Source organism: Halobacillus karajensis (assembly GCF_900108515.1).
Classification (GTDB): domain Bacteria; phylum Bacillota; class Bacilli; order Bacillales; family Halobacillaceae; genus Halobacillus; species Halobacillus karajensis.
Genome location: NZ_FNWW01000001.1, coordinates 230,687 through 346,029, shown reverse-complemented (window position 1 = coordinate 346,029; position 115,343 = coordinate 230,687). Strand labels below are relative to the sequence as shown.

The window sequence follows — 115,343 nt, the reverse complement described above, 5'->3', positions numbered from 1 at the left end:
AGGCACAATCTAATTTGGAAGCTTTATGGAATTCTGTGTATATATCTTTACTATCCGTATTATTTAGCGCGTTAATTGGTGTTCCATTAGCTTATATTTTTACAAGATACCACTTTCCAGGACGCTCCTTTTTTTCCGGGATTGCTATCATGCCAATCGTTCTTCCATCCCTTGTAGGGGTCATGGCTTTCATGTGGCTCTACGGTGAAGTGGGACTCATACCAAATATGATCAAGGATATTTTTAACCTTGAAGAGGTCCCTTTTAGCATCGGCGGGATAACAGGAATATTGATTGTGCATGCCTATACGATGTATCCCTACTTTTATATGACCGTTTCATCAGCATTGAATAATGTGGATCCGTCCTTAGAAGAGTCAGCGGCCAGTTTAGGCTCTGGACGGTTTGGCGTTTTCTGGAAGGTGACGTTTCCATTGCTGACTCCTGCATTAGTAGCGGCTTCTCTTCTTGTATTCATGGTATCAATGGCATCTTTTAGTGCTCCTTTTTTGCTTGCTGGGGGATTCCGCGTATTAAGTTTGCAAATCTATTTTTCTAAAATAAATGGAAACTTGGAAATGGCGGCCACTCAATCTGTGATTCTATCTATTATTTCTATCTCTTTTCTCTTATTTATGCGATGGTTCCAGAATCGGAAGGATTACAGGATGGGGACCAAAGGGATTGGAGCCCATCGGAGTGAAGTAAGCAACCCATTCCTCAAATGGTTGATGGTGACTTTGGGAGTCATGGCTATGATCATTCTTCTTTTGCCTCACGCTGTTCTAGCTATTCTATCTTTTGTACCTGAAGGGTCATGGACATGGGAAACCTACCCGACTGCTTTTAACTTTGAGAATTATCGCCTTCTATTTGAGGATCCAACTATATGGGATCCTGTAAGGAACAGTTTATTTATGGCTTTTGTCGCCTGTTTAGGGTGTTTCCTATTTGGAATGATAACCTCCTATGCACTAGTGAAGAGAAAGTTTATAGGAAAAAACTTACTAGATATTCTTGTCATGATTCCATGGGCATTGCCTGCGACGGTCGTAGGGATGAATCTTATTCTAGCTTTTAATAAGGGAACGCCATTTTCATTCGGCCAAGTCTTAGTAGGTACTTATTGGATTTTGCCTCTTGCCTATTTTGTTCGTTTTATTCCATTAGTTGTACGTTCCACTTCTGCTGTTTTAGAGCAGTTGGATGATTCCATAGAGGAAGCAGCACAAAGCCTTGGTGCAAAATGGCTCTATACATTTAGAAGGGTAGTCTTACCTATGATTATGCCGGGGGTATTAAGCGGTACCTTGCTTGCATTTGTTCAGGCTGTTGGTGAATTTCCAACATCCGTTTTGTTGTATACATTGGATAATCGCCCTATCTCTATAGAGATTATGAACCAGCTGCGCCTATTCAATTTAGGTCAAGCTGCAGCATTTGGAATGATCCAAGTTGGGTTAATTGCCATTGTGATGATTATTTCCTACAAGTTTTTTGGAGTGAAATCGGAAAACACTCTATAACAATGAGGTGAAACTATGAGTGAATTTAAGGAGAACTTTGAAGCGGAAGATGGAACAGGATTTCCAGGTAAAACGTATGTCAATGAGTTGTTAAAACCAGTTTTCAAAGATCAAAGCGAATACCTTTTCGATGCGATGATTATGATTCACCGTGCTCATACAACAATGCTTAAAGAACAAAAAATGATTAAAGATGACGAAGCAAAGAAAATCCTTAATGGTGTGAATAAAGTATCCCAAATGAAGAAAGAGGAACTACAATATGATCCTGTTTACGAAGATTTATTTTTCTTAGTTGAATCTAAAATTGCTGAGCTGATAGGACCTGATTTGGCAGGGAAGATGCACATGGCTAAAAGTAGAAATGATATGGGAGAGGCGATGTACAGGCTGGTTCTACGGGAACATTTGCTGGAACTAATTGACCAAACAGGAGCGCTTGGTCAAACATTAATAGAGCAAGCGAAAGATCATGTGAACAACGTTATGCCTGCTCACACTCATACACAACCCGCCCAACCAACTACATTTGCTCACTATATCTTAGCTATAGCAGATAATCTCTACCGTGATGTTCAAAGGTTGTGGAATGCCTATGATGTGGTCAACCGATCGCCTATGGGAGCTGCGGCCATTACGACGACGGCTTTCCCCATTAATCGTCATCGTGTAGCAGAACTATTAGGGTTTAAAGGAGTAATGGAGAATTCCTATGATGCTATAGCTACCGGGGATTACTTGTTAGAATCAGGTCTTTCTATTGTTAGCCTGATGACAAATATGGGTCGATGGATCCAGGAATTCCTTAGAATGGCTTCACGAGAGGTAGGATTATTAAAAGTCTCAGATGCCTATGTACAAGCGAGCAGCATCATGCCTCAAAAAAGAAATCCGGTTTCTTTAGAGCATTCAAGGGCCCTGGCCAGTAGTGCTGTTGGGGAGGGGTTAACCATTGTCCAGATGATTCATAACACCCCATATGGGGATATTGTGGATACAGAAGATGATCTTCAACCACATCTTTATGAAGGGGTTGGAAAATCTTTACGAGTTGTAAAGCTGATGAGAGCGGTCATTATCACGATGTCCTTCAATAAAGACAAAGCCAGAAGCCAGGCCGCCATGAATATGATTACTATTACCGAATTAGCTGATGTTCTTGCTCGTGATTATGGGGTCCCCTTTAGAGAAGCCCATCGTTTGTCAAGCTTAGTGGCCAAAAAAAGCTTAAGTTTAAATAAAGAACTTTACGAGTTAACCCCTTATGAGGTGAATGAGTGGCTTGAGGTCGTTAAAATTTCGGAAGAGGATTGGAAAGCTATTGTTGATCCTCAACAGTTTGTTGAAAGAAGAAGTATTCAGGGGGGGCCTAATTCTAAAGTGGTGAAAGATATGATTGAAGAGCGAACAGAAGTGTGGAGAACTATGGAGAAAAATGTGAAATCCGCATGGAATCATATAGAAAAAATAAAACTGGATTTAAAATAACCGTTGGTATCAAGCTGATGTCCACTTCTCAGTTACCTTTATGGTCATGACGATTTTATGTCATGACCATAACTGTTTCCGCATGCTGTGTTTTCTCGACCTGTTCACTCCTCCTAATAGATTTAGGTCAAAAATTCACTCGTTACTGCCAGTCTGTTCCTGATTTATTCAGGCTATATGTCCGGTGAAGAGTTTAGGTGTAGTTTTCATAGACATCTTCAAACATCTATAATACTTAGTTGTCATTATGTCAAAATGTAAAAGAAATAGGTTTACATTCAGTCTATTGATGTTTGAAAATTCTGTATATAAACTTAATGATAGGTTAATAGATCAACTAAACGTTGGAATATCGGAGGTGATCCCATGTTTGAGCTTCCTTCAGTCACTTTTTGGACATTTATACCTTGGCCATTCTTGTGGCTGGGTCTGGCAACGGTCATGTATCTGAAGTTCAAAAGAGAAGACGAAAATGAAGAGGATATGGATGAAATTTAATAAAAACGGAGGTAAGGAGGAAAAGGATGAAATTAGATGGCGTTATCTTCCTTGTATATTTGCTGGTTTTATTAGGAATCGGACTATGGTTTTCACGTAATGCTTCAAAGTCCTCCGAACACTATTTACTTGGCAACAGAAGTATCGGCCCGGCAGTTACAGCCATGACGATGCAAAGCAGCTCGATGAGCGGATATATGTTTATGGGAGGCCCCGCCCTTGCCTTCCAACAAGGGTGGTATGCTCTTTGGTATGCGCTTGGGGATGCAGGTGGAGCGATTATCAATCTATCTGTATTAGGAAAGAGGATGAGGCGTATGTCCGAAGCTTTAAGTGCGCTCTCGCCCATAGAATATTTAGAGAAGCGATATGAAAGTCCAGCGGTAAGAGTGATTGGATCTGTGATTTCTATCATTTTTATCCTTGCTTATGTCTTTGCTCAATTTATAGCTTCGGGAAAAGCTTTGACAGCATTAACAGGGTGGCCCTATGAAGCAGCTCTCTTGGTCGGAGTAGGAGTGATTATTACATACACGGTTGCAGGAGGCTATTTAGCGGTCGTTTACACGGATTTTATTCAAGGGATTATTATGGTGTTGGGAGTTACAGGGATTGCCATTATGGCTTTTTCACATATTAGTCTAGGTGAAGTGAACGCCCAATTAGCTTCGATTGACCCGACTTACTTAAGCATTTGGGGCAAAGACCTTGCTTATTATGGTCAATGGGGAGTGGTGATTGGTGCGATCTTGATCTATTCCGTTGGTTATATGGGGCTTCCGCATATTGTGGTAAGACACATGTCTATGAAAAGTACAAAAACAGTCAAAGGTGCCATTATGTGGGCCGCTACATGGAATCAGTTATTTATTTTTATTCCCTACCTCCTTGGTCTCGCAGGCATTGTATTGTTACCAAACCTTGCAGATCCGGAAATGATTATTCCAGAGCTCGCCTATCAATTTTTCCCGGGAATATTCGCAGCGATTCTTTTATCTGCCATTATGGCTGCTATTATGTCCACCTCGGATTCTTTATTAATGCAAGCGGGGACCATCTTATCGAGGGATATTTATCAGCGTTTTATTGATAAAAGAGCTACTGAAAGGCGGATGGTATGGATTTCCCGTATTTGTGTCTTTGCTGGCGGAGTCATTGGATGTATCGTCGCCATCTATCAACCTCCTTCTGTTTTTACACTGGTCATTTTTTCGTTCGGTGTATTAGGGAATAGCTTCCTTGTTCCGTATGTGGCCTCTGTTTATTCAACAAAAGCCAATAACATGGGAGCGATTTTTGCCATGATCGGCGGTGCGACAACCAATATTTTGTGGACCACATTGGAGTTGGAAAATCCTACTGGTTTACACCCGTTTCTTGCAGGTCTAATCATCTCGTTCATCGGAATGTGGATCGGAAATTACTTTGGAAGAACTCCTTCTCCACAAATACAAGAAGCTGTACAGAATGCTAAAACGAGAAAGAAACTCTCCAATCCCTTGGAAAAGAAAATATCCCAGGATATGGCGTCTGAATCTAAAGTTATTTCTGACTTCGTCAGAAAGAAAATGTATATAAATGAAGGGGATGTTTAGGGATATGCGTCTGGCCAAAGTGCAAAAGGAGAGCTATGATGAAAAGGAAGTCTTACTACACCTGAAGGAAATAGAAGAAAATATAGACTTTAAAGTCATCCATAAAATCTATTATCCTTACTTCCACTTTGAATTTAACGTTCTTACCAAAGGGCTTATGAAAAAGAAGATAACCTCTGGTTGTGTGATTGATGGGGTAAATGGACGAGGCGCTCTTATTGACTGTGAACCTGGATTTAATCAGACCCCTATTGAAGCAGACCAAACAATTATGGAAGAGTTGACCTATGGAAATGCAGGAGAGGAAGCAAAACAGTTTATGTATCGTTCCGCCTCTATAAAACTGAAATCTATGTCTGTCCCTGTCCTGGCATTAAAGAAAAAGACCTTTTTTTATCGTCCCTTTTATGTAGTTGATGATGGGGACAAACGTTCGAATCACCTTTTAACGATCGACTCTATTACTGGCAACTTTCATCCTATTTGAAAGAGCGGGGATGATGTTTGCTGGAGTATGGGTTAAAATTGCTCCGATTCTATGACATCATCAAATAAACGGATGATGAAGGAACCTGCTTTAGCCAGGAAAAGCTGTCCCTGGGGATGGTTAGGGGGACTATAGGGAAACAAAATAAAGAGGTCAAGGAGCGGAGCAGCTGTATTCGCATCCTTGGCCTCTTTGTATGAGGGATTTAGACGATTTCTCTTCCTTTTTGTGTAGGCCATTGCTATAGTTAGTCCTTGTTGACGCTTATTTCTGTAATAAGGAACACAATTTTAAAATTTTGTTTAAACTAAGGCATAGGTGGGGTATAAAGACTTTGACTGCGAAAAAATATAAAAAACGCCATTTTTCTACACGCAAAATGGAAGGGTTGGGTCAATCGCATGGATGATCAAAAGAAGACCATATTCCATAAAATGTATGAAAGTCATGGATCTATAAACAGAAAGTAGGGACGTAATGAGAGAAGATATGTTAAGAGTGCTGGATCAGAGGGATTATCTCGTAAAGGAAAATAAGAGACTGCAAGAACAGTTGGAGGACGAACGCCGGAAGGTTTTTGAATTGAAACAAGAAGTGGAGAAATCTTAGGAGTTCTCCACCTCTCCACTATAGGAGAATCCATGTAGAGTTCTAACAAACAACGGGAGTTTATTGCTTCCGTTGTTTGTTTTTTGTTTGAAAGATACAACGGCTCGTAAAATCACCATTAAAAAGGATGGTGCAGGAAGGACGTTTGTTAGCTGGTGTCCTGGCTTTATGCAATTGGGGGACCCATTTCGCCCTATTGAATTTAATGTGGATGGGGGCACGTTAATAGGGGGGATCCTTTTCGGAGTGGGTCCGATCACTGTGTCCTTATATACAGTCACAGAAAAGCGGCCATAGGTGAAACAGAACCCCGGCTGGTAAAAAACTTCTTTAGGAATTTCCGGAAAGAATTTTTCAGAGCGAACGGTCTTGCTCTTGCCCTGACCTTCTTAGGTGTTGTATGTTTTTATGACCTACACTTTTTTCGTCCGTTCGATGGTATACTATTTGATATACTCTCCACGGTTGCGCCCATTTGCTGTTAACGTTCATCATTGTTCTTCTGTACATTTTGCTGGTGTATGTCCACTATGATTTGACAGTCCTGAAAACGATCAAGCAAGCCTTAGTGATTGGTTTCTTGAAACTAGTCATCTGGTGCTTATGATGATCACAGGTTTGTCTACCTATCATTTCTTCATTTCCTTTCCAGGGTTTAAAATTTTTGCTCACTTGAATATGTGGCTGGGATTGAAATGCTTTGAAAACATCGAAGAAATTAAAGTAGCAAGTGAAGCGGCGTGAAATGAGTAAAACATGGTCCTCCTCATGAGGGCCATGTTTGTTTACATTGAATCGACCCGGGGTGAGGAAGTACATGGTTACAGAGGGGAGGAGGCATCCTATGGAAATTCTATTTATTTTTCTCAATATTATCGTTCCAGTGTTCATTTTAATAGGGATTGGAGCAGCCATGCACAAAGCGTTCAAACTGGACCTCTTTACTTTAGCCAAGCTCAACATTTATTTTTTGAGCCCGGGGTTTGTGCTGGTGAATCTCTATAAATCTTCTTTTTCTCTCGACTTACTGGGGAAGGTTCTTCTTTTCTTCTCGTTATTTATATTCGTGCTCTATATTGTCGTACAGATGGTTGCATGGATTGGAAAGTATAACAAAGCCATCCGGGGAGTATTTACAAATAGTGTACTGCTTTATAACTCCGGAAACTATGGAATTCCAGTCAACGACTTGGCATTTAAACAGGATCCCTTCGCGGCCACTATCCAAGTCATCGTGATGACCTTGCAGAATGTATTTTCTTATACATATGGTGTGTTTTCCTTACGAGCGGTGGATGAAGGGAAAGGGAGGGCCCTGATTGGCTTATTGAAGATGCCGGCTATCTATGCGATGACGATCGGGGTGCTTTTGAACGTAGGAAATGTCGATGTCCCTGAGTTCATCTTGAAACCTGGGGAGTATGTAGCAAACGCCATGGTCGGCATTGCTCTGATTACTCTAGGGGCCCAAGTGGCCCAGCTTACCATTCAATTCAAACTGATCGTTGTTTATATTAGTCTATTTATCCGATTGTTGCTTGGACCGATGTTGGCGTTATTGCTTATTTGGGCCCTAGGATTTGAGGGGGTGCTAGCTCAGGCGCTGTTGATTTCCTCAGGGATGCCAAGTTCTGTGAATAGTGCAATCATCGCTCAAGAATATCGCAGCGAACCGGAGCTTGCCGCTCAAATTGTGTTAGCTTCGACAGTTTTTAGTATGGGAACGGTTACGTTGACGATCTATTTAGCTCAAATTTTGTTCTAATTTGAAAGTTGGACATATCTAGATAGCGTTCCATGCTGCCGCCTAATCGATTCGGCGACTATCCTGGCTATTTGCCTCGCCCTTTTTTGATTCAGGTGGGTATCATCCTGAGCCCCCTCTGGAAAATTGGGGCTTTCTTTTTTTATCAAGCACATGAAAAGGTGTTTGGAACGCTGGGGGACGCCGGATGATTTGCAAGGAGCAGCCATTTTCTTAGCTTCTGATGCAGCTGATTATGTGAATGGACATATCTTGAATGTTGAAGGAGGATGAATGAGCTCTTAATAGATTTATCAAAATTTTGAAAGTGAAGTGTTCCATGGAGGGCATGAAGGAAGTGGTGATTCTAGTACCGCCGGCTAAAGTATTTTGGAGACCATCCTGATCATCCTCTCGTGCGTCGGCTCAATGTATATCCTAATGGGTGCTATAATGGGAAGGAATCCATAGAGAAAGGATGATCAAAATCAGTTTAAATGCACATGTGTTGATTGATGTCATCGGAGAGCTGTTTTCTGATGAAACTTCTCTTGCATTATCGGATGCGAACAACTATGTCTATTACCGGCCCAGCAAACGTATCGATTTGAAGATCCAACCAGGCGATCCTGTAGTGGAAGGGACGATTACCCATAAAGCATTGAAATCAAAGCAGAAAGTTTCGGAGTACATGGATCGGGACATCTTTGGTGTTCCTTACTACGGGATGGCCGTTCCTTATCAGGCAGGAGGAGAGATAGCGGGATGTGTGACTGCTATATTTCCAACGTTAACGAATGCTCTGTCAGTGATTACGGTTAAAGGAAATGATGAGTGGATCCCGATTAAATACGAACATGTCTTATACATAGAAGCGAAAGCAAGAAAGACGTTTGTCGTAGGAGAGAGCCATACGGGAACGCATAAGTATTCGTTGAATGAATTTGATTTCCTGCTTCCTGCGAGCTCTTTCATCCGCTGCCATCGATCGTTTATCGTGAATATCAATCATATCCAAGCCATCTATCCAGATACACACTCTACTTTTCTATTAAAAATGAATGACGATTCGATGATTCCAGTCAGTCAATCGCACTCGAGTTATTTTAGAAAATTACTAGGGTTCTGATTCTTCTTTTCTATCGTTCATTCTGCTCGTCTATAACGAATAATGACCATTTCGTCGGAAATCTCCAATTAAAACCATCCGATAAGATAGACTATTTATAAAAGTCAGAAAAAAGAGGTGGAGTTCTATGGTCAACGATTATAGCCGTATTTTGAATGAAGGTTTGAGAGAACGTGTAGTTCCGGCGGATGTAGCAGCCTCATGGATTGAAAATGGGATGACATTAGGGTTGAGTGGATTTACTCGGGCAGGGGATGTGAAGGCGTTCCCCGATGCACTGGTGAAAAGAGCGGAGACTGAATCCTTTAAGGTGAATGTGTTTACAGGAGCATCGTTAGGTTCAGATGTTGATAAAATGTTTGCCGAAGCCGGTATCATAAGTAAGCGCTTACCCTTTCAGGCGGATGCAACGATGCGACGGGAGATCAATGACGGTGCCTTTCACTTTGTCGATCAGCATCTTTCCCATACAGCAGAAATGCTGCGGCAAAAAGTCTTACCTAAAGTTGATTATGCGATTTTGGAAGCGGTTTCTATTAAAGAGGACGGAACGATTATTCCGACAACCTCTGTAGGAAATTCGCTAGCGTTTGCGCAACATGCAGATGGAATCATTGTCGAAATCAATGAATCCCAACCAAGATCTCTTGAGGGGGTCCATGACCTTTATACTTTAGATCAACAAGGGAGCCGTGATCCAATCCCGCTCGTAAGTCCAGAAGACAAAATCGGAACTTCTGGCATTCAGGTAGACCCAGATAAAATCATCGGCATTATCTTCACCAGCCAATTGGATTCCCCTTCAACGATCGTCCCTCCCGATCAGGATACCCGGCTGATCGCCGGACACTTGATTGATTTCCTGAAAGAGGAGGTGGAGATCGGACGTCTTCCTCAAAACCTGGTCCCTTTGCAATCCGGAATCGGTTCGGTAGCCAATGCCGTATTCCACGGACTCTTGGAGTCAGATTTTGAAAATCTAAGCGTCTATTCTGAAGTTCTTCAGGATGCCGTGTTCGATTTAATTGATGCAGGAAAAGTAAACTTCGCATCCGGGTGCTCGATCACGCTATCGGAGGAGAAAATGAAACAGGTCTTTTCGAACTTTGAAAACTACCGGGATCATCTTGTTTTACGTCCACAGGAAATATCCAATCATCCTGAAATCATTCGCCGTCTCGGTCTTATTTCTATCAATACAGCGATCGAGATGGATATCTACGGAAATGTGAATTCTACCCATGTACGTGGGACAAAAATGATGAACGGCATTGGGGGATCAGGAGATTTTGCAAGAAATGCGAGAGTAGGAATTTTCGTTACCAAATCAATAGCCAAGGACGGAAAGGTATCGAGTATTGTTCCATTCGTTTCTCATGTCGATCATACAGAGCACGATGTGGATATCATCGTCACAGAACAAGGGTATGCGGACTTGCGAGGATTGGCCCCTCGTGAGCGGGTGGAGTTAATCATCAGTCGTTGTGCACACCCGAGTTATCGAGAACAGCTTTACGATTATTATCAAGCAGCTTTAGAACGTGGTGGCCATACACCCCACGTCTTAGAAGAAGCCTTATCCTGGCATATTGGGTATGAAAAAGAAGGCACCATGCAGAAATTGGTACGAGCTTAGCAAAGAAGCCGGAAACGAAAACATGTCGAACTTCGAGGCGCATTTTCGTACCTTTATCCTGTGGAACTTCACCACTAAAACGAGAGAGAAACGGTTATTATATGGAGATAGAGGCAGACACTTTTTATTAGTGTCTGCTCTTTTTTAGTACATAAGTGCTTCTCAAAATCCAGGGTGAAGAACAGCAGTTCAATGATTTGGAAGGCCATCATAGAAATGGTAATCTTAAACTAATAGAGGAAGGAGTGGATAGTTATGAGTTTAGCAATCCCAGAAGTCAAACTTCATGATGGTTTGACATTGCCAGTGATCGGTTTGGGTACATATAAGCTAAAGGGGAATGAAGGGGTCAATGCCATAAATAATGCTATTGATACCGGTTATCGCCTCATCGATACAGCTTATAATTATGAAAACGAAGGAACGGTTGGCAAAGCTATTCAACGGACGGCGGTTCCAAGAGAAGAATTAAGAATCACATCCAAGCTGCCAGGTCGTTACCATTCGTATGATCAAGCAATCCGTACAATCCAAGAATCCTTATACCGGGGAAATCTCGATTACTATGACTTATATCTTATTCATTGGCCTAACCCTAAACAGGATATCTATGTAGAAGCGTGGCAAGCATTAATCGATGCGAAAAAATGGGGGCTTATACGTTCGATTGGTGTCTGTAATTTCTTACCTGAACATATGGAACACTTAGAGAAGGAAACCGGCATAAAGCCAAGCATCAACCAAATAGAGTTACACCCATTTTTCAATCAAGAACAACAAAGAATATGGCACGAAGAAAAAAATATCCAAACCGAATCGTGGAGTCCTTTAGCCAGAGCAAGTGAAGTTTTACAAAACGAAACCATTCGATCCATTGCTGATGATCATAATAAGACGATTTCCCAGGTTATTTTACGATGGCATTACCAATTAGGGGCGATCTCCATTCCAAAATCTTCGTCTCCTGAACGTCAGCTAGAAAATATCTCGATATTTGATTTTTCTCTAAGTGATACAGAAATGGGCAGGATAGCAGAGTTAACTCGTCCAAATGGTAGAATAAACGATCAAGATCCAGCGACTTATGAAGAATTTTAATCATGATCTTTAATTAAAGGACGGAGATAATAATACAAGGCAGGTACCTCAGCGAGTTTCAAATGGGGTACCTGTTTTTTTACTTCCATTTAACAAAATAATTCTGATTTCTTCCTCTTCTCTAGTGATTTCATTTAATGCTAGATATATAGATTCAGTCTAAAAGTTCGACATTAATATTGACAATTTTCCGAAAATGTAATAGATTTTATATTAATGCAAACGTTTTCTTTGTGCTTGGAAGCTCTTTTATAAAAAAATGTAATCGTTTCCATAAATTCGCAAGTGAAAATATAAAAGAGTGAAAAAGACGTGTTTAGCTAAGCCATTCTTTTTATCAAATACATAATCAGGGAGAGAGTTATATGAAGACGATAACGTTTCGTTCGTGTGTGGGTACCGTTTTGTTAACATCAGTTATAGCTTTAACGGGGTGTTCATTTTCATCCAGTTCCAGTGAAGAGAGTTCTTCAGAGGATCAGGTGACGGTTGATGTGTTTCAACAAAAAGTTGAGTTTAAAGATCAATTTGAAGAGTTGGTTCGTATCTATGAAGAAGAAAATCCGGATGTCAATATAAATGTTCAAACTGTAGGCGGTGGAAACGATTATGAAGCCGCATTGAAATCTACCTTCTCTGCTGGTGAAGAACCAGATATTTTCAATGCTGACGGGCCGACAGCCATTGAGGAGTATGAAGAGTATTTAGCGGATGTTTCAGATACGAAGGCTGTTGACGCAGCACTCGAAGGTACACTTTCTGCTGTCAAAAGAGATGAGAAAGTTCTTGGATTGCCATTTAATCAAGAAGGATATGGCCTTCTTTATAATAAGCAAGTGTTTGAAGAGGCAGGTATTAATCCTAATGATATTCAAACCTTCGAAGACTTGGAAGGAGCTGTCGAAACGTTAGAAAGTCAAAAGGAAGAGTTAGGAATCGAAGCTCCATTTGCCCTCGCAGCTAAAGAAAAATGGGTGATCGGAAGCCATTTGGCGAACACCTTTTTAGCGGATGAATTCAATCATGATGTAATGGAAGCCTATGAAGCAGATTCTGTGGAATTTACCATGGGGGAGCAAATGAAACGATTTTTAGATTTGCAAAATGAGTATTCAATCCAACCTACTCTGAACTTAGACTATTCGCAGCAAGTGGAAGAGCATTTTTCGCTGGGAAATGTAGCGATGATTCAACAAGGGAACTGGGTATATAACACAATAGAGCAAATGGACCCTGAATTCGCCGAAAATAACGTAGGACTATTACCGATCCCTGTAGAAGGGTATGAGGGAAGTGTTCCTGTTGGAGTGCCGAACTACTGGGTCGTTAATAAAGAGTCGGAAGATGAGGTAGTTCAAGCAAGTAAGGATTTCTTAGATTGGATGTATACGTCTGAGGCGGGTAAAGAATTTGTTACAGATGAATTTAAGTTTATTCCTGCGTATGAAGGATATGAAGATATGGAAATTGCTGATCCTATTTCTCAAGAAATTTACAATTATGCCAGCGAGGGAAATACCATCGGTTGGATTTTCCTTGGAGCACCAACTTCTTGGACAGAAGAGGTTATGGCTTCTGCTATGCAGGAATATATAGCCGGTGATATTACGTGGGAAGAAGTGGAAGAGCAAGCGTCATCTGCTTGGGAGAAAGCCCGTCAATAATTTGTAAGATAGGAAAGAGAAAGACTTATAGAGTGATGTCGTTTATCTCTAATCATGATCTTAACTAAAGGTTAGATAATAAATAAGGCAGGTCCCCCGTGTGTTTCAAGGGGGGACCTGTTTTATTTTTAAGTTTATAAATACAAGCCGTGAATTCTCGTTACCAAAGGCATGGGCAACGAGGATAGGGAATTCGTTTAACATGAGACCTTCGAAAAGAAACAGCGCTCAGGGGAGATTGCTTTATAGGTCTTACCATCAAACGTGTCTTTAATAAGGATTGAGATTTTGTGCTCTCAGTACGTTTACAACGATATCACCGATTTGTCTACCTAATCTTAATCCTTCATCATTATCCACTTTAAAATGTACCCCCGCGTACAAGCGTGATAAAGCGCATTCTTCCATAGTCTTTTTTATGCTTTCTGCTTCTGGTGGAAAGAAATACTTTAATATGGATTCCGCACATCCTGCTACAGTGGCATGAGCAGAAGGATAGGATGGAAAGCGCGGGGTAATTAAAATAGGAGTTAGGTTTTGGTCGTATTGGTTTGGACGTGCCACATCCCAAAGGTATTTAAAATGCCACGAAATTACAAAGGCATCGTTGACAGCAGAGTGGAAGTATCCGAGTATTCTGGCAATCTCCGGCGACCCAATCCTGTATTTTTTGGCCAAATTGAAAATCATAGGAAGCATATTCTGAGTGGCTTCAGCATTCCCCCAGTATTGCGCCAGTTGTATGTTTTGAGGTGTCAAGGAAGATAAGGTCTGTTCCACAAACGATAGCTCTGTTCCCCAGTCAATGTGATCAGGATTTTTAATTTGCCAATGAATCCGCTGTCTAAAAGGATCCGAAAATTCATTGTTTCCTTGCCTGAAAATAAAAAACATTGGAAAGTAAGCTGGTGCGGGATAGGGTTCAGGTGGGGTTTGTTCTCCTGGATAAGGGTATTCTGACCACTTTCTGTAACTTATTCTCATTCATCCATCCCCTTATAGTCTTCTATTTATTATTTATGTGTAAGGGTAATCAACGATACCACTATATGAAAAATAGGAATGGATAAGAAGCAGATCATTGGATTCCTTTTGATAAGGCCCCCGATCTACTTGTAGTTAGAATCTGATTTGTCTCCAGAAGGTATAGTTTTATAGGAAAGGTACCACACAGGCGATTTGATTGAAGGGGCATGTTCACGGCACGGTGATGGTTTCGTATTTCGCTCAAAGAATAGAGGATATCGAAACAATAAAGGTAATGGGGAAACTGGAAAAATTTATTTCGACAAAATTCTTGCCTGCAGGTATTGTTATCTTTCAATCTCGTGCTATACTTGTCTTAACATTTATATATCGTATTTTCATATAATCGCAGGGATATGGCCTGCAAGTTTCTACCGGTTTACCGTAAATGAACCGACTATGGAAAAAGCAATAGTATGGTGGGATGCCCCTATTTTAGGGAAGTCTCTCTTTTGTTTTGATTTTTCAAAGCCCGAAATGCTTTGCTTTCCTCATAGTTGGTGTGGAAAGTAAAAGCATTTCGGGCTTTTTATTTGTATACAGAGAAAGGTGATGGGGATGGAATTACTAGAACAAAAGATATTGAGCGAGGGAAAAGTATTGTCTGACACGGTGGTTAAGGTTGATTCGTTTCTGAATCATCAGGTTGACCCGGTGTTGATGCAGAAAATCGGTGAGGAGTTTGCTGCTCGTTTTTCTGATAAAAAAATTACGAAGGTTTTAACACTCGAGTCTTCCGGTATTGCACCGGCAACGATGACAGGGTTAACGCTAGGGGTTCCCGCTGTTTTTGCAAGGAAGCGGAAGTCTCTCACCCTTGTCGATCATCTTTATACCGCAGAGGTTCACTCGTTTACGAAGAATACAACCAATGAAATATCGGTTTCGAAAGATTATATTTCCAAGGATGATACGGTCCTTATTCTTGATGACTTCCTTGCAAATGGCCAGGCTGTCCGGGGACTGATGGACATTGTGAAGCAGGCGGATGCTTCGCTTGCTGGTGTAGGCATCATTATTGAAAAAGGTTTTCAGGAAGGTGGAAAACAATTAAGGGAACAAGATATCCGGATAGAGTCGCTGGCAACGATCGCTTCATTAGAAGGTGGAAAAATTGACTTCAAAAACGAGGGGGCAACGGTATGAAAACAGCAGCATTAGGTATTCAACATCTACTTGCCATGTATGCAGGAGCGATTCTAGTTCCGTTGATCGTCGGGGAAGCCTTGGGTCTCTCACCTGAACAATTGACGTATCTGGTAGCCATCGACATTTTGATGTGTGGAGTGGCGACAATCTTACAGGTGATCAACACCCGTTTTTTTGGAATCGGACTTCCTGTCGTTTTAGGTTGTACGTTTACGGCAGTTGGGCCGATGATCGCTATCGGGGGGCAGTATGGGGTCTCGGCTATTTACGGTTCGATCCTCGTTTCTGGTGTTTTCGTTATTGTGATCGGTCGTTTTTTTGGTAAATTGGTTCGTTTTTTCCCGCCTGTTGTTACAGGTACCGTTGTGACCGTGATTGGGATTACCCTAATTCCTGTAGCTATCAATAACATGGGCGGAGGAGAAGGTGCGAGTGATTTCGGCTCTCTAACCAATATTTCCTTAGCTTTTGGAACGTTAGCCTTCATTATTTGTATGTATCGATTTACAGATGGCTTTATTCGTTCGGTATCCATCTTAATCGGTTTAATTGTTGGAACTGTAGCGGCAGCATTTATGGGGAAAGTGAGCTACACTTCCGTAACAGAAGCATCCGTATTCCACATGGTGGAGCCTTTTTATTTTGGGATGCCAACCTTTCACTGGTCGGCTATTCTGACGATGATTTTAGTTGCCATGGTATCTTTGGTTGAATCGACAGGTGTGTATTTTGCCGTAGGAGACCTGAAAAATAAAAACGTTCAAGAAGAGGACCTGGCTAAAGGGTATCGGGCAGAAGGGCTTGCCATTTTCCTTGGTGGTATCTTCAATGCCTTTCCTTATACGGCTTTTTCTCAAAACGTTGGTTTAATGCACATGACTGGAGTCAAATCTCGTAAAGTCATCTTTGTGACAGGTGTCATGCTCGTTACGCTGGGATTTATCCCTAAAATTGCCGCTTTGACGACAATTATTCCATCTGCTGTACTAGGCGGGGCCATGGTGGCGATGTTCGGAATGGTGATTGCTCAAGGAATTAAAATGTTGAGTGAAGTGATAGGTGATTCTACGGAAAATTCGATGATTGTCGCTTGTTCGGTCGGTATGGGCCTTGGTGTTACAGTTGTCCCTGAATTATTTGCTAAACTTCCATCAAGTATCCAGATTTTGACGAGTAACGGGATCGTCGCTGGCAGTGTGACGGCAATCGTCTTGAATATCGTTTTTAATATGATTCCAAAAAGAGGGAGCAAAACTGTCAGGGTACTGGAAGAAAAGAGTGCCTGACAAAAACGGGTTCATTCCACAGCAAAACAAGACATAATTTAGTAACATAGGAATAAGGAAGACCTATAGAGTGATGAGAACGATATACCCGAATAATAGCCATTTAAGGCCATTATTCGGGTTATTTTTGTTTTTTTAATGAATCACCTGGAAGGAAAGTCTCTTTTGAGACATGAAGTTGCTTGCAACACTCTTTAAGAAAGAGACTTTCAAGCGCAAGACTCTCGTTTTATTTGTTCAGGAAGCGTTGAATGATGTTCCCACATCGATTCATTAAATATGGATAATTTCCTAATAGCTGTTGTATTTTTAGAAAATTTACAATAATATAAAATTAAACATACCTACCGGTTGGTATGTGGAATCGGGGAGACCCTGCACGAAAAATAAGAATGGGGATGATGGTATGCATTTGCGTTTGACCGATGAACAAGAAATGGTAAGAAAGACGATACGGAAATTTGTGGAGAAAGAATTAATTCCGCTTGAAAATGATGTATTAAGGAACGAAAGAGAAGGAAAACCAAGTCTCCCTGAAGGTAAGATGGAAGAATTGCAGCAAAAAGCCAAAGAAGCCGGTTTTTGGGGGATTAATACTCCTGAAGAATATGGTGGGGCTGATTTGGGGCAAATGATGCTGGCCATTGTGCAGATGGAAGTGGCTCGCACATTCGTTCCGTTCCAATTCGGAGGTTCTGCGGATAACATTTTGTACTATGGCAATGAGGAACAAAAAGAAAAATACTTGATTCCAACCATCAATGGGGAGAAAAAATCTTGCTTTGCGATGACAGAGCCTGGAGCGGGCTCAGATACGCAAAACCTTCGTATGACCGCGGTGAAAGACGGCGATGAGTGGGTGTTGAACGGTGAGAAAACATTCATAACAGGTGGAAACGAAGCTGATTTTGTCATGGCAATTGCGATTACGGACAAAGAACTTCATAAGTCCTCCCATGGCAGAAAAGGGGTGACCTGCTTTATCGTGGACCGAGCGATGGGCTGGGAGTCCGAATATATCCATACGATGGGAGAATGGGGGCCTGCGTCCCTTATTTTCGAAAATGTCCGTGTTCCAGAAGAAAATATCTTAGGGGAAATTAACCATGGTTATGATCTTGGACTCGAATGGATCGGGTTTGCCCGTTGGATTGTTGGGGCCCGTGCGGTGGGAGCTGCTGAACGTCTCCTCAATATGGCTATCGATTATGCCAATGAACGGGAAACATTTGGGAAGCCCATAGCGACACGACAGGCGATCCAATGGCAAATCGCAGATTCAGCTGTTGAAATTGAAGCGGCCAAGTGGTTGGTATTGAATGCAGCTTTTACGCTGGATCAGGGTGAGGATAACCGTCATTACGCTTCCATGGCGAAGTTGTATGGAGCGAATATGGGGAATAACGTCATCGACCGTGTCCTTCAAATTCATGGAGGAATGGGGTATACCAGAGAGTTGCCGATCGAACGATGGTACCGGGAAGCCAGACTTTGGAGAATTTACGATGGGACGGATGAAATCCAGCGTCTGATTATCTCTCGTAATCTATTAAAAGGACATGTGAAAATCGGGTAGTCATTTAAAGGAGGAAGAAGAACATGGCAGGTAGATTTGAAAATCAAGTGGCCTTCGTTACGGGTGGCAGCCGTGGGATCGGCAAAGGAATTACCAGACGTTTCGCGGAAGAGGGGGCTAAGGTCGCCATCATCGATATCAATGAAGAGGCTTTACAGGAAGTGGAAGCCGAGTTCAGAGACGAAGGTTTTGATGTTTTTTGTAAAGTAGCGAATGTGGGCGAATTCGACCAAGTGGAAGCCGCCGTGAAGGAGGCTTACGAACGGTTCGGCTCTCTCGACATTTTAGTCAACAATGCCGGAGTCATCCGGGACAATATGCTATTTAAAATGACAGATGCGGACTGGAGTACCGTAATGGATGTTCACCTCAAGGGATCCTTCAATGCGGCTCGTGCGGCACAGCAGTATATGGTCGAAAATAAATATGGCCGGATCATCAACATCTCCTCCACCTCTGCACTAGGAAATCGTGGTCAGGCGAACTACGCGACAGCAAAAGCAGGCTTGCAAGGGTTCACTAAAACATTGGCGATCGAGCTTGGAAAGTTTGGGATTACGGCAAACGCGGTTGCTCCTGGCTTTATTGAAACGGAAATGACGAAAGAGACCGCCTCACGGATCGGCATTTCTTTCGAAGAACTTGTTAAAGCAAGTATTAATAAAATCCCGGCTGGACGAAGTGGGAAACCTGAAGATATCGCTAATGCCGTGGCATTTTTCGCGGATCAACATTCTTCATTTGTAAATGGTCAGGTGTTGTATGTCGCTGGCGGTCCAAAAAATTAAAAGGAGGGCCTTCTGATGTTTAAACAGGCCATTGGGAAAAGATCCGATAAAGTGAAAAACAAGGTTGAGAGAGGAGCGGTCAAAAAGTTTGCCGAAGCCATTGGTGATTCTCACCCTGTTTTCGTTGATGATGTGAAGTTCTCCAGGAATATTGCGCCCCCTACTTTCCCACGAATATTTGATTATGGAAAAATTGAAGGTCTGGATTTACCGAAAAAAGGGTTGATCCATGGGGAGCAGACCTATCATTATGAGCGGCCGTTGCTCGTCGGGGAAGACGTCCTCTGTTATGCAGAGGTGGAAGATTATTATGAAAGAAGCGGGAAAAGCGGAGACATGGGGTTTCTCAAAGTGAAACGTTACGGAGAAGATTTGGGGGGGAAGATGATTTTCTCTGAAGAGCAGGTGGTGATCATTACCGAAGCTGTAAGAAAGGAGATGCATGTATGACATTGCTAGGAGAATTACAAGCAGGAGAGTCGCTGGAGTCTGTCACCCTTCCTCCTGTCTCAAGGCTTGATCTGATTAAATATGCAGGAGCCTCTGGGGATTATAATCCGATTCATACGATCGACGAAGAAGCAAAAAAAGCAGGGCTTCCAGGGGTAATTGCCCATGGGATGTGGACGATGGGCAATCTTGCAAAACTATTCACCCCCTACTATGAAGAGGGATTCATCCAGGACTATTCCATCCGTTTCAAAGGAATGGTGTTTTTGAATGATCGCATCACGTTACATGCAGTCGTGGATGATAATAAGGAAGAAGAGATGACATTTGATGTCTGTGCAAAGAATCAAAAGGGGAAAAATGTTATTGAAGGTCATGTCACATTTTGTAAGCGCTTAATAGAAGCGGTTACATATTAAGGGGGAGCTTATGGAATTTGAATATTCACAGAAAGTGAAAGATCTCCAGGTCAAATTGACTCGATTTATGGAAGAACATATTTATCCAAATGAAGCGTTGTATGAGGAGCAGCTCGACAAGCATGATCGCTTTGCTGTAATCCCGCAGGTCTTGGATGAACTGAAGCATAAAGCAAAAGAAGCCGGTTTATGGAATTTGTTTTTACCAGAAAGTGAATATGGGGCTGGATTGACCAATACCGAATATGCCCCTCTTTGTGAAATCATGGGCCGTTCAGCCATCGCTCCAGAGGTGTTCAATTGTGCTGCTCCTGATACAGGGAATATGGAAGTGCTCGTCAGATATGGCACAGATGAGCAAAAAGAGCAATGGTTGCAGCCACTCTTGAATGGTGATATCCGTTCCTGCTTTTCTATGACGGAGCCTGATGTGGCCTCCTCTGATGCTACAAACATCCAGACAAGTATTACAAAAGTTGGAGACGAATATGTCATTAATGGCACGAAATGGTGGTCGTCCGGAGCAGGAGATCCCCGTTGTAAAATCAGTATCGTGATGGGAAAAACTGACCCGGACGCTTCCAGGCACGAGCAGCAATCTATGATTCTCGTACCTTTGGATACGCCAGGAGTTACGATCAAACGGATGCTCCCGGTGTTTGGATATGATCATGCCCCGCATGGCCATGCCGAAATTGAGTTTAAAGATGTCCGTGTGCCTGTATCCAATCTTATATGGGGGGAAGGGAAAGGCTTTGCCATCGCTCAAGGTCGTCTCGGACCAGGACGGATCCATCATTGTATGAGAACAATCGGAGCAGCTGAGCGAGCATTGGAAGAATTGTGTGAGCGTGTAAGCGAGCGAGAAGCGTTCGGTAAGAAGCTTGCTGATCAAGGGGTCGTTCGCGAATGGATTGCAGATTCCCGCATTGAAATAGAGCAAGCGCGCCTGCTTACTTTAAAGGCTGCTTATATGATGGATACGGTTGGAAATAAAGAGGCAAAATCAGAGATTGCGATGATCAAAGTAGTGGCTCCGAATATGGCATTGAAAGTCATCGATCGGGCAATTCAAGCGTTCGGAGCTGCGGGAGTCAGTGCGGATCAAGGGCTTGCGGCGAAATGGGCGAATATCCGTACACTTAGACTAGCAGATGGACCTGATGAGGTACATCGGCGAGCGATTGCTAAATATGAACTTGCTAAATCTCAAGAACGGAGGGAAATGCATGCACGCGAAAGAACTTTTTGATTTGACAGGTAAAGTGGCTCTTGTCACCGGCGGGGGGAGAGGATTAGGGAAACAAATCGCCGAAGGCTTAGCTGAATCAGGGGCCCATGTCGTCGTTTGTTCGAGAAAAGTGGAGGCATGCCAAGAAGTAAGCAAGCAACTGAAACAGCTTGGAGTCGATTCCCTCGCATTCGAGTGTGACGTGACAAACCGGGATCAGATGCAAAAAGTCGTTGATCAAACCGTTGATCATTTTGGGCGTATTGACATTCTGATCAATAACAGTGGGGCAACGTGGGGAGCTCCTGTTGAGGAAATGCCTCTAGAAGCATGGCAAAAGGTGTTCAATGTCAATGTAACTGGGACTTTTCTTATGTCGCAAATGGTAGGGAAAGTCATGTTGGAACAAGGTTCAGGAAAGATTATCAATATTTCCTCCGTTGCTGGCATGAAGGGATCGGATCCGAAGTATATGGATACGATCGGCTACAATTCTAGTAAAGGGGCCATCCTCACTTTTACTAAGGATCTTGCTGTCAAATGGGGACCGCGAGGCATTCATGTCAATGCGATCGCCCCTGGCTTTTTCCCTACAAAAATGTCCAAGGTTTTAATGGATCAAGGGGAGGAGGCTTTTTTACAAGGGACCCCGTTACGCAAATTTGGAAGTGAAGATGACTTAAAGGGCGCAGCTATTTTCTTAAGCTCTGCTGCATCGAACCATATCACAGGGGATGTCATGATTGTCGATGGCGGTACACACGCGATGTAAAGATTAGAAAGGAGTGGAAGAATGACTCAAAGAGATGCTGTTATTGTATCAGCAGTCCGGACGGCGATCGGAAAGCAAGGAGGCGCATTGGCGACCATACCTGCGCACGTCTTAGGAGCAGAAGTGATTAAAGAAGCGGTATCACGCTCAGGAATAGAACCAAGCATGATTGAAGATGTCATTTTCGGAAACGTATTAAGTGGTGGTGGAAATATTGCGCGGTTATCGGCCTTGCAGGCGGGCCTCTCGGTCAGCCTCCCGGGATTGACGGTGGATCGGCAGTGCGGGTCAGGTTTGAATGCGATTTATTTAGCGGCACAAGCTATCCAGGCCGGAAGCGGTGAGGCATATATCGCAGGTGGAACGGAAAGCATGAGCCGTGCTCCTTATTTGATGGACCGTCCCGAACGCCCTTATAGCCCGTCTCCTCCAAAGTTCAGAAAATCCCAATTGTCACCGAAGGAAATCGGGGATCCACCAATGGGAATCACGGCAGAAAATTTGGCTGAGCGATATGAAATCCCAAGAGCAAAACAAGACCAGTTTGCCCAACGCAGCCAGGAAAAAATGGCGGTTGCAATGGAAGAGGGGCGGTTTGACGAACAAATTGTACCTATAACGATTCCGGTTAGAAAAGGAGATCCGATCGTCTTCCAAACAGATGAACACCCTAGACCACAATCTACGATCGAAGGGATGGCCAAACTCCCTCCTGCATTCAAGGAGAATGGGTCTGTGACGGCTGCCAACAGCTCTGGATTAAATGATGCGGCCTCGGCACTTGGGTTAATGTCGAGAGAGAAAGCCCAACAAGTTGGAGCAACACCGCTAGCAACTGTAAGGGCCTGCACGGTAGCGGGGGTCGACCCGAATATCATGGGAATCGGTCCAGTACCAGCGACACAAAAAGTCTTGGAACGTACTGGCCTTACCCTTGAAGATATCGACATTATTGAAATTAATGAAGCCTTTGCTGCTCAAGTCCTTTCATGTCAGGAAGAGTTGAACATGAACATGGAAAAGGTCAATGTCAATGGTGGAGCCATTGCTCACGGTCACCCTCTGGGGGCGACTGGCGCTATCCTCGCAACCAAAGCGATCTATGAATTACAGCGACGTCAATCAAGGTACGCATTGATTACTGCGTGTATAGGTGGAGGGCAAGGGATTGCCATGATCCTAGAGCGTGACTGATCTGATTTCGTCGCTTTTGGGGACTTTAGGAATGTTATAATGTTATATCATCCCTAAAACGAGAGGAACGTCAATCTATGAAACAAAAAATACTAGATACTAGCATTCATCTATTTGATAAAAAGGGTTTCACAGAAACATCCGTTCAAGAAATTGTAGAAGCGCTTGATGTAACGAAAGGTTCTTTTTATTACTATTTTAAAAATAAGCAGGAGCTTTTGACAGATATTCACTTAAATTTCATTGAATTTTTATTGAGAAATCAGGAAGAAATCCTTCATGATGAATCCCGGAACTGCCAGGAGAAGCTGCGAGCGATGATCTTCATGATTATTCACAGCATCAAGGATCGAAAAAAAAGTGCCCGCATCTTTTTCAGAGAGATGCGGAACCTCGGGGAGATTTATTTGGAACAGATCGTTAAGAAAAGAGACCAGTTTCGAAAAAACTTCCAAACACTCATCGAAGAAGGGATCGAAAAAGGTGAATTCCAGGCTGATATGGACCCTGATATGATCACACGCGGCATTCTCGGTATGACAAACTGGAGCTACTATTGGTTCGATCCTGAAGGGGACATTTCTGCAGACGAGCTGACAACGATTTACCTCGAAATGATTTTGAATGGCATCCATAAAAAGGCGGATTGATCGGTTGGCCCCTTTCAAATGGGCCATCTGGTTAAGATACTGACCGGTCGGAAGGGGGGAGGATCATTGACCCATCAAGTAGATGTAAGGGTGAGATTTTGTGAAACCGATATGGCTGGTCACGTGAATAATACCAGTTACTTTATTTACTTAGAGGAAGCAAGAGGGAATTTCTTCCGTGATCACTTTCCTGAACACTTGGATTCTGTTGGTCGTTTCATTTTGGCTTCAACGAAATGTGATTATGTCAGTCAAGGCTACTTTGGACAACAATTGGCCATTCAATCCTGGATTACGAACATTGGAAACAAAAGTTTTCGCTTTAATCACCATATTCATGATAGGGAAACAGGTAAGATCATTGCTGAAGCAGAGGCAACGATTGTTCATTTCAATTATGAAAAACAAAAGAGCGAGCCCATCCCTGATGAACTTAGGGCGTTATTGGAACAACACCTAGCATTTAACTAGAGGAGAAAGGAGGTCGATCATATGCCTAGATTTGAAGATACGGTAGCTGTGATAACAGGTGCCGGGAGTGGAATCGGAGAACAGACCGCTCTGCAACTGGCGCGAGAGGGTGGAAAAGTCGTCTTAGTGGGTAGAACGGTTTCCAAATTGGAAAAAGTGGCAGAACGGATCAACGAAGGCTTAACTGAGCCAGCAGCGGATATCTTTCGAACCGATGTAACGATAGAAAAAGAGGTTCATAAACTTGCCGATTTTGTTCAAAGCACATATGGAGACTTGCATGTTGTTGTGAACAACGCGGGTACATCAGGGAAATCTACCATAATGGAAATGGAAGAAACAGAGTGGGACCGTATCCAGAATACGAATTTGAAAAGTGTTTATCTCGTATCGCAATCCCTCGGTCGTGTGATGATGAAAGCGAGTGAAAAGGAAGGGCAAGAGGGGGATCGAGCGATCGTCAATGTTGCATCCCTTTCTGGCCATAAAGCAGGCGCAAAGATTCCACACTACAGTTCTTCCAAAGCGGCGGTCATCAATTTTTCGAAGTCTTTAGCGTTGGAATTTGCTCCTTATGGCATCCGTGTCAATACCGTTTCTCCAGGATTTGCAGAAACGCCGCTGACCGAGGAAGGGTTGAGAAATAAGCGTTTTGAAGAAGCAATACAAAAAAATACAGCCTTAGGGCGAATCGGGAAGCCTGAGGAAATTGCCGCAGTCATCACCTTTGCTGCTTCAAAAGAAGCTTCCTATATGACAGGTTCCGACCTGCTTGTCGATGGAGGTTGGTTAATCAAATAGTCTACCGTTTTTTTAATCATCTGTGATAACGCTTACAAAAGATTGGTTAATTCAATGAAAAGGAGTGGTCTCTTGCTCACGAAACATTATGAGTTTTGGCCGAAGTTGACGAAGTCCATCACGGTTCCTGAAACGTCTATCTACGAGAACCTGAGGGTTTCGGCGACTCGATACCCGGATCACGATGCCGTTTATTATTATGGTCAAACCTTGACCTATCGCGAGTTATTGGAGGAAGTCGATCAGTTAGCCGGCTATCTTCAGCAGTATTTGGATGTCGCTAAAGGGGAGAAGGTGCTGCTATTTATGCAAAATTCCCCCCAATTCATCATTGGTTATTATGCGATTTTACAGTCTGGAGGTGTCGTTGTCCCCATTAATCCAATGTTGAAGACAACGGAGCTCGAATTTTATATAAAAGATTGTTCCATTAAAACAGCGATCATTGGACAAGAACTTGCTGATGTGGTCATTCCTCTCCTTGAAAAGACAACGTTAAACGATCTAGTGGTTGCTGCTTACTCCGATTATAAGGGGGAAGACCATGATGAATTTTTGCCTCCGGAAGTCGCAGCGCATAGGTTTACTTTTGAGGATGACCGTATCCATTCATGGACGGATGTTAGAAATGTCAGGGCAGAGACTGAGGATCGAAACGTTTCTCCAGACGATTTAGCAGTCTTACCCTACACGTCCGGAACGACCGGCCTTCCAAAAGGGTGTATGCATACCAATCGTACAGTCCAGGCCAATATTATGGGAGCTTTCTACTGGGCACGAGCGACGACGGACTCTAGGTCACTGGCTACCTTGCCTTTCTTTCATGTGACAGGCATGGTTCATAGTATGCACATGCCGATTTTCAGTGGGAATACCATCGTCGTCATGACAAGGTGGAATCGTGAAACCGCTCGGCAATTGATCCGTGATCAGAAATGCAGCCACTGGGTGACAATCAGTACAATGCTTGTTGATTTTCTTGCCAATCCCGAAGTGAAATCTGAAGATCTGAGTTCCTTATACGCCATTTCAGGAGGAGGAGCTGCTTTTCCTAAAGCCTTAGGCGAAAAGCTTTATCAAATGACAGGCCTGGAATTTGTAGAAGGGTATGGACTCTCGGAAACGATTGCTCAGACTCATTTCAATCCGCCTGATCGACCTAAGCTGCAATGTCTCGGCATTCCATCTTTTGATGTTGATGCGAGGATTATAGATCCAGCGACAAATGAAGAAGTAGAAATAGGTGGAATTGGGGAAATTGTCGTCCATGGACCTCAAGTGATGGTCGGCTATTATAACCGTGAAGAGGAAAATGAACATGCCTTCATCGATATCGATGGCAAATCCTTTTTCCGAACGGGGGATATCGGTCGCTGTGATGAGGAAGGTTACTTCTTTATGGTTGATCGCTTAAAGCGGATGATTAATGCCTCCGGGTACAACGTCTGGCCGACAGAGGTTGAATCGGCTTTGTATGATCATCCAGCCGTCCAGCAAGCGTGTGTGGTCGGCGTTCCTGACCCACGTAAGGGGGAGAACATCAAAGCGTTCGTCATTCTGAATGATGGGTATGAAGGGAAAGTGACCGAAGAAGATATCGTGGAGTGGTCCAAAGAGCGGATGGCTGCTTATAAGTATCCCAGGATTGTCGAATTCAAAAAGGAATTCCCGACGACGAACAGCGGCAAGATTTTATGGAGAAAACTGCAAGAGCAAGAGAATGAGAAGATTCACTCCGACCGGAAGACCTGACCGTAGTTCAAGCGTCTTGGCACATCCAAGGCGCTAAAAGCTTCAAAAATGAAGGTTAAAGGAGTAGGTTCATGGATATTTTAACTCAGCAACTTTTCAATGGGTTGACGATTGGCAGTGTGTATAGCTTAGTCGCTCTCGGGCTGACCCTTGTCTATGGAATTTTGCATATTCCCAATTTCGCCCATGGTGCCTTATATATGCTTGGCGCTTATATTACGTTGACTCTAATGCTTTTGTGGGGGGTCCATTATTGGATAGCGATGGCTGTTTCCGTCCTTGTGGTTGGCTTGCTTGGGGTGATCATGGACAGGCTTGTCTTCCATCCACTCCGAAATGCGCCCCCGATTCATGACAAAATTGCAGCGATTGGGATTCTGTTGTTTTTGGAAGCTTTTGCTCAGTTGATATGGGGCGCAGACTACCGGACGATGGAAACGCCTTACGGTCAAGTCATCGACCTGTTCGGTATGACAGCTACGATGCAACGAGTATTGATCAATATCGGAGCGATTGTTGTTATGATTTTGCTTTTTCTGTTTTTGAAAAAGACATACATCGGTTCAACGATCATTGCGATGGCTCAAAACCGAGAAGGAGCCCACCTCGTCGGGATCAATACGAATAAAGTGGCCATGCTGACATTCATGATTTCTGGTGGGTTAGCAGCCATTGCAGCTTCCTTATCTGCACCTATCAACCTCGTTTTTCCCGGGATGGGACATCTCGTCATATTGAAAGCTTTTGTCATTATTATTCTTGGTGGGATGGGCAGTGTGCCAGGTGCCATTCTAGGAGGGTATATCCTCGGTTTTACGGAAAGCTTGGGAGCTACTTATTTATCGAACGACTACAAAGATATTATTGCTTTCTTAATGCTTGTGGTCATTTTATCAATCAAGCCAAAAGGGCTGTTTTCCAGGGAGGGATTCTAATTGGGATCACTTCTCAAAAAAAGGGGATGGATCATCGGTTTCATACTCGCTGCTATTCTCTTCCCATTTGTTTCACAAAATGAGTACTTTCTCCACATCTTGACGCTTGCCTTCATTTGGATGATAGCCGTGTATGGGCTGAATTTACTGGCAGGTTATACAGGGTATTTATCTCTTGCCCATGCCGGTTTTTTCGCCATTGGTGCTTATACTTTGGGGTTGCTGACAGTCAAGGCTGGTCTTAACTATTGGATCGCGCTTGTTCTCGCCTGTTTCTTGACAAGTGCCATTGGTGCAGTCGTAGGTTTGGTCGCTTTACGGACGAGGGAGCATTTTTTCGCGATCTATACGTTATGTGTCGGATATATCATCTATCTAGTCATTGATAAGTGGGATAGTTTAACAGGTGGTGTCCGTGGCTTAATCGGAATCCCTGCTCCCACTAGTGTCGGTCCAATATCCTTTCAGACTCCTCTTTCTCAATACTATCTCATTTTATTTTTCTTATTGTTCACAGTACTTGTCATGTATCGAATCATCCATTCTCTGACTGGACGTACCTTTATTGCTATACGAAATAGTGAGGATTTGGCTCAAACCATCGGTATATCAACGATGAAAAATAAATTGTTAGTATTCGTTATCTCCACATTTTTTGCTGGCCTTGCCGGTGCCCTTTATGCCTCTTTCATTCGGTTCATAGGACCGGATATCGGTTACATTACGATCATCTTTGACTTGCTTACGTATTTGTTGGTCGGCGGGATTGGTACATTGGCAGGTCCAATAGTAGGAACGTTTCTCATTGTCACCGTCTCTCAGTCTCTTCAATTTTTACAAGACTATCGTATGTTGATTTTCGGACCGTTATTGACGTTATTAATTATTTTTTATCCGCGAGGAATCGTCGGGGCCTACCATGACTGGCGGATGAAAAGTTTGGCAAAGAAAAAGCAACAACTTAATCGGAAGCAAACGTATGTCCATACCCAATCCACAGAAACGGAGAAAAAGATTAAGGAGGGATGAAAGTGCTGATCGAAACAAAGAAACTTACAAAGACGTTCGGTGGGCTGGTTGCTGTCAACGAAGTAGATTTCACCATTGAAAAAGGAAAAATCAATGCAATCATAGGACCGAACGGGGCTGGCAAATCCACCTTTTTCAATCTTCTCAGTGGTTCTTATTCGCCTACATCCGGTCGAATTTTTTACAAAGGGAAAGACATCACGAAACTCCCGCCTAATAAGATCGCCAGACTTGGGGTCGCCCGGACTTTTCAAACGACGAATCTTTTTGAACAATCGACGGTGCTTGATAATGTGATCGTCGGTCATAGGTTAAGAACCGAGTCAAATTTATTGGATGCGGTCTTAAGAACGAAACGGTTCAAAAGGGAAGAGGAGAAGTGTCGAGATAAAGCGATGGAAGTACTGGATTTTGTCGGATTGACCCATGTACGTGACCAGCTTGCAGTCAGTATCACTCAGGAAGAGAAAAAGCGCGTGGCTTTCGCCTTGGCTCTGGCTACAGATCCGGAGATCGTTTTTTTGGATGAACCTACAGCCGGCATCAACCCTGGTGAAACGGAAGGGTTGGCTGATCTGATGGAAAAAATGGTTGAACAGCAAATTACGGTTTGTTTGATTGAACACAAGATGAAGATGATTATGGCACTCGCAGATAAGATTATGGTGTTAAATTATGGAGAGAAAATTGCAGAGGGGACAGCTGAGGAAATTATGAATAATCAGGCTGTTATAGAAGCGTATTTAGGGGGGGATGCGAGTGCTTGAGTTATCACGCGTTTCGGTTGATTATGGGGGTTTTACTGCTGTCGAACAGGTGGATATCACAGTAGAGGAAGGGGAACTGGTCGTTCTTCTAGGTTCTAATGGTGCAGGAAAGAGTACGATCTTCAATGCGATCAGCGGGCTGCAAAAAACGAGTTCGGGAACCATTTTGTTTGAAGAGACCCCCATTCAGGGTGCAGCCCCGGATAAAATTGTTCAATCAGGCATTGTGCAGTGTGCGGAAGATCGGAAGCTTTTTCCGCAAATGACAGTCAGAGAAAACTTAATCATGGGCGCTTATATCCATCGGAGGAAGCGGAAGCAAGTCAACCGCTCATTGGAAGAAGTGTTGGAGCTTTTCCCAATTTTACATGAAAAAAGAGAGAATGCAGCAGGCTCGCTGAGTGGTGGACAACAGCAAATGCTGGCGATCGGTCGGGCGCTGATGTCAAAACCGAAGTTGATGTTGCTGGATGAGCCATCGATTGGTTTAGCTCCGTTGATCGTGGAGCAGATGTTCGAGGTAATCCAAAAGATCAATCAAGATGGAACGACAGTTCTGTTAGCGGAACAAAATGCTTTTGCAGCTTTGAAGATAGCGAATCGTGGGTATGTTTTCGAAAGTGGTTCGATTGTCGTCCAAGGATCCTCTGAAGAGCTGTTAGCCAATGATACGGTTCGAAGGGCTTATATTGGGGCTTGAAGATAAATGTTGTCTGAAGGGGAAGGCTCATTTAATCAAGGTTGGGAAAAACACCAAACCATGGGAGGAACTCAAATGAATGTGATCAAGTTATCAGTTTTTTTGTTGGTATCGACGTTATTGTTGATGATGGCAGGATGTATTGATAATCCTTCGAACGAGGCGGCTAGCGAGAGCGGGAATGAGAGCGAAACGGGCACGGAAGCACCAGAAGTAGAGGAAGGAGAAGAAGTTGTCAACATTGGTTACAGCGGGCCATTAAGTGGACCAGCAGCTTACTATGGTGAACGGACATTGAACGGTTTGACAATGGCTGTGGAAGAAATCAACGATAATGGCGGATTCGAAGTGGATGGACAAACCTATAAATTCAATGTGGTTGCCCTGGATGATAAATATTTACCGAATGAAACAGCAGCTAACGCCAAACGTTTGCTTCAGGAAAACCAGACACCGATCATCTTTTCTCCTCACAGTGGAGGAATCAAAGCGATGCAAGTATTCAATGAGAAGGAGAACTTTTTGATTGGTGCCTATACCAGTGAGCCGGATGCCACGGAAGCAGGAAATGAACTGACCGTCAGAATTCCACCGAGCTATGATGGTTACTTAGAGCCATTCACGAAGTATGCGATGGAAAACCATGGGGAGAAACTTGCTGCCCTTCCGACTGCTTCTCAATATGGGAAGGATTGGACAGAAGCGCTTGTACCATATTGGAAAGAACAAGGGGGGGAAGTCGTTTATAATTCTTCCATCGACTTCTCAAAAGATACAGATTTCTTCACGTTGGTTACGAATGCGTTGAAAGAAGAGCCCGATGTTTTATTCATTGGTGGTCCTTCTGAACCGACAGCGAAAGTAGCTAAACAAGCGAGAGAGCTGGGTTTTGAAGGTGGATTCATTGTTATGGACCAAGCCAAGCTTGATGAAATGAAGAGTGTGACAGGCTCGTATGAAGACTTGGAAGGCTCTGTCGGTGTAACCCCTTTAATCAACTCTGATTACCCTGGAACGGCCGAATTTGTAGAAAAATACAAAGAAGAACATGGGCAGAATCCTGGTTCTGAAGCAGGTTATCATTATGTAGCCATGTATACATTCATGGAAGCGATGAAGGCAGCAGGCTCTGTTGATGATCCCGAAGCCATTCGTGCTCATATGCAAGAGGGGCTTGATGCTTTACCGGAAGACAAACAAGTTTACACGATTGAAGAGATTGGAGAGAATGGCGGATTCACAACCAATCTACGAATTGCAGCTGTTGAAGACGGGGGAGTGGTCACTATTAATGTCGAGTAAGGAGGAGAACATCTAATCACACAGAATTTTCAAAAGGGGAGGGTCTACCGATGAATTTTGAATTGACAGAGGAACAGGAAATGGTGAAGAAAGTTGTCAGGAAATTTGTAGATCAGGAGATCAATCCCTATATCCAAGAATGGGATGAGCAAGGTCATTTTGAACCTTCAATCATGAAACGTTTAGCTGATTTGGATTTAATGGGGGTCTGTATTCCGGAACAATATGGAGGAAGTGGGATGGATTACAATACCCTTGCCATTGTATGTGAAGAACTAGAAAGAGGAGATACGGCTTTTCGGACAGCTGTTTCTGTGCATACAGGGTTAAATAGTATGTCCCTGCTTCAATGGGGGAATGAAGCTCAAAAGCAAAAGTACCTCATTCCCCAGGCCAAGGGAGAGAAAATCGGTGCTTTTGGGTTGACGGAGCCCGATGCTGGGTCTGATGTCGCTTCATTACAAACAACGGCCAAAAAAGAAGGGGATTTCTATATTTTGAATGGCCAAAAAACATGGATTTCCCTCTGCGACCATGCCGATCACTTTTTGGTCTTTGCCTATACAGATAAAGATGCCAAACATAAAGGGATTTCAGCTTTTATTGTCGAGAGGACGATGCCGGGCTTCTCTTCAAAAGCCATCAAAGGGAAACTGGGCATCCGAGCTGGAAATACGGGGGAACTCTTTTTTGATCAGGTAAAGGTACCAAAAGAAAATCTGCTTGGAGAAGAGGGAGAAGGGTTCAAGATCGCTATGGCTGCCCTTGATAACGGACGCTTCACTGTTGCCGCAGGTGCGTGTGGTCAAATCCTTGCTTGTCTGGAGGAAAGTATCAAGTATTGTCATCAGCGAAAAACATTTGGAAAGGAGATTGGGAAACACCAACTAGTGCAGCAAATGCTTGCAAAAATGGAAGCCGGTTATCAAATGTCTCGGCTGCTCGTTTTCCGGGCAGGAGAATTGAAGAATCAAGGGAAGCGGAATACAAGAGAGACGTCGTTGGCTAAGTGGCAAGCATGTGACTTTGCCAATGAAGCGGCAAATGATGCTGTACAAATCCACGGTGCTTATGGCTATTCCAATGAATATCCTGTCGAACGTTTTTTAAGGAACTCCAAAGCTCCTGTTATTTATGAAGGGACAAGAGAAATTCATACGGTCATGCAAGCAGGATATCTTCTCGGATATCGCTCAGATAAACCGTTATCTAAGATGTTGCCAGCTTGGCCTTATTCAGACGCAAAGGAAGAAGTGAAGTAACGGGTCCTATGGTGTCGTTACGTACTTGGAAGTCAGGGTTCATATTGGCGATGTGTGTGTGCTATCTTCTGTATTTTTTCTTTCCCAACTCACTCCTTTTTTATTTGTTATCAGGGTTTTGTTTCGTTGTCTATTTTTTGGGTGTCCTAACCGTTCGAGGGGTAGCAAGGTTTATTACACTTACCCTCTTCTTGCTGGCCATTTTGATCAATGTGCATACCAAAGAAGCTCCATTAGAGGCAGGTCTTGAAGGCATTCAACAAAACCTGCCTCTTCTAGCATTGATTATTTTGGTCCCTTTGCTTTCCATTCCTTTAAAAGCGGGCGGTTACTTTCATTCAATCAAGCATTTTATAAGAAAGTGGGAGGGTCAGCCCAGGCTTGCTTTCTTTGGTCTTTCTAGTTTTCTTGCTTTGATCAGTCCAATTTTGAATATGGGGTCTGTGAAAATTGTGCACGAAATGGTCGAAAAATTGAGGATCAATCCGATGATTCTGGGGAAATCTTATTTGATCGGTTTTACATCGTCTATGCTATGGTCCCCTTACTTTGCCTCTGTAGCGATAGTTTTACATGAAGTCGGAGGTCAGTTCAACCAATATATTGGGCTCGGTTTAGCGGTCGCCATCCTTCAATTACTGATTGGGAATTTGTTGTTTAAACAGTCATCTAAAAAAATTTATGGACGCCCAAGGCGAGCGAGGGAAAATCGATCTGCTAAGGCTGAAAACGACCAAGTCCACCGAATAAATTTGCTGAAAATCCTTTGTACGCTAGTCGCAATGATTATCTCTTTATTGATTCTTGAATCGATCACACGAATATCCATGTTAACGCTCGTCAGTCTGATTGCGGTCTTTGTCCCTTTCTTATGGGCAGGGGTATTTCACCAATGGAAGGGATTAGCGGCTGAATTTAATGGCTACTTAAAAAAAATTTCACAAATGGATCATGAAATCACTCTGTTTTTAAGTGCGGGGTTATTCGGCCTCGCCCTCAGGAATACAGATTTTGCTGATCAACTGCAGGCCTTCTTGATGGAGTTTGCCGAACAATCCTTGTTGTTATTCGTTCTGATAATCTTTTTGATTGTTTTGTTCTTTGCTTTCATCGGTGTCCATCAGATTGTGGTTATTCCTATTTTGGCGAGTCAGGTGTCTGCCGCTAGTGTAGGGATGTCACCAGAATTTTTGGCGTTGATTTTTATCATGGCATGGTCGATGACAGCCGTCTTATGCCCTCTGAATGCCATCAATATCATTGTCAGCCATTGCTTACAACGGAATGGACTGACGATAGGGTTTCGCTGGAATGGAACCTATGTAATGAGCTTAGTGAGTATTTTGATTGTTGCCATTACGGTATATGGCTTGTTTTGATGGTGGATGTATTTTACCTGAACATCAAAACCAGGACTTAAAATAACCCCATAAAAAAGAGGTGATGAAATCGTGGTTCTGATCGATTTGGTAGAACAAATTCCCCTTCCAGCTATCATCCTTGATCAAGAAGGGAAGATTCTCTCCTTTAATGAACAAATGGAGACCAACATAGAACAGCCATTGGTCAAAGGAACAAGTATTAAAGAAACCTTTCCTACTTGGGATGTCAAGCCGACATCTAAGTTGATTTTGGCTGAAGATAGGAAAAAAAGATATGTATTCATCAAAAGTTCCACCAAAGAGGATGAAACCCACCTGTTTGTTGGGACAGAAACCTCTGAATTATCAGCTTTGAAGAATGAAAATGAAGAGTTAAAAAGACTGACCCGTGAGCTGGATGCTATTATAGAGAATTCGTATGACGGCATCTATATCACCGACCATAAAGGGGTTACATGGAAAACGAATTCAGCGATAGAGAGAATTACAGGGATTCCAAAAGAGTATTATATTGGAAAAAGCGTGGATGCTTTGATCAAAAGGGGGATCCTGAAGAATTCTGTTACCCACCGAGTCGTCAAGCAACGCCGGATCGTTTCCCTCGTGCAAGAGAACTATGAGGGAAAAGAAACATTGATTACAGGAGCTCCCGTTTTTAATGAAGAGGGGGCCGTTGAAAAAGTCGTCACCAATATCAGAGATCTATCAGATCTGAACGAACTCCAAACGAAGTTGAGCAGAATGAATCAGTTGAATGACAAGTACAAAAAGGAACTCGACCTCTTGAAAAATAGAACGTCTCGATTAGGAGGCCTTGTCATCCAAAGTGAACCAATGAAGAGAATCTATGATACAGCGGAAAGAATTGCTCATGTCAATGCAACCGTGTTGATCTTAGGGGAGACAGGGGTAGGGAAAGATATTCTTGCCAAGCATATTTTCAAGGAAAGTGCACGTTCCAGCGAAGGAGAATTTATAAAAATCAATTGTGGGGCAATCCCTGATGATCTACTGGAATCTGAACTTTTCGGTTATGAACAAGGTGCTTTTACAGGAGCAAGCCAAAAGGGAAAGCCTGGGATGTTCGAAATGGCTGATAAAGGAGTGCTCTTTTTAGATGAAATTGGAGAATTGCCTCTCCTATTGCAAGTTAAGCTTTTAAGGGTATTGCAAGAAAATGAAATCCAGCGTATCGGGGGGACAAAACCCAGAAAAGTCGATGTCCGTATTATTGCGGCAACAAATCGTGATTTGAAAGAAATGGTAGAGCAGGGAAAGTTCAGGGAAGATTTATACTATCGACTGAATGTTCTTCCGATATCGATTCCTCCTTTGAAAGATCGTCGGGATGATATCCTTCCCTTAATGGAGATGTTTTTGAAACAGGCGAACGAAAAATATGACATGAGTAAGCGGATTGATTCAAAAGTGAATGACTTCTTTTTTTCTTACAAGTGGCCAGGGAATATAAGAGAAATGTCCAATTTAATTGAGAGACTGGTTGTGACGACTCCGGAGGATATCATCAGGATGGAGAACCTTCCTCCTGAATACCAAGACACGACGGACGTCGACCTTATGCCATCTTCTATCCTTCCTTTAAAAGAAGCCGCAGAACTAGCGGAAGAAAAAGTATTGAAACTGGCTGTAGAAAAGTACAAAAATACGTATGACATTGCCAAAGCATTAGAGACGAGTCAACCGACTGTTGTAAGAAAGCTTAGGAAGTACCATTTACGGATTCCAAGAGGGGGCGTGATCGAATGAATATTGGAGTAGCTGGAGCAGGGGCAGTTGGGTGTTATTTTGGAGGTAGACTCTCTGAAGCTGGACATGAGGTGACGTTCTTAGCCAGAGGAGAACACTTGCATGCTATGAGCCGGCAGGGGTTAGTGATTCAAGAAGAAGAACGGCAGTTTTTAGTTGACGGCATATTCACGGATAATGTAGCGGCCATAGGAGATGTTGATCTTGTGCTCTTTTGTGTAAAATCGAACGATACAAAAGAGATGGCGCAGCAATTGAAGGCTGTTATCAAAGAAAGAACGCTTGTGATGACGATGCAAAATGGTGTGGATAATGAAGAAATCTTGAATGATGTGTTCGGGGCTGATCGCGTATTATCGGCTGTTACTTATATTCAAGCCGCTGTCGATGAGCCTGGGAAGGTCAGTCAACAAGGAAGAGTAAAGCTGGTGCTTGGAGCACTCGACCCTTCGACAGACTTTGCACCTGCTGTGGTTTCACTTATGCAAGAAGCGGGGGTGGACACCGTTCAATCCAAAAATATACGAGTGAGAAAATGGAATAAATTGTTGTGGAATGCTACCTTTAACCCCCTTTCGGCTATTTCTGGAGCAAGGGTAGGTGAAATCCTGGATGATGATCAGCTGAGGAAAACGGCAGAAACCATTTGTAGAGAGGTCATTGATGTAGCGATACATAAAGGAATTCTGGTTGAACCCGAGGCCACCGTTTCCCATATTTTCTCTCGTGCCGAAATGGCCAGACAACACCGGACGTCCATGCTGCAAGATCGCCTTCGAGGAAAACGGATGGAAGTCGAGGCCATGTGCGGGTATATCACAAAGCAGGGAGCGTTACTTGGGGTTCAAATACCAGCTCTTCAGTCGATCTACAGTGTCTTAAATTTCGTGAACGACCAACAAAATAAGACCTCTGTACTGAAGACGTGATTCATTTTTGAATCGCGCTATTCAAAAATGAATCAATTTTAATGATTTTATCTATTTTATGATTCACTTTTGAATCAAAAGTAGAAAAATGTCCAGGTGTATCCTCTTTATCTATAAAAATATTAAAATCTCCTTTTCATGATGGTCTGCATTTGCAGGCTTTTTTTTATGGTTTATTTAAAAATAGATGAAGTTGGCATGAAACTTGCTTGGTATAGAGGTGAAGACCAAAATACGAAAGGATGTTACAAATGACGGCAACGATTACAGATGAAATAGAACAAATGAAGATGATGATTCGTAGTTTCGTAGAAAAAGAAGTGGAACCATATGCCCAGCAAATTGAAGAGGAGGATGCCATTCCCCCTCATTTAGTAGAAAAAGCGAAAGAACTTGGCTTGTTTGGGATGAGTATCCCGGAGGAATATGGAGGGATCGGCCTCAATGCTGTTGGTAAAGCGATTGTCTTAGAGCAGTTGGGAAGAACCCATAACGGTTTTGTTTCCCTTATCAGTGCTCACACAGGTATCGGCAGTACCGGATTGGTCAAGCTGGCATCTGAACCATTGAAGCAGAAATACTTACCTGATATGGCAACGGGAGAGAAGATTGCCGCTTTCGCTTTATCTGAACCAGGAGCAGGGTCTGATGCAACGAATCTAGCCACACAAGCGGAGAAGAAAGGGGATCACTGGGTGGTGAATGGAACCAAGCACTTCATCACGAATGCTCCTGTAGCCGATGTGTTCACAGTTTTCGCCTTGACCGATAGAGAAAAGGGTGCCAAAGGAGGAATTACAGCCTTTTTAATAGAGAAGGACTTCCCCGGACTAATCGTTGGAAAGAAAGATAAAAAAATGGGATTAAGAGGTTCCTATACAGCTCAAGTCATTTTTGAAGACTGTAGGGTCCCTGATGAAAATGTGATAGGTGAAGTCGGAATGGGATACATCAATGCTTTGAGAATTTTAGGTGAAGGACGCATCGGACTTGCGGCTAGAGCCGTGGGGTCCTGTGACAAGCTGATTGAACTTTCGGCCAGCTATGCAAAGGAACGAGTGCAGTTTGGTAAGCCTATTGCTGACAATCAGGCGATCCAATGGATGTTAGCGGATATGGCAACGGAAACGGAAGCGGCACGAACCTTAACGATGATGGCGGCAGAAAAGGTGGATGAAGGTAAAAAAGTGATCAAGGAAGCTTCGATGGCGAAGCTGTTCGCGTCTGAAGTCTTCAATAAGGTTGCTGATCAGGCCGTGCAAATTCATGGGGGCATCGGATATATAGGTGAATATCCAGTTGAACGTTTTTACAGAGACGCAAGAATCACGAAAATTTATGAGGGAACAAACGAGATTCAGCGTCTGCTGGTTGCTAGAAAAGTGTTGGCAGAAAATTAAACGTCTTGTTGTAAGCGTTAACAGTGATGAGAGGTTGGAGGTGAACAGAAATGAGTATGGAAGCGACAGACGTAAAAAAATTGGACACGACCATTAAGGAAAAGCCTGCCCATATTGAAACCCTATGGCATGAGAGGAAGAAAAAATGGAATGGGGCCCGCTTGTTCATTCTGATCATCAGCCTGCTTGCCATTGGATTATCTATTTTCCATGTGTATACCGCTGGGTTCGGTACATTGCCATCATGGCAACAACGGAGTGTCCACGTTCTGTGGGCCTTGCTGCTGATTTTCTTGTTGTTCCCTTTTAGAAAGGGAAAGAAATTCGGACTGATGGATGTGCTGATTGTAGGGCTCACGATAGTGACCTCTTATTACATGATTACAGGCGCCGAGATGATCCAGAGCCGACAAGGAAATATAAGCCATGGGGATGTTGTGTTTGGAACGATTTTCATCGCTCTTGTTCTAGAAGCGACACGAAGGACGAATGGTATTCTAATGTCCTTGATCGGGGTGTTTTTCATAGCCTACATCTTCTTAGGAAGGTATTTCCCTGGGGCTCTTGCGCATCCTGGTGTCAGGTATGAGAAGATGATCGATCATATGTTCAATGGTACTTTGGGAGTTTTCAGTGCCCCGATCTATGTCAGTTCAACGGTGCTGATTTTGTTTGTGATTTTTGGATCGTTTTTGATGAAGTCTGGGGGCGGCCAATTTTTCACTGATTTTGCTTTTGGCCTATTCGGTAATAAAACAGGCGGGCCTGCTTTATCTGCTGTAGGATCAAGTGCTCTTGTAGCGACTATTACAGGGAATGGGGCTGCTAATGCCGCTATTACCGGTTCTTTTACCATTCCTCTTATGAAGAAGTTAGGTTATAGTAAACGATTTTCAGCTGCTGTAGAAGCTGTCGCCTCCCAAGGCGGGCAAATCATGCCTCCGATTATGGGAGCATCGGTTTTTATCATGGCTGAGACAATCGGGATTCCCTACATCCAAATTGCTCTTTTTGCGTTAATTCCAGCGGTTATCTATTTTTTCATTGCTGGGATGGTCGTTTATTACCACGCCAAGCGATTGGAAATGGCCGGAATTCCGAAAGAGAAGCTACCAAATTTAAGAACAGTCCTGTTGAAGCAAAGTTATTTATTCTTGCCGATATTACTGATTATCGGTTTGATGATTTATGGTTACAGCCCTATGAAAGCCGGTTTCTACGCGATTGTCGCGACCATCGTTTTAAGCTGGATTCGAACAGCGACAAGAATGAGTCTTTTGGATATTTTAGCCGCTTTAGAAAATGGAGCAAAGAATGCATTGGTCGTGATTGCAGCATGTGCTACGGCCGGTATTATCGTTGGCGCCGTTTCCTTAACGGGCCTTGGTATCACCTTTTCGAGGTTTGTCATTGATGTTGCCGGCGGATCATTAATTCTGCTTTTAATTCTCGTTGCTGGTGCCTCCATTATCATGGGGATGGGGATGCCGACCGTCTCCGCATATGTTATTTTGGCTGTTTTGGGGGCGCCTGCTTTGATTGATTTAGGTGTTAACGTGGTAGCCGCCCACATGTTCGTTTTCTACTTTGGTGTCCTGTCTGGATTGACACCTCCTGTTGCTATCACCGCTTATACGACAGCAGGAATCGCGGGTTCCAATCCAACAAAAACCGCCTTGTATGCAATGAAAATAGGACTCGGCGGATTCTTTATCCCGTTCCTGTTTGTCTATAATCCGGAATTGCTTCTGCAAGGTGGAGATACGACCCGGATGGTTATAGCGGTAGCCAGTGCCTTTTTGAGCTGTTTGTTCTTTGCTGGTGCCTTAGAAGATTATTTTATTGGCCCTCTAGGTGTCGTAAAGAGGGTGGTGCTTTTTGTCAGTGCCATTTTATTGGTCATGCCGGGTCTAGTCGGTGACTTGATCGGACTCGCACTTGTCATTTTCTTAATCTTGTGGCAGAAAAGATCTTCGACTTATGTTTCGCAAAACTCTAATCAAATGAGTGGATAATCACGAGGAAGGTGGATTTCATTGAAAAGAACCATGGTCGTTTTGTTGGTTGTATTGTCTAGTCTTTCCCTTTTAGCTGCATGCAGTGGTAGTGATGCGACCTCAGGGTCAGGTGATAAACCGTCAGCACCCGAGAAATTTTTGAAAATTGGCAGTGGTCCGATGGGGTCAGGTTGGTATCCGATTACTACAGTCATGTTGGATGTTTATATGGATGGTTTTTCTAGTTTGAATGTTTCTCAAGTAGAAGGTGGGTCGACAGCCAACTTGAAATCTCTGGAATCTGGAGATATTCAGCTTGGGTTGAATTATACTTCTGATTTCACCTCTGCACTCGATGGAGGGGAAGGTTTTGATGAGCCGTTGAGTGAGGTTTCAGCAATTGGTGCTTTATATCCCGTTTATCAAACGATCGCTACGACAAAGGATCATGAAGATATTAATTCCGTAGAAGATATCGTGGACAAGCATATTTTCCTTGGCCCTAAAGGAGGAGGCGGCCCGGTAGCATTTTGGAACATGATGGCGGAATATGGCATCGATGAATCAACGATTGAAGAAGCGGGTGGAGAAATTTCTTATGGTAATTATTCAGACGGTGCTTCCATGTTAAAGGACAACAATGTCGACGTATTTGTGGGAGGCGGAGCCCCTTTCATACCCGCCCTACAAGAGATTGAAATCACGAAACCCATCAAAGTCATCCCGATCGAGGAGGACAAACTGGAGAGTATCGAGGAGAAAGGCATCGGGATTGCTTCAGGAGAGATTCCAGCTGACACTTATAAAGACCTGGACAAGGCGATTCCTACCTACACGATGGTGACGATGGTGACCGCACGAAGCGATTTAGAGGAAGAGTATGCCTATAACATGACTAAATTATTTTGGGAAAACATCCCTGAATTTGAAAGTCAAATACCTGAGAGGGCAAAGAACTTCACTGTAGAAACAGCTTTGGATGGAATCGACCCTGAAACCCTGCACCCAGGAGCGAAAAAATACTACGAAGAGGTTGGAGCTTTAGAATAGGATCACACAAGATATCTTGAGGGAGGAGTCGGGATTGAATCAATTAGTGAATCGAACATGGTATGAATATTACCCGCCTGAAATGAAAAAAGGAATCTCGTATCCTGAAGTTCCGTTGTATCAATTGTTGGAGCACACGGCTGCACGTTATGGAAGTCGGGCTGCGATCATCTACGAGGAAACAATCATTACTTATGAGGAGTTAAAAAGGAAAGTGGATCAGCTTGCAGGTGCCTGGGATCACCTGGGGCTGCTAAAAGGAGAGCGGATAGGGTTGATGGTTTCGAACCACCCCGATTATATGATCGCCTATTATGCAGCGCAGCGGCTAGGATTAATCGTCGTCCAAATCAACCCTCGCTATACAGCAAGAGAACTGTTACAAATCATTAATGATGCGGATATGAATTTTTTAGTAGTCGATAAGGAGCAGCTTTCTACCGTAGATCAAGTGAAAGATATGTGTGAATTGAGGCAGATCTTTGTGGCCAATGATGGTGAAAGAGAGACACGCTCCATCACTCATCTTATTCACCAAGCCTCTCCATTGGAAAGAGAAATCCCTATTTCCGTAAAAGAGGATGTAGCTGTCATCCAATACACGGGCGGGACCACTGGAAAAATGAAAGGTGCTATGCTGACCCACTTCAATCTTGTTGCCAATGTTGTACAAAGTCATGCCATGTATGGGGAGAAGATGGAGAAGGGAAAAGAAGTGGTTTTGACCGCTACCCCTCTTTACCATGTCTATGCTATGACAAGTGCGATGAATCTAGGAATTTATATAGGGGCCACCATTCTCTTAATCCGAAAATTCAAAGTCGAAGATGTGCTGGATAGAGTAAAAAGGTTTCGACCCACCTTTTTCCCAGGAGTCCCGGGGATGTATAATGCTTTCGTCAATCACCCGGATGTAGAATCCTATAACCTTGATTGTTTGAAGTTTTGTTCCAGCGGATCAGCCCCTTTGCCTGTAGAAATCATCAAACAGTTCGAAGCTATGACAGGGGCTGTCATAGGTGAGGGATTCGGATTAACAGAAGCTTCTCCATCTACCCATCGAAACCCTACGTTCGGTGTAAGGAAGGTGGGAAGCATCGGAATCCCTCTTCCTGGTACAGACAGTAAAGTTGTGAATGAAGAGAATCAGGAGCTCCCTGAAAATAGCGTAGGGGAGCTGATCATTAAAGGTCCGCAGGTGATGAAGGGGTATTGGAAGAAGGAAGAGGAAACACGTCATGCGTTAAGAAATGGCTGGTTGTATACAGGGGACCTGGCCATGACAGATGAAGACGGCTATTTTTATATCGTTGGACGAAAGAAAGAGATGATTATTAACGGAGGATTCAATATTTATCCACAAGAAATTGAAAGCGTTTTATATGAACATCCGGATGTAAAAGAATCAGCGGTGGTCGGAATTCCCAATCATGAAAAAGGAGAAATCGTCAAAGCATATATCGTCGCGAAAGATGGACACACCATCGACGTAGAAGAATTGAAAGGTCATTGTTACCGTAATTTAACGCGTTATAAAGTGCCAAAGCAATTTGAAATCACCAAAGATCTCCCAAGAAATACAGTCGGAAAACTGTTGAAGAGGAAACTCATAGAAACGGAAAAACAAAAAGGAGGATAAACAGATGGAATCCAATCCTATTAGAAAAGTAGCGGTCATTGGTGCGGGAGCTATGGGGGCGCAAATTGCCATGATTTGTGCATTGGAAGGCTACCCCGTATTTTTGAACGACCTAGAAGAAGCGCGTTTAGAACAAGCACGAGAAGAGCTGGAAAAACGGATGAAACGATGGATTGAAAAGAAACGATTGACCGGACGGCAAGTAGAGGAAGCCTTTGAACGATTGGAAATGGGGACGTCTCTGGCATCTGTCAGTGATGCCGATCTTGTGATTGAAGCTGTTGTTGAAAAGCTTGACGTAAAGAGGGAGCTGTTTAAGCAACTTGACGAACTCACTCCTCCCCATACCATTCTCGCCACAAACAGCTCGACCATTGTCAGTTCTAAAATAGCCGACGCAACAAATCGCCAGGAAAAAGTTTGCAATCTTCATTTTTTCAATCCACCGCTGGTCATGGAGCTGGTGGAAGTGGTTCAGGGGTCCCATACCTCAGAGTGGACAGCCCAACAAGCTTTCAGATTTGTCGAAGGAATCAACAAAACACCGGTGCTGCTAAAAAAAGAGATTTCAGGTTTCATTGCCAATCGTATTCTTGGGAAGTTGATGGATGAAGCTGTCTTTTTACTGGAAAATGGTTATGCCACGCACGAAGAAATCGATACAGTATGCACGAAAGCATTGAATCATCCCATTGGTCCTTTTTCTTTAATGGACTTGACTGGTCTTGATGTGAACTATTTTGTCCGGATGCAGCGGTATAAGGAATCTGGGAATGAAGCGGATCGACCTGCGAAAATCGTGGAAGAAAAAGTGAACAAGGGCGAGCTGGGACGAAAAACAGGAAAAGGTTTTTATCAATATAGCTGAACAGGGGGGAGCCCTATGAAAATCTATGTCCTCATCAAACGTATATTGAATCCAGAAGAAAACTTCCTCATCTCGGACGGGAAGGTCGATGAGAACCATGCCTCTTATATGCTTAATCCCTATGATGAATACGCCATTGAAGAAGGGATTCGATTGAAAGAAACCTATGGAGGAGAGGTCACTGCAATCAGTGTGGATAGCGAGGAAGCGGCCCAGCCTTTACGAACGGCGTTAGCCATGGGGGCCGACCGAGCGATATGGATCGATTCAGGTGAAGGAAGCGGGGATGCACTAACCACTGCTCATGCATTGGCAGATTTTTTTGACGACAAAGAAGCGGATGTCATCCTTGCTGGTCCTGTAACTAGCGACGAAGGGTCTGGACAAGTGGGTCCAAGACTTGCTGAATTATTGGAGGTCCCTGCTGTTACGCATGTCACTAACTTGAAAATGTCTGGACAAAAAGCCATCCTGGAGCGCGATGTTGAAGGAGATAAGGAGGTGGTGGTATCGTCTCTTCCTTTCCTTATAACCACACAAGAACGTTTAAACTCTCCACGTTCTATTCCTTTGGCTATGGTCAAGGATGCTGAAAACAAACCGATTGAAAAACAGCGGTGGTTGAATGTAGAAAATGTGAAGGCAAAAACGGAAACTGTTGACATCCTCCCCATCTCGAAGAAAAGGGGAAAACAGTTGGAAGGGGATGTCCGTCAGCAAGTAGGAGAGTTGATGGCCATTCTTCGACATGAGGCGGAAATATTCCAGTAAGGGAGTGGCTGAATAGTGAAGAGAGACGTGTTAGTCTTTGGAGAACTAAAATCGGGGAACCTGAGGAGCGTATCATTTGAGGCGGTCGCTGCAGCGAAAAAAATGGCTGGGGATGGTCAAGTTGTCGTGGTACTCATAGGAGAAGAAGTCCAGAGGTATCCAAAAGAGATGATTGTTTACGGAGCCGACCGGGTCCTGACAGTAGAGCATAAAAATCTCAAAAAGGCTACGACAGATGGGTATGCTCAGGCTCTTTTTAAAGTGATAGAGGAAGAACAGCCAGATGGTCTGATATTTGCCCATACCACTCTAGGCAAGGAACTTGCGTCAAGGGTCGCAAGCAGAATGGAAGCTGGATTGGTCTCTGATGTAACAGGGATTTCCAGGGAAGAGGAAGTCATCGTTTTTACTCGCCCGTTCTTTTCTGGAAGAGCATTTGAGAAGAAGGTCATTACGGAGGGCTTGATGATGGTGACGATTCGCCCGAATAATATTCCTCCTCTTGAAAGGGATCCATATCGGATAGGGACGGTCGAATCGGTGGATATAGAAATTGAAAATTTACGGACATTGATCACGGAAACCATTGACAACAAAAGGAATGGCTTGGATTTATCCGAAGCGAAAATCATTGTTGCCGGCGGCCGGGGAGTGAAAAATGCGGAAGGATTTGAAACACTTGAAGAATTAGCTGAAGTTCTTGGTGGAACGGTTGGCGCTTCTAGGGGCGCTTGTGATGCTGGGTTCTGTGATTATTCATTACAAATTGGCCAGACAGGGAAAGTGGTCACCCCTGACCTCTATATCGCGTGTGGAATCTCTGGGGATATCCAGCACTTAGCTGGGATGTCCAATTCGAAAATGATCGTAGCCATAAACAAAGATCCGGAGGCACATATTTTCAATGTGGCCGACTACGGAATAGTAGGAGATTTATTTGAAATTGTTCCAGCGTTGGTGGAAGAAGTGAAGCAAATGAAGGTTGGTGTGTAATCGATGATTCAAAAGGTGAGTGTCATTGGTGCAGGAACAATGGGAAGAGGGATTGCTTTTGTATGTGCCTTATCCGGCCTATCTGTTTCTATCCAAGACAAATATGAAAAAGGAATCAAAGACTGTCAAACCTATATAGAAAAGCAATTTAAAAGAAAGGTAGAAAAAGGGAAACTATCGAGTCAAGAAGCTGACGAAAAGATGGAAAACATCCACTATCATCAGGTGATAGAACAAGCGGTTTCCCATTCAGATCTGGTCATTGAAGCAGTCCCTGAAATCATGGATTTGAAAGTAGAGATTTTTAAGGAGATGGATCGATATGCTCCTCAACATTCGATTCTCGCAACAAATACTTCGACGATGAGCCCAACCGAAATTTCAGCACAGACGAGTCGGCCAGAGAAATGTATCGCGCTTCATTTTTTTAATCCGGTTCCTAAGATGAGATTGATTGAAGTCATCTGCGGGTTAGAAACCTCTGAGGAGACCGTTGATCTATCCTTTCAATTTGGTGAGCTCATCGGAAAAGAGTGTGTCAAAATCAATGAATTCCCTGGCTTTGCCGTCAGTCGGATGAATTGTCTGATTGGAAATGAAGCCATGAACATGGTGATGGAGGGTGTCGGCTCTGTGGAAGACATTGATAAAGCTATGAATCTCGGATTGAATCACCCGATGGGCCCTTTAGAACTAGCCGATTTAGTCGGTTTAGATACACGGTTGAAGAACATGGAATATCTCCACCAAACCTTGGGAGAAAAATATCGCCCTTGCCCGATTTTAACGAAGTATGTGAAGGCAGGACATTTAGGTAAGAAAACCGGCAGAGGATTTTATCACTATTCATAGATTGAAGGAGCGATAAGCATGGATTTTACATTAGGTGAAGAAATTCAATTTTTGAAAGAGAATGTCCGCAACTTTGTCCAGACAGAAGTAGAAGCAGTAGCGATGGAAATTGAAAAGGAGGACCAAATTCCCGAACGGATTATAGAATTATCTAAGGAAATGGGGCTGTTTGGCTTGAGTATCCCTGAAGAATATGGTGGTTTGGGGATCGGAATGGTCGGCAAATGTGCGCTATATGAAGAGATAGGTGCCACCCACAATGGTTTTACTACATTAATCGGTGCTCACACAGGGATTGGAACAGTAGGCATTGTAGAACTTGGGAATAAGGAGCAAAAACAAAAGTATTTGCCAGCCTTAGCTAGTGGCGATTCGATCGGAGCGTTCGCTCTTACGGAGCCTAGTGCTGGATCGAACGCCACCAATTTGAAGACAATGGCTGCGAAAAAAGGGGATAAGTACATCCTCAATGGAACGAAGCATTACATCACAAATGCAACGGAAGCGGATGTTTTTACCGTTATGGCTGTTACGGATCCAAGTAAAGGTGCAAAAGGGATTACTTCTTTTATTGTAGAGAAGGATTTTCCTGGATTCCAAGTTGGTGCGCTTGAGCCGAAGATGGGATTACATGGCTCCCATTCAGCTGAAATCATCCTGGAGGATTGTGAAGTCCCAGAAGAAAATGTACTCGGAGAAGAAGGACAAGGATATGTAAATGCGTTGAAAATACTAGCCAATGGAAGAGCTGGGTTGGCTGCAAGAAACTTGGGGTCCTGTCAGAAGCTGCTTGATCTATCTATGCAATACACCCAAGAGCGTGAGCAATTTGGTGTTCCCATCATTGATCATCAGGCTGTCGCACATATGGTAGCAGAAATGGCGGTGGAAACAGAAGCCCTTCGCTCTTTCACATACAGGATTGCCTGGATGGTCGATCAAGGACAAAAAGTCATTAAGGAAGCTGCCATGCTGAAGCTCTATGGATCAGAAGTCTATAATCGTGTGGCAGATAAAGCGGTCCAAGTCCATGGGGGAATCGGATACATTTCTGATTATCCTATTGAACGGTTCTTCCGAGATGCTCGGATTACGAGAATTTATGAAGGGACTTCCGAAATACAGAAAAATATTATATCGAGTCAGTTGAAAAAAGAATATGCCCTATAAGGAGGATGTCTATGAGTGAAGAAATCGTGATTGTCAGTGCCGTCAGAACTCCTATCGGTCGTTATGGGGGCTCATTGAAAAACGAATCGTCCGGACATTTAGCTGCTGTTGCTATTCAAGAGGCGATAAATCGAGCGGGTTTATCACCAGAGAAAGTGGATGAGGTTATTATGGGGGAAGTCCGTCAAACCACGGAATCTTCCAATGTGGCTAGGGTAGCTTCCTTACGAGCAGGTATCCCGGAATCCTCTCCTGCTTATACTATTAATCGCTTGTGCGCTTCTGGCATGCAAACCATTGCTTCAGCTGTCCAGCAAATTAGCTTTGAGCAAGCAGAAATCATCGTTGCAGGTGGAACAGAAAGTATGAGCCGTTCCCCTATTTATCTACGAAACTCTCGCTTTGGCGGGGACAAAACAGAACTCGTGGATTCCAATACGGAAGCTGGTCAGCAGCCGAAAGAGATTTACGGAAATCATTTAGGGATGGGCATCACTGCGGAGAATGTAGCGGAACGATACGGTATTTCGAGAGAGGACCAAGACGCCTTTGCCATAGAAAGCCAAACAAGAGCAGCTCAAGCGATTGAGGCCGGGCGTTTTAAAGATGAAATCGTACCCATCCAAGTAAAAGATAGAAAATCGACCATTATCTTTGGTACAGATGAGCATCCTCGTCCGAATACGTCGTTAGAAAAACTCTCGAGTTTGCGGCCTGCTTTCAAAGAGAATGGCACGGTGACAGCAGGGAATGCTTGTGGACGTAATGATGGGGCCACAGCTCTCGTTCTAATGCGTGCATCGAAAGCGGAAGCATTAGGTTTGACACCGATGGCAAGAATTGTAGATTGGGCTACAGCGGGAGTATCCCCGGAATTGATGGGAATTGGTCCTGTCCCTGCTGTTGAAAAGCTGTTGCGGAAAACAGGCAAAACGGTGAGTGACCTTGGTTTGGTGGAGTTAAATGAAGCATTCGCCTCTCAATCATTAGCCGTTATACGAGAACTCGAACTAGATGAAGAGAAAGTGAATGTCAATGGAGGAGCCATCGCTCTGGGACATCCGGTCGGGGCAAGTGGCGCTAGAATAGTAACCACGCTTTTGCATGAGATGAAGCGAAGAGATGAGGAACTTGGAATGGCTACTCTATGTGCAGGCGGTGGCCAGGGCATGGCCCTCATGGTGGAAAAAGTTTAGGTGCTGCCCGAGGAGGAGGCGGAATTTTGAGAGACTATTCATCTTTTTTTGAACATGTGGGTTTTCATAAATATTTAGACAAGAATGGATGTGTCATTCTTAATCTCAAGGTGAAACCAGAGGTCGTATCCGAAGAAGGAACGGTCCCCTCCGGCTTGTTCTCAAGTATGTTAGACATTGTGATCGGGTCTACGATCGGAGAAACATTACAATTACCTACGAGTACGGTGAACTTGAACATGAATTATTTTGATTTCACTAATAGTGGCTCCTACTCGGCTCATGCCTCGATTATCAATAGAAGCGGAAAGGTGATCGTAGGAGAAGGAATGGTTTTAAATGGTGAGGAGAAAGTAGTAGCCAAAGGAATCGGTACATTCAAAGTGTTATCTAGACATTCCGATGAGAAAGGAAGAACGGTATGATCTTACAAAATGTAGAATATGTGAAGAAAGACAAGCTTGCTATCGTTACCATCAACCGTCCAGAAGTCCGTAACGCGCTTAATAAAGAAACATTGGATGAGATTGTCTATGCAATGGGTCGCGCGGCAGGGGATCCAGAAGTTGGTTTGGTCGTGTTTACAGGCAAAGGGGAGAAATCCTTTGCCGCAGGGGCAGATATCAACCAACTGAAGGAGAAGTCAGCAGTCGATGCCTTACAACCAGATGGCATGCAACAAGTCTACGATAAAATTGAAAGCTTTGAAAAACCTACGGTAGCCATGATCAATGGCTATGCGCTCGGAGGCGGCTGTGAGTTAGCGATGGCTTGTGATATCCGCATGGCTTCAACGAACGCGAAATTAGGACTCCCTGAACTGAATCTATCCATCATCCCTGGAGCGGGTGGGACGCAAAGGTTAGCCAGGTTAATTGGAAAAGGAAAAGCGCTTGAGATGATTTTGACTGGCAAAATCATGGATGCAGACGAAGCTTTGCAATACGGGCTTGTCACTGAAGTCGTCCCTCCGGAAGAGCTTCAGGATAAAGTAGAAGAGGTAAGTAAGAGGATTCTCGCTAAAGGCCCGTTAGCTGTGCAATTAGCAAAGCTCTCCGTACATATGGGGACGGAAACCGATATGAAAACAGGGCTGATGTTAGAGAAACTTTCGCAAGCGATTTTGTTTAACTCAGAGGATAAGAACGAGGGAACAAAGGCATTTCTCGAGAAAAGATCTGCCGTTTTCCAGGGGAAATGAGGGAAGGGGTGTTGAAGTGACGAAAACGATGGATGAAGTACGAGAAAGCTTTGAAGCGAGCCCTTTTTTCTCTCATATTGGATTTGAAATTGTTCAATTTGAAGAAGGAGATGTACGCCTTAAGCTCCCCATCCATGAGAAGCTTTACAACGTAAACGGTACCCTCCATGGTGGCGTTCACGCCACCATGATTGATTTGATTTTAGGTATGGCGATTCGTTCAACTACGAAAACTCGTTGTACAACGATGAATTTGAATATTAACTATCTTGCTCCTGCTAGTGGAGGAGAGATTCAAGCGGAAGGAAGAATTTTGAAACAAGGGTACCGTATCGTGACCGCCGAGGGAGAATTGTATGATCAAGCGGGGGACATGATAGCCAAGGGGATTGGCACATTTAAATTGATTCGGGATGAATGAGTAAGGGTGTGGGCTCTATACGGAGTCCACACACTTTTTTGAAGGTTATGTTACAGTTAGCCGATTAGTTTTAGGTTATGAAAAAGAGTAACCACTCCTAGTCCTTTTTATTCTATCCAATGGTTGGAGAAACAAGGAAAGGGCAAGTTCCCCATAAACGGGAAACTTGCCCTTTCATAGTTTCAAACCGCTCCTGCTCTTAAACCTGCGTAATAAGGTATGACTTTCTACGCGAGTAATTCCTTCTAATGCATACAACTCTTTATTGATAAATGATTCAAGTTCTTTGAAGTCTTCGACAAGGACATGCATATGTAATGTGCTCGGTCCTGTCATTTGGTAACAGCTTGCTACGTATGGGTTGTTGGCGAGGTTCTCTGCCACTTCAACAAGTGAACGGGGCTCACAGTCGACTTCGAAAAAGGCGGAGACTTGTTTGCCGACTTTTTCACTATTTACTACGGCTGTGAATTTTTCAATGATGCCACAATCGATCAGTTGGTTGACGCGGGATCGAACAGCTACTCGGGATAAGCCCAATGTTTTTCCTATGTCTGTATAGGAAAGGCGGCCATCCTCAATCAGTAATTCTAAGATTTTTTTATCCACGCTATCAATCTTCAAAGAAGAATTTTCTTGCATCTTATAACCACCTCACTTTTTCAATAAAGCTAATCAGCTTTAAAAATCTTATCACTAAAATAGTCCCCTTTCAAACATAGGAAAATCATTTTGTAGAAAATTTAGATTTTTTAGTCATTTAGGGTTTTAATTTTCTGAATATTGAATTATACTCAACTACAACAGAAAACGTTTGTTAACCCAATATTATTTTTTAATTAACTTTCGAAATTTAAGATTTTATTGTATGACTTTTATGGAAGTTAATTTAGGTTAATTGCTTTCAAATGATATAGTGATTTAGGAGGTATGGCATGCTTGGTTTAATTGGAAAACGATTATTACAGTTGGTCTTCTTACTATTTGGAATTTCATTCCTTGTGTTTATGAGTATGCACTTGGCCCCTGGAGATCCAGCAACAATTATTGGAGGTCCGACAGCGACAGAGTCAGATCTTGATGCCATCAGAGCAGAATTGGGGTTGAATAACCCTATATTGGTCCAATATTTGGATTACATAAGAGGGGTCGTGCAAGGAGATCTCGGTTACTCCTTCCAAAATAATCAATCCGTTTCTGAATCGATTGCCACACGCTTTCCACAAACATTGAATTTGGCAATTGCAAGCATGGTTGTGGCTGTTCTGATCGGAGTACCGGCTGGTATCATTTCCGCCATTAAACAAAACTCTTGGTTTGATGTTTCCAGTACGACCATTGCTTTAGCAGGAATTTCTATTCCGAACTTTTGGTTAGGGGCTATGTTGATCCTTATCTTCTCTGTTGAACTCCAGTGGTTACCAGTAGGAGGACTAAACGCACCTTTTTGGACAATTGAAGGGATGAAGCAATTGATTCTTCCAGCAATAACACTTGGGACCGCTTCGGCCGCCATGATTGCAAGAATGAGTCGATCCGCCATGTTAGAAGTCATACGTGCTGATTATATAAGGACAGCGAGGGCAAAAGGAGTGAGGAAAAATGTAGTGGTTTGGGTTCATGCCTTAAGAAATGCCATGATTCCCGTCATTACAGTTATTGGATTGAATTTTGGTTTTTTATTAGGAGGCACAATCATTACAGAGCAAGTCTTTGCAATCAATGGTGTTGGCAGGCTGATGATTGACGCAATAGCTGCCAGAGACTTTCCGGTTGTACAAGGGACGGTTCTCTTAGTCGCAACCCTATTTGTGATCGTCAATCTGTTAGTTGATATTATCTATGCTTTCATTGATCCGAGAATCAGTTATGACTAATGAGAGGAGGGAGAAGATTGGCGGACTCAAATACTTTAACAAGTGAACAAGTTTATGCAAATAAGAAAGAGAGCAAGAAAGAGAAAATGATTGTAAAAACTGCCAAACGATTATTGAAAAATAAACTTGCTGTATTTGGTTTAATCATTATTATCATACAGGTAATCCTGGCTGTATTTGCCCCTTTGTTTGCTACATATGATCCTATAAAACAGGATTTGACAAATGCTGAATTGGGGATTGGATCCGATGGCCATTGGTTAGGGACAGATAATTATGGAAGGGATGTTTGGTCGAGAATTGTATTCGGAGCACGGATTTCCTTATTAGTCGGAATTGGATCTGTCGGACTAGGTCTTTTAGGGGGAATCGCTCTTGGATTGGTATCCGGTTATTTTAAGAAACTTGATGGAATCATTATGAGATTCGTAGATTTACTATTCGCTTTTCCTGGAATCTTGTTAGCGATGTTGATTATTGCCATGCTTGGCACTAGCTTGGTCAATGTAGTGATTGCAATTAGTATATGGTCGATCCCGACCTGTGCCAGAATTGTCAGAGGGAGTGTACTTTCGATCAAAAAGCAAGAGTACATCCTGGCGATGAAATCTTTAGGAGCCAGTAACTTCCGTATTCTGGTCAAACATGTCTTGCCGAATTGTACAGCGCCTATCATAGTCTTTGCTACCATGCGTATGGCGACCGCGATCCTATCAACTGCTGCTTTGAGTTTCTTAGGTTTAGGTGCTCAGCCGCCCACAGCGGAATGGGGAGCCATGATTGCAGCAGGTCAGGATTTTATGTTTACATCCCCACACCTAACGATCGTACCAGGGATTGCTATTATGTTGGTAGTTTTTGCTTTTAATGTTGTTGGAGATGGTTTGAGGGATGCACTTGATCCAAATATGGACCTCGATCAATAAAATAGGAGGAATGACAGTGAGAAAATTTCGTTGGTTATGTTTGTTGGTTTTTGTTTTAGTCATGGTGACTTTGCTTGGGTGTAGCGATGAATCGGGAACGAGTTCAGAAAATGGGGATAGCGGATCAAATGCTGACGTCCCTCAAGACCTTACCTATGCAACAACTTCTGATGTGGTAGGTCTTTCGCCGATCGATACCAATGATTCTGTTTCTTCCGCCGTGATTGAGCAAGTATATGAAACCCTTTTTGTGCGTGACCCTGAAACAATGGAAATTAAACCACTTCTAGCAGAGTCTTATGAAAACCCAGATGACCTTACATGGGTAATTAAATTGAGAGAAGATATTACATTCCATGATGGAACACCTTTTAATGCAGAAGCTGTCAAATATACTTTTGAAGAGTTTAAAAGTGAGGAAAGGGCCGCTCCTCGTGCATCTTTGTTAGAAGCGATAGAGTCTATTGAAGTACAAGATGAGTACACAGTTGTATTAAAAACGGATGAACCTTATGGCCCGCTTTTAGCAGCACTCTCACACACGAATGCTTCAATCGTTAGTCCGGAAGCAGATAAATCTGGGAATTTAAACCAAAACCCGGTCGGAACTGGACCCTTCGTTTTTGAAGAATGGGTGCAAGGAGATCATGTCTCTCTTTCAAAAAATGAGGATTATTGGCAAGGAGCCCCCCAGTTAGAAAATGTCACAATGAAGGTTGTCCCAGAGTACTCTACAGCAGTATCTATGCTTCAAACAGGGGAAGTGCAATTTATCGATGCCATTCCAACAGATCAGCTTCCACGTCTAGAATCAATGGATAATGTAGAGATTCAGCAAAAAGAAGGTACACCGGTTTATTACTTAGGTTTCAATATGAATAAAGAACCTTTCAATGATATCAACTTCCGCAAAGCTGTGTCCCATGCGGTAAACCGTGAAGCTTATGTGCAGCAATTGAAGGGATTGGGTGTCCAAAATAACAGTATCATTGGACCAAAAGTGTTCGGTTATGATGAATCCGCATCAGAAGAAGGTTATAAATACGATCCGGAAAAAGCGAAGCAGCTTATTGAAGAAAATGGTTATGAAGGACAAGAAATTACATTGCTGTCAGCAAACCGGGATATGTATATGAAGATGGCAGAAATTGTCCAAGCCCAACTGTCAGACGCGGGTCTTAAGGTGAGCATTGAAACAATGGAGTGGGGAACATTTTTGGATACAACAGCGGAAGGTAACTTTGAAATGACCTTCTTAGGCTGGTCCAATAGTACGGCAGACGGCAGTGAATTGCTATACCCGAATCTACACTCAGATAATATCGGATCGTCGAACCGCATGGCTTATGACAACAGTGAGTTCGATCAACTTGTGAACGAATCTCGTGTAACTGTCGATCAAGCAGAACGTCAAGAAAAACTTCACGAAGCTAATGTCATGGCTGCCAATGATGGTGTCTGGGTACCCATGCACCATGGTGTAGTTACGGCTGCTATTGATAAGTCTGTCAAAGGGTTAGAGCTTGATCCGACGGGGCAATGGTCCCTTTATAATGTAAGCAGAGAGTAGGTGTAGGATGGAAACTCTATTAGACGTCAATAACTTGGTCACCTCTTTCCGCACGGCTGATGGAAAACTCCCAGCTGTGCGGGGAGTTTCCTTTTCTGTTAATAAAGGAGAGACTTTATGTATCGTTGGTGAATCGGGATGTGGGAAAAGTATCACAACATTATCTGTGATGGGTTTGCTTCCTGATAATGGAGAAATCACGGAAGGTTCGATTTACTTTCAAGGTGAGGAGCTCACTAAGAAAAGTGATGATCAGATGAGAAAGCATCGGGGGAATGATATTTCAATGATATTTCAGGAACCGATGACTGCTTTGAACCCTGTATTTACCGTAGGGTATCAAATTAAGGAACCTTTGAACTTGCATACAAAATTAGGAAAAAAGGAAAAGAAAATTCGTGCGATTGAACTTTTAAGCCAAGTTGGGTTATCCAACCCAGAAAAGGTATTAAAAAAATATCCTCATGAATTGAGTGGGGGAATGAGACAACGGGTGATGATCGCCATTGCTTTGGCTTGTAACCCTTCCTTATTAATAGCAGATGAACCTACAACGGCTCTCGATGTCACGATTCAAGCACAAATCTTAGATTTGATGGACGATTTAAAAGATGATTTGGGGATGGGGGTTATGATGGTTACCCATGACATGGGAGTGGTAGCTGAGGTCGCTGATCGTGTCATGGTGATGTATGCAGGCCATGTTGTAGAAACAGGGAAGGTGGAGGAGATTTTTAAAAGACCACAGCACCCCTACACAAAAGGCCTTTTAGCTTCCGTTCCGAATGTTGATGATGAGGGCCATCGTTTGGAAGCTATTCCTGGGTCCCTTCCCAATTTGAATGAAAAAATCACAGGGTGCCGTTTTCATCCGAGGTGTCCATTTGCTATGGACAAGTGCAAAGTAGATGCTCCACCGCACTTTCGAATTTCTGATAAACACCAATCCAAATGCTGGTTACATGAGGAGGTGGATTCACATGAGTACCAACACAAAGCCTATTCTTGAAGTGGACCAGGTGAAAAAGTATTTCCCGATCAAAAGCAGCTTCTTAAAGCGAACGATTTCTAATGTTCAAGCCGTTGAGAACGTCTCTGTAGATGTCTTGGAAGGGGAGACTCTAGGTGTTGTAGGGGAGTCTGGGTGTGGGAAATCTACATTTGGTAGGACGATTCTTGGTCTGGAAAGTTTGACGGATGGTTCGATCAAGTTTCGTGGTGAAGAAATCGGAGGTTTATCTGAAAATCAATTGAAAACATATAAAAAAGAAATGCAAATGATTTTTCAAGATCCCTATGCCTCTTTAAATCCAAGGCAACGTATTGGCGATGCCCTGGAGGAAGCGTTTATTATTCATACGAAACTGAATAAAAAGGACAGAAAGGAAAGGGTTAAAAATCTCTTAGTTGAAGTGGGGTTAAAAGAGGAACATGCTGAAAGATATCCTCATGAATTTAGTGGTGGGCAGAGACAGCGGATCGGTATAGCAAGGGCCATTTCTTTAAACCCTTCCTTGATTGTGTGCGATGAAGCTGTATCGGCGCTTGATGTGTCAGTGCAGGCACAAATCATCCAGCTCCTTAAACAGCTTCAAAAATCTCATCAGCTAACGTACTTGTTTATTTCTCACGATTTAGGGGTTGTCAAACATATTTCAGATCGTGTGCTGGTCATGTATTTAGGAGCTACCGCTGAACTAGCTCCATCCGATCGTCTTTTTTCAAATCCGTTACATCCATATACGCGTGCACTTTTATCTGCTATTCCAAGGCCAGTAGTAGGTAGGAAGAAAGACCGTATTCGTTTAAAAGGAGAGCTGCCGAATGCCGCCAATTATCCGAGTGGATGCCCTTTTCATACACGTTGTCCACTCGCGCATGAACAGTGCCGTCAAGAGCGGCCAGAGTGGAGAGAAGTCAAAGAGGGGCATTACGTTGCCTGTCATGAAGTATAAATAGACCGAAATCTGCTAAACTCGTGTTTTCGGTGTTGAAAATGTGAATGTGTAACAGAAAGGAGCAAGATAATGAAGCACTTAGACAATCTTTACAATCCATATCAGACTCCCAGACATACGACAATCGCACGTAATGGAATGGTCGCAACCTCTCAACCGTTAGCCTCCCAGGCAGGACTAGCGATTTTGCAGCAGGGAGGGAATGCCATTGATGCGGCCATCGCGACGGCAGCCACTCTGACCGTTGTCGAGCCAACATCCAACGGCATCGGAGGAGATGCGTTTGCTTTGGTTTGGGTGAAGGACAAACTTTATGGATTGAATGGAAGCGGGCATTCTCCTTCCTCTATCTCCATTGAGGATTTAAAAAAGCGAGGTTATAAGGAAATCCCGAAATATGGTTTTGTTCCAGTGACGGTCCCAGGGGCGCCTGGGAGCTGGGTAGAACTATCAAACCGCTTCGGAAAGCTCCCATTCAAGAATCTGTTGGCCCCGGCCATCCGATACGCAGAAGAGGGCTATCCAATTTCGCCCGTATTGGGTAAATTCTGGTCAATGGCGGCGGATAAATTCAAAGACATATTGGAAGGGGAAGAATTTTCTCATTGGTTCGATACATTTGCACCGAATGGCCAAGCTCCTCAAATCGGAGAAGTTTGGAAATCGGGAGGCCATGCGAGCACTTTAAGGAAAATCGCTAATACCAAAGGGGACGCCTTTTATAAAGGCGAACTGGCAGAGCAAATGGATCAATTTTCCAAGCAATATGGCGGTTACATATCAAAAGAGGACTTAGCGAACTATAAACCGGAATGGGTGGAACCAATTTCTGTGAATTATAAAGGGTATGACGTATGGGAAATCCCTCCGAACGGCCAGGGGATCGTCGCTTTATCTGCGCTTAACATACTCAGGGAATTCGAACTTCAGGAAAAAGAATCGGCCGATACGTATCATAAACAAATCGAAGCGATGAAACTTGCTTTCGCCGATGGAGAAAAATACGTCGCAGAGGAAAGTCACATGGATGTTCGTGTTGAGGCATTATTGAACGAAACCTATGCGGCCGAAAGGAGAGGATTGATTGGTGAGGAAGCACTCACCCCTGAAGCAGGTACGCCATCAAAAGGTGGGACAGTCTACTTAGCGACAGCAGATGCTGAAGGGAATATGGTTTCATTCATTCAAAGTAACTATATGGGCTTCGGTTCAGGGTTGGTTGTGCCAGGCACAGGAATTGCTTTGCAAAATCGCGGCCATAATTTTTCCCTTGATCCCCGCCACCCCAATGCTCTTGATGGAAAGAAAAGATCCTATCATACAATCATTCCAGGTTTCCTTACAAAAGGAGAACAACCTGTTGGGCCTTTTGGAGTGATGGGAGGTTTCATGCAACCTCAAGGTCATGTCCAAGTGGCTATGAATACAATCGACTACCACTTGCATCCTCAGGCAGCCTTGGATTCTCCTAGATGGCAATGGATAAAAGATAAAACGGTGTGGGTAGAGCCTCATTTCCCTAAACATGTCGCAGAGACTTTAGCTAGAAAAGGTCATAAAATTGAAGTACAGTTGGAGGCAGGCGCCTTCGGGAGAGGCCAAATCATTTGGCGTGATCCAAATACAGGAACGTTATATGGGGGTACAGAGTCCCGTACAGATGGGACTATCTCTGCTTATTAATGGAAAGAAAGAAGATGATTTAGAAAGGAGATGAGCGAATGCAGCATTGGAATCTCTTTATAGCTTTTTTTAGAGTAGGAATGCTCGGTTACGGAGGAGGACCATCCTCTATTCCGCTCGTCCATAAGGAGGTTGTCGAAAAGTATAAATGGTTGAGTGAAGATGACTTCAGTGATGTCCTTGCTTTAGGGAATTCTCTTCCAGGTCCGATTGCAACGAAAATGGCAGGGTATATCGGATACAGAGTTTCAGGACTTATAGGAATGTTGAATGCCGTATTAGCAACCATTCTACCGACAATCGTCATTATGATTGTTTTGATCACATCACTTAATAGTTTTCGAGATCAGCCTTGGGTGAATGGAATGACTCAGGCAGTCGTCCCTGTGGTCGGGGTCATGCTAGCTAAACTTACTTATGATTTCTTCAAAAAGGCGAAGGTGAATATGGGATGGATCGTCACCATTGCCCTGGGGGCAGGTTCTCTCATTCTTATTGAGTGGATGGGTGTCCATCCCGGGGTCATTATTTTCGCTTTGCTATTATATGCTCTTATACGGCCGCAAAAACAAAAGGAAGTCCCCACTCTTAAAAGTCAGGAACATTCATCATGATGATTTGGAAAATTTTTGTCGCTTTCTTCATTCCAGGTATTGTCGGTTACGGAGGGGGACCAGCTTCCATCCCGTTGGTTGAAAACGAGGTTGTCGATCGATTTGGGTGGATGTCTGTTTCAGAGTTCAGTGAAATGCTAGCGATGGCAAACACACTTCCCGGCCCGATTGCAACTAAAATGGCAGGGTTTATCGGGTATCAGCAAGCAGGTGTCTTAGGAGCTGTGGTTGGTGTCTTTGCAACTGTTGCTCCCTCATTAATTCTTATGATTCTATTATTGAGTCTGCTGTCAAAATTCAAACATTCACCGAAAGTCAAAAAAATGACTAACTTAATTCGACCAGCGATCGCCGTATTACTCGGTCTCATGGCCTTTCAATTTTTTAAAACCTCTTATGAAACAAGTGGCATCTTTCAGATGAGTTTTCTAATCGCTGCCAGCTTTCTTTTGTTAGAAAAAGTGAAAGTTCACCCTGCCTTTATGATATTAGGTTCACTCATCTATGGAGCCATCTTCCTAGGCGGCTCATGATCCATTATATTCCCTCTTAAGTCATCCCATTTCTGTGTGACCTGAGGAAAGTTAAAAAGTTCATTGCAGTTGTTGACAGAAAATTTAAATAGTTATAAGATGGAATTAGAAAGCAACCTTATAGGAAGGCTGCCCCTTTCAATATCCGGTTGCAATGACAGTAAGTATAAAAATGAATAACCTAACTGTAAGACTGTTCAATCTCTGCAAACCAGAGGTTCATCCGCAGTTTAAAGCCAGTTTTTCCTTCGAAGGGGGGGGGAAGACTGGCTTTTTTTAATCTTATGGGCCCATAAGAGCGAATCCGATAAAAAAATGGAGGGTACCAACTATGTGTGCAATGGAGATGAAAAAAGAAAGTTTACCGACATTTACTGGTGAAGGATATCGTATTCGACCTCATGCTGATCATGAACGTCTTTACCACATTGAGTTAGAGAGGGACGTCATTGATCGCTTTTTAGAAGAAGTGCAAGATATTAGCGATGAACAATTGGAATATATTCCCTATCAGCGTTTGATGATCGCTTATACACTTGTTGAATTAGTAGATGAAAACTTTGGGGAGAGGATTCGTAACATTTTGAATGACCGCAACTCAGGAGGTTTTACGATTGGACTTGGTAATCGTACGACAGCTCCTCAGGACTATGTGAAGTTTTCTACGGCTTTGACTCATATAGTAGGTATCCCGAACTTTGATGCCATGTCGAAAAAGTACTATGCGCGTTTTTCAGTCAAACATACAGATGATAGTGACTCGTATCTCCGCCAAGCTTATCGAAGGTTCACTCTCCACACAGATGGGACGTATGTGGATGAACCGACCGATTGGTTGCTCATGATGAAAATGGAAGAGGAGAATGCGGTAGGTGGAAGTTCCCGTCTCCTTCACTTGGATGACTGGGAGGAATTCGACTATTACTATAACCATCCGCTTGCTTCCTACCCGTTTACTTATAAAGCTCCTGCTAGTAAGAATGTTTCTGAGGAGGTCCAGCGCAAGACGTTTTATGAGTGGAATAACCAACCTTGTATCTGTTTCATCGATCAGTTTGTCTACCCGGAAACAATGAAACAGGCCCAATATTTAAGAGGATTGTCTCATTCGATGGAAGAATCGTCTGGGCTTATCGAGTTGGAACTGCCTGTAGGCGACTTAGTAATGTTGAACAATCGGTTCTGGCTCCATGGAAGAGCTAGTTTTGAGAGAAATCCTGAATTACACAGAGAACTTTTGCGACAAAGAGGAAGGTTTGTACAGTAGTAGGAGGTCATAGGAATGTATGATTATGTGATTATCGGAGGCGGAATTGTCGGTTTATCAACAGCATATGCTCTTATGCAAAAATATCCGCATGCAAAAATGGTTATTGTGGAAAAAGAGCAACAAATTTCTGCTCACCAAACCGGTAGAAATAGTGGTGTGATCCACTCTGGGGTGTACTATAAACCAGGCAGTTTAAAAGCGAGGATGGCCATTCAGGGTCGGAACACGATGGTTAAGTTCTGTCAGGATCATGACATTCCTCACGAAGTTTGCGGGAAAGTGCTAGTTGCAACCGAACAAGAAGAGCTTCCGAGAATGGAAGCTTTGTATGAGCGAGTCCAACAAAACCGGTTGAATGTAACAAAAATCAATCAAGAGGAGCTTCAAGATATCGAGCCACATGTCAATGGCATAGCTGGATTAAGGGTACCAGGTACAGGAATCGTTGATTATAGTAAAGTAAGCGAAAAACTTAAGGAACTGTTAGAACATGCGGGAGCAGACTTCATGCTTGGATCAGCGGTTGTAGATATATCTGAACGCGAAAATGAAGTGGTGGTCGATACGCCAGAGAATAGCCTCCATTCTCATTTCATGATCAACTGTGCAGGTTTGTACAGTGATCGTCTTGTGGAAATGGCGGGAATTCATACAGATCTAAGAATCGTCCCCTTCCGTGGAGAGTATTTTGAGCTGAGAGAAGAGAAAAATCATCTGGTCAAAGGGCTTATCTATCCGATTCCAAACCCGGACTTTCCATTTTTAGGTGTCCATCTTACCAAGATGATCGATGGAGGTATTCATGCTGGACCGAATGCTGTGTTGAGTTTTAAACGGGAAGGCTATCGAAAAACGGATTTTCATATAAAGGACACGCTTGATATCTTATCATTTCCTGGTTTTTGGAAAATGGCACGAGCCAATGTGAAAGAAGGGATGAAAGAGATGGTTCGTTCGCTTCATAAACAAAGCTTTGTGAAGAGTCTTCAACGCCTAGTTCCGGAAATACAAGCGGATGACGTCATTCCCACAGAGGCGGGAGTAAGAGCCCAGGCGATGTTGAAAGACGGCCAGCTCGTCGATGATTTCCACTTGATTACAGGTAAACGTTCGGTCCATGTTTGTAATGCACCGTCTCCGGCAGCGACAGCTTCATTAGAAATTGGTAAAGAGATTGCCAGACGATTACCTCAATTAGAATATACGAGAGTAAGCTGAAGGGAAGGGCCAGAAAAACTCTGGCCCTTTTTTCCATTTAGGAGATGACGTGGATGTCGTTCACGGCCCGAAACGCAGATAGTTTAGGATAAATCCTCCATTCACTAGTACCAGCACGTAAATATAAGAGATATCATAGCATTCAAAAGTCACAAATCGTGGCTTTATTGGTGCAGTTGGTATTGTTTATAGGAGTCTTTTAATGCAGCCTCGAGAGCATTCCCGGCTTTACCTAAATAGCCTTCTTTCAATCTTGCTACGGGTTCATCAATGCCATCCTTCAAGCTGTATCCCTTTAATAAAGATTTAATGAACCCTCTCCCATGTTCGGTTGCTAATGTACAAGAGGCGTCTAAAATAACTCCGTATTTTTTATCAATTTCTAACGTAAGAGTCAAGGATTCCGAAATGTGATTGGCAGCAATCCCAGTCGGTAATTTTGAATGTCCGGCAACAAAAATGGTTTTCATTTTCTTTCTCCCCTATCCTTATTAGTATTGCTCCTGTATCGTATAGATCTCTTCCATCAACCGTTTTCCTATGGTGTTTTCAGCTTCTTCATATACAGGTTCAAACGTCTGCTTCCACGATTCTTTTTGTTCGTTGGTCAAGTAGTGAACGTCGATTGAGTCTGCCCGTTTTATCTTCCGGAGATGGGCATCATTCATCTCGATTGAATGACGCCAAATCCAGTCGGTCGTTTCATTCAGTGCCTCTTGGACGATCGTCTGATGTTCTTTAGAAAGGTCCTTCCAGAATGTCCCATTGATGAGGACGACATACCCTAAGTAGCCATGGTTGCTTATCGTCATATACGCTTGTTCTTCGAAAAGTTTCTTGGAGTAGATGTTCGATGGTGTGTTTTCTTGTCCGTTAATGAAATTGACTTCGAGGTTGCTGTATGTTTTGTTAAAGGGAAGTTTGCTCGTGCTGGCCCCAAGAGACTGAAATTGAGATTCTATCATTGGGCTCGGCATGATTCTAAGGTGTGTACGGTTGAAATCAGCTGGAACAAGGAGCGGCTGCTTATTACTTGTCACTTGTTTATATCCGTTGTACCAAAAAGTCATCCCTTTTATGCCGTCTTTTTCTACAGTGTTTAATAATGTGGTGCCAATTTCCCCTTGGTAAGCTTGTTTTACAGCCTCATAACTGGGAAACGCGAAAGGAAGATCAAGAACTTGCCATTGAGGAAAACGTTCGGTCAGTTTCGAAGTAGCTGGAGCGATCATTTGAATATGGCCGTCCTTTAATGCTGTGTATTCATTCTGATCATTGTAAAGGGTCCCATTAGAATAGATTTCTACCTTAATGTCCCCGTTCGACCAATCTTGGACGAGTGAAGCAAACTTTCTGACCGCTTTCCCTTTAGGGGTGTTTTCGGCTACGACGTGACTGAATTTAATAACGATCTCATCTTCTAGCCCCTCTTGTTCGTCGTCATATTCTAGGGACTCAGAAGCTTCGCTTAAATCGAACCCAAAAAAAAGAGCTGTAAAGATTCCTGTGAAAATGAATAGACTAATAGCTGCGAAAGTTTTCAAAGGAACAACCCCTTTCTTGGAATCGTTTACATCAGTGTACCATAGGGAGACTTTTAAGTGATACACTAGAATTACTAGAGGGGGAAGAAAGAATGGTTATGTCACTGACACGTATGCCAATCCGGTGGAAAATTACAATTCTATCATTTGGGATTGTTCTTTTTGCTATTTTGATTGGTGGCATCATCATTATTGGAAATACAATAGAAACAAAAGAAGAGTCGCTCGGTGAGCATGCTCTCGTCACAGGGAGGACAGTAGCGAATTTGTCTGCATTGAAAGAAGGGCTCACAGAATCAGAGGGATGGAACCGAATCAATCCCATGGTAGAAAGAATCAGGACAGTCAACAGCTCTGATTATATCGTCGTCTTGAATATGAACCGTGTCCGTTATTCTCACCCTGTAAAAGAAAAGCTTGGGACCGTATCTTCAGGAAAAGATGAAGGTCCTGCTTTTGCTGAGCATAGCTATACCTCAAAAGCGAAAGGAGAATCTGGTATAGCTGTTAGAGGATTTGTACCTGTGATGAATGATGATCATGAGCAAATAGGGGTGGTCATCGTCGGCAACCTCCTCCCTTCCTTCCAGGAAATCCTTTTAGAGATGAAAAATGAAATCCTCTTTGTTCTCTTCTTGACCTCCCTTTTTGGAGTGTCGGGTTCATGGCTTCTTGCCCGGCATCTTAAAGAGCAAACCTTTCGTTTAGAACCTCACGAAATTGTTCAGGTGCTCGTCGAACGGACAGCAACCTTTCAAGCGATGAACGAAGGAGTAGTGGCTATTGATAAGGAAGGGAAGATTACCATCATAAACGAGAAAGCAAAGACGATTCTTGGTCTCCACGGAGATTACACTCATCAATGGATTGAAAACGTCATTCCAGATATTAAATTAGCTGATGTCCTTTCTTCAGGAGAAGTGGCTTTCAATGAGGAAATTCGTCTAGGAAGTACGTTAATTATGAGTAATCGAATCCCGATCCGTGTGGATAATCATACAATTGGAGCGGTTGCCATTTTTCAAGATCGTACAGAAGTAACCAAACTCGCTGAAGAATTGACGGGGGTAAAAGCATTTGTGGATGCCTTGAGAGTCCAGAATCATGAGCATATGAATAAACTACATACCATAGCAGGATTGATTCAACTGGATCAAAAGGAAAAAGCATTGAATTTTGTATTCGAAACGTCAGAGAAACAAGAGAAATTATCCAGATTTTTAGTGAACCATTTTAAAGATTACAGCTTGTCTGGTTTGCTACTGAGCAAGGTGAGTCGGGGGAAAGAGCTGGGAATTGAAGTAGCTATTGATGAACAGAGCAGATTAAATGAATACCCCCCTTTATTGGATAAACATGACTTCGTGCTGATTTTGGGAAACTTGATCGAGAATGCTTTCCACTCTTTTGACCATGTCAAGCGAGAGCAAAGATGGATTGATATTTCGATCACCCAAAACAGTCACTTTTGCACAATTGCTGTAGAGGATAATGGGGAAGGGATTCCTGAAGATAAACACAGCAGGGTATTTGACAAGGGGTTCACGACCAAAGGAAACAAAGGTTCAGGAATCGGATTGTACCTGGTGAAAAATATCGTAGGAAAAGGTTTAGGAGATATAGAAATCATCTCTAAACAAGGGGAAGGGACAAGCATCGTCATTCATATCCCTATGGCTTACGAGGAGGATGTATATGAGCAAACCGCAACAGGTTATGGAAGTGTTATTGATTGAAGATGACCCGATGGTACAAGAAGTGAACCGGCAATTTATTGAAAGGGTACCCCCTTTCAAAGTGATTGATATAGCTTCTGATGGAAAAGAAGGCGTGTATCTTGCTGAAAAGTTATCTCCAAACCTTATTATCCTTGATATCTATATGCCGAGTATGGACGGAATGGATACATTAAAAGAAATTCGGAAGTATGCCTTCGATATTGATGTTATTGTAATCACAGCAGCTAAGGATAAAGAAATGGTCCGTTCGATGTTTCAAAATGGGGTGGTTGATTATATCATCAAGCCATTCAAATTCGAAAGACTGCAACAATCGTTAATCAATTATAAAACCTATCATTCCAAGGTGAGTGGGGAAGGAGTACTTCAACAGGAACAAGTGGATGGGCTGATTGGCAGATATAGGAAGGGAGAAGTGAAGGAACTGCCTAAAGGTCTGAATCAGCAAACCCTTGAACAAATCACACATTTCCTTCACCAGAGAGGGAGTTCCTTATCTGCCGAGGAAGTGGCAGATGGAATCGGAATCGCTCGAGTGACCGCACGACGTTATTTAGAATATCTACAAAAAATAGGGGAAGTAGAGATTGAAATACAGTACGGGGGAGTTGGTCGTCCTGTGAATCGGTATCAAATGAAAGGGTAAGGCCTTGGCATAGAACTATGCTAAGGCTTTTATTGTACAAAAGACCAAAAAGACCAAAATGTCCAATATGTACATATTATTCTAAATCTGTTTTGTAAGCGTTATCATTATTTTTAGAATATTTCGAAACGGGGGATCAGAAAATGTTTAATCGTTTATTATTTGTGTTAGCTTTAGCGTTTACCACTATTTTAGCAGCTTGTGGAGGTGATGGAGGCTCGGAGGAAGCGTCAGGGTCAAGTGGATCTGGATCAGAATCGATTGTTCTCGGTACAGGGGGAACATCAGGAACTTATTATCCGATCGGTGGTGCATTGAAACCAGTATTTGAAGAAAGTGACAGTATAGATAATGTCACGGTTGAATCGACAGGAGCGTCTGTTGCGAATATCCAGAATATCGAGGACAGCCTGAATCAGATGGCGATAATCATGAGTGATGTGGGTTATGATGCGATTGAAGGAAAGGGACAATTTGACGGAAATGCTGTCGATGTTCAAGCAATGGCCGGGATGTATCAGAATGTTGTACAAGTGGTGGCATTAAAAGAGAGTGGTATATCTTCCATTGAAGATTTAGAAGGGAAGAAGGTAGGAGTCGGGAAGGTAGGTTCAGGTGTAGAACAAAGCGCTCAAAAGGTTCTTGAAGCCGTTGGCCTTACTTATGATGATCTATCAAAAGTCACCCACACAGGTTATGCGGATAGTGTGCAAGAAATGAAGAACGGGAACTTGGATGCGGCATTCTTTACGTCTGGTGTTCCCAATAGTAATATAACCGATTTAATGCAGCAAACGGATATTCATTTTGTTGAAATCAAAGGAGATACCGCAGAGGCATTGATGGAGAAATATCCTTTCTATAAAGCAAATACGATCGAGGCTGGGGATGAAGCAAGTTATGGTCTGGAAGAATCTGTGGAAACTGTCGGCATCCAGAATATGATCATCGTTTCTCCTGATTTGAGTGAAGATGTCGTCTATGACATGACCAAACGTTACTATGAGTACCTTGGTACAGAAGAAGTGTCTGTCGGGGCCCTGAAACAATTAGACCGGGATGAGATTGCCAAAGATTTAATTGCGCCGCTTCACCCTGGTGCCAAGAAATTCTATGAAGAACAAGGCATTCTAGAGTAAAGGAAACAGGGCATCATTCTGGTGCCCCTTTTTTATTCGATGATATGGAAACGCCTGTTTTTGTTCGCCTTTGTTATTGGATTGGTTATCGCTTTACTGATGATGGTTAAGGTTCCGACGCTATCCATTACATCAGGAGACACGGTGCAAATATTTCACCTTTACAAAGAGGAAGTAGAATTCAAGGTAAGGTGGAGGCATTCGGTAGAGAAAGAGGAATGGGAAGAAATGTTTGTTTTGCAAGATGGGATGATTAAACTGACAGGCACTCGTTTTAAAACGTTTGGGGCGGGTGTTCCCAATGATACGGGGGAGCAAACCTATATCAAAGATGGCTGGGTATATATGACAGATATCAATCAGACGATAGGCACCCATCTCTCACTAAGGACAGGCACACACACCGATCACCGCTTCCTATATGGAAAGGATGCCAATTTTAACCTGGATAAGAACAAAGCCTATCAAATCAATGTTGGTCAACATTCTTTACTGAATTCGATCAGATATTACATTTTAGTGAAATTGAGAGGTGAATAGGGATGAACAAGCAAAAAAGTGGGGTAGCTGAAAAGTACGATCGCGAAAGCACAACCAGGATAAATATTGCTAAACCGATGGCTTTGACCATATCGATATTAGCTATTACGTTATCATTATTTCATTTATACACCTCCTATGCAGGTTCCCTGGTGGATATTAAACAAAGAAGTATCCACCTCTATACATTGATGACACTTGGTTTTCTTATGTATCCCTTTATAAGGAAGAGGGGGAGCAAAGGCATTCCTTTGTATGATTACATGACTGCAGGTTTGTCTTTATTTATCGCCATTTATATGTTAGCCACGGCTGAACGTATCATTCAATCTGGCGGACAAATCACTGATATGGATTTTTATGTAGGGATCCTCATTATTCTATTATTGTTTGATATTACTCGAAGAGTGACGGGGTGGGGCCTTGCTCTCCTTGGGCTTGGGTTTCTGGTTTATGGATTTTATGTGAAACTATCAGTCTATCCAGAATTGACCATGCCCGTTCTGATAAATGTATCTAAGCAGATCATCACTCAATTGGTATTCCTCACAGAAGGAGTCCTTGGTACGGCTATCGGCGTATCGGCCAGTTATATCATATTGTTTATTTTATTTGGAGCTTTTCTAGGAAGGTCGGGAATGGGGCAGCTATTTAATGACTTAGCCCTTGCCGTAGCGGGTCATACCAAGGGAGGGCCAGCAAAAGTGGCCGTCATAGCGAGTGGCTTCCTAGGATCAATCAATGGCTCTGCCATCGCCAATGTCGTGACGACAGGAACCTTCACGATTCCCTTAATGAAAAAAATCGGGTACAAGAAAAACTTCGCCGGGGCTGTTGAATCAGCAGCCAGCGTAGGCGGTCAAATCCTCCCGCCGATCATGGGGGCCGCTGCCTTTATCATGGCGGAGAATCTCAATGTTGCCTATACAAAGATCATCTTGGCTGGAATCATACCGGCACTTTTATTTTATGTAGGGATCTTATTACAAGTTCATTTTCGGGCAGCCAAGCGTGGACTACAAGGATTGCCGAAAAGTGAACTGCCCTCTTTAAAGGAAGTAATAGCCGAACGTGGTCACTTGATTATTCCAATGCTGACATTACTTTATTTGCTTTTCTCAGGGAAGACCCCTTTTTATGCCGCATTTTGGTCCATTATCGCAACCATCGTCATTGCAGGTTCAAGAAGGATGTTACCTGTCATTGTAGCCATTTCTTTATTTTTAATTTTCCAACCGCAATTATCTGCTTTGATTACGGGAAGCCGTATGCCGAATGTCCGAGGCGACTGGTGGGAGCTGATCCTTATTCTCGTGATTCCATTAGCTATCAATGTTGGTAGAAAGATCATGAACATTACCGGGGACGAAGTAGGAATTACAGACTGCTTGCGCGCTCTTGAGGATGGAGCGAAAACCACCGTCCCTGTAGCTATTGCGTGTGGGGCTGTGGGGATTATCGTAGGAATCGCTTCCTTAACTGGGGTAGCATTAGAAATTGCTAATAGCATTGTCAGTATCGGAAGCGCGGTCGATAGTCCGCTTATCCAGTTACTCATTACCCTCGGGCTTACGATGATTACCTCTATCATATTAGGGATGGGCTTACCAAGTATCCCGACCTATATTATCACAAGTACGATGGCAGCCCCGATATTATTGCAGCTTCCTTTGTACCGAGAACTTGCGGGATCGACGGAGACGGCTACTTTTGTCGCTCACATGTTCGTGTTCTACTTTGGAATTTTTGCCAATATCACGCCACCTGTTGCTTTGGCTGCATTTGCAGGTGCAGGAGTCGCCGGTGGGCATCCGAACCAAACAGGGTTTCAGGCAATGAAGCTTGCCATCGCCGGTTTCATCGTTCCTTTTATGTTTGTGTTTTCACACGAAATGCTTATGATTGATGCCACTATCGTCAATATCATTCTGATTACGGTTACGTCCCTGATAGGAGTTCTCCTATTATCCATAATGACAGAGGGCTATCTCAAAACAGCAGTTCCCGGTTGGCTGCGATTGATCGCAGGTATAGGAGCGGTGTTGCTCATTTATCCTGGGATTCTTACAGACGTAATCGGGTTGTCTGCCTTTGGGCTTATTCTATGGACGAATTTGAGAAAAACAAAGGATATTCAGCAACATCGTTCGGCACTATAAATGGGAAAGGTGTGTATTCATGCGATTCGTATCGATAGAACACGAGGGAAAAGAACAAGCTGCTGTCCTGGATGAAGCGTTAAAAGCTATCCTGCTGTCTTCAATTAATGAACACTTCAACAAATCTTGGCCTTGTGATTTATTTGAATTGATTCAGACGGGAAACTTCAAAGCCTTCCAGCGGTGGTGGAGGGATCAATCTACAGAAGAGATCGACCAAATAGAGCGAAGCGAATCTTTAGAAAATCTCCCTCTTTACCGACATCCCAGAAAAATTTGGGGAATTGGACTGAACTATGTCGATCATGCGTCTGATTTAGATGAACAGGCCCCACAGAAAGAACCTGCGAGTTTCATGAAGCCAGACACGACAATCATCGGACCAGGGGATAGGATTCGTATCCCCCATCAATCGGAACGGACAACAGGGGAAGCGGAATTAGGGATTATTATTGGTGAGGAATGCAGGGATGTCTCCGTAGAAGAAGCGAAGCAGGTCATTGCTGGGTATACGACGGTGATTGATATGACGGCAGAAGATATACTAAAACGCAACCCGCGGTATTTGACTCGTTCTAAGAGTTTTGACACCTTTTTCAGCTTTGGTCCCCAACTAGTGACACCAAGTGAGATCCAGGATCTGGATCAACTGGAGGTTTCCACTGTTCTTAACGGAGAGGTACACCGATCGAATAAAGTAGAAAACATGACGTTCCCTCCCTATCATCTTGTCTCTTTCCACTCTCAAGTGATGACATTAAAGCCAGGTGATATTATATCTACAGGGACACCAGGAGCCATTGTACTTCAAGATGGAGATATCATAGAATGTCAGATTGATGGTTTTCCATCATTAAGAAACCCAGTAAGTGATTTGAAAAAACAATAGAAAGGACGGAATACCTTATGGACCTTCAGCTAAAAGGCAAATCTGTAGTGGTATTAGCTTCAAGTAAGGGATTAGGAAAAGCCATTAGTATGGAATTCGCTAAAGAAGGGGCTCACGTATTAATTTCAAGCCGTAATCAGGAAGAATTAGAAAACACAAAAGCTGAAATCCAGGATGTGAGCGGAAATCAAAAGGTTGAGTATCAGGTATGCGATGTCACAAAAAAAGATGATATTGAACAACTAGTTCAAAAAGCTATCGAATGGAATGGAAAGGTCGATGTATTGGTCAACAATGCCGGCGGACCACCTGCAGGTACGTTCGATCAATTTTCAGATGAAGACTGGCAGAGAGCTTTTGAGTTAAATCTTCTCAGCTTTACTCGCACTATCCGAGAAGTACTGCCGTCAATGAAAGAGCAGCAACAGGGGAGGATTGTAAATATCGCCTCTTCTTCCATCAAGCAAACTCTTGATAATTTGATTCTTTCTAATACTTTTCGGGCAGGAATTGTAGGACTGGCAAAGGGCCTATCACAAGAATTAGCTAGTGATAATATCCTTATCAATACGGTAGGACCAGGAAGAATAGCGACGGATCGAGTTGCAGCCCTCGATGAAAAACGTGCGAAGAAATTAGGCACGTCTGTGGAAGAGTTGAAGAAAAAGACAGAGCAGTCCATCCCTATGGGGCGTTATGGAGAACCTGAAGAGTTTGCTAAAGCCATCGTTTTTCTTGCTTCCGGTGCCAATACTTACTTGACTGGACAGTCGCTCGTGGTTGATGGCGGCTTAGTCAAGGCTTTGTAAATTACCAAAATCCCTCTCATGGTTCGACCTGAGAGGGATTTATATCTTCCTGTGTTATAGCTTTAGAGAATCCTTGATTCCTGTCATTAAAGGGTCGACTTCTTACCTAATAAGTAAAAGGACTATGATATAATCCAAATGATACTAGAGAGAAAGGCGGTTGAATGAATGAAAAAAAAAGATGTGGTTACTGTTCAATCCGTAGATAGAGCTTTAAATATCATAAATATATTAAAAGAACATCCGAAAGGTTTAGGTGTAACAGAGATTTCTCACCGCTTAGACGTATCTAAAAGTACGGTTCACCGGTTATTAAGTTCTCTATTGCTGCAAGGATTTGTCAAGCAGGAGATAGAAAATGAAAGGTATCAGCTGGGACTGAAATTAATCGAACTTGGCGAAGTGGTTTCCAGTCATTTGAATATCCGCAAGACAGCTGCTCCGTATTTAAATCAATTAGCAGAAACAACAGGAGAAACGGTTCACCTCGTTATGATGGATCAGTTAGAAATCGTCTATATTGATAAAACCGAATCAGAAGCCACGATTCGTATGTTCTCTAGAATCGGCAAACGGGCTCCGATGCATTGTACGGGGGTGGGCAAAGCGATTTTAGCTTTCTTGCCTGAAGAGAAAATAGAGGAGGTATTAACCGAACGTCCAATGATGAAGTTCACAGAAAACACGATTACCGACCAAAAAGAAATGAAGAAACACTTACAGGAAATTAGAAATCGTGGTGTGGCTTTTGACTTGGAAGAGCATGAAGAAGGCATTCAATGTGCAGCGGCCCCCCTTTTTAATTATCATGGTGATGTGGTTGGAGGAATCAGCGTAGCAGGCCCAATAATGAGAGTGGATGAAGAGAAGTTGAAATATCTTTCTGTAGAGGTGCTAAGGGTTTCTCGAGAGATTTCTAGCTTGTTAGGGTCTCCAAACAGTTGACAGCGTTTTCACATAAGGATATACTTTTGTAAAATATTGAAATAGCTGTTCCTGTTTTTTGGATTATTATTGGAACGGTGTTCCTTAATAAGGAACGAGGGGGTTTCTATGAATCAAGCTATCGAACGGATTAATGAGGAGAAGATTGTGGCTATTGTAAGGCTGGATAGTATCGAACATGTTGATAGGCTGGCCCAATCTTTATATGAAGGCGGTATCAGGGTGATTGAAATCACCTTAAATACACCGGGAGCATTAGAAGGAATGAAGAAAATAAAACAACGTTACGATGATTTCCTCGTCGGGGCAGGAACAGTCCTTGATGGAGAGAATGCGCGTTCAGCTATCGAGGCAGGAGCGGATTTTCTACTCGCCCCCACCTTAAGCAAGGAAACCATTCAGGTAGGAAATCGGTATGGGGTCCCTGTTATCCCGGGGGTAATGACACCTACAGAAGCTTTAACCGCGTATGAATGGGGAGCAAGGCTTGTAAAAGTTTTCCCAGCAAGGTCTGTTGGGGAAAGTTTCGCAAAAGATTTAAAGGGTCCGCTCCCTTTTCTCAGCGTTATGGCCGTTGGGGGTGTCTCGCTTGATAATGTGAGTGATTATTTTCAAGCAGGCTGGCACTCTGTCGGAATAGGAAGTTCATTAGTCAGCAATGATGCAGATTTCGATGAAATAAAAGCGAAAGCTATGAATTTTATTACGAAGCGGGATGAAATCGCGATCAAACAATAATGGAATGTGGTGAGAAGTTGATTATTTTAATTGATTCAGGAACAACGAATTCGCGAATTCGATTAGTACATGAAGAGGAAAAAGAGATTGTTGAGGTTATAAAGCTGCCGGTAGGGGTGAGAAATACTGCTATTGACGGCCATAACAACCAATTAAAACAGGAGCTATCCAAGGGAGTAAAACAAGTACTCGCTGAACATTCGCTCACTCAACGAGAGGTCAAATACATCGTTGCATCTGGAATGATTACTTCTAATTTGGGTCTGCATGAAGTGCCCCATATTGAATCCCCAGCAAGCCTTGAGGATTTTATCGGAGCTGTGCAAGTAGTAAAAGCAGAGGAATTCCTCAACATTCCATGCCTTTATGTGCCGGGAATGAAAAACGCCGTGACCGACTCTTTAGAGGAAGAGTTAAGCGTGATCAATCAATACGATGTTATGAGAGGGGAGGAAGTGGAAGCCTATGGTTTACTGAAGCAAATCAATACAGAAGGTAAAGGATTAATGATCTTGCCGGGGTCACATACAAAGTATGTGTTAGTCGGGCAAAATCGAGAATTACTTAGATGTCGGTCCACGCTTGGGGGCGAAGTGTTAAAGGCGGTCAGAGACCAAACGATCATTTCCGACTCCTTAAATGAAAAACTCGTGGAGGAAGTTATCCCGGAGTATGTCATGAAAGGTTATCAGGCTGCTCGCAAAGTTGGGGTGACACGGAGTTTATATCATATTCGTTTGCTGCATTTGTTTTCCAAATTAGATGAGAATGAACGTGCGAATTATTATGCAGGCGTGATACTTTCTTATGATATGGAAGCTTTAGAGCAGATGCTCGAAGAAGAGGAGGTTTCATGGATTATGGTCGGAGGATCAGATCCTTTACGAAGTCTTTTTTACCACTTGCTCACCCATGTTAGTGACTCCGCTTCAATTGTACTGGCCGATGATGAGCAGGTCGAAAGGGCGACGGTATATGGAACATTGGAAGTGGGGCAATCGTATTTTGTGAATAAGTGAAAGCGTTTAATCATAGGAGGGTGAATATGAATTTTTTAAGTAATTACTTCTATTTCTTCTGTTTGGGTGTATTGTTGCTAGTCGTAGGGTGTAGTGGAGAGGAAAGTACATCGGCCAGCAAGGAAGGTGTTTCTTCTTTCCCAGAAAAACCGGTTACATTAATTGTCCCATCAGCAGCTGGTGGAGGAACGGATGCTACAGCTAGAGCACTTGCAGATGCCACAGAAGATCATTTAGGTGAATCGATAGGTGTAGAAAATAAAGAAGGTGGAAGTGGGGCTATTGGTATGACACAAGGAGCAAATGCTACCCCGGATGGTTATACCGTAAGCATGGTGTTTGTGGAACTTACAATGTTAAATCATCTAGGAATGTCTGAGTTAACGAGTGATCAATTCAAACCTTTAGGTCTTGTGAACCTGGATCCTGCTGCTCTTACAGTTTCAGCCGATGCCCCTTATGACACAGTTGAAGAATTTATCAAATATGCAGAAGAACACCCGGGCGAAGTGAAAGTTGGAAACGCAGGAACAGGTTCTATTTGGCATATCGCAGCCGAAAGCCTTGCTAAAGAAACAGGAATTAAGTTGAACCATGTCCCTTTTGAAGGAGCGGCTCCTGCTGTTACTTCTCTAATGGGTGGTCATGTCGATGCCGTAACCGTAAGTCCTGCAGAGGTATTACCGCAAGTGGAAGCAGGAGATTTAAAGACCTTAGGTGTCATGTCTAAGGATCGCTCAAATATTATGGAAGATGTTCCCACATTTGAAGAAGAGGGTGTGGATGTTACACCTGTTGGAACATGGAGAGGCCTAGTGGTTCCTAAAGATACACCAGATGAAGTAGCAGGGAAGTTGGAGGATGCTTTTCTTAAGGGAGCGGAAGAAGAAGAATTCACAGAGTTTATGAAAAATAATGGACTCGGTCTTGAAATTAAAAGTTCTGATGAATTCCAACAATTTATGAATAAAGAAAGTGAATTTTATGGAGAAATCATTTCAGATTTGGATTTAGGTAGTAATGAATAGAAGGATATTTATAGAAAAGGAGATTATCTATGAATCGGCCAAATCTATTTATTGGAGTTATTTTAATAATAGGTTGCTCCATTTACTTCTATGAGACGATGAGTTTCCCATCATCTGATCTACAAATGACAAGCCCAGCGTTTATTCCTAGAGTCTATTGTATTTTATTGTTCATTCTTAGCGCCTTTCTCATTGCTGGAAGTTTTAAAAGAGAGGAAGGGGGAGGGGGGAGTCGTCCCCCTTTCCTACATTCTTTAATGGCTATGGGGATGACTAGTCTCTATATCATTGCCATTCCATTTTTAGGTTTTTATATAACTACTGTGCTATTTATTGTGGCTTTACTTTATTTTGCAAAAGTAAAAAATTATGCCGTATTAACAAGCATTCCTATAGGCACACTGGCATTCTTATACCTCTTCTTTGTAAAAGTATTAAATGTGGGTCTACCTGTAGGCAGCCTATTCCAATAGAGAGGGGGAGACTATATGTTATTCGAAGGATTGATGAATGCCATGCAGTGGCAGGTTATTCTTATGATCATCATAGGATCAGTCATAGGCATATCGATTGGATCACTGCCGGGTTTAACCGCCGTCATGGGTGTTGCCCTCATCTTACCTGTTACATTTGGAATGGATCCTGTAGCGGGTATTCTATTATTAGTAGGTGTTTATTTTGGAGCCGTTTATGGTGGTTCATTGACAGCCATTCTCATTAATACACCTGGGACGCCTTCTTCGGCTGCAACCGCCATAGATGGGTTTGCCCTTACGAAGAAAGGGTACGCCCATAAAGCTTTAACGATTTCTACTCTATCTTCTACCATTGGCGGTATTTTAAGTGTGATCGTCCTTATTATTATTGCTCCTCAAATGGCGTCATTTGCCTTAAAGTTTAGTGCACCTGAGTCATTTGCTTTAGCAGTATTTGGTTTATCGATCATTTCAAGCATCGCTGGTAAGACATTAATTAAAGGATTAATTGCAGGAGCTCTTGGTCTAATGGTAGCTACGATAGGACTTGATCCTATTGCAGGATTTGCCAGGTTCACTGGAGGTAATGAAAATTTAATTAATGGGATCGATTTAGTACCTGTAATGATTGGTCTTTTTGCTGCTTCTGAAGCTTTTACTTCAATTGGAGATTTATTCTCTGCAAAACGAGCAAAGGTTGTTATAGAAAAAACTAAACTGAAGTGGGAAGAATTTAGAATGTTAATTTTAACCATCTTAAGGTCTGCTGGAATAGGAACTTTTATTGGAATGATTCCAGGTGCAGGAGGGGATATTACAGCATTCGTCGCTTATAATGAAGCGAAAAGGTTTTCGAAAGACAAACGTCAGTTTGGCGAGGGAGATTTAAAAGGGATCGCGGCACCTGAAGCAGCAAATAATAGTGTGACAGGTGGAGCAATGATTCCGCTTTTAACTTTAGGCATCCCAGGTGATGCGGTTACGGCTGTTTTATTAGGTGCACTAATGGTTCAAGGGATCCAACCTGGTCCTATGCTCTTTGAAACAAATGGATCGATCGTTTATACACTATTTGTTGGTATGTTGATAGCTAATATGATTATTTTACTTTTTGGTTTGATGGGGATTCGATTATTTACAAAAATTTTATTGATTCCTAAATCAGTTTTAATGCCGATTATCCTAGTTTTATGTACAGTTGGAGCTTTTGCCATTAACAATAACTTTTTTGATGTTATCGTTATGCTGATCGCAGGTATCATCGGATACTTTATGAAGAGATATGAGTTCCCGGTTTCTCCTGTGATTTTAGGTTTTATTTTAGGTCCAATGTTGGAAAGTAATTTTAGTCGTTCTCTCGTATTATCACAAGGAGATTACAGCATCTTTTTCACTAGACCAATTACACTGGTTCTACTTAGTCTAGCTTTCTTAACATTGTTTGCTCCCTTATTGAAGAGGAAAGTCATTAAACTGAAAGAAGATTATATTTAAAAAGGAGTCTATGACATGATGAAAATTGTAAGCTATGAACTTTTTCAAGTGCCGCCAAGGTGGTTGTTTCTAAAAATAGAAACGAGTGAAGGCATTACAGGGTGGGGAGAACCTGTCATTGAGGGAAGAGCCCATACAGTCAAAGCTGCCGTCGAAGAATTGATGGAAAATTTGATTGGAAAGGATCCCCTTCGGATTGAAGACCATTGGAATATGATGTATAGAGGAGGGTTCTATCGCGGCGGTCCCATTTTGATGAGCGCCATCGCAGGCATTGATCAGGCCCTGTGGGACATTAAAGGAAAATATTATAACGCGCCTGTTTATCAACTGTTGGGCGGTGCATGCCGGGATTCGATTAAAGTGTATTCCTGGATTGGTGGCGACAGGCCTTCTGATGTAGGCAAAGCCGCGAAGGAAGCTGTTTCTGCAGGATTTACAGCTGTCAAAATGAATGGGACAGAGGAACTCCAGTATATTGACACATACAGCAAAATCGATCAAACCGTAGAACGGGTAGCAAGTGTCCGGGAAAGTGTTGGAAAAGACGTTGGAATCGGCATTGACTTTCACGGGAGAGTACATAAACCGATGGCCAAAATTCTAGCTAAAGAGCTGGAGCCCTATCGTCCGATGTTTATCGAAGAACCTGTATTATCTGAGCACAATGAAGCTTTAAGAGATGTTGCCGCCCATACACATATTCCTATTGCTACAGGGGAGAGAATGTACTCAAGGTGGGATTTCAAGAACCTCTTATCTGAAGGGTTTGTAGACATTATTCAACCAGACCTCTCCCATGCGGGTGGAATAACAGAAGTAAAAAAAATTGCCTCTATGGCGGAAGCGTATGATGTTGCTATGGCGCCGCATTGTCCATTAGGTCCGATTGCTTTAGCTTCCTGCCTGCACGTAGACGCGACAGCCCATAACGCCTTCATCCAAGAACAGAGCTTAGGCATTCATTACAACAAGGAGAATGATCTACTGGATTACGTCAAGGATCGGAGCGTTTTTGATTACAACGACGGTCACGTGGCATTTCCTGAAGGCCCTGGACTCGGGATTGAAATCGATGAAAAGTATGTACGCCAGCGTGCAGAAGAAGGTCATAATTGGAGAAACCCAGTTTGGAGACACAAAGACAGAAGTATAGCTGAATGGTAAAGGAGAGGCAACAATGAAACCAAAAGTTTTTATCGCCAAACCTATCTCGCGACAAGTCGAAAACTATATAGCTGAGCATTGCGAATATAAGATATGGAGAGAAGAGGAAAGGATTCCAGATGATATATTGTTTAGGGAGATTCAAGACGTTCAAGGTTTAATGACCCCTAAGGCTAAAGTGACCGAAAGTTTTATCAAGCAGGCCCCGAACTTAAAAATAATCAGCCATATTTCTGTTGGATACGATACATTAGACACGGAGCTTATGGCAAAACACAAGATCATCGGCACACATACTCCTTACGTTCTGGATCATACCGTGGCTGATTTAATCTTTGGCTTGATTTTATCGAGCTCTAGAAGAATTAGTCAGTTGGATCATTATGTGAAAGACGGAAAATGGAACAAGTTAGATGACCCTTCCTTTTTATCAAAAGATGTTCATCATGCCACACTCGGTATTATAGGCATGGGCCGGATTGGAGAGCAGGTGGCCAAGCGGGCAGCCCAAGGGTTCGACATGAACGTTCTTTATTATAATCGCCGTCCGCGTCCAGAGGTAGAGGAAAAATACGGGCTAAAAAGAGAATCGATGGAACAACTGTTGAAGAAATCAGATTTTGTCCTGACAATGGTCCCCCTGACAGAAGAAACCCATCATTTGATTGGGGCGAGAGAACTGAAACAAATGAAAGAAGATGCGCTTTTAATTAATGCTTCCCGTGGGCAAGTGGTCGATGAGAAAGCACTTATCCACGCTCTGAAAGAAGGGATAATTGGCGGCGCCGGGTTAGATGTGTTTGAAAAAGAACCTGTCGATCCATCCAACTCGCTCCTGAAGATGGATAATGTTGTGACAACACCGCACATTGGATCAGCTACAGCTCAGGCACGTGAAGCGATGGCTTTGAAAGCGGCGGAAAATCTTGTCGCTGGTGTGACGGGCGGTAAACCTAAGAATATTGTGAAAGAGTTAAAGCATTTAGGATGACACGTGTAAGTAGAGATGATCTTTCAGAGGTCATCTCTTTTTCCTTTGGCCAGGCGGTGTGTCAGGGGGGATAGCGGCACAATAGGGTTTTAATCATCTTTTGGATGGATGGGGTTCTTAAAACGACCGCTGGAATCATACTCCAAAGGCAAAAAAACAGGACAGACTCTCGCATGAGTCTGTCCTGTTTTATATTAACTTGCTTTGGAGCGGGTATACTGTTGCTGTTGGATATAATCGTTAAAGTAGAAATTCGTTTCTTTGACGATCACTTTATAAAGGAGCAACAGCGCAATTAAGTTCGGAATCATCATCAAGGCATTCGCCATATTGGCAAAGGCCCACACGAGATCAAGCTGCATGACCGCTCCCATGAACGTCGCCGCAATATAAATGAAGCGGTACGGGACGATGTATCGAAGACCAAGCAAGTATTCAAAGCATTTTTCACCGTACATATACCAGCCGACAATCGTTGAAAACCCAAAGAAGATGACAGAAAAGGCTACAATGTATTCGCCTGTTGTTCCTAAAGCATGTCCAAATGCTGCACTCGTCAGCGCTCCGCCATCAAGACCAGTAGAGTGTTGAACACCAGAGATTGCACCGCCTGATGGATCCCAGAAGCCAGTCATGATGAGGACAAGTCCTGTCATGGTACAAACAACGATGGTAACGATGAACGTTCCTGTCATCGCGACAAGTGCTTGTTTTACAGGGTGATCGGTTTTGGCATTACCAGCGATAAGAGCCGCAGTACCAAGACCCGCTTCATTGGAGAAAATCCCACGTGAAACCCCACTTCGAACTGCTTCCATAACTACCACTCCGGCAAAACCACCGGCTGCGGATACTGGAGTGAAGGCATACTGGAAGATCATCTGGAATGCCGGTACAATAGCATCGTAATTAACGATAATGATTAATAACGCTCCGCCAATGTAGAGAAAGGCCATAATTGGAACAAAAAATCCAGCGACTGTACTGATCCGCTGTATACCTCCAAAAATGATCAATCCTGTTAAGACTGCCAGAACAGAACCTGTAATCCATCCATTAATATGAAAGCTTTCAGTCATTACATCGGAAATCGTGTTCGATTGGACACTGTTTCCTATACCTAAGGCAGCAAAGGCACCGAATAGCGCAAAAGCGACCGCCAGCCATTTCCACTTCTTGCCGATGCCTCGTTCTACATAATACATCGGTCCGCCTGAATACTCTCCATTTTCATTTTTAACGCGATATTTCATCGCCAGCAGCGCTTCGGAATATTTGGTCGCCATCCCAAGCAGACCGACAATCCACATCCAAAAAATCGCTCCGGGTCCGCCGAGAGTCAAAGCGGTTGCGACACCGGCGATATTTCCGTTTCCGATGGTAGCTGAGAGCGCTGTCATAAGTGTCTTAAAGTTACTAATATCTCCCTCGGAAGAGGAGGATTCCGTTTTATCCTCTTTCGTAAAAGCGAGCTTAAAGGCGTAGAACAATTTGCTGAACTGCAAGCCCTTCAACATGATAGTCAAAAATAATCCTGTCCCAAATAATAGGATAAGGCTGGGCGCCCCCCATAGGACATCGTTGATTTGATTCAATACATCTAGCATGATTTACCCCCTGTTCTTGGTGTAACCGTTTGCAATTGTTGGGTTTCGATAATCTCCCTTTTATACTCTATCACTCTTCGATTGATTAGTATTTGTGGAAACACTAAAAATTAAGCGCTTACATTTGTGTGGATGAACAAACAGTTTAACGGTTATTTAGGAATTCTCACAAATCATTGAATAGAGGACTTTGCAGAAAGATAGTAATGGTTTTACAACAAAGGTTTGAATCTATGAAAGCGATTAAAAAATAGTTTGACACCGCTTTCACGGTGTTCTATAATAATAAGCAACAAGTTAAGTATGTGACGGAGATTTGGAGACTCACACGAAGACCGAACTTTTTTAGTTCGGCTCTTAGTTGTGGGTCTCTTTTTTTGCTTCCTTAACTTCATTGAAATCATAAAAAGGAGTGGCACAGATGTCAGAATTTCTAGCTGAACTGATAGGAACGATGATTTTGATCATTTTCGGCGGCGGTGTTGTCGGTGGAGTGGTCTTGAAGAATTCGAAAGCAGAAGGGGCCGGTTGGGTGGTCATTACAATTGGCTGGGGCCTTGCGGTTACGATGGGGGTTTATGCCGTAGGTGGATTTACTGGAGCGCACATCAACCCCGCGGTCACCCTGGGATTAGCCTCAGTTGGAGATTTCCCATGGGCAAAAGTACCTTTATATATAACGGCACAGATAATCGGTGCTATGATCGGTGCAGCCATTGTGTTCTTTAACTATTTACCGCACTGGAGAAAAACGGAAGACCAGGGGGCGAAATTGGCAGTCTTCGCTACTGATCCCGCGGTTCGGAGTCCTTTTTCAAACTTAGTGAGTGAAATGATCGGTACCTTTGTTCTTTTAATGGGCCTTCAATTTATTGGGGCCAATGAATTTACAGAAGGACTAAACCCGTTGATAGTTGGTGGACTGATTGTAGCGATCGGGATGTCCTTAGGTGGAGCGACAGGTTATGCGATCAACCCTGCGCGTGATTTGGGACCAAGAATTGCTCATGCGTTGCTGCCTATTCCAGGTAAAGGCGGTTCAGATTGGGGCTATGCTTGGATTCCGGTTGTAGGTCCGATTTTAGGGGGGGTTTATGGAGCTCTGTTTCATAAAGCCATGTTCATGCAGGAATTTTCGGTTGCCTTTTGGATTTTGTCTGCGATTATAGCTGTCATTTTAGTTGGGGCCGCTCGTTCTGAAATTAAAAAAGGACAAACCTACAGCAATCAGTTAGAAAAAAACGTAAGCTAATTCATTTTGAGGAGATGATACAGATGGAAAATCAATATATCCTTTCAATCGACCAGGGAACAACAAGTTCACGAGCGATTCTTTTTAACAAAGCTGGAAAAATAGTAGAAACCGCTCAAAAGGAATTTGAACAGTTTTTTCCAAAGCCAGGCTGGGTCGAGCATGATGCTAATGAAATCTGGACATCTGTGCTTGCCTGTATTGCAGATGTATTGAGAAAATCTGATGTCCAACCACAGCAAATTGCAGGTATCGGCATTACCAACCAGCGCGAAACAGCCGTGGTATGGGACAAGAACACAGGAAAACCGATTCATAGAGCGATCGTCTGGCAGTCCCGTCAAACGGAAGAAATTTGTAAAGAATTGCGGGCTGCTAGTCATAATGACCTTTTCCGTGAAAAAACAGGACTGCTCTTGGACCCTTACTTTTCCGGAACGAAAGTGAAATGGATCTTGGACAACGTGGAAGGTGCTAGGGAAAAAGCGGATCAAGGTGATTTGCTATTTGGAACGGTGGATACATGGCTTGTTCACAAACTTTCAGGTGGAAAAGCGCATATGACCGATTATTCCAACGCTTCCCGGACCTTAATGTATAACATCTATGATTTGAAATGGGACGAGGAACTTCTTGATATTCTAGGTGTACCTGCATCGATGCTCCCAGAAGTGAAACCTTCCTCTGAAATCTATGCTCATACAGTGGATTATCATTTTTTCGGCCATGAAGTACCGATTGCAGGCATCGCTGGAGATCAACAAGCGGCTTTGTTCGGTCAAGCTTGTTTTGATAAAGGGATGGCGAAAAATACTTATGGGACCGGCTGTTTCATGTTGATGAATACAGGAGAAGAAGGCGTCGCTTCCAAACACGGCCTTTTAACAACGCTTGCATGGGGACTTGATGGCAAGGTTGAATACGCTCTTGAAGGCAGTATCTTTGTTGCAGGATCTGCAATTCAATGGTTGCGAGACGGACTGAATCTCATTGAAAGTGCACCAGAAACAGAAGCGTATGCAACAGCTGTGGATTCAACCGAAGGGGTTTACTTAGTGCCAGCCTTTGTCGGATTAGGAACCCCTTATTGGGATAGTGACGCAAGAGGTGCTATGTTCGGTTTGACACGCGGAACGACAAAGGAACACTTCGTCCGTGCCACACTGGAATCCTTAGCTTACCAGACGAAAGATGTACTGGATGCTATGATCGCAGATTCTGGCATTGACCTGAAAGCCTTACGTGTTGACGGAGGGGCTGTGAGAAATAACTTCCTTATGCAATTTCAGAGTGACATTTTGGGTGTTCCTGTCGAGCGTCCGGTCGTTCAGGAAACCACCGCGCTTGGAGCAGCCTTTCTGGCAGGTCTTGCCGTTGGTTATTGGAAAGATAAAGATGAGATTAAGCAGCAATCGGAAAATGATCGTACGTTTACAGTTGAGATGAGTAAGGATGAACAAGCGAAGCTGTATAAAGGATGGCAGAAAGCTGTTGAAGCAACAAGACAATTTAAATAAATAGGTAGAGTGTTGGAGTCCTTTAGGTGAAGGGCTCCAATTCTTTTTTATGGTCAAAGAATCGTTTATCTCTTTTCCGCCATCTCCGATCCTCTTTCCTCCTTTGTCATTTATATTCCATTCTAAAGGATCGCGGTTCATTTTGTTCTATATATAGAATTTATTTTTTCATTAAAACGAATGAATTGCAAGAGATATGGAGAATAATCAAGGAAAAGTCTGAAAATATGTTCTTTATAACGCAATACTGTTCTTTTTGAAGGTTTCCATTTAAACCTTACGAGTATATAATCAGGTTACATTATTCTTAATAAAGAACAAATGTTGGATTTTCAAGAACAAATCAGCTGTGAAAAAGGGGGAAGATCCTCTGGAGCCTAGAAAAAATAGTTTTAGAAGGCGACGTAAAAGCAGAGTGCTAAAAACAACTAAACACATTGCATGCAGTGTTGCGATTAGTTCACTGATTATCGGTTTGAGTTCTCAATTTGTTGGTAAGACGTTCGGTGCTTTTGGTGATTCAGGGACAACATCATCGCAAATCAAAGCTTGTGAAGTTTTCCCTGGATACATAAATGAACGGTTCTCAGATATCAAAGAAGAGCTTCTTCTCTTTCTTAACGAGTTGAATAACCTACCAGATATAACGAGTTACACAGCTTCCTTTGAGCAAGTGGAAGGGTTAGCGGAATATTCGATTCAACAACTGAAAGAGGAAGAAGAGGGGTTGAAAGAAAACCAGATCAAACTCGAAGAATTACAAAACGAACGTTTGGAACTGGATAATAGGTTGGACTTTGCACGAGAAAATCTAAATGAAAGAGCCCATACGATTTACAAGTGGTTTGAGAAAATTGCTCAGCTGTCTGAACAGACAACAACGTCCTGTTTACAGGATGAATATCCACTAGCCGGTGATGTATTGAAGGACCTACTCCTCAAGAGTGGTTTGAAACATAGTCAAATTGAAAATCTTCTATTTTATTACCATACCCACCAGTTTGGACAGAACGCTGCTCCTCACATTAAGGAAGCGGTTTGGGAGAATTTCCAAAATTTCATCAATGAAACCCTCAAGTCTCCCAAAAACCAATTAGAAAAGAATAAACAAACAATGAAAGAAGAGAAGAAAAAGATTAAAGAAGAAATTACTTCTGTTCAAGCTATGATTAAGCAGCTGGAAAAAGAGGAGGCTGAAAAAGAGAAAGAAGAAAAACAAAAGGAAGCAGAAGAGCGGAAAGCTAAAAAAGAACAAGAAAAGCAGAAGGAAAGTCAAAAAGAAGCAGCCGCTGATGCCTTTAAAGAAAAAGAAGAGGTAAACATGGACAGTGATGAAGGTGACAAAGAGGATCAAGCAAATGATGATGGTTCCTCCTCAGATGACGAGCAAACCACAGAACGGGATAATTATGGACCAAAAGATAAACAAACGGAAGATGCTGCAGAGAAGGAAAAATCCGGTTCAGGAGATAGTCAGAAAAACAAGAACGGTGAGACATCCAATAAGGGTGAGGAAATAGAAGAAAAAGCTTCCTCTGAACAAGAGGATGTTGAGGAAGAGTCTAAGGAAAAAGAATAAACGATTCAAAGAGGGAGGTAGATGATGAAAAATGTACTGTGTACACTCATGACATTTTTACTGTATGCGATATTGATCTTCATGGTTGTCATAGTGGCTGTCTCGAAAATTTCTGGCGGTGAGTCCACATTTATGGGATATCAATTGAAAACAGTCCTCTCTGGATCCATGGAACCAACCTTCCAAACAGGGTCGATTGTAGCAATTGAACCTACCGAAGAAGGGACCCACTATGAAGAAGGTGATGTCATTACATTTATGCGTGAGGAAGGCGTTCTCGTCACTCATAGAATCATAGAGGTCAAGGGGGCGGGAGAAAATATCAGTTATATCACTAAAGGTGACAACAATGATGGTGCTGACCTTGAGCCAGTCTTAGCAGCCAATGTCGTAGGTGAATACGTCGACTTTACGATTCCATATATCGGTTACGTAATGGATTTTGCTAATTCCAAATTAGGATCTCTTCTATTATTAGTGGTTCCGGGAGTTGGGTTGTTTGGATATGGATGTCTCTCTATTTGGAGAGAGATATCTAAACTGGAAGATACGAAAGAGAAAGAATCTGCGAAAGCTTAACGGTTGTACTCCTTGTACATAAGCAAGGATTCAATATATTAAAACATATATTTCTAAAGGAGGACGTTTGGATGGGATTGAAAAAGAAATTAGGTTTGGGTGTGGCATCTGCGGCTTTAGGATTGTCTTTGGTTGGTGGAGGAACGTTTGCTTACTTCAGTGATACAGCAGAGGCCAGCGGATCATTTGCTGCTGGTACATTGGATTTATCTGCCAATCCTACCACAGTTATTGATGTGGATAACCTTAAGCCTGGGGATACGATGCTTCGTTCATTTGACTTAGTGAATGGGGGTTCCTTGGATATTGGTGCAATTAATTTAGATACAGAATACACAGTAAGTGGAGAAGGTAATAATAATGGTGACGATTTCGGGGACCATATTCGTGTTAACTTTCTCTTAAATGCTGATAAGTTAGATGTACCTATTTATTCCACTACTTTAGCTGACCTTCAGGATATGAGTCCTGATGTAATAGAAGGAAACATCTTTGGTGCATGGTTAGCCGAAAGAGGAGGGAATCTAGCTGCTGGTACATCCGATAAATTATATGTTCAATATGAATTTGTAGATAATGGTGAAGATCAAAACCATTTCCAAGGCGATTCTCTATCGCTTAAATGGACTTTTGAAGGTGAGCAGACAGCTGGAGAGGCTAGATAATGTTTGAAAGGGCGGGGGGACTCCTCCCGCTTTTCTTTACTAATCCCTAAAGGAGATTATCTATGATAAAATTCCCTCTTTTACTAAAAATCTTCAGCACTTATAGCCTATGCATTCTACTCTTTGTCCTCTTCCAACCGATCGGGTCAACCCAGGCATTAGAAAATGTCTCTGAGATTGATCTATCTACCTCGCACGAACGTGTCATGGACATCGAAAACTTTAAGCCAGGTGATTATGCTGTCCGCACCTTTACTGTGAATAATGATGGCACGGAAAATTTCCATTACACAGTGACTGCTGCACATAAAGGCGGCTCAGAAAAATTGTTTAATCAGTTAACCTTCACCCTCGAAATTAGAGGCGAGCAAGTATTTGCTGGTCATCTATCTGATTTTGAAAAAATTACAGGGAGGAGGCTTACAGGAAAAAGTTCAGATGAGATATCTTTGAGGGTTGAATTTCCTTATGAATCTGGGAATGAATTTCAAGGGTTGGCAACAGAAGTTGGCTTTACCTTTATCGCAGAAGGTGATGTTCCACCAGGATCAACACCGGATCAGGGAGGTGGTTCGTCACAGAACCAGACAGATCAGCAAGCTGTCTCATCTGGAGGAGGAGTGCTTCCACAGACAGGAGAAGATTCCCCGTATCTCTATTACCTTGTAGGCGGATTATTATTTACATGGGGGATTTCCCTTTATATTCGTAGTTTTCGTAGGAAGAAACAAAGGGGGGTTAGAGCAGAATCGTCTTAGGATTTTGCTCATTTTTTAGGAGTGATGAAAGGATGAAATGGTTGGCATTGGGGATCATCCTTATAGGTTTGGGGGTGATCAGTTATCCGTTTGTCGAAGATCAATGGGCCTCTTATAAAAAGGATCAATATATCCAACAATTTGAATCTGGAGAAGGGGATAGCCCCGACTCAAAAGGTGAGAGGGAAGTTCAAATAAAGAAAGTGAATGACCTTCTGGAAGCAGGAGAGAGGAGCCATTCCCTGTTTGCCAAAGAAGAAGATGATGCTTCGGTTTTAGGAACTATTGAAATTCCAACCATTCAATTAAAATTGCCCGTTTTACAGGGGGCCAGTGACGCCCATTTAAAATATGGAGTGGGCCATTTGAATGGGACGGCTCCAATTGGTCATCATGGTAATGCCGCCCTTGCTGCTCATAGGGGCTATAGGGACGGCAAGCTTTTTAATAGATTGGATGAGGTAAAAGAAGGTGATTCGATCTTGTTTCACACGACGGAGGGAGAGTTCGAGTACGAAGTCCAACACTCCTTTCTTGTTACACCAGAAAATCTATCTGTTTTGAATCAATCGGGAAAGGAAACCATGGTGACACTGATCACTTGTGACCCTGTTCCAGATCCAACTCATCGTTTAATCGTAAAAGCTGTATTAATAGATGAATAAAAGAATCACATAAAAAGTGTTAAGAGTAGAAAGGGAAGGTATTGTGAAGAAAAGATAAAGATATACGAGTGTAGACGAAGAGGGACCTGGTTCCATTGAGGCATTCGATTTTAGGGATCCGGAAAGTGAAAAAACCCCTGTGTTTCCAGCTGAAATTGTAAATCCTGTCCATATATAAATAAAAAATCTTTCTGGACTCTTTCAGAAAGATTTTTTAGTGGACTCCTTTCGGATAAAAAGACAGAATTTTGAGATTTCAGGGAATGTTATATATAATGGCTCTATATTTCTATCCATTTGAAGGATAAAGGAAAGGGAGGTAATGATATGAGTTTACCTGAACAAACACCAGAACAGGAGGAGAATAGGAAAAAGAAGTGGGAGATGCCGGATACTTATGTGATTCTTTTTGCCGTCCTTTTAATTGCCGTCCTCGCTACTTATATGGTCCCTTCGGGAACCTTTGAACGTGAGTCCATGGATGGGGTAGAACGAGTGATTCCGGATACATATAGCCGTGTTGGGGGAAATCCGGCAGGTTTCATGGATATTTTCTTAGCCTTACAAGAAGGAATGGTCCAGTCGGGCGGATTGATTTTTTTGGTATTGTTTGCAGGTGGAGCTTTTGAAGTGATCGAGAGATCAGGTGCCATTAAGGGTGGTATTTTACGTGCCGTTCATAAAACGAAAGGAAAAGAATTTTGGTTGATTGCCATTGTTTCCATTTTGTTTGCCCTTGGTGGTGCTGTTGGTGCAGTGGCCAACTCTGTCATTCCATTTGTTGCGATTGGCGTTATTATAGCTAGAGCTTTAAAACTGGATGCTATGGTAGCTGTTGCCATTACGTTTGGCGCCACGTTTGCTGGGTTTAACGTTGGGTTTTTGAACCCCTACACCATTGGGATCGCTCAATCTATAGCTGACCTTCCTTTATTTTCGGGGATGATACTTCGAATCATCGCTTTTGTAATTATTGTGGGTGTAACGATTCTTTATACATGGAATTATGCAAAAAAGGTACTGAATGATCCAGCCAAAAGCCTAATAGGGGTATTGGGCGAATCCAATGTTTCAAGTCAAGATTTAAAAGCCCCGTTTACGACAAGACATAAGTGGATCATGGGATTTGTCGGTAGTGCACTATTATTCTTCATTTTTGCAACGATCCGCTTCCAGTGGTCAATTAATCATATGGCAGCTTTCTTTATTATTATAGGGATTGTATCGGGAATGATTGCAGGGATGAATTATAATAAAATTGCGCTCACGTTTCTTGATGGTTGCCAGAAACTCGTCTATGGTGCACTCATTATTGGTGTGGCCCGGGCTATTTTGATCGTTATGGAAAATTCGAATATCTTGGATACTGCTGTTCATGCCTTATCTGTCCCTTTAGAAGGATTATCCCCTGTGATGGCAGCCCTTGGCATGTTTTTGGCTAATGGAATGATGAACTTTCTTGTTCCTTCTGGCAGCGGCCAAGCCATGATTGCTATGCCGATATTATCCCCCTTAGCCGATATGATTGGTGTTACACGTCAAGTTGCCGTCCAAGCTTATCAATTCGGCGATGGGTTTACGAATAGTATCTTTCCAACATCCGGGCCCTTGATGGCAAGCCTTGCTGTTGCTGGAGTGCCTTGGATTAAGTGGGCGAAGTGGATGTTTCCATTGCTGTTGATATGGGCAGGGATAGCCATTGTTATGCTGACTGTAGGTGTATTGATTAATTGGGGACCGATTTAATCCCCCAATAGGAAGAAGGAGGTATCTTTATGAGCAGCCGTCCGACACTTGAAGAAATGTTTGAACATTTGCACCATCATCCAGAAATCAGTTGGAAGGAGACAGAAACAACCTATTACATTGCCTCATTATTAGAAAAAACGAATGCGCGTGTCACACAATTTGATGACGGACCGGGTCTGGTTGCAGAGCTTGGCAGCGGCCGTCCATGTGTGGCGATCCGCGCAGATATTGATGCGTTATGGCAGGAAGTGGAAAGCCAATCATTCTTGTGGTCATGACGCCCATATGGCGATTGTACTCGAAACTCTTTTTGCATTGGAAAAGAAGCAGTCGGTATGGAGCGGGACAGTGCGGTTTATTTTTCAGCCGGCTGAAGAAACCGTCGAGGGGGCTTTGGTCATGGTAAGAAAGGGGGTGGTGAATGATGTTGACTACCTGTATGGCCTTCACTTAAGACCGGAACAAGAGTTGCGGACAGGCGAGTTTGCTCCAGGGATCCAACATGGGGCCGCTCGTTTTTTGGAAGGGACCATTTCCGGAGAGGACGCCCATGGTGCCCGTCCTCATCTTAATAAAAATGCCATCGATATTGGTGCGGAAATAATTCATATGATGAAAGGTATCCATTTGAATCCGAGGATTCCCTATTCTGTCAAGGTGACGTCTTTTCATAGCGGCGGCAAAAGTTCCAATATTATCCCGGGAACAGCGACTTTTTCATTGGACTTACGAGCTCAGACAAATGAGGTGATGGAAGAGCTTACAGTGAAAGTCGAAGCGATTATGAACGCTGTTTCGGATTTGTATGACACGCCGATAGACCTTGTATTGAAATCTGAAGCTGCTGCAGCGGAATGGAGTGAAGAAGCAGTCGAGTATATGGAAAAATCTATCCGAGGAGTTGTGGGAGATCGCGCTTGTCGACAAATCATCCAGACAACAGGGGGAGATGACTTTCATTTCTATACGATTAAGAAGCCTGATTTAAAAGCGACGATGCTGGCCATTGGCTGCGGATTGAAACCAGGTTTACATCATCCGAAGATGACCTTTGATCATAAGGTGATGCCTGTTGCTTCTGATATCTTAGTGCGAGCTGTGTTAGAAACGCTTGGGAATCAAAATGATTCTTCGGACTCGCATAGAAATTAGATGTGGATGACTTGATTCGCTTCTTAGTAACCGCTTCTTTAGTAGATATAAATAACTATAATACGAGCCTTGGTGAACTATTTTAAAAATAGTGTTGAAATTCTGAAAATTATATACTACACTAAATGTAATCGATTACATTGTTGGAAAGAACAGGAGATTTATAATGCCAAAGATGAGTGATGTCGCCCGTTTAGCAGGGGTATCTACCGCTACTGTTTCAAGAGTTTTGAGGAATCCCGATGCTGTTAAAACAGGTACGAAGGAAAAAGTGTTGGAAGCCATCCATCAACTAAATTATCAGCCCAATATGCTGGCCCGTCATTTTCGCCGGACAGAAACAAAGACGATTCTCGTTCTTGTTCCGAACATTATTAATACCGTGTTCGCTGAAATCGTCGGGGGGATTGAAGAGCAAGCCTCTAAAAACGGCTACCGAGTGCTGCTTCGAAACACCGCTAGGAAATTGGAAAGGGAATATGGTTCCATTGAGCACTTAAAACAAAGGCAAGTGGATGGAATGATTATGTTATCCCCACAATTGGATGAAGCGACCCTGAATGAAATCAGCAGCCAATTCCCAATTGTACTGGCAACGGCCAACTTGGAGACACCTAAGATCCCTTTTGTTTCTATTGATAATGTGAGTAGCAGCTATAAGGCGACGGAGCATTTAATCCGTCTTGGTCATAAGAAAGTGGGACACATTACCGGACCGATGGATTCTTTGCTTTCCAGGCATAGAAATGAGGGGTATCGGAAAGCGTTGGGAGATTATGGGCTGGACATTGACGAGCAATTGGTTCGTCGTGGTCATTTTTCCTATGAGTCGGGCTTTGAGCAGATGATGGACATGCTTGGGCAGAATCATGTACCTACAGCTGTATTCGCTCCAAGTGATGAAATGGCAATCGGGATCATCAACGCTGCGAAAGAACATCAGCTTCGGGTCCCTGAGGACTTAGCTGTTGTCGGGTTTGATAATATCCGGTTTGCATCTATGTTTAACCCGTCCTTAACAACGATTGCCCAGCCCTTATTTAAAATGGGGCAAAGGTCGATGGAGTTACTGTTAAAAAAATTGAATGGTGAATCCATTTCCCAGACGGAGCATTTGCTGCCGGATGAGTTGATTATTCGTGATTCCTGCGGGGCCAGGAAAAAGGGAAAATTGCTCCACAATTAAAAAGGTAAAAATGTAATCGATTACAAGGCGAAGTTTATCTTAAGGAAAGTCCCAAGTCCCTTATGTTATCTATTTTTGTAATCGATTACATTAAACATAAAAGGAGGCACAATGATGGTTAATATCAAGGTAGCTGTACAGATGTTTACACTGCGAAAAGAAAGTGAGAAGGATTTTAAAGGCGTACTGAAAGAGGTAGCAGACATTGGATTTCAGGGCGTTGAATTTGCCGGCTATGGCGGGCTTGAAGCCGAAGAGTTAAAAGATCTGTTGGACGAATTAGGATTAAAGGCAGCCTCTAGTCATATACCATTAAGTTCTTTGGAAAAAGATTTGGAGAATGTCTTAGAGACGCAAAAAATCATCGGGAGCAAACATATCGTATGCCCCCACCTTTCTCCGGAACGCCGCAAGGATGAAGACTACGAACAACTCGTTTCTATTTTGAATAAGGCGGGGCGTCGTGCCGCAGAGGAAGGGATTACGTTGTCCTACCATAACCATGATTTTGAACTGGAGGAAATGGCAGATGGAAGGACACCACTTGAGTACATTTTATCTGAAACGAACCCCGAGTGGGTAAAGGCAGAATTTGATATCTACTGGTTAACCAAAGCCGGCGAGTCACCGTTGGAGTGGCTGGATCAATATAAAGGACGAACTCCACTAGTTCATTTGAAAGATATGACCACAGATGATGAACAGTTCTTTGCTGAGTTAGGCACAGGAGGAGTCGATGTGGAAGGCGTGTTGAAGAAAGGGGAAGAGAATCAAGTGGAATGGTGGGTGGTTGAACAAGATCAGTCCAAACAGTCGCCACTTAAGAGCATTAGGGAAAGTCTTCATTATTTGCAGGATCAAAAAGTCATATCTATTTAAATTTTGAGTAAAAGGAGAGATCACTTTGAAAAAAATATGTAGTTTACTGCTCATGCTTTTATTTGTATTGTTTTTGACGGCGTGCGGAGAGGACTCCTCCAGTTCGGCGGGAGGAAATGGAAAAAAAGTCCTTGAATTCTGGCACATTGATCCTGGTGAAAAAGAAGAAATCTATAAAGAGGCTGTTGCCAGGTTTGAAGAAAAACACCCGGATGTAACCGTAAAGGTATTAAGAATACCGAATGATGCTTATAAACAAAAGCTTTCTGTTGCCATGTCTGGCGGTAATCCTCCTGATGTCTTTAATAGTTGGGGAGGGGGCTGGCTGAAGCAGTTTGTCGATCAGGGGAAAGTCCTTGATGTAACAGATGATGTAGATGCTTCCCGCTTTAATGAACTGGCTCTCGATAATTCTACCTTTGAGGGAAGTGTCTACGGTCTTCCTCTAGGTCTTTCCACTGACGTTGTGTTTTATAATAAAGAAATCTTTGATCAATATGGACTGGAAGAGCCGAAAACGTATGAGGAATGGCTGGATATTATTGATACGCTGAATGAAAATGAGGTCATCCCAATCGCTTTGGCTAACAAGACGAAATGGCCTGGTGCCTACTACTTGATGAACTTTGCAAGTCGAATAGCTGGTCCTGAACTTTTTGACAGCGCATTTCATCGTGAAGGCAAAGGGTTTGATGATGAAGCGTATGTACAAGCAGGTGAGTACATACAGGAAATGGTAAAGAAAGATGCCTTTAATGAAGGTTTCAATGGTGTTCCCTATGATGAAGGAACAGGAAGACAGCTGTTGTACTCTGGACAGGCGGCAATGATGGATATAACCATTTCCTTTCTAAATAATGTTCGAAGTGAAGCTCCTGAATTTGAAGAGAAGCTGGACTTCTTCGTATTCCCGAAAGTGGAAGGCGGGGAAGGAAAACAAACGCACATAGGGGCTGCCACAGGTCCAGTGTGGTCCGCTTCACAGGATACTGAACACCCTGAACTTGCTACAGAATTACTCAAAGAATTGACAAGTGAAGAAACGGCTCAGAATTATACGGACCGTACAGGTTCTCTAACTGCTCTGAAAGATGTAGTGCCAGATGATGAGTTCACACGTGATATTTATGATGTCGTTCAACAAGCGACGCATTTGCAAATGCCCTATGATCAAACTCTTCCTCCTGAATTAGCTGAGCTTCATAAGGATACGACTCAAGCCATATTCGGATTGAATATGAGCCCTGAAGAAGCAGCTGCACAGATGGAAGATAAGGCACAAGAAGTCCTGGAATAAGAGAGGGGAAATCCCCCTCTCCAACTAATGGAAGGAGAGATCATGTGCAAACACATGTGAACAAGATGGCCGGGGCTCGATCTGTATCGAAGCCTGAACAGAAAGTGAGTAGTGTGAAGATCAAAAATGCGTTAACCATTATGCTTTTTATCGCTCCCGCCTTTATTGTGTATGCGGTATATGTGCTCTACCCAATCTTTTCTACTTTCCAATACAGTCTTCACCAGTGGGATGGAATGAGTGAAATGACCTTCGTAGGACTGCAAAATTATATTCAGCTTTTTAATGATTCGGTATTTTGGACCTCTTTAACCAATAATGCGTGGGTCGTCATTGTTTCCGTTTTTGTTCAGATTCCCTTAGGTCTGTTGATGGCTTTAATGCTGTTTGCCCCTATTAAAGGGATACGATTTATGAGCAGTGTTTACTTTTTTCCCTTCTTAATGTCTACGGTTGCGATCGGTTTGTTGTGGGTGCTTATGTATGATCCAATTAACGGCATCATTAATCAGCTTGTTACATTAGTAGGTTTTGAAAACGTTTCGTGGTTAAGTCAGGCCGAAACAGCTATGTTTGCCGTATTACTTGTTGTGGTCTGGCAGTTCGCTCCTTTTTATATGATTCTTTTTAAAGCAGCCATTGTAGGGATTCCAGAAGAATTGTACGAGGCAGCGAAAATGGATGGAGCCAATGCGATGACGAAATTTATTCATATCACCTTACCGATGCTCATGCCTACGATTGTCAGTTCCTCTATTCTTGCCATCGTGGGGTCTCTAAAAGCTTTTGATATCTTCTATATCATGACGGGTGGCGGCCCGAATCATGGCACAGAACTGATGGGAACCTACATGTTCAAGCAGGCGTTTATCAACTTCAATATGGGTTATGCAAGTGCTATCGCTTTTCTGATGTTCTTTATTGCTCTTATTGTAACAGTTATCATTCAAATCTTGGATTTCTATCGTAAGAAGAAGGGGGCCTATTCATGACAGCTACATTAAAAAGAGTACCCTTGTACGTACTGGCCGTGGTATTACTCGTGTTTACCGGATTCCCTTTTCTTTATATGCTGTCCACAGCACTAAAGAATCAAAGTGAATTCTTTGAGGCACCATTCTCTTTCTTTACTTCATTCAATCTTGAAAATTTCACGACCGTCTTCCAAATGGGATTATCCAGATATTTCTTTAATAGTATTTTGATTACTGTCCTTGCTGTCGGGATCGTCATGTTCATTGCATCACTGGCGAGTTATCCATTAAGTAGAATGAAATTTAAATTCAATCGTGTCCTCTTTTTAATTTTTATATCGGGAATGATGCTCCCGATCCATGCTACGCTCATCCCTATTTTTAAATTGACCGAAAATATCGGACTCTATGATACTTTGTGGGCGCTGCTTGGTCCATATATCGCCTTTAGTCTGCCCATATCCATTTTTATTCTGACACAGTTCATGCAAGAGATCCCGAAATCTTTAGAAGAAGCAGCCAAAATGGATGGATGTACCCATTTCGGAGTGTTTTGGCGAGTGATTCTCCCCATGTTGACACCAGCATTGATGACCGTATTGATCTATAACTTCATTCATTTATGGAATGAGTTCATCTTCGCTCTTGTCTTGATTTCGAGTCCAGAAAGTATGACATTGCCGTTAGGATTACAGGATTTCAGAGGCGAGTTCTCTGTAAACATTCCAGGTCTCATGGCTGCGTTGACATTAGCAAGTTTACCAATTTTGATGATTTACTTGTTCTCCCAGGAAAAAGTGGTCAAAGGACTAGCTGGGGGAGCTGTTAAAGAATAAGGAAGGCGAGGTGTTCTTATTGGAACCATTTAAGGTGGGCATTGTCGGGTGTGGGAATATCAGTGATATTTATTTTAAGAACAGCATAAGTTATGCCGCTTTTGATATTGTTGCATGTGCAGACATTGATATAAATCGGGCCAAAAGGAAAGCGGAGTTGTATCATATTCCTCTTGCCCTTTCGGTAGATGAATTGCTTGACCGCCCAGATATCGACCTCATCATCAACTTGACTCCCCCACAGTCGCATGCAGATATTATCATTGAATCCTTACTCCACGATAAGCACGTATATAGTGAAAAGCCGCTTGCTGTTTCCCTTGATGATGGGCATAAGATTATTAATTTAGCAGAAGAAAGAAACTTACATGTTGGAGCAGCTCCGGATACTTTTTTAGGAGCAGGTATTCAAACCTGTTTGGATGTCATGCAACAAGGGATGATCGGTACCCCGGTAGCTGGTTCAGCATACATGATGAAACTTGGACCTGAGCGTTGGCATGCAGACCCGGAATTTTTCTACCAAGAAGGTGGAGGACCGTTATTTGATATGGGGCCATACTATTTAACCACACTTATCCAACTGTTAGGACCTATTCGCTCAGTGATGGCAAAGGCCAAGATCCATCCTTCCGAACGAAGAATCATGAAGGGTCCTAAAGAAGGGAACGTGATAGATGTAAAAACTCCCACTCATTACTCTGGAGTTCTGGAATTCGCAAAGGGTCCTATCGTTTCCATGACGATGAGTTTTGACGTACCTGCCACGGACATGCCCTTCATTGAAATCTACGGCAGTGAAGGAACATTGAAAGTGCCGGATCCAAATACATTCGGTGGACCTGTTTTAGTGAAGAAAAAGGGTGAAGAAAAGTGGGAAGAGGTCCAATTAACGTATCCTCATACCGAAAACAGTCGAGGATTAGGAGTCGTTCATATGGTGGATTCCATTCAGAAGCAAACTCCGTTTGAAGCCGATGGTCAACAAGCCCTGCACGTATTAGAAGTGATGCACGCATTTCATGAATCTTCCGCCTCAGGTAAACAGGTGTTACTGCTAAGTGCTGATACTCCTTCTTCTTTACTTGAATGGGAATCTAAATGATGAAAGGATGTAATATTTAATGGAAAAATTCAAAGTTGCTGTCATTGGTTGTGGAAGTATCGCTCAAAAACGTCACTTGCCGGAATATCAAGCGAATCCACATGTTGAAATCGCAGCTGTTTGCGATGTGGTGGAAAGCCGGGCAGAGGAGATGGCCAAGAAATATGGAGCAAAAGCTTTTACGGATTACGGGGAAGTCGTAAAACTCGACGAGGTGGATGCTGTTAGTGTCTGCTTACCTAATTATTTGCACGCCCCGGTCACCATTGAATCTTTAAATGCCGGGAAACATGTTTTATGTGAAAAACCGATGGCTGTTTCTACTGAGGAAGCGGAGGCGATGAACAGAGCGGCAGCCTTGAGTCAAAAAACATTGATGATTGCCCACAATCAGCGTTTTGTCTCTTCTCATCAGAAAGCGAAAGAGATTCTTGAACGTGGAGACTTAGGGAAGATTTACACCTTCCGCACTACCTTTGGGCACGGCGGGCCGGAAAACTGGAGCATTGACGGGGAGAATAGCTGGTTCTTTGACAAAGAAAAAGCTTTTGTAGGAGCAATGGGAGACCTTGGGGTACATAAGGCCGACCTCATCCGTTACTTGCTGGGGGAGGTTACGGAAGTGGGAGCTTTTGTTCAAACATCCGCCAAAGACCAGACAGAGGTCGACGATAACGCGGTTTGTATTTTGAAAATGGAATCGGGTTTAGTCGGTACCTTAACAGCCAGCTGGTCCTATGTGGGAGGTAGCGATAACTCTACAGTGATTTATGGTGAAAAAGGGATCATGCAGCTGGAAAACGATCCTGATTACTCCTTGCAGGTCCACTATAAAAATGGTGAAAGTGTACACCATCGTTTAGATAAGATTCAAACAAATGAGGAAGGTGGGCAAACGACGACACATGTCATTAACCATTTCATTGAATCGTTGCAAAACCGTTGTGCACCATTAATTACAGGTGAAGAAGGGATGAAGTCACTAAAGGTTATTCTAGCTGCACTAGAGGCAAATGAGACAAAGCAAATTCAGCGGATTTCCAGTTTGGAAAAAGTGTAACTTTAAAAGAATCACCAAAAAGCAAAAGGGCGGTCATCACCCTTTTGCTTTTTGGTCCCTGCATGGGGATAATATTTAGTGTTCCAGCTCCTAGGACGGTGGATTAATCTGTTCGTCCTAGCCCGGGTTAGCGTGTGGGAGTTGAAAATGATTAGAGGACAGCCTGGACAATGTTTTTTGTTAAAACACATCTGGATTGTCTTTCATCCTACTCCTTCATTTATTGTTCACTGTCACTAGCTCGTTTTCTAATGCTTTTTCGCCAGCACGTAACACCTCAATAATACGATCGACATCATATACACTGCCTTTCCAGGTTCCTCCACTTACTTTTTGTAACTCCGCCCATAAACGCGTATCATCTGGCAGCTTTTCCGAAGGTTGAATATCTGGATTTTGCCTTCGGCGTTTTAATATATTACTGCCTTCTTCTGGACTGACTTGGTGATTTTCTGTTCCAAGGAAATGGAGGTGACCCGTTAAATTGTGGGTATCTACATAGACTTCAACGATATCTCCGTTCTTCAGTTTTCCAATGGGGCCATTTGCGAGCCCCTCAGGACCGATATGTCCGATACAAGCTCCTGTGGATACACCAGAAAAGCGCGCATCTGTGAGAAGCGTTACATATTTCCCGTAAGATAAGTGCTTCAAAGCAGAGGTCAGTTGATAGGTTTCTTCCATCCCTGTCCCTAAAGGACCGCACCCGGTGACAACCATCATGTCGCCTTTTTGGATGTCCCTGCTTTTTATGGCTTCTATGGCTTTTCGTTCACTTGTAAACACTTTTACCTTTGCCTTGTGATAATAGATTCCATCTTCATCGATGACCTCAGGGTCTATCGAGGTGGATTTTATAATGGACCCCTCGGGTGCGAGGTTTCCGACAGGGAAAGTGATCGTTGAAGTCAGACCTCTTTCTCTTGCTCGTTCAGGCGACATAATGACTTCTTCTGCTTTCACTTTATCTGCATCCCATAAACGTTGTTTCATTTCAGCTCTTCTTGAGGAATGCTCCCACCATTCGAGATTTTCTTTTAAAGTCTTGCCTGTCACAGTCATCACATCAAGATGAAGGAGACCGAGTTCTTTTAAATGCAACATCACTTCAGGAACACCGCCTGCAAGATAAGCTCTTACAGTAGGATGATTATCAGGACCATTGGGAAGAACACTGACCATTCGAGGTGTTTTTCTGTTCACTTCTATCCAATCTTCTACTGTCGGAATATCGCAGCCTGCCGCATGAGCGATTGCAGGGATATGAAGGAGGAGGTTTGTTGATCCACCAAACGCGGCGTGGACGACCATGGCATTTTTAATCGATTCATTAGTGATAATATCTTTGGTTGTCCATTTCTTTTCAATCATTTCAATCACGGCGAGAGATGACTTCCGTGCCATTTCCTTCCATATATCTTGGCCGGAAGGGGCTAAAGCTGCATGAGGAATGGATAGGCCCAGAGCTTCGCCGACGACTTGAGAAGAGGCAGCTGTACCTAAGAATTGGCATCCTCCACCTGGTGTCGCACAAGCACGACAGCCTAACTCTGCCGCTTCTTTGAGAGATAGTTCATCATTGGAATAGCGGGCCCCGATCGTTTGAATTTTTCCAGCGTCTTCTCCGGATGCAGGGGGAAGTGTAACACCACCAGGAATGAGGACAGTTGGTAAATCATGCATCGAAACAAGGGCCATCATCATCGCGGGCAGTCCTTTGTCACACGTAGCGATTCCGAGGACAGCATTTCTTGTCGGGAGTGAGCGAATCAATCGCCGGTAGACTTGAGCAGCGTCATTTCGATAAGGGAACGAATCGAACATCCCTGTGGTTCCTTGTGTTCGACCATCACAAGGATCACTGACGTACGCTGAAAAAGGAACCCCTTTCGCTCGATGTACTTCCATAGCAGCTTCTTTCATGAGCATGTCTACTTCCCAATGTCCTGTATGGTAGCCAAGTGCAACTGGATCACCGTTCTGATCTTTCATGCCACCTTGTGTACTTAACATGAGCACTTGTTTTCCGTTCAGCTTATTTGGCTGCCACCCCATTCCTACATTTTGTGATAGACCAAATAAATGACCGCTCGGAGAGTTACGAAGCATTTCATCTGTCAGGGGAAGGGATCCAGAAGGACCAGGTGCTTTTGTTTCTATTGCATCGATATCCGTGTCTGTGAACTCCATTAAATCTAAGTGGTGGTTACTCAAGAGAAAGCACTCCTTTTGATTTGTGTAAACGCTTAGTTATTAAATGATTATGAATTTTCTAAACATAATTGTCAACTATATAGTACGTTGTTTTATAATATAAAACGTTAAATTTCGAAATATTCTTGATATCTAACAAGCTATGAGGTATTATGACGTTAATTAGTTCGTGCAATGGACAAACTTAGTTTATTATTTTTATAGGAGGTGCCTTATATTTAAAAGCGAGGAAGTTCAACTAAAGCTTCATTATTTTTTTAATAACCTTTGAAAACGCTAACAATTAAGGGGAGGAAAAAGTATGTGGAAACCAAAAGTATGGGTAACGGCACTAATTATTTTGTTTATTACGGCCGGTTGTTCGGATAGTGAGAGTTCTACAGATGGTGGCTCAGGAGATGACACTTCTAAAACTTTGACACTATGGCACATTGAAACAGGGGAATCAGAAGTAGCGATCGAAGATGCGGTTAAACGCTTTGAGGAAAATCATGAAGGTGTAAATGTAGAAGTGGTCAGACAGGAGAACGACCCTTATAAAACGAAACTTTCGGTAGCGATGGGCGGAGGCACTCCTCCAGATGTTTTTCATTCTTGGGGAGGCGGCTGGTTAGAGAAATTTGTAGAAGCTGGCCAGGTAAAAGATCTTTCGGATGATATTGATCCAGAACAATTCCTTCCAGCGGCCTTATCACCGGCTGAATTTGAGGGAAAGAACTACGGTGCCCCGCTGGCGATGGACATTGTACCTGTTTGGTATAACAAAGGGATGTTTGAAAAGTTTGGATTAGAAGAGCCCGAAACGTACGAAGAATTAATAGAAATTATAGAGACATTAAAGTCCAATGACATCGTTCCTTTCTCGTTAGCGAACCAATCGAAATGGCCTGGTTCTTTCTATTACATGTATTTTGCTGAGAGGTTTGGTGGACCGGATCTTTTCAATGAGGCATATAAACGTGAAGGCAGAGGGTTTGACGATGAAGCCTATGTGAAGGCTGGGGAAAAGATTCGTGAGCTTGCAGAAATGGGGGCTTTCCCAGATGGATTTAACGGCATGAACTTTGACACAGGTCAATCCAGACAACTGCTTTATGCAGAGCAAGCCGGCATGATTATTCAGGGAAATTGGATGTTGGGAACAACAAGGAATGATATGCCGGAGTTTGAGGAGAAACTAGGATTCTTTCTATTCCCGGCTATGGAGGGGGGACAAGGGTCCAAGAAAGATATCGTAGGTGGCGTCAGTCCTGTCTATTCTGTAGCAGAGAAAAGTGAGAACAAAGAACTTGCGACAGAGTTGGTTAAAGAATTGACAAGTAAGGCAACAGCTCAACAGTTAGCCAATACAGATGGGGCGATTTCAGCTGTAAAGGATATCGAATATGACGATGAATACGTTCAGGAAATTAGTAACGTGCTGGAAGAAGCGGAATATATGCAGACATTCTATGACCAAACCCTTCCTCCAGAATTAGCAGAGGTCCACCTGGATACCACTCAGGCCTTGTTCGGCTTATCTAAGACTCCTGAAGAAGCGGCAAAAGAAGTAGAGGAAAAAGCGAAGGAAGTTTTGGAATAATCCAAAGGAAAACTACATCAAGGAAACGTTTTCTTGGTGTAGTTTATTATCCATTATGAGTGAGGTGAGAGACTTGGAGAATAATGCAAAGAAATGGAACGTTGAACAAGGTGATGACCGCGGGAGTAGTAAAGTCTATCCCCCGCCTGCTCCTGTTCGCGTAGATCAAACGAAAAAGAAACGAAAGAAACAGGATTTCTGGGTGATCGTCGGGTTTTTAGGTCCGGCCCTGCTCATTTATGGTTTGTATGTGATTTATTCGATAGCGATGACTTTCTATTACAGCTTATTTGAGTGGTCAGGAATAGATACCCATATGGTATTTGCTGGATTGCAAAATTATATCACCTTGATTGGGGACCATGTGTTTTGGACTTCCTTACAGAATAACTTTTTACTTGTGGCAGCTTCGTTGTTGACTCAACTTCCGCTCGGTTTGATTATGGCCTTGCTTTTATTCAGTCCTATCAAAGGAATGAGGTTCTTCCGTTCGATTTACTTCATGCCTTTCTTGATGTCTACAGTCGCGATCGGTATTTTGTTCATCTATATTTACGATGGAAACTTTGGAATCGTCAACCAAATCCTTGGTCAATTGGGACTGGAATCCTGGCAGAGGGGGTGGCTTGGAAATGAGGAGACAGCCATTTGGGCGGTGATCGCCACAGTATGCTGGCAATTTGCTCCTTTCTATATGATTTTATTCAGAGCAGCAATCGTAGGGATTCCGGAAGAATTGTATGAAGCTGCTGAAATGGATGGTGCCAGTTCGAGGAAGAAGTTTTTGAAGATCACCCTGCCATTATTGATCCCTACCATTATTACTTCTTCGATTCTTTCTATTATCGGAGCATTGAAGTACTTTGATCTCATTTATGTGATGACAGATGGGGGACCCAACAACTCTACAGAGCTGATGGCCACTTATATGTATGAACAGACATTCACCAATTTCAATATGGGCTATGGAAGTAGTATTTCCTTTAGTATGTTCATTATTGCTCTGTTTGTCACTCTTATCATCATCGTGTTTGATCAAAAAAGGAAAGGAGCTAACTAGATGCTGAATCGAATACGACAAATTCCTCTATATATTTTAGCGATCCTTTTATTACTATTCACCGGCCTTCCTTTTTTCGTCATGGTGAGTACATCCTTTAAGACCCAGATAGAGTTTATGAGCGCTCCATGGTCCTTGCCGGAAAGTTTTTCTTTCGAAAATTATCGTTTACTGCTGGAATCAGAGTTCTTTCGATTCTTCTTTAATAGTGTCATTGTGTCCGTGATTTCCGTTGTAGCGGTGATTGTTCTCGGTGCTATGGCTAGTTATCCATTGGCGCGGATGCGCTTCAAGTTAAACAGACCTCTGTTCATTCTCTTCTTAGTCGGGATGATGATCCCCATTCATACAACATTGATTCCGATTTTTCTATTAACGAAAAATATGGGGCTCTATGATACGATTTGGGCACTGCCGGGACCTTATATCGCCTTTGCTTTACCTGTTTCTATCGTTATTTTCACTCAATTCCTGAAGGATTTACCGAAGGAGTTGGAAGAGTCGGCAAAAATGGATGGGTGCGGGCCCTTTCGGTTGTTCTGGAAGATTCTTTTTCCGTTATTGACTCCGGCAGTTGCCACTGTAGCCATTTATAATTTTATTCAAATATGGAATGAGTTCATCTTCGCTCTTGTGCTGACGAACTCTGAGGAGAATGCGACCCTCCCTTTAGGCTTACGGGAATTCTACGGCCAGTTTTCTGTGAACGTTCCTGGAATTATGGCTGCCTTAACACTTGGTAGTCTTCCATTGTTACTTATTTACCTTGTCGCGCAGGAGAAGATTGTAAAAGGGATTGCTGCTGGTTCTGTAAAAGGGTGAATGAAATCAATGTTCCAATACTAAAGGAGGTATTTTATGAGTACCATTTTGAATCCTGTCTTGCCTGGGTATCACCCGGATCCCTCTATCTTGAGAGTGGGGGGGGATTATTATATCGCTGTTTCTACGTTTGAATGGTTCCCTGGTGTGCAAATCTATCATTCGAAGGATATGGTTCATTGGAAACTACTGACGTATCCATTGACGCGTTCCTCTCAATTGAACATGGTTGGAAACATTGATTCGGGAGGGGTATGGGCCCCTTGTTTAAGTTATGCAGATGGATGGTTTTATTTAATCTATACCGATGTAAAAAGTAGAGCGGGAGCTTTTAAAGATACACACAACTACCTTGTCACCGCTAAAGATATCACAGGGCCGTGGTCAGAGCCGATTTATTTAAATAGTAGCGGGTTCGACCCTTCGCTCTACCATGAAGAGGATGGATCGAAATGGCTCGTCAATATGATATGGGATCATCGAAAAGGGAAAAATTCTTTCGCGGGCATTGCTATGCAGGAATACTCTGTGGAAGAAAAGAAGGTCGTCGGTCCCGTGAAGAATATTTTTAAGGGCACAGAGCTGGGACTTACAGAGGCCCCTCATATTTATAAACGAAAGGGCTGGTATTACTTGGTAACAGCTGAGGGAGGAACGGGGTATAATCATGCGGTAACCGTTGCCCGTTCAAAAAATCTCGGCGGTCCTTATGAAGTAGACCCACAAAACCCTATTCTTACCTCTGGTGAAGAGGATGTCCTGCAGAAAGCTGGTCATGCGAGTTTAGTCGAAACACAGACTGGTGAGTGGTACTTGGCCCATTTGTGTGCACGGCCTGTGAAAGAACAGAAATGTATGCTTGGACGTGAAACAGCGCTGCAGAAATGTTATTGGACCGAGGATGATTGGTTGAGAGTAGAAGGCGGACCGCGGCCTCAGATGTCTGTAGCTGGTCCAGATTTGAAACCAGCTCCAATTCAAAAGATTGACCAGATGTATGATGATTTTTCTGGGGCAGAGCTAAACGCGAATTGGAACTCCTTACGCATCCCCTTTTCCGAAGATTGGATATCACTGGAAGAACGCCCTGGGCATCTTCGATTAAAAGGCCAGGAGTCGATGAGCTCTTTTCATAGACAGAGTATGGTTGCAAGAAGGTTGGAAAGTTTGGATGTGGAAGTTGAAACAAGTCTTGATTTCCAACCGGATCATTTTCAACAAATGGCTGGTTTAATCTTTTATTATGATACAAGAGATTATTTGTACTTAAGAATTACCCATCACGAAGATGACGGGAAAGTACTGGGCATTATCCAGTCCAAACATGGAGAATACGATGAATGTTTAACCAAAGAAATTTCACTCCCGGATCAACCCTATTATGGTCTAAAAGCACGGTTGGATAAAGAATGGCTTCGTTTTTTCTATTCATTGGATGGTGAAAATTGGGAACCTGTCGGCAATGAGATGGATGCCAGCCACTTATCTGACGACGATGCTGAACTCATTCGGTTTACTGGTACATTTGTTGGTGTGTGTGTGCAAGATCTTAGTGGGAAAAAGAAACAAGCAGATTTCGACTATTTTATTTATGAGGATAAACAAAGGACAGGACAAAAAGCCGTTGAAACAGGGAAGTCTGGGGAGGATGGACTGTAGGCTTAGTGATTTGTCAGAATTGTAAGACTTGACTGCACAATTCGCAAGTTATATATTGTATGTAATTAAGTGGTTTCACATTTTCACTTAATTGGAGGAGGCCGGAGATGCCAATCATACAATCCGTAGACAGAGCTTTTAAGATACTGGATTTATTCAATGAATTGAATCCTGAACTTAAAGTATCAGAAATCAGCTCAAAACTCAGTTTAAATAAAAGTACGGTCCACTCCTTACTCAAAACGTTGAAAGAGCATGATTATGTAAGACAAGACTCGGACTCTGGGAAGTACAGCCTGGGCATGAAACTTGTTGAGCGATCAAACTTCCTTATGAACAGCATGGATATACGATCAATCGCTAAACCATCGTTAGTGGAACTATCCATGGAAACAACCCTTGTTGTCCATTTAGTCATATTGGATGGACAGACAGGGGTCTATATCGATAAAGTCGACAGCCCTACCGCCATCATTGGTTATTCCCGGGTGGGCAGACGGGTTCCAGTCCACTCCAGTGCTGTTGGGAAAGTATTGGTCGCTTATCAATCGGAGGAAGAAAGAAATGAGACTCTTAAGCATTATGATTTCAAGAAACAAACCGAAAAGACGATTACGAATGCAGAAGACTTTCAGGAAGAACTTCAAAACGTATTAACCAAAGGATATGCCATAGATGCAGAAGAAAATGAACCCGGGATTACATGTCTTGCCATTCCGATTTATGATCATACCGGGCGTGTAACCGCTGCTGTCAGCATATCTGCTCCATCCACGCGTTTCTCAGGCGATCAAATTCATCCTGTCATATCCAAACTGAAACAGACGGGGGAGGCGATTTCCAGGAAGCTGGGTTATCCATCTACTTTATCTCAAGCATAAGGTAGATTATATTTTAACCCATATATCAAAACGGTGTTTTATATTATAAAACGGAGGCGATTTCATGAAAGTAATTAAATTCAAAAAAAATGATGGTACCCCTCAGTTGGCAGCAGTAAAAAATGAAACCGTTGTTTATCCCCTTCCCCACAAGGACTTTCTTGAGGTTATCCAGAAATCTGAAGAACAGGAGGTGTCTTGTCTTGCCGTTGTGGAAGAAGCGATCGATCAAGTGGAGGCGCTTCCAGTCGCTGTAGAGGAATTGAGCTTACTTCTTCCTTTGGATGCACAGGAAGTATGGGCATCAGGAGTTACATATTTAAAGAGTAAGAATGCGAGGAATTATGAGGCTTATGATGGGAAGGAGATCGTAGAGGATTCGTATTATGACAAGGTCTACGATGCCGATCGTCCGGAGATTTTCCTGAAGTCTACGAGTAAACGGACGATTGGGCCGGAACAGCCGGTTTATCTTCGCAATGATTCCCACTGGCAAATCCCTGAACCTGAATTAGGGCTTGTGTTAAACAAAAGCGGGAAGGTCGTTGGTTACACTGTCGGCAATGATATGAGCAGTCGGGATATCGAAGGGGAAAACCCGTTGTATCTGCCTCAGGCAAAAATTTGGAAGCATTCGTGTTCATTCGGTCCAGCCATCCGCTTAGCTGAAACAGTGGAGGATGCCTATAACCTAATGATTACTTGTAAGATTACTAGAAATGGAACGAAAGTGTTTGAAGACAGGGCCAGCACATCACAGCTAAAACGCAGGTATGATGAGCTCGTGGAGTATTTAATGCGCGATAATGTTATTTTCGATGGAACCGTCCTGTTTACGGGCACTTGTATCGTCCCAGACAATGAATTCACTTTACAAGAAGGAGATTTGATTGAAATCACCATCCCGGAAGTAGGAACACTGAGTAACCCTGTTGAGAGATTAGAGATTACAAAACCAGTAACTTTATCTTAATTTTACTTAGGAGGTATAAAGATGAGTGTAACCACAGAAACCCAAAATTATTTGAATTATATTAATGGAAAGTGGAGCGAGTCTGAATCCAGTGAACAACTGAAAAGTACAAGTCCTGCGAACCCTTCTGAACTCTTAGGTCATGTGCAAGCGTCTACAAAGCAAGATTTGGAAAAAGCAGTAGAAGCTGCGAAAGCAGGACAAAAAAAATGGAAAAAACAATCAGGAGCGGAACGTGGAAATCTATTATTTAAAGTAGCGGATATTTTAGAAAAGAATTTAGATGAGGTTGCAGAAACGATGACTAGGGAAATGGGAAAAACCCTGCCTGAAGCAAAAGGGGAAACAGCCCGGGGGGTGGCTATCTTAAGGTATTATGCCGGCGAGGGGATGAGAAAAGATGGAGATGTGATCCCTTCTACAGACCGTTCTGCTCTCATGTTCAGTAAGCGTGTACCTCTAGGGGTAGTAGGAGTCATTACACCATGGAATTTTCCGGTTGCCATTCCTTTATGGAAGATGGCTCCAGCCTTAATTTATGGCAATGCTGTGATCCTAAAGCCGGCGACGGAAGCAGCTGTAACCGCGGCCAAAGTTATTGAGTGTTTTGATCAAGCAGGCTTGCCGGAAGGTGTCATCAACTTTGTAACTGGAAAAGGTTCTGTCATTGGTCAAGGGTTAGCGGAGCATAAGGATGTGACTGCCGTTACTTTCACAGGATCCAATGCCACCGGCAATCATATTGGTCAGACGGTTGCGGCGCGTGGTGGAAAGTATCAACTGGAAATGGGCGGAAAAAACCCATTGATTGTAGCTGATGATTGCGATCTGGATCTGGCTGTCGATGCCGCGATCAGCGGGGGATTGAAATCCACTGGCCAAAAATGTACGTGCAGCAGTCGCGTTATCGTCCAGGAAGGCGTGTATGATCAATTCAAGCAGAAACTATTGGAAAAAGTCAGTGAAATAAATGTGGGAGATGGCCTTGAGGAGCAAACCTGGATGGGGCCTTGTGCGACAAAAGAGCAATATGAAACCGTCCAAAAGTATATTGAAATCGGCCAAAAAGAAGGGGCTGAATTGGTTTACGGGGGACGCCTGGTCCAAAGCGATTCTAAAGGGTATTACATCGAGCCTACGGTCTTTGATCAAGTCACGTCATCCATGACGATTGCCCAGGAAGAAATTTTCGGTCCGGTTCTTGCTTTGATGAAAGTAGAAACCATCGAGGAAGCCATTGAACTAGCGAACGATGTGGATTTCGGATTGAGCGCATCGATCTTCTCGAAAAATATCAATCATATTCTATCATTTATTGATGACATTGAAGCTGGCCTCGTCCGAATTAACTCAGAGACAGCGGGGGTAGAGCTGCAAGCTCCATTCGGTGGTATGAAAGCTTCTAGTTCCTATTCACGAGAACAAGGCGAAGCCGCGAAAGAATTTTTTACAACCATGAAAACCGTCTTTTTGAAAGGATAAGACATAAAAAATGTTAAAGGAAGCAAAGCCAGTTTGTTGCTGGCTTTGCTTTTTTTGTCTGGGAATTTGTAACTATTCGTAATTATGGACCAACCAAAACAATGTCGTGTTAGTTCTGCGCTTATGATCAGTTAACAAAGCATTTAAACGTGGCCTTTGGTTTCGGAAACAAAACATCATTCGACAGGTTGGACTATAAGATCAAAACAAATTATAAAATACTTAGTTCATTCACTGTACAAACAAAGTAAGTGTTGATACAATGAAAATGAAAGCGATTACTAGATTGAGAGGAGGAAGGAGTAGTTTTGTCTTCTACTCTGTTAGAAAATGAAAAAGCATAAGAACTTGTATATCGTTTTAATAACTTTGGTTGCTACACTAGGTGGTTTATTATTCGGATATGATACGGCAGTCATATCTGGAGCGGAAGGTTCTTTACAAAACTATTTTGCTGACAATTTGAACTTAAGCTCGCTTGTGCATGGCTTAACTGTTTCCAGCGCGTTAATTGGATGTATTGTGGGTGGATTAATTTCCGGCTATTTTGCCACCCGATTTGGACGTAAACGTACATTGATATTAGCTGCTGCTCTTTTCTTGCTTTCTGCCCTTGGTTCTGCCTACCCGGAATTTCTATTCTTTACGGCTGGTGAACCAAGTTATGCCCTTCTATTAGTATTTAACCTCTACAGAATTATCGGTGGGATTGGTGTTGGTCTAGCCTCTGCGGTTGCGCCCATGTATATCGGTGAAATTGCGCCATCTCATCTTCGCGGGCGTTTAGTTTCGTTGAATCAATTTGCTATCATTTTCGGTATGCTTGTTGTTTATTTTGTCAACTGGGGTATCGCCAGGGGGCAGACGGCAGAGTGGGTCAATGAAATCGGATGGCGTATGATGTTTGCATCAGAATCGATTCCAGCGCTCTTGTTCCTTCTCCTATTATTGACAGTGCCTGAAACACCTCGTTACCTAGCTTCCCAGAATAAGAGTGATGAAGCACTTTCTATCTTGAACAAAATTTATGATAAGACGATGGCGAAAGCGACATTGTATGAAATCAATCATTCTTTTGACACGAAAAGAGGGAAACTATTTTCTTTCGGCGTTTCTATCATTGTAGTCGGAATTTTACTTTCGGTATTTCAGCAATTCGTCGGCATCAATGTTGCTTTGTATTATGCTCCGAGAATTTTTGAAAGTATGGGAGCGGCACGTGATGCCTCCATGTTCCAGACGATTATTATGGGGCTTGTGAATGTAATCTTCACCATCATTGCGATTTTAACGGTGGATAAATTCGGACGTAAGCCATTATTGATCATAGGCTCACTTGGGATGACGATCGGGATGTTTGGTGTTGCCGGTCTTGCTTATGCAAATGCCATTGGAATCGCTACACTTGTCTTCATTATCATTTACACAGCTTCCTTTATGATGTCCTGGGGACCAATCGTATGGGTATTGATTTCTGAGATTTTCCCGAATAAGATTCGCGGCCAAGCGGTGGCGATTGCCGTAGCGGCTCAGTGGGCTGCGAATTATTTCATCTCATCGACTTACCCAATGATGATGGAGTTCAGCGGCGGTTTGACATATACCTTTTACGGTGTGATGAGTATTCTATCCGGTATATTTGTTTGGAAGTTCGTACCGGAGACGAAAGGGAAATCCTTGGAGCAGTTAGAAATGCGATTGCGTAGAGATAAAGGAAGGGAAGAAGGGGACAAGCCAATGGCTAAGTCTAAATAGTCCGTGATCAAAAAATCCGTTCAGAGGGAGGCCTTCACTGAAAAACGAGTGGCATAAAACTTGGAACCTTCCAAGGAGGAGAGGGTTAGAAAATCGATTACATTTATCCTCTCTAGATCAATGGGATGGAAGCATGAAGGGGGCTCTTCCATGCTTTCATCCATTATCTTAATAAGAGTTTTCTATAAATTTTTCGATCATATAATGACATGAACCCAGGGCGGTGGAGTATTGCGGTGCTTGAGAGAAACTGATTTCGACATCTGTTTTGTGAAAACTTAAACTGTGGCGTTCTACAGCTTCTTTTACTGATGGTTGAAGAAGGTCTTTAGCCATAGCGAGACGGTTACCGATGACCACTTTTTCAGGGTTGAATGTATGAAGAATATTGCTGATCCCGATTCCCAAATAATAGCCGATGTCAGTGAATAGGGCGGCTACACGATCATTCCTATAGGCTTCTTCAATTAAGGCTTCCAAATGGTTATCCACTGTAGAATTGGTTTGCCTTTCTGCTTCCAACACTAGGGCCTTTTCTGAAGCATACATTTCCCAGCAGCCCTGACTTCCACATGAGCATTGGCGGCCGTTAATATCAATCATCATATGACCCAATTCACCAGAAAAGCCTTTATTACCACTGTATAATTCTCCATCAATAATCAGCCCGACACCAATTCCGATTCCTGCACTTACATAGACGATATTATTTGCGTCGGCAGGTGTAGAGTGGTGATTTTTTTCTTGGTAAGCCCCTGCATTCGCTTCATTATCAATGGTAACAGGAAGGTTAAAGAGTTGTTCCAATTCTTGTTTCAAGTGAACGTTTTGCCACTTCAAGTTTGGAGCCAGGAGAATAAGGCCGTTTTTATCGACCATCCCGGGAACCCCTATACCGATTCCGACAACACCATAAGGGGAGGCAGGGGCTTGATTGATTAAACTTTGAATAGTTTCTGTAATGACAGGGAGCCATTGTTTGAAGTCTTCTTTAGAAATACTTTGGCGTTGCTCGGCAATGATTTCACCATTTAAGTTAGTCAATACGCCAATGATATAATTCACTCCAAGGTTGATGCCGATGGAATAACCCGCCTTTTCATTGAAGAGTAGCATCAGAGGTCTTCTTCCGCCGCTGGAAGAACCAGGCCCATGTTCAATAATGATTTCTTCTTCCATCAGTTCTGTGGTTAAAGAAGAAACGGTACCTTTAGTAATTCCTAGTTTTTTGGCGATCGCTGTACGTGATACCGGGGCATCATTCATGATCGTCTCTAATATTCTTTTTTTATTTTGCGATTTGATGGACTGTTGAGACCAAGACATGAGTACATCCTCCAGACTATCTGTCTATATTTGTATGCATTATTGTATCATATTTTAGTTAGAAAAAGCCCTGGTCGGTAACACGGCCAGGGCTTAACTTTTGATTTAATTCTCTTTTGCTTCATAGAGGAAGTAATCGAAGTCCGCGGGGCGGCTTTGACCTGACGTGTCTTGGCATTGCATTCCTACAAACGCGCCTGTGAAGAAGCCGCCGCCTTCCACATAATCATCGGACAGTTTATAGGACGGGAGGGAGATTGGAAGTTTGTTCCATGCCTCGCCATCAAAGGAATAAGCGTACGTGTAGATATTTGTTTTCACATCCACTCTGAGATAAACATCGTCCACATCATTCGGGATCACGACTTGGTTATTCAGAGGTTGGCTGAATGAAAAATGATCACAGATTGTTAAATCTAGAACTCTAGTCTTCCGTTCTTCATCCCAGGTGATTTGGAGGGCTGTCCAATTTTTTGTATTGTAATAATTGATAAGGCCGGCTGCTTGCTGGAATGTATCGGGTCTGAAATCTACTTTCGTTTCTGCTCTAAAGTTAAAATGCTGCCATCTTCTTGCCACAAAAGCCTGTGTGAAAGTGGAAGTCAAAGATTCTTTTCCATAAAGACGCAAATGACTTGAACGTTCACTAAGGGAAGCGATGTTCTTATCAAGCGGTATTCGTAAGGATTGAAAATGACGGTTCAGTTCACAGCCATCGAAATCATCTTTTCTATCCACATCATCTTCCCACTTGACTTCAGGGACTTCTGGTCCTTCGATTTCAAAAGAGGGTTGATTTCCGTCAACCACATAGGGCCAGTCATTTTTCCATTCCAATCGTTGAATGGCCGTTTCCCGACCTAGCGGACAATAGCCTCTGGGATCAAGAAGGGCTTCATTTTCTTTAGGAAGCGGCCGCCCCGTAAGATGAACAAGGAACCATTCACCTGTATGGGTTTTGACCATCGAGGCGTGCCCCGCTTTTTGAAGAGGATTTCTCGGGTAGGGCCACGTCGTAATTAATGGATTATCTGGGTGGACCTCATAAGGACCAGTTAAGTTAGTGGAACGTGCCAGTGTAGCTTGGTGGTCGTACTTCGTGCCGCCTTCGGCTGTTAATAAATAATAATAGCCGTTCATTTTATAAAGGTGGGGAGCTTCTGTAAGCTTTACATCTGTTCCTTTGAAGATGATTTCAGGTTTACCGATAAGCTTTTTCTTCTCATGACTATACTCCTGGAGGACGATTCCATAAAAGTTATGGTGACCGATCCGATGGTCCCACATCATATTCACTAAGTATTTTCGTCCATCATCATCATGAAACAGTGAAGGATCAAATCCGGAGCTATTTAAATGAATAGGATTTGACCATTCTCCATCAATGGTATCGCAGGTGACAAGGTAATTGTGGGAGTCTTTCCATTGTCCATCGACGACTTTTACATCTGTATAGATGAGCCAAAATTTCCCGTTATTGTAGGATAGTGCAGGGGCCCATATTCCACCAGAATCAGGGTTTCCACGCATGTCGAGCTGCTCCAGCCGGTTTAATGGACGAGAGATTAACCGCCAGTTTTTCAAATCTTTAGAATGATAGATTCCGACACCAGGGAACCATTCGAACGTGGATACTGCGATGTAATAATCCTTTCCTGCCCGACAAATACTGGGATCAGGATGGAACCCTGTCAGAATCGGATTTTGTATGGTTGTCATAATGATCACCTCTATAATTTTTTAAACCATCATATGTTCGTGAATATTGACTTTCAGGAACTTTTCAAATGTGAAAGCTGCCATTCCTAAAGCTGAGGAGTGGGAGTGAAATTCTGAGAAGTGGATTTTCAGTGATTCCTGATGAAACCAAAGCGCGTTTTGGTTTGTTTTTTCCATCATGGGCTGTTCGATCCATGATTGGGCAGCAGTAATTCGATTTCCTATAATGACCCGTTTGGGGTTGAATGAATTAATAATGTTCGTCAGACCTATACCTAAGTAAGTACCTATGGAATGAAAGGTATCCACCGCATCCTGGTCCCCTTTTTCTGCTTTTTCAATCATGTGGGTTAATGGGTCCTCCAGGTTCTTCTTTCCATTTACATGGGAAGAAGAACCCAATGCCTGTTCGGAAGCGTATAATTCCCAGCAGCCTTGATTGCCGCATCTGCACCTGTATCCAGTCCCTTCGACGGTCATATGGCCGAGCTCTCCTGAAAAACCGTCGGCCCCTCTGTAGAGTTCCCCATTCAAAAATAAGCCGACACCGATCCCGACTCCAACACTTACATAGACGATATCCTCTTCCCAACGCCCGGGACCAAAGTTTTTTTCACCATAAACGCCTGCATTCGCTTCATTTTCTATAATGACTGGACATGCATAGCGGTGGTGAATCATTTCCTTGATGTCTACATTTTCCCATCCCAGGTTTGGGGCAAGCAGAATTTTACCTTCTTTGTTGACAGCACCTGGGACACCGATCCCGATTCCAACAATTCCGTATTCACTTGGCGGGGCTGATTGAATGAGTTGGTCGATGACGTTAAATAGTTTTTCTTTAATGTGATCAAACGAAAGATCATGAAAGTAAGTCTTTGACTCTTCACAAATGTTGCCGACGAGGTCTGTTCGAATCCCTAGGATGTAATTTACGCCGATATCAATGCCGATGGAATACCCCGCTTTTTCATTGAAGAGCAGCATAACAGGTCTTCTTCCGCCTTTCGATTCGCCGGGGCCTTTTTCATGGATTAATCCTTCCCCTAATAATTCAGTGACCTGTGAGGAAACGGTCCCTTTATTTAAGTTGGTTTCGTTGGCGATATCAGCACGAGAAATCGGGGATTTGTTTAAAATGGTTTCTAAGACTAGTGATTTGTTGACATTTTTAATCGTGTACTGATTCCATGTGTTTTTTTTATTCATCTCTTTTCCCATCGCTTTCTATTTTTTGGCTCTGTCAAACGAGGGGATCCCGTTATGGGGGGAAGGTTGGAGGTGAATCGAAAGCGAGTGTTTCTACGAACCTCCCACTTTGTTGGAACAAGGGACCGATTGAAATAAAACGTGCGTTTAACAGAACTA

105 protein-coding genes, 1 pseudogene and 1 riboswitch (1 of these 107 cut by a window edge) are annotated in these 115,343 nt (G+C 43.0%); of the genes and pseudogenes, 97 read left to right on the top strand and 9 right to left on the bottom strand.

Annotation, left to right across the window (positions count from 1 at the left end; translation table 11 throughout):
- The 13 genes from BLW54_RS01655 to BLW54_RS01595 all read left to right on the top strand — a co-directional run.
- A protein-coding gene (locus tag BLW54_RS01655) for an ABC transporter permease (protein ID WP_074733076.1) crosses the window boundary here: on the top strand, positions 1–1,526 show its 3' portion. Its footprint begins 160 nt before the window's first position; the window shows 1,526 of its 1,686 coding nt (coding positions 161–1,686); its start codon lies beyond the left edge, outside the window; it ends in the stop codon at positions 1,524–1,526.
- 15 nt (positions 1,527–1,541) lie between these two features.
- On the top strand, positions 1,542–3,014 hold the full coding sequence (gene argH, locus BLW54_RS01650; protein ID WP_074733075.1) for an argininosuccinate lyase: 1,473 nt from the start codon (positions 1,542–1,544) through the stop codon (positions 3,012–3,014).
- 366 nt (positions 3,015–3,380) lie between these two features.
- Positions 3,381–3,512, top strand: coding sequence for a hypothetical protein (locus tag BLW54_RS21105; protein WP_262365306.1), 132 nt, complete (start codon positions 3,381–3,383; stop codon positions 3,510–3,512).
- A 26-nt stretch (positions 3,513–3,538) separates the two neighbouring features.
- On the top strand, positions 3,539–5,107 hold the full coding sequence (locus BLW54_RS01645) for a sodium/proline symporter (RefSeq protein WP_035506406.1): 1,569 nt from the start codon (positions 3,539–3,541) through the stop codon (positions 5,105–5,107).
- A gap of 4 nt (positions 5,108–5,111) precedes the next feature.
- Complete coding sequence (locus BLW54_RS01640) at positions 5,112–5,594, top strand: hypothetical protein (protein ID WP_074733074.1); 483 nt, start codon at positions 5,112–5,114, stop codon at positions 5,592–5,594.
- Positions 5,595–6,071: 477 nt separating this feature from the next.
- Positions 6,072–6,203 carry a hypothetical protein gene (locus tag BLW54_RS21100; protein WP_262365307.1) on the top strand — a complete coding sequence of 44 codons (132 nt, stop codon included), beginning with the start codon at positions 6,072–6,074 and terminating at the stop codon, positions 6,201–6,203.
- 269 nt (positions 6,204–6,472) lie between these two features.
- Positions 6,473–6,688, top strand: a complete 216-nt coding sequence (locus BLW54_RS21265) for a DUF624 domain-containing protein (RefSeq protein ID WP_083391476.1) — start codon at positions 6,473–6,475, stop codon at positions 6,686–6,688.
- A 359-nt stretch (positions 6,689–7,047) separates the two neighbouring features.
- Positions 7,048–7,968: an AEC family transporter gene (locus BLW54_RS01620; RefSeq protein WP_074733071.1), complete on the top strand. Its 921-nt coding sequence runs from the start codon at positions 7,048–7,050 to the stop codon at positions 7,966–7,968.
- Between the two features lie 126 nt (positions 7,969–8,094).
- Positions 8,095–8,241: an SDR family oxidoreductase gene (locus tag BLW54_RS01615; protein ID WP_439330192.1), complete on the top strand. Its 147-nt coding sequence runs from the start codon at positions 8,095–8,097 to the stop codon at positions 8,239–8,241.
- 184 nt (positions 8,242–8,425) lie between these two features.
- Positions 8,426–9,076 carry a LytTR family DNA-binding domain-containing protein gene (locus BLW54_RS01610; RefSeq protein ID WP_074733070.1) on the top strand — a complete coding sequence of 217 codons (651 nt, stop codon included), beginning with the start codon at positions 8,426–8,428 and terminating at the stop codon, positions 9,074–9,076.
- Positions 9,077–9,203: 127 nt separating this feature from the next.
- On the top strand, positions 9,204–10,712 hold the full coding sequence (gene scpC, locus BLW54_RS01605) for a succinyl-CoA:acetate CoA-transferase ScpC (RefSeq protein ID WP_074733069.1): 1,509 nt from the start codon (positions 9,204–9,206) through the stop codon (positions 10,710–10,712).
- A 255-nt stretch (positions 10,713–10,967) separates the two neighbouring features.
- Entirely contained in the window at positions 10,968–11,810 is an 843-nt protein-coding gene (locus tag BLW54_RS01600) for an aldo/keto reductase (RefSeq protein ID WP_074733068.1), read from the top strand.
- 365 nt (positions 11,811–12,175) lie between these two features.
- Positions 12,176–13,474, top strand: a complete 1,299-nt coding sequence (locus tag BLW54_RS01595) for an ABC transporter substrate-binding protein (RefSeq protein ID WP_074733067.1) — start codon at positions 12,176–12,178, stop codon at positions 13,472–13,474.
- Between the two features lie 270 nt (positions 13,475–13,744).
- Here BLW54_RS01595 and BLW54_RS01590 read toward each other — a convergent pair whose 3' ends face one another.
- On the bottom strand, positions 13,745–14,458 hold the full coding sequence (locus BLW54_RS01590) for a vanadium-dependent haloperoxidase (RefSeq protein WP_074733066.1): 714 nt from the start codon (positions 14,456–14,458) through the stop codon (positions 13,745–13,747).
- 360 nt (positions 14,459–14,818) lie between these two features.
- Positions 14,819–14,920: riboswitch (purine riboswitch) on the top strand.
- Between the two features lie 138 nt (positions 14,921–15,058).
- Here BLW54_RS01590 and BLW54_RS01585 point away from each other — a divergent pair.
- The 35 genes from BLW54_RS01585 to BLW54_RS01415 all read left to right on the top strand — a co-directional run bounded on the left by BLW54_RS01585 (position 15,059) and on the right by BLW54_RS01415 (position 50,670).
- Positions 15,059–15,646: a xanthine phosphoribosyltransferase gene (locus BLW54_RS01585; RefSeq protein ID WP_035506392.1), complete on the top strand. Its 588-nt coding sequence runs from the start codon at positions 15,059–15,061 to the stop codon at positions 15,644–15,646.
- Entirely contained in the window at positions 15,643–16,935 is a 1,293-nt protein-coding gene (locus BLW54_RS01580) for a nucleobase:cation symporter-2 family protein (protein ID WP_074733065.1), read from the top strand. Before BLW54_RS01585 ends, BLW54_RS01580 begins: the two co-directional genes overlap by 4 nt.
- A 406-nt stretch (positions 16,936–17,341) precedes the next feature.
- Positions 17,342–18,511 (top strand): acyl-CoA dehydrogenase family protein, encoded by a 1,170-nt coding sequence (locus BLW54_RS01575; RefSeq protein ID WP_035506391.1) that lies wholly within the window; start codon positions 17,342–17,344, stop codon positions 18,509–18,511.
- A gap of 23 nt (positions 18,512–18,534) precedes the next feature.
- A complete protein-coding gene (gene fabG, locus BLW54_RS01570) occupies positions 18,535–19,299 on the top strand; it encodes a 3-oxoacyl-ACP reductase FabG (protein WP_074733064.1) in 765 nt (254 codons plus the stop codon).
- A 15-nt stretch (positions 19,300–19,314) separates the two neighbouring features.
- The gene (locus BLW54_RS01565; RefSeq protein ID WP_035506389.1) at positions 19,315–19,749 is read left to right on the top strand and encodes an FAS1-like dehydratase domain-containing protein; all 435 of its coding nucleotides are present in this window, start codon (positions 19,315–19,317) and stop codon (positions 19,747–19,749) included.
- The gene (locus tag BLW54_RS01560; RefSeq protein WP_074733063.1) at positions 19,746–20,168 is read left to right on the top strand and encodes a MaoC/PaaZ C-terminal domain-containing protein; all 423 of its coding nucleotides are present in this window, start codon (positions 19,746–19,748) and stop codon (positions 20,166–20,168) included. The genes BLW54_RS01565 and BLW54_RS01560 overlap by 4 nt, the downstream gene beginning before the upstream one ends.
- A 10-nt stretch (positions 20,169–20,178) precedes the next feature.
- The gene (locus BLW54_RS01555; protein ID WP_074733062.1) at positions 20,179–21,420 is read left to right on the top strand and encodes an acyl-CoA dehydrogenase family protein; all 1,242 of its coding nucleotides are present in this window, start codon (positions 20,179–20,181) and stop codon (positions 21,418–21,420) included.
- Positions 21,398–22,171: an SDR family oxidoreductase gene (locus BLW54_RS01550; protein ID WP_035506384.1), complete on the top strand. Its 774-nt coding sequence runs from the start codon at positions 21,398–21,400 to the stop codon at positions 22,169–22,171. The genes BLW54_RS01555 and BLW54_RS01550 overlap by 23 nt, the downstream gene beginning before the upstream one ends.
- 21 nt (positions 22,172–22,192) lie before the next feature.
- Positions 22,193–23,365, top strand: coding sequence for a thiolase family protein (locus tag BLW54_RS01545; protein ID WP_035506382.1), 1,173 nt, complete (start codon positions 22,193–22,195; stop codon positions 23,363–23,365).
- A gap of 77 nt (positions 23,366–23,442) precedes the next feature.
- On the top strand, positions 23,443–24,015 hold the full coding sequence (locus BLW54_RS01540; protein ID WP_074733061.1) for a TetR/AcrR family transcriptional regulator: 573 nt from the start codon (positions 23,443–23,445) through the stop codon (positions 24,013–24,015).
- A gap of 18 nt (positions 24,016–24,033) precedes the next feature.
- Entirely contained in the window at positions 24,034–24,486 is a 453-nt protein-coding gene (locus BLW54_RS01535; protein WP_074733060.1) for an acyl-CoA thioesterase, read from the top strand.
- Between the two features lie 21 nt (positions 24,487–24,507).
- Positions 24,508–25,287, top strand: coding sequence for an SDR family NAD(P)-dependent oxidoreductase (locus tag BLW54_RS01530; protein WP_035506377.1), 780 nt, complete (start codon positions 24,508–24,510; stop codon positions 25,285–25,287).
- Positions 25,288–25,359: 72 nt separating this feature from the next.
- Positions 25,360–27,039: a long-chain fatty acid--CoA ligase gene (locus BLW54_RS01525; protein ID WP_074733059.1), complete on the top strand. Its 1,680-nt coding sequence runs from the start codon at positions 25,360–25,362 to the stop codon at positions 27,037–27,039.
- Positions 27,040–27,110: 71 nt separating this feature from the next.
- The gene (locus BLW54_RS01520; RefSeq protein ID WP_035506374.1) at positions 27,111–27,974 is read left to right on the top strand and encodes a branched-chain amino acid ABC transporter permease; all 864 of its coding nucleotides are present in this window, start codon (positions 27,111–27,113) and stop codon (positions 27,972–27,974) included.
- Positions 27,975–29,003: a branched-chain amino acid ABC transporter permease gene (locus tag BLW54_RS01515; RefSeq protein ID WP_074733058.1), complete on the top strand. Its 1,029-nt coding sequence runs from the start codon at positions 27,975–27,977 to the stop codon at positions 29,001–29,003. It abuts the gene before it with no gap.
- A 2-nt stretch (positions 29,004–29,005) separates the two neighbouring features.
- Positions 29,006–29,770 (top strand): ABC transporter ATP-binding protein, encoded by a 765-nt coding sequence (locus tag BLW54_RS01510; protein WP_074733057.1) that lies wholly within the window; start codon positions 29,006–29,008, stop codon positions 29,768–29,770.
- Positions 29,763–30,470, top strand: a complete 708-nt coding sequence (locus BLW54_RS01505; protein ID WP_074733056.1) for an ABC transporter ATP-binding protein — start codon at positions 29,763–29,765, stop codon at positions 30,468–30,470. Before BLW54_RS01510 ends, BLW54_RS01505 begins: the two co-directional genes overlap by 8 nt.
- A gap of 75 nt (positions 30,471–30,545) precedes the next feature.
- Positions 30,546–31,772, top strand: coding sequence for an ABC transporter substrate-binding protein (locus tag BLW54_RS01500; protein WP_074733359.1), 1,227 nt, complete (start codon positions 30,546–30,548; stop codon positions 31,770–31,772).
- Positions 31,773–31,822: 50 nt separating this feature from the next.
- Positions 31,823–33,034 carry an acyl-CoA dehydrogenase family protein gene (locus tag BLW54_RS01495; protein WP_035506369.1) on the top strand — a complete coding sequence of 404 codons (1,212 nt, stop codon included), beginning with the start codon at positions 31,823–31,825 and terminating at the stop codon, positions 33,032–33,034.
- A gap of 203 nt (positions 33,035–33,237) precedes the next feature.
- Positions 33,238–34,413, top strand: a complete 1,176-nt coding sequence (locus tag BLW54_RS01490; RefSeq protein WP_139254056.1) for a hypothetical protein — start codon at positions 33,238–33,240, stop codon at positions 34,411–34,413.
- Between the two features lie 72 nt (positions 34,414–34,485).
- Entirely contained in the window at positions 34,486–36,183 is a 1,698-nt protein-coding gene (locus BLW54_RS01485; RefSeq protein WP_244153456.1) for a sigma-54 interaction domain-containing protein, read from the top strand.
- Positions 36,180–37,112, top strand: a complete 933-nt coding sequence (locus BLW54_RS01480) for a ketopantoate reductase family protein (protein ID WP_074733053.1) — start codon at positions 36,180–36,182, stop codon at positions 37,110–37,112. Before BLW54_RS01485 ends, BLW54_RS01480 begins: the two co-directional genes overlap by 4 nt.
- 251 nt (positions 37,113–37,363) lie before the next feature.
- Positions 37,364–38,512, top strand: a complete 1,149-nt coding sequence (locus BLW54_RS01475) for an acyl-CoA dehydrogenase family protein (RefSeq protein WP_035506362.1) — start codon at positions 37,364–37,366, stop codon at positions 38,510–38,512.
- Between the two features lie 50 nt (positions 38,513–38,562).
- Positions 38,563–40,527 carry a TRAP transporter permease gene (locus tag BLW54_RS01470; protein WP_074733052.1) on the top strand — a complete coding sequence of 655 codons (1,965 nt, stop codon included), beginning with the start codon at positions 38,563–38,565 and terminating at the stop codon, positions 40,525–40,527.
- 21 nt (positions 40,528–40,548) lie between these two features.
- On the top strand, positions 40,549–41,559 hold the full coding sequence (locus tag BLW54_RS01465; RefSeq protein WP_074733051.1) for a TAXI family TRAP transporter solute-binding subunit: 1,011 nt from the start codon (positions 40,549–40,551) through the stop codon (positions 41,557–41,559).
- Between the two features lie 34 nt (positions 41,560–41,593).
- Positions 41,594–43,198, top strand: coding sequence for a long-chain-fatty-acid--CoA ligase (locus tag BLW54_RS01460; protein ID WP_139254055.1), 1,605 nt, complete (start codon positions 41,594–41,596; stop codon positions 43,196–43,198).
- Between the two features lie 4 nt (positions 43,199–43,202).
- On the top strand, positions 43,203–44,066 hold the full coding sequence (locus tag BLW54_RS01455) for a 3-hydroxyacyl-CoA dehydrogenase family protein (RefSeq protein ID WP_035506356.1): 864 nt from the start codon (positions 43,203–43,205) through the stop codon (positions 44,064–44,066).
- A 15-nt stretch (positions 44,067–44,081) separates the two neighbouring features.
- Positions 44,082–44,837, top strand: a complete 756-nt coding sequence (locus tag BLW54_RS01450; protein ID WP_074733050.1) for an electron transfer flavoprotein subunit beta/FixA family protein — start codon at positions 44,082–44,084, stop codon at positions 44,835–44,837.
- Positions 44,838–44,852: 15 nt separating this feature from the next.
- Positions 44,853–45,830: an electron transfer flavoprotein subunit alpha/FixB family protein gene (locus BLW54_RS01445; protein WP_035506353.1), complete on the top strand. Its 978-nt coding sequence runs from the start codon at positions 44,853–44,855 to the stop codon at positions 45,828–45,830.
- 6 nt (positions 45,831–45,836) lie between these two features.
- Positions 45,837–46,682 carry a 3-hydroxyacyl-CoA dehydrogenase family protein gene (locus BLW54_RS01440; RefSeq protein WP_035507642.1) on the top strand — a complete coding sequence of 282 codons (846 nt, stop codon included), beginning with the start codon at positions 45,837–45,839 and terminating at the stop codon, positions 46,680–46,682.
- A gap of 18 nt (positions 46,683–46,700) precedes the next feature.
- The gene (locus tag BLW54_RS01435) at positions 46,701–47,852 is read left to right on the top strand and encodes an acyl-CoA dehydrogenase family protein (RefSeq protein WP_035506351.1); all 1,152 of its coding nucleotides are present in this window, start codon (positions 46,701–46,703) and stop codon (positions 47,850–47,852) included.
- 11 nt (positions 47,853–47,863) lie between these two features.
- A complete protein-coding gene (locus BLW54_RS01430) occupies positions 47,864–49,048 on the top strand; it encodes a thiolase family protein (protein WP_074733049.1) in 1,185 nt (394 codons plus the stop codon).
- Positions 49,049–49,074: 26 nt separating this feature from the next.
- Complete coding sequence (locus BLW54_RS01425) at positions 49,075–49,473, top strand: PaaI family thioesterase (protein WP_074733048.1); 399 nt, start codon at positions 49,075–49,077, stop codon at positions 49,471–49,473.
- Positions 49,470–50,249, top strand: a complete 780-nt coding sequence (locus BLW54_RS01420; protein ID WP_035506346.1) for an enoyl-CoA hydratase/isomerase family protein — start codon at positions 49,470–49,472, stop codon at positions 50,247–50,249. Before BLW54_RS01425 ends, BLW54_RS01420 begins: the two co-directional genes overlap by 4 nt.
- Positions 50,250–50,265: 16 nt before the next feature.
- Entirely contained in the window at positions 50,266–50,670 is a 405-nt protein-coding gene (locus BLW54_RS01415; protein ID WP_074733047.1) for a PaaI family thioesterase, read from the top strand.
- A gap of 174 nt (positions 50,671–50,844) precedes the next feature.
- Here the strand turns inward: BLW54_RS01415 and BLW54_RS01410 are convergent, their stop codons facing one another.
- Positions 50,845–51,294 carry an Lrp/AsnC family transcriptional regulator gene (locus tag BLW54_RS01410; RefSeq protein WP_035507640.1) on the bottom strand — a complete coding sequence of 150 codons (450 nt, stop codon included), beginning with the start codon at positions 51,292–51,294 and terminating at the stop codon, positions 50,845–50,847.
- Positions 51,295–51,605: 311 nt separating this feature from the next.
- Between BLW54_RS01410 and nikB the strand changes: the two genes are divergently transcribed.
- The 10 genes from nikB (at position 51,606) to lhgD (ending at position 62,319) form a co-directional block, all read left to right on the top strand.
- Positions 51,606–52,547 (top strand): nickel ABC transporter permease, encoded by a 942-nt coding sequence (gene nikB / locus BLW54_RS01405; RefSeq protein WP_035506342.1) that lies wholly within the window; start codon positions 51,606–51,608, stop codon positions 52,545–52,547.
- Between the two features lie 86 nt (positions 52,548–52,633).
- On the top strand, positions 52,634–53,473 hold the full coding sequence (locus BLW54_RS01400) for an ABC transporter permease (protein WP_074733357.1): 840 nt from the start codon (positions 52,634–52,636) through the stop codon (positions 53,471–53,473).
- A gap of 16 nt (positions 53,474–53,489) precedes the next feature.
- On the top strand, positions 53,490–55,043 hold the full coding sequence (locus BLW54_RS01395; RefSeq protein ID WP_074733046.1) for a glutathione ABC transporter substrate-binding protein: 1,554 nt from the start codon (positions 53,490–53,492) through the stop codon (positions 55,041–55,043).
- A gap of 7 nt (positions 55,044–55,050) precedes the next feature.
- Positions 55,051–56,052 carry an ABC transporter ATP-binding protein gene (locus BLW54_RS01390; RefSeq protein ID WP_074733045.1) on the top strand — a complete coding sequence of 334 codons (1,002 nt, stop codon included), beginning with the start codon at positions 55,051–55,053 and terminating at the stop codon, positions 56,050–56,052.
- Positions 56,024–56,998, top strand: a complete 975-nt coding sequence (locus BLW54_RS01385; protein ID WP_074733044.1) for an ABC transporter ATP-binding protein — start codon at positions 56,024–56,026, stop codon at positions 56,996–56,998. The genes BLW54_RS01390 and BLW54_RS01385 overlap by 29 nt, the downstream gene beginning before the upstream one ends.
- 72 nt (positions 56,999–57,070) lie before the next feature.
- Positions 57,071–58,684: a gamma-glutamyltransferase gene (gene ggt / locus BLW54_RS01380; RefSeq protein ID WP_074733043.1), complete on the top strand. Its 1,614-nt coding sequence runs from the start codon at positions 57,071–57,073 to the stop codon at positions 58,682–58,684.
- A gap of 38 nt (positions 58,685–58,722) precedes the next feature.
- Positions 58,723–59,298 (top strand): chromate transporter, encoded by a 576-nt coding sequence (locus BLW54_RS01375; RefSeq protein WP_074733042.1) that lies wholly within the window; start codon positions 58,723–58,725, stop codon positions 59,296–59,298.
- The gene (locus BLW54_RS01370) at positions 59,295–59,831 is read left to right on the top strand and encodes a chromate transporter (RefSeq protein ID WP_074733041.1); all 537 of its coding nucleotides are present in this window, start codon (positions 59,295–59,297) and stop codon (positions 59,829–59,831) included. The genes BLW54_RS01375 and BLW54_RS01370 overlap by 4 nt, the downstream gene beginning before the upstream one ends.
- A 331-nt stretch (positions 59,832–60,162) precedes the next feature.
- A complete protein-coding gene (gene glaH, locus BLW54_RS01365) occupies positions 60,163–61,098 on the top strand; it encodes a glutarate dioxygenase GlaH (RefSeq protein WP_074733040.1) in 936 nt (311 codons plus the stop codon).
- 15 nt (positions 61,099–61,113) lie between these two features.
- The gene (lhgD, locus tag BLW54_RS01360) at positions 61,114–62,319 is read left to right on the top strand and encodes an L-2-hydroxyglutarate dehydrogenase (protein ID WP_074733039.1); all 1,206 of its coding nucleotides are present in this window, start codon (positions 61,114–61,116) and stop codon (positions 62,317–62,319) included.
- Positions 62,320–62,483: 164 nt separating this feature from the next.
- Here the strand turns inward: lhgD and BLW54_RS01355 are convergent, their stop codons facing one another.
- Positions 62,484–62,789, bottom strand: a complete 306-nt coding sequence (locus BLW54_RS01355; RefSeq protein WP_074733038.1) for a DUF3870 domain-containing protein — start codon at positions 62,787–62,789, stop codon at positions 62,484–62,486.
- A 21-nt stretch (positions 62,790–62,810) separates the two neighbouring features.
- Positions 62,811–63,863, bottom strand: a complete 1,053-nt coding sequence (locus BLW54_RS01350) for a DctP family TRAP transporter solute-binding subunit (protein ID WP_074733037.1) — start codon at positions 63,861–63,863, stop codon at positions 62,811–62,813.
- Positions 63,864–63,961: 98 nt separating this feature from the next.
- On the opposite strand from BLW54_RS01350, the gene BLW54_RS01345 reads away from it, so the two are divergent.
- From BLW54_RS01345 to BLW54_RS01275, 15 genes are all read left to right on the top strand, one after another.
- Complete coding sequence (locus BLW54_RS01345) at positions 63,962–65,599, top strand: ATP-binding protein (RefSeq protein ID WP_181949646.1); 1,638 nt, start codon at positions 63,962–63,964, stop codon at positions 65,597–65,599.
- On the top strand, positions 65,559–66,248 hold the full coding sequence (locus BLW54_RS01340) for a response regulator (protein WP_074733036.1): 690 nt from the start codon (positions 65,559–65,561) through the stop codon (positions 66,246–66,248). Before BLW54_RS01345 ends, BLW54_RS01340 begins: the two co-directional genes overlap by 41 nt.
- A gap of 143 nt (positions 66,249–66,391) precedes the next feature.
- Positions 66,392–67,387 carry a TAXI family TRAP transporter solute-binding subunit gene (locus BLW54_RS01335; protein WP_074733035.1) on the top strand — a complete coding sequence of 332 codons (996 nt, stop codon included), beginning with the start codon at positions 66,392–66,394 and terminating at the stop codon, positions 67,385–67,387.
- Positions 67,388–67,426: 39 nt separating this feature from the next.
- Positions 67,427–67,927 (top strand): DUF1850 domain-containing protein, encoded by a 501-nt coding sequence (locus BLW54_RS01330; protein ID WP_051744023.1) that lies wholly within the window; start codon positions 67,427–67,429, stop codon positions 67,925–67,927.
- Between the two features lie 2 nt (positions 67,928–67,929).
- The gene (locus tag BLW54_RS01325) at positions 67,930–70,086 is read left to right on the top strand and encodes a TRAP transporter permease (RefSeq protein ID WP_074733034.1); all 2,157 of its coding nucleotides are present in this window, start codon (positions 67,930–67,932) and stop codon (positions 70,084–70,086) included.
- A gap of 19 nt (positions 70,087–70,105) precedes the next feature.
- On the top strand, positions 70,106–70,975 hold the full coding sequence (locus tag BLW54_RS01320; RefSeq protein ID WP_074733033.1) for a fumarylacetoacetate hydrolase family protein: 870 nt from the start codon (positions 70,106–70,108) through the stop codon (positions 70,973–70,975).
- Positions 70,976–70,992: 17 nt separating this feature from the next.
- Positions 70,993–71,784 carry an SDR family oxidoreductase gene (locus tag BLW54_RS01315; RefSeq protein WP_074733032.1) on the top strand — a complete coding sequence of 264 codons (792 nt, stop codon included), beginning with the start codon at positions 70,993–70,995 and terminating at the stop codon, positions 71,782–71,784.
- A gap of 168 nt (positions 71,785–71,952) precedes the next feature.
- On the top strand, positions 71,953–72,729 hold the full coding sequence (locus tag BLW54_RS01310) for an IclR family transcriptional regulator (RefSeq protein ID WP_074733031.1): 777 nt from the start codon (positions 71,953–71,955) through the stop codon (positions 72,727–72,729).
- A 108-nt stretch (positions 72,730–72,837) separates the two neighbouring features.
- Entirely contained in the window at positions 72,838–73,467 is a 630-nt protein-coding gene (locus tag BLW54_RS01305; RefSeq protein WP_035506311.1) for a bifunctional 4-hydroxy-2-oxoglutarate aldolase/2-dehydro-3-deoxy-phosphogluconate aldolase, read from the top strand.
- Between the two features lie 17 nt (positions 73,468–73,484).
- On the top strand, positions 73,485–74,486 hold the full coding sequence (locus tag BLW54_RS01300; protein ID WP_167358777.1) for a 2-dehydro-3-deoxygalactonokinase: 1,002 nt from the start codon (positions 73,485–73,487) through the stop codon (positions 74,484–74,486).
- Positions 74,487–74,512: 26 nt separating this feature from the next.
- Complete coding sequence (locus BLW54_RS01295) at positions 74,513–75,514, top strand: tripartite tricarboxylate transporter substrate binding protein (protein ID WP_074733029.1); 1,002 nt, start codon at positions 74,513–74,515, stop codon at positions 75,512–75,514.
- A 29-nt stretch (positions 75,515–75,543) separates the two neighbouring features.
- A complete protein-coding gene (locus BLW54_RS01290) occupies positions 75,544–75,987 on the top strand; it encodes a tripartite tricarboxylate transporter TctB family protein (protein WP_074733028.1) in 444 nt (147 codons plus the stop codon).
- A gap of 15 nt (positions 75,988–76,002) precedes the next feature.
- Complete coding sequence (locus BLW54_RS01285) at positions 76,003–77,484, top strand: tripartite tricarboxylate transporter permease (RefSeq protein ID WP_083391452.1); 1,482 nt, start codon at positions 76,003–76,005, stop codon at positions 77,482–77,484.
- A gap of 18 nt (positions 77,485–77,502) precedes the next feature.
- Positions 77,503–78,651: a galactonate dehydratase gene (gene dgoD / locus BLW54_RS01280; protein WP_074733355.1), complete on the top strand. Its 1,149-nt coding sequence runs from the start codon at positions 77,503–77,505 to the stop codon at positions 78,649–78,651.
- 13 nt (positions 78,652–78,664) lie between these two features.
- A complete protein-coding gene (locus tag BLW54_RS01275; protein ID WP_074733027.1) occupies positions 78,665–79,642 on the top strand; it encodes a 2-hydroxyacid dehydrogenase in 978 nt (325 codons plus the stop codon).
- Between the two features lie 194 nt (positions 79,643–79,836).
- Here the strand turns inward: BLW54_RS01275 and BLW54_RS01270 are convergent, their stop codons facing one another.
- A complete protein-coding gene (locus tag BLW54_RS01270) occupies positions 79,837–81,249 on the bottom strand; it encodes an alanine/glycine:cation symporter family protein (RefSeq protein ID WP_035506306.1) in 1,413 nt (470 codons plus the stop codon).
- 421 nt (positions 81,250–81,670) lie between these two features.
- On the opposite strand from BLW54_RS01270, the gene BLW54_RS01265 reads away from it, so the two are divergent.
- The 16 genes and pseudogenes from BLW54_RS01265 to BLW54_RS01190 all read left to right on the top strand — a co-directional run bounded on the left by BLW54_RS01265 (position 81,671) and on the right by BLW54_RS01190 (position 98,502).
- Positions 81,671–82,501: an MIP/aquaporin family protein gene (locus BLW54_RS01265; RefSeq protein WP_035506304.1), complete on the top strand. Its 831-nt coding sequence runs from the start codon at positions 81,671–81,673 to the stop codon at positions 82,499–82,501.
- A 23-nt stretch (positions 82,502–82,524) separates the two neighbouring features.
- Positions 82,525–84,018: a glycerol kinase GlpK gene (glpK, locus tag BLW54_RS01260; protein WP_074733026.1), complete on the top strand. Its 1,494-nt coding sequence runs from the start codon at positions 82,525–82,527 to the stop codon at positions 84,016–84,018.
- Positions 84,019–84,433: 415 nt separating this feature from the next.
- Positions 84,434–85,597, top strand: a complete 1,164-nt coding sequence (locus BLW54_RS20335) for a hypothetical protein (RefSeq protein ID WP_139254051.1) — start codon at positions 84,434–84,436, stop codon at positions 85,595–85,597.
- Between the two features lie 21 nt (positions 85,598–85,618).
- Positions 85,619–86,176: a signal peptidase I SipW gene (gene sipW, locus BLW54_RS01250; RefSeq protein ID WP_181949637.1), complete on the top strand. Its 558-nt coding sequence runs from the start codon at positions 85,619–85,621 to the stop codon at positions 86,174–86,176.
- Between the two features lie 71 nt (positions 86,177–86,247).
- Positions 86,248–86,841, top strand: a complete 594-nt coding sequence (locus BLW54_RS01245) for a CalY family protein (protein ID WP_035506297.1) — start codon at positions 86,248–86,250, stop codon at positions 86,839–86,841.
- Positions 86,842–86,903: 62 nt separating this feature from the next.
- Positions 86,904–87,599 (top strand): TasA family protein, encoded by a 696-nt coding sequence (locus BLW54_RS01240; protein WP_035506295.1) that lies wholly within the window; start codon positions 86,904–86,906, stop codon positions 87,597–87,599.
- Positions 87,600–87,631: 32 nt separating this feature from the next.
- A complete protein-coding gene (locus BLW54_RS01235) occupies positions 87,632–88,264 on the top strand; it encodes a class D sortase (RefSeq protein WP_051744022.1) in 633 nt (210 codons plus the stop codon).
- A gap of 327 nt (positions 88,265–88,591) precedes the next feature.
- The gene (locus BLW54_RS01230; protein ID WP_074733025.1) at positions 88,592–90,010 is read left to right on the top strand and encodes a YfcC family protein; all 1,419 of its coding nucleotides are present in this window, start codon (positions 88,592–88,594) and stop codon (positions 90,008–90,010) included.
- Between the two features lie 29 nt (positions 90,011–90,039).
- Positions 90,040–91,165, top strand: a pseudogene (locus tag BLW54_RS01225) (amidohydrolase).
- A 166-nt stretch (positions 91,166–91,331) separates the two neighbouring features.
- Positions 91,332–92,351 carry a LacI family DNA-binding transcriptional regulator gene (locus BLW54_RS01220; RefSeq protein WP_074733024.1) on the top strand — a complete coding sequence of 340 codons (1,020 nt, stop codon included), beginning with the start codon at positions 91,332–91,334 and terminating at the stop codon, positions 92,349–92,351.
- A gap of 114 nt (positions 92,352–92,465) precedes the next feature.
- Positions 92,466–93,230, top strand: coding sequence for a sugar phosphate isomerase/epimerase family protein (locus BLW54_RS01215; RefSeq protein WP_074733023.1), 765 nt, complete (start codon positions 92,466–92,468; stop codon positions 93,228–93,230).
- 25 nt (positions 93,231–93,255) lie between these two features.
- Positions 93,256–94,527, top strand: a complete 1,272-nt coding sequence (locus tag BLW54_RS01210) for an extracellular solute-binding protein (protein WP_083391451.1) — start codon at positions 93,256–93,258, stop codon at positions 94,525–94,527.
- Positions 94,528–94,571: 44 nt separating this feature from the next.
- Positions 94,572–95,519, top strand: coding sequence for a carbohydrate ABC transporter permease (locus BLW54_RS01205; protein WP_083391450.1), 948 nt, complete (start codon positions 94,572–94,574; stop codon positions 95,517–95,519).
- Complete coding sequence (locus BLW54_RS01200; RefSeq protein WP_035506285.1) at positions 95,516–96,337, top strand: carbohydrate ABC transporter permease; 822 nt, start codon at positions 95,516–95,518, stop codon at positions 96,335–96,337. Before BLW54_RS01205 ends, BLW54_RS01200 begins: the two co-directional genes overlap by 4 nt.
- Positions 96,338–96,347: 10 nt before the next feature.
- Positions 96,348–97,442 (top strand): Gfo/Idh/MocA family protein, encoded by a 1,095-nt coding sequence (locus BLW54_RS01195; protein WP_035506283.1) that lies wholly within the window; start codon positions 96,348–96,350, stop codon positions 97,440–97,442.
- Between the two features lie 19 nt (positions 97,443–97,461).
- Positions 97,462–98,502 carry a Gfo/Idh/MocA family protein gene (locus BLW54_RS01190; RefSeq protein WP_074733021.1) on the top strand — a complete coding sequence of 347 codons (1,041 nt, stop codon included), beginning with the start codon at positions 97,462–97,464 and terminating at the stop codon, positions 98,500–98,502.
- Positions 98,503–98,718: 216 nt separating this feature from the next.
- Here the strand turns inward: BLW54_RS01190 and BLW54_RS01185 are convergent, their stop codons facing one another.
- Positions 98,719–100,692, bottom strand: coding sequence for a YjhG/YagF family D-xylonate dehydratase (locus BLW54_RS01185; RefSeq protein ID WP_035507625.1), 1,974 nt, complete (start codon positions 100,690–100,692; stop codon positions 98,719–98,721).
- A gap of 325 nt (positions 100,693–101,017) precedes the next feature.
- On the opposite strand from BLW54_RS01185, the gene BLW54_RS01180 reads away from it, so the two are divergent.
- The 8 genes from BLW54_RS01180 to xylE all read left to right on the top strand — a co-directional run bounded on the left by BLW54_RS01180 (position 101,018) and on the right by xylE (position 110,930).
- Positions 101,018–102,298: an extracellular solute-binding protein gene (locus BLW54_RS01180; protein ID WP_074733020.1), complete on the top strand. Its 1,281-nt coding sequence runs from the start codon at positions 101,018–101,020 to the stop codon at positions 102,296–102,298.
- A 73-nt stretch (positions 102,299–102,371) separates the two neighbouring features.
- Complete coding sequence (locus BLW54_RS01175; RefSeq protein ID WP_244153455.1) at positions 102,372–103,358, top strand: carbohydrate ABC transporter permease; 987 nt, start codon at positions 102,372–102,374, stop codon at positions 103,356–103,358.
- Positions 103,359–104,180 carry a carbohydrate ABC transporter permease gene (locus BLW54_RS01170; RefSeq protein ID WP_035506280.1) on the top strand — a complete coding sequence of 274 codons (822 nt, stop codon included), beginning with the start codon at positions 103,359–103,361 and terminating at the stop codon, positions 104,178–104,180.
- 36 nt (positions 104,181–104,216) lie between these two features.
- Positions 104,217–105,839, top strand: coding sequence for a glycoside hydrolase family 43 protein (locus BLW54_RS01165; RefSeq protein WP_035506279.1), 1,623 nt, complete (start codon positions 104,217–104,219; stop codon positions 105,837–105,839).
- Between the two features lie 107 nt (positions 105,840–105,946).
- Positions 105,947–106,720, top strand: a complete 774-nt coding sequence (locus BLW54_RS01160; protein WP_035506277.1) for an IclR family transcriptional regulator — start codon at positions 105,947–105,949, stop codon at positions 106,718–106,720.
- A gap of 64 nt (positions 106,721–106,784) precedes the next feature.
- The gene (locus tag BLW54_RS01155) at positions 106,785–107,693 is read left to right on the top strand and encodes a fumarylacetoacetate hydrolase family protein (protein ID WP_074733019.1); all 909 of its coding nucleotides are present in this window, start codon (positions 106,785–106,787) and stop codon (positions 107,691–107,693) included.
- 21 nt (positions 107,694–107,714) lie between these two features.
- Positions 107,715–109,175, top strand: a complete 1,461-nt coding sequence (gene gucD, locus BLW54_RS01150; RefSeq protein ID WP_074733018.1) for an alpha-ketoglutaric semialdehyde dehydrogenase GucD — start codon at positions 107,715–107,717, stop codon at positions 109,173–109,175.
- Between the two features lie 330 nt (positions 109,176–109,505).
- Complete coding sequence (gene xylE / locus BLW54_RS01145) at positions 109,506–110,930, top strand: D-xylose transporter XylE (RefSeq protein ID WP_051744021.1); 1,425 nt, start codon at positions 109,506–109,508, stop codon at positions 110,928–110,930.
- A 168-nt stretch (positions 110,931–111,098) separates the two neighbouring features.
- Here the strand turns inward: xylE and BLW54_RS01140 are convergent, their stop codons facing one another.
- The 3 genes from BLW54_RS01140 to BLW54_RS01130 form a co-directional block, all read right to left on the bottom strand.
- A complete protein-coding gene (locus tag BLW54_RS01140; protein ID WP_074733017.1) occupies positions 111,099–112,256 on the bottom strand; it encodes an ROK family transcriptional regulator in 1,158 nt (385 codons plus the stop codon).
- Positions 112,257–112,361: 105 nt separating this feature from the next.
- Positions 112,362–113,975 carry a glycoside hydrolase family 43 protein gene (locus BLW54_RS01135; RefSeq protein ID WP_035506270.1) on the bottom strand — a complete coding sequence of 538 codons (1,614 nt, stop codon included), beginning with the start codon at positions 113,973–113,975 and terminating at the stop codon, positions 112,362–112,364.
- A 21-nt stretch (positions 113,976–113,996) separates the two neighbouring features.
- Positions 113,997–115,184, bottom strand: coding sequence for an ROK family transcriptional regulator (locus tag BLW54_RS01130; RefSeq protein ID WP_035507621.1), 1,188 nt, complete (start codon positions 115,182–115,184; stop codon positions 113,997–113,999).
- Positions 115,185–115,343: the final 159 nt, after the last annotated feature.

Excerpts from the sequence above, each read along its gene's own strand:
- BLW54_RS01310 (WP_074733031.1), top strand. The coding sequence starts at position 71,953 with ATGAAAAAAAAAGATGTGGTTACTGTTCAATCCGTAGATAGAGCTTTA.
- BLW54_RS01475 (WP_035506362.1), top strand. The coding sequence starts at position 37,364 with ATGACGGCAACGATTACAGATGAAATAGAACAAATGAAGATGATGATT.
- BLW54_RS01430 (WP_074733049.1), top strand. The coding sequence starts at position 47,864 with ATGAGTGAAGAAATCGTGATTGTCAGTGCCGTCAGAACTCCTATCGGT.
- glpK (WP_074733026.1), top strand. The coding sequence starts at position 82,525 with ATGGAAAATCAATATATCCTTTCAATCGACCAGGGAACAACAAGTTCA.
- BLW54_RS01645 (WP_035506406.1), top strand. The coding sequence starts at position 3,539 with ATGAAATTAGATGGCGTTATCTTCCTTGTATATTTGCTGGTTTTATTA.
- BLW54_RS01275 (WP_074733027.1), top strand. The coding sequence starts at position 78,665 with ATGAAACCAAAAGTTTTTATCGCCAAACCTATCTCGCGACAAGTCGAA.
- BLW54_RS01215 (WP_074733023.1), top strand. The coding sequence starts at position 92,466 with ATGGTTAATATCAAGGTAGCTGTACAGATGTTTACACTGCGAAAAGAA.
- BLW54_RS01330 (WP_051744023.1), top strand. The coding sequence starts at position 67,427 with ATGATATGGAAACGCCTGTTTTTGTTCGCCTTTGTTATTGGATTGGTT.
- BLW54_RS01590 (WP_074733066.1), bottom strand. The coding sequence starts at position 14,458 with ATGAGAATAAGTTACAGAAAGTGGTCAGAATACCCTTATCCAGGAGAA.
- BLW54_RS01130 (WP_035507621.1), bottom strand. The coding sequence starts at position 115,184 with ATGAATAAAAAAAACACATGGAATCAGTACACGATTAAAAATGTCAAC.
- BLW54_RS01620 (WP_074733071.1), top strand. The coding sequence starts at position 7,048 with ATGGAAATTCTATTTATTTTTCTCAATATTATCGTTCCAGTGTTCATT.
- BLW54_RS01580 (WP_074733065.1), top strand. The coding sequence starts at position 15,643 with ATGAAAACAGCAGCATTAGGTATTCAACATCTACTTGCCATGTATGCA.
- BLW54_RS01135 (WP_035506270.1), bottom strand. The coding sequence starts at position 113,975 with ATGACAACCATACAAAATCCGATTCTGACAGGGTTCCATCCTGATCCC.
- BLW54_RS01545 (WP_035506382.1), top strand. The coding sequence starts at position 22,193 with ATGACTCAAAGAGATGCTGTTATTGTATCAGCAGTCCGGACGGCGATC.
- BLW54_RS01540 (WP_074733061.1), top strand. The coding sequence starts at position 23,443 with ATGAAACAAAAAATACTAGATACTAGCATTCATCTATTTGATAAAAAG.
- BLW54_RS01585 (WP_035506392.1), top strand. The coding sequence starts at position 15,059 with ATGGAATTACTAGAACAAAAGATATTGAGCGAGGGAAAAGTATTGTCT.
- BLW54_RS01140 (WP_074733017.1), bottom strand. The coding sequence starts at position 112,256 with ATGTCTTGGTCTCAACAGTCCATCAAATCGCAAAATAAAAAAAGAATA.
- BLW54_RS01315 (WP_074733032.1), top strand. The coding sequence starts at position 70,993 with ATGGACCTTCAGCTAAAAGGCAAATCTGTAGTGGTATTAGCTTCAAGT.
- BLW54_RS01270 (WP_035506306.1), bottom strand. The coding sequence starts at position 81,249 with ATGCTAGATGTATTGAATCAAATCAACGATGTCCTATGGGGGGCGCCC.
- BLW54_RS01180 (WP_074733020.1), top strand. The coding sequence starts at position 101,018 with ATGTGGAAACCAAAAGTATGGGTAACGGCACTAATTATTTTGTTTATT.
- BLW54_RS01450 (WP_074733050.1), top strand. The coding sequence starts at position 44,082 with ATGAAAATCTATGTCCTCATCAAACGTATATTGAATCCAGAAGAAAAC.
- argH (WP_074733075.1), top strand. The coding sequence starts at position 1,542 with ATGAGTGAATTTAAGGAGAACTTTGAAGCGGAAGATGGAACAGGATTT.
- BLW54_RS01495 (WP_035506369.1), top strand. The coding sequence starts at position 31,823 with ATGAATTTTGAATTGACAGAGGAACAGGAAATGGTGAAGAAAGTTGTC.
- sipW (WP_181949637.1), top strand. The coding sequence starts at position 85,619 with ATGATGAAAAATGTACTGTGTACACTCATGACATTTTTACTGTATGCG.
- BLW54_RS01520 (WP_035506374.1), top strand. The coding sequence starts at position 27,111 with ATGGATATTTTAACTCAGCAACTTTTCAATGGGTTGACGATTGGCAGT.
- BLW54_RS01340 (WP_074733036.1), top strand. The coding sequence starts at position 65,559 with ATGAGCAAACCGCAACAGGTTATGGAAGTGTTATTGATTGAAGATGAC.
- BLW54_RS01220 (WP_074733024.1), top strand. The coding sequence starts at position 91,332 with ATGCCAAAGATGAGTGATGTCGCCCGTTTAGCAGGGGTATCTACCGCT.
- BLW54_RS01295 (WP_074733029.1), top strand. The coding sequence starts at position 74,513 with ATGAATTTTTTAAGTAATTACTTCTATTTCTTCTGTTTGGGTGTATTG.
- fabG (WP_074733064.1), top strand. The coding sequence starts at position 18,535 with ATGGCAGGTAGATTTGAAAATCAAGTGGCCTTCGTTACGGGTGGCAGC.
- BLW54_RS01640 (WP_074733074.1), top strand. The coding sequence starts at position 5,112 with ATGCGTCTGGCCAAAGTGCAAAAGGAGAGCTATGATGAAAAGGAAGTC.
- BLW54_RS01240 (WP_035506295.1), top strand. The coding sequence starts at position 86,904 with ATGATAAAATTCCCTCTTTTACTAAAAATCTTCAGCACTTATAGCCTA.
- BLW54_RS01370 (WP_074733041.1), top strand. The coding sequence starts at position 59,295 with ATGATGATTTGGAAAATTTTTGTCGCTTTCTTCATTCCAGGTATTGTC.
- BLW54_RS01170 (WP_035506280.1), top strand. The coding sequence starts at position 103,359 with ATGCTGAATCGAATACGACAAATTCCTCTATATATTTTAGCGATCCTT.
- BLW54_RS01200 (WP_035506285.1), top strand. The coding sequence starts at position 95,516 with ATGACAGCTACATTAAAAAGAGTACCCTTGTACGTACTGGCCGTGGTA.
- BLW54_RS01610 (WP_074733070.1), top strand. The coding sequence starts at position 8,426 with ATGATCAAAATCAGTTTAAATGCACATGTGTTGATTGATGTCATCGGA.
- BLW54_RS01345 (WP_181949646.1), top strand. The coding sequence starts at position 63,962 with ATGTCACTGACACGTATGCCAATCCGGTGGAAAATTACAATTCTATCA.
- BLW54_RS01400 (WP_074733357.1), top strand. The coding sequence starts at position 52,634 with ATGATTGTAAAAACTGCCAAACGATTATTGAAAAATAAACTTGCTGTA.
- BLW54_RS01470 (WP_074733052.1), top strand. The coding sequence starts at position 38,563 with ATGAGTATGGAAGCGACAGACGTAAAAAAATTGGACACGACCATTAAG.
- BLW54_RS01185 (WP_035507625.1), bottom strand. The coding sequence starts at position 100,692 with ATGGAGTTCACAGACACGGATATCGATGCAATAGAAACAAAAGCACCT.
- BLW54_RS01235 (WP_051744022.1), top strand. The coding sequence starts at position 87,632 with ATGAAATGGTTGGCATTGGGGATCATCCTTATAGGTTTGGGGGTGATC.
- BLW54_RS01355 (WP_074733038.1), bottom strand. The coding sequence starts at position 62,789 with ATGAAAACCATTTTTGTTGCCGGACATTCAAAATTACCGACTGGGATT.
- scpC (WP_074733069.1), top strand. The coding sequence starts at position 9,204 with ATGGTCAACGATTATAGCCGTATTTTGAATGAAGGTTTGAGAGAACGT.
- BLW54_RS01160 (WP_035506277.1), top strand. The coding sequence starts at position 105,947 with ATGCCAATCATACAATCCGTAGACAGAGCTTTTAAGATACTGGATTTA.
- ggt (WP_074733043.1), top strand. The coding sequence starts at position 57,071 with ATGAAGCACTTAGACAATCTTTACAATCCATATCAGACTCCCAGACAT.
- BLW54_RS01595 (WP_074733067.1), top strand. The coding sequence starts at position 12,176 with ATGAAGACGATAACGTTTCGTTCGTGTGTGGGTACCGTTTTGTTAACA.
- BLW54_RS01245 (WP_035506297.1), top strand. The coding sequence starts at position 86,248 with ATGGGATTGAAAAAGAAATTAGGTTTGGGTGTGGCATCTGCGGCTTTA.
- BLW54_RS01600 (WP_074733068.1), top strand. The coding sequence starts at position 10,968 with ATGAGTTTAGCAATCCCAGAAGTCAAACTTCATGATGGTTTGACATTG.
- BLW54_RS01535 (WP_074733060.1), top strand. The coding sequence starts at position 24,034 with ATGGGCCATCTGGTTAAGATACTGACCGGTCGGAAGGGGGGAGGATCA.
- BLW54_RS01285 (WP_083391452.1), top strand. The coding sequence starts at position 76,003 with ATGTTATTCGAAGGATTGATGAATGCCATGCAGTGGCAGGTTATTCTT.
- dgoD (WP_074733355.1), top strand. The coding sequence starts at position 77,503 with ATGAAAATTGTAAGCTATGAACTTTTTCAAGTGCCGCCAAGGTGGTTG.
- BLW54_RS01385 (WP_074733044.1), top strand. The coding sequence starts at position 56,024 with ATGAGTACCAACACAAAGCCTATTCTTGAAGTGGACCAGGTGAAAAAG.
- BLW54_RS01435 (WP_035506351.1), top strand. The coding sequence starts at position 46,701 with ATGGATTTTACATTAGGTGAAGAAATTCAATTTTTGAAAGAGAATGTC.
- BLW54_RS01420 (WP_035506346.1), top strand. The coding sequence starts at position 49,470 with ATGATCTTACAAAATGTAGAATATGTGAAGAAAGACAAGCTTGCTATC.
- BLW54_RS01190 (WP_074733021.1), top strand. The coding sequence starts at position 97,462 with ATGGAAAAATTCAAAGTTGCTGTCATTGGTTGTGGAAGTATCGCTCAA.
- BLW54_RS01305 (WP_035506311.1), top strand. The coding sequence starts at position 72,838 with ATGAATCAAGCTATCGAACGGATTAATGAGGAGAAGATTGTGGCTATT.
- nikB (WP_035506342.1), top strand. The coding sequence starts at position 51,606 with ATGCTTGGTTTAATTGGAAAACGATTATTACAGTTGGTCTTCTTACTA.
- BLW54_RS01265 (WP_035506304.1), top strand. The coding sequence starts at position 81,671 with ATGTCAGAATTTCTAGCTGAACTGATAGGAACGATGATTTTGATCATT.
- BLW54_RS01335 (WP_074733035.1), top strand. The coding sequence starts at position 66,392 with ATGTTTAATCGTTTATTATTTGTGTTAGCTTTAGCGTTTACCACTATT.
- BLW54_RS21105 (WP_262365306.1), top strand. The coding sequence starts at position 3,381 with ATGTTTGAGCTTCCTTCAGTCACTTTTTGGACATTTATACCTTGGCCA.
- BLW54_RS01165 (WP_035506279.1), top strand. The coding sequence starts at position 104,217 with ATGAGTACCATTTTGAATCCTGTCTTGCCTGGGTATCACCCGGATCCC.
- BLW54_RS01480 (WP_074733053.1), top strand. The coding sequence starts at position 36,180 with ATGAATATTGGAGTAGCTGGAGCAGGGGCAGTTGGGTGTTATTTTGGA.
- BLW54_RS01320 (WP_074733033.1), top strand. The coding sequence starts at position 70,106 with ATGCGATTCGTATCGATAGAACACGAGGGAAAAGAACAAGCTGCTGTC.
- BLW54_RS01560 (WP_074733063.1), top strand. The coding sequence starts at position 19,746 with ATGACATTGCTAGGAGAATTACAAGCAGGAGAGTCGCTGGAGTCTGTC.
- BLW54_RS01455 (WP_035506356.1), top strand. The coding sequence starts at position 43,203 with ATGGAATCCAATCCTATTAGAAAAGTAGCGGTCATTGGTGCGGGAGCT.
- BLW54_RS01230 (WP_074733025.1), top strand. The coding sequence starts at position 88,592 with ATGAGTTTACCTGAACAAACACCAGAACAGGAGGAGAATAGGAAAAAG.
- BLW54_RS01575 (WP_035506391.1), top strand. The coding sequence starts at position 17,342 with ATGCATTTGCGTTTGACCGATGAACAAGAAATGGTAAGAAAGACGATA.
- BLW54_RS01500 (WP_074733359.1), top strand. The coding sequence starts at position 30,546 with ATGAATGTGATCAAGTTATCAGTTTTTTTGTTGGTATCGACGTTATTG.
- BLW54_RS01155 (WP_074733019.1), top strand. The coding sequence starts at position 106,785 with ATGAAAGTAATTAAATTCAAAAAAAATGATGGTACCCCTCAGTTGGCA.
- BLW54_RS01530 (WP_035506377.1), top strand. The coding sequence starts at position 24,508 with ATGCCTAGATTTGAAGATACGGTAGCTGTGATAACAGGTGCCGGGAGT.
- glaH (WP_074733040.1), top strand. The coding sequence starts at position 60,163 with ATGTGTGCAATGGAGATGAAAAAAGAAAGTTTACCGACATTTACTGGT.
- BLW54_RS21100 (WP_262365307.1), top strand. The coding sequence starts at position 6,072 with ATGAGAGAAGATATGTTAAGAGTGCTGGATCAGAGGGATTATCTCGTA.
- gucD (WP_074733018.1), top strand. The coding sequence starts at position 107,715 with ATGAGTGTAACCACAGAAACCCAAAATTATTTGAATTATATTAATGGA.
- xylE (WP_051744021.1), top strand. The coding sequence starts at position 109,506 with ATGAAAAAGCATAAGAACTTGTATATCGTTTTAATAACTTTGGTTGCT.
- BLW54_RS01555 (WP_074733062.1), top strand. The coding sequence starts at position 20,179 with ATGGAATTTGAATATTCACAGAAAGTGAAAGATCTCCAGGTCAAATTG.
- BLW54_RS01390 (WP_074733045.1), top strand. The coding sequence starts at position 55,051 with ATGGAAACTCTATTAGACGTCAATAACTTGGTCACCTCTTTCCGCACG.
- BLW54_RS01565 (WP_035506389.1), top strand. The coding sequence starts at position 19,315 with ATGTTTAAACAGGCCATTGGGAAAAGATCCGATAAAGTGAAAAACAAG.
- BLW54_RS01375 (WP_074733042.1), top strand. The coding sequence starts at position 58,723 with ATGCAGCATTGGAATCTCTTTATAGCTTTTTTTAGAGTAGGAATGCTC.
- BLW54_RS01325 (WP_074733034.1), top strand. The coding sequence starts at position 67,930 with ATGAACAAGCAAAAAAGTGGGGTAGCTGAAAAGTACGATCGCGAAAGC.
- BLW54_RS01550 (WP_035506384.1), top strand. The coding sequence starts at position 21,398 with ATGCACGCGAAAGAACTTTTTGATTTGACAGGTAAAGTGGCTCTTGTC.
- lhgD (WP_074733039.1), top strand. The coding sequence starts at position 61,114 with ATGTATGATTATGTGATTATCGGAGGCGGAATTGTCGGTTTATCAACA.
- BLW54_RS01290 (WP_074733028.1), top strand. The coding sequence starts at position 75,544 with ATGAATCGGCCAAATCTATTTATTGGAGTTATTTTAATAATAGGTTGC.